The organism is Pseudoalteromonas sp. NZS127_1, assembly GCF_015864295.1.
GTDB classification, from domain to species: Bacteria; Pseudomonadota; Gammaproteobacteria; order Enterobacterales; family Alteromonadaceae; genus Pseudoalteromonas; species Pseudoalteromonas arctica.
On the sequence record NZ_JADYXO010000009.1, the window covers coordinates 1 to 115,343 of the forward strand.

General features: G+C 38.5%; 102 protein-coding genes and 1 pseudogene (1 of these 103 running past the window's edge). 47 read left to right on the forward strand and 56 right to left on the reverse strand.

Features of this window, described 5'->3' with window-relative positions:
• Nucleotides 1–143 (forward strand): annotated as a pseudogene (locus I6F50_RS09900) (IS4 family transposase); the annotation flags it as partial.
• A gap of 47 nt (nucleotides 144–190) precedes the next feature.
• Here the strand turns inward: I6F50_RS09900 and I6F50_RS09905 are convergent.
• Together I6F50_RS09905 and gshA are read right to left on the reverse strand one after the other, a co-directional pair.
• A complete protein-coding gene (locus I6F50_RS09905; protein ID WP_010554629.1) occupies nucleotides 191–802 on the reverse strand; it encodes a transglycosylase SLT domain-containing protein in 612 nt (203 codons plus the stop codon).
• A gap of 144 nt (nucleotides 803–946) precedes the next feature.
• Complete coding sequence (gshA, locus tag I6F50_RS09910) at nucleotides 947–2,524, reverse strand: glutamate--cysteine ligase (RefSeq protein WP_165729582.1); 1,578 nt, start codon at nucleotides 2,522–2,524, stop codon at nucleotides 947–949.
• A 587-nt stretch (nucleotides 2,525–3,111) separates the two neighbouring features.
• Between gshA and I6F50_RS09915 the strand changes: the two genes are divergently transcribed.
• Nucleotides 3,112–4,659, forward strand: coding sequence for a PAS domain-containing methyl-accepting chemotaxis protein (locus I6F50_RS09915; RefSeq protein WP_165729583.1), 1,548 nt, complete (start codon nucleotides 3,112–3,114; stop codon nucleotides 4,657–4,659).
• A gap of 52 nt (nucleotides 4,660–4,711) precedes the next feature.
• Here I6F50_RS09915 and clpB read toward each other — a convergent pair whose 3' ends face one another.
• The 3 genes from clpB to rluD form a co-directional block, all read right to left on the reverse strand.
• Nucleotides 4,712–7,288, reverse strand: coding sequence for an ATP-dependent chaperone ClpB (gene clpB, locus I6F50_RS09920; RefSeq protein WP_197176120.1), 2,577 nt, complete (start codon nucleotides 7,286–7,288; stop codon nucleotides 4,712–4,714).
• A gap of 96 nt (nucleotides 7,289–7,384) precedes the next feature.
• Nucleotides 7,385–8,116, reverse strand: a complete 732-nt coding sequence (pgeF, locus tag I6F50_RS09925; RefSeq protein ID WP_197176122.1) for a peptidoglycan editing factor PgeF — start codon at nucleotides 8,114–8,116, stop codon at nucleotides 7,385–7,387.
• A complete protein-coding gene (gene rluD / locus I6F50_RS09930; protein ID WP_007581384.1) occupies nucleotides 8,116–9,093 on the reverse strand; it encodes a 23S rRNA pseudouridine(1911/1915/1917) synthase RluD in 978 nt (325 codons plus the stop codon). Before rluD ends, pgeF begins: the two co-directional genes overlap by 1 nt.
• Nucleotides 9,094–9,234: 141 nt before the next feature.
• On the opposite strand from rluD, the gene I6F50_RS09935 reads away from it, so the two are divergent.
• Nucleotides 9,235–9,999 carry an outer membrane protein assembly factor BamD gene (locus I6F50_RS09935; RefSeq protein ID WP_007581382.1) on the forward strand — a complete coding sequence of 255 codons (765 nt, stop codon included), beginning with the start codon at nucleotides 9,235–9,237 and terminating at the stop codon, nucleotides 9,997–9,999.
• 51 nt (nucleotides 10,000–10,050) lie between these two features.
• Here I6F50_RS09935 and glnB read toward each other — a convergent pair whose 3' ends face one another.
• Nucleotides 10,051–10,389, reverse strand: coding sequence for a nitrogen regulatory protein P-II (glnB, locus tag I6F50_RS09940; RefSeq protein ID WP_197176128.1), 339 nt, complete (start codon nucleotides 10,387–10,389; stop codon nucleotides 10,051–10,053).
• 160 nt (nucleotides 10,390–10,549) lie between these two features.
• On the opposite strand from glnB, the gene I6F50_RS09945 reads away from it, so the two are divergent.
• Together I6F50_RS09945 and I6F50_RS09950 are read left to right on the forward strand one after the other, a co-directional pair.
• Nucleotides 10,550–11,101: a GspH/FimT family pseudopilin gene (locus I6F50_RS09945; RefSeq protein ID WP_197176129.1), complete on the forward strand. Its 552-nt coding sequence runs from the start codon at nucleotides 10,550–10,552 to the stop codon at nucleotides 11,099–11,101.
• 79 nt (nucleotides 11,102–11,180) lie between these two features.
• Nucleotides 11,181–11,711, forward strand: coding sequence for a GspH/FimT family pseudopilin (locus I6F50_RS09950; protein WP_197176130.1), 531 nt, complete (start codon nucleotides 11,181–11,183; stop codon nucleotides 11,709–11,711).
• A 6-nt stretch (nucleotides 11,712–11,717) separates the two neighbouring features.
• Here I6F50_RS09950 and I6F50_RS09955 read toward each other — a convergent pair whose 3' ends face one another.
• The 13 genes from I6F50_RS09955 to murJ all read right to left on the reverse strand — a co-directional run bounded on the left by I6F50_RS09955 (nucleotide 11,718) and on the right by murJ (nucleotide 26,714).
• Nucleotides 11,718–12,134, reverse strand: coding sequence for a type IV pilin protein (locus tag I6F50_RS09955; protein ID WP_197176131.1), 417 nt, complete (start codon nucleotides 12,132–12,134; stop codon nucleotides 11,718–11,720).
• A gap of 9 nt (nucleotides 12,135–12,143) precedes the next feature.
• Nucleotides 12,144–15,380 carry a pilus assembly protein gene (locus I6F50_RS09960; RefSeq protein WP_197176133.1) on the reverse strand — a complete coding sequence of 1,079 codons (3,237 nt, stop codon included), beginning with the start codon at nucleotides 15,378–15,380 and terminating at the stop codon, nucleotides 12,144–12,146.
• 1 nt (nucleotide 15,381) lies between these two features.
• Entirely contained in the window at nucleotides 15,382–15,885 is a 504-nt protein-coding gene (locus I6F50_RS09965; RefSeq protein ID WP_024589418.1) for a hypothetical protein, read from the reverse strand.
• Entirely contained in the window at nucleotides 15,873–16,868 is a 996-nt protein-coding gene (locus tag I6F50_RS09970; RefSeq protein WP_007581375.1) for a PilW family protein, read from the reverse strand. Before I6F50_RS09970 ends, I6F50_RS09965 begins: the two co-directional genes overlap by 13 nt.
• 1 nt (nucleotide 16,869) lies before the next feature.
• On the reverse strand, nucleotides 16,870–17,430 hold the full coding sequence (pilV, locus tag I6F50_RS09975; RefSeq protein WP_197176135.1) for a type IV pilus modification protein PilV: 561 nt from the start codon (nucleotides 17,428–17,430) through the stop codon (nucleotides 16,870–16,872).
• A 183-nt stretch (nucleotides 17,431–17,613) separates the two neighbouring features.
• On the reverse strand, nucleotides 17,614–18,315 hold the full coding sequence (locus tag I6F50_RS09980) for a LytTR family DNA-binding domain-containing protein (RefSeq protein WP_024607278.1): 702 nt from the start codon (nucleotides 18,313–18,315) through the stop codon (nucleotides 17,614–17,616).
• Nucleotides 18,312–19,346, reverse strand: coding sequence for a sensor histidine kinase (locus I6F50_RS09985; protein WP_010555108.1), 1,035 nt, complete (start codon nucleotides 19,344–19,346; stop codon nucleotides 18,312–18,314). Before I6F50_RS09985 ends, I6F50_RS09980 begins: the two co-directional genes overlap by 4 nt.
• Before the next feature lie 39 nt (nucleotides 19,347–19,385).
• The gene (ispH, locus tag I6F50_RS09990) at nucleotides 19,386–20,315 is read right to left on the reverse strand and encodes a 4-hydroxy-3-methylbut-2-enyl diphosphate reductase (RefSeq protein ID WP_007581370.1); all 930 of its coding nucleotides are present in this window, start codon (nucleotides 20,313–20,315) and stop codon (nucleotides 19,386–19,388) included.
• Nucleotides 20,315–20,755 (reverse strand): FKBP-type peptidyl-prolyl cis-trans isomerase, encoded by a 441-nt coding sequence (fkpB, locus tag I6F50_RS09995; RefSeq protein ID WP_002958231.1) that lies wholly within the window; start codon nucleotides 20,753–20,755, stop codon nucleotides 20,315–20,317. The genes ispH and fkpB overlap by 1 nt, the downstream gene beginning before the upstream one ends.
• On the reverse strand, nucleotides 20,752–21,252 hold the full coding sequence (gene lspA, locus I6F50_RS10000; protein ID WP_007376920.1) for a signal peptidase II: 501 nt from the start codon (nucleotides 21,250–21,252) through the stop codon (nucleotides 20,752–20,754). The genes fkpB and lspA overlap by 4 nt, the downstream gene beginning before the upstream one ends.
• Nucleotides 21,253–21,264: 12 nt before the next feature.
• Nucleotides 21,265–24,093 carry an isoleucine--tRNA ligase gene (gene ileS / locus I6F50_RS10005; RefSeq protein ID WP_197176142.1) on the reverse strand — a complete coding sequence of 943 codons (2,829 nt, stop codon included), beginning with the start codon at nucleotides 24,091–24,093 and terminating at the stop codon, nucleotides 21,265–21,267.
• A 5-nt stretch (nucleotides 24,094–24,098) separates the two neighbouring features.
• Nucleotides 24,099–25,049 carry a bifunctional riboflavin kinase/FAD synthetase gene (gene ribF, locus I6F50_RS10010; protein WP_024607280.1) on the reverse strand — a complete coding sequence of 317 codons (951 nt, stop codon included), beginning with the start codon at nucleotides 25,047–25,049 and terminating at the stop codon, nucleotides 24,099–24,101.
• Between the two features lie 84 nt (nucleotides 25,050–25,133).
• Nucleotides 25,134–26,714, reverse strand: a complete 1,581-nt coding sequence (gene murJ / locus I6F50_RS10015; RefSeq protein WP_010555111.1) for a murein biosynthesis integral membrane protein MurJ — start codon at nucleotides 26,712–26,714, stop codon at nucleotides 25,134–25,136.
• A 253-nt stretch (nucleotides 26,715–26,967) separates the two neighbouring features.
• Between murJ and rpsT the strand changes: the two genes are divergently transcribed.
• Nucleotides 26,968–27,228, forward strand: coding sequence for a 30S ribosomal protein S20 (gene rpsT / locus I6F50_RS10020; protein WP_002958225.1), 261 nt, complete (start codon nucleotides 26,968–26,970; stop codon nucleotides 27,226–27,228).
• A 75-nt stretch (nucleotides 27,229–27,303) separates the two neighbouring features.
• Here the strand turns inward: rpsT and I6F50_RS10025 are convergent, their stop codons facing one another.
• On the reverse strand, nucleotides 27,304–27,687 hold the full coding sequence (locus tag I6F50_RS10025; RefSeq protein WP_002958224.1) for a response regulator: 384 nt from the start codon (nucleotides 27,685–27,687) through the stop codon (nucleotides 27,304–27,306).
• Nucleotides 27,688–27,800: 113 nt separating this feature from the next.
• On the opposite strand from I6F50_RS10025, the gene I6F50_RS10030 reads away from it, so the two are divergent.
• Together I6F50_RS10030 and I6F50_RS10035 are read left to right on the forward strand one after the other, a co-directional pair.
• On the forward strand, nucleotides 27,801–28,244 hold the full coding sequence (locus I6F50_RS10030; RefSeq protein ID WP_101217800.1) for a hypothetical protein: 444 nt from the start codon (nucleotides 27,801–27,803) through the stop codon (nucleotides 28,242–28,244).
• Nucleotides 28,245–28,350: 106 nt separating this feature from the next.
• A complete protein-coding gene (locus I6F50_RS10035; protein ID WP_002958222.1) occupies nucleotides 28,351–28,596 on the forward strand; it encodes a hypothetical protein in 246 nt (81 codons plus the stop codon).
• Nucleotides 28,597–28,800: 204 nt separating this feature from the next.
• Here the strand turns inward: I6F50_RS10035 and I6F50_RS10040 are convergent, their stop codons facing one another.
• A complete protein-coding gene (locus I6F50_RS10040; protein ID WP_010555113.1) occupies nucleotides 28,801–28,947 on the reverse strand; it encodes a hypothetical protein in 147 nt (48 codons plus the stop codon).
• 97 nt (nucleotides 28,948–29,044) lie between these two features.
• The gene (locus I6F50_RS10045) at nucleotides 29,045–29,965 is read right to left on the reverse strand and encodes a glyoxylate/hydroxypyruvate reductase A (RefSeq protein ID WP_101217798.1); all 921 of its coding nucleotides are present in this window, start codon (nucleotides 29,963–29,965) and stop codon (nucleotides 29,045–29,047) included.
• Nucleotides 29,966–30,094: 129 nt separating this feature from the next.
• Here I6F50_RS10045 and I6F50_RS10050 point away from each other — a divergent pair, with 129 nt between their 5' ends.
• Entirely contained in the window at nucleotides 30,095–31,801 is a 1,707-nt protein-coding gene (locus I6F50_RS10050; RefSeq protein WP_197160072.1) for a lysophospholipid acyltransferase family protein, read from the forward strand.
• A gap of 47 nt (nucleotides 31,802–31,848) precedes the next feature.
• Here the strand turns inward: I6F50_RS10050 and dapE are convergent, their stop codons facing one another.
• Entirely contained in the window at nucleotides 31,849–33,033 is a 1,185-nt protein-coding gene (dapE, locus tag I6F50_RS10055; protein WP_197160081.1) for a succinyl-diaminopimelate desuccinylase, read from the reverse strand.
• A gap of 263 nt (nucleotides 33,034–33,296) precedes the next feature.
• On the opposite strand from dapE, the gene I6F50_RS10060 reads away from it, so the two are divergent.
• Nucleotides 33,297–33,950, forward strand: coding sequence for an OmpW family protein (locus tag I6F50_RS10060; RefSeq protein ID WP_197141054.1), 654 nt, complete (start codon nucleotides 33,297–33,299; stop codon nucleotides 33,948–33,950).
• Nucleotides 33,951–34,030: 80 nt separating this feature from the next.
• Here I6F50_RS10060 and I6F50_RS10065 read toward each other — a convergent pair whose 3' ends face one another.
• A complete protein-coding gene (locus I6F50_RS10065; RefSeq protein WP_002958217.1) occupies nucleotides 34,031–34,564 on the reverse strand; it encodes a thioesterase family protein in 534 nt (177 codons plus the stop codon).
• Between the two features lie 105 nt (nucleotides 34,565–34,669).
• Here I6F50_RS10065 and I6F50_RS10070 point away from each other — a divergent pair, with 105 nt between their 5' ends.
• Nucleotides 34,670–35,164 (forward strand): hypothetical protein, encoded by a 495-nt coding sequence (locus I6F50_RS10070; protein ID WP_197141058.1) that lies wholly within the window; start codon nucleotides 34,670–34,672, stop codon nucleotides 35,162–35,164.
• A gap of 28 nt (nucleotides 35,165–35,192) precedes the next feature.
• On the opposite strand, the gene tyrR is transcribed toward I6F50_RS10070, so the two are convergent.
• The 3 genes from tyrR to bcsE all read right to left on the reverse strand — a co-directional run bounded on the left by tyrR (nucleotide 35,193) and on the right by bcsE (nucleotide 40,315).
• On the reverse strand, nucleotides 35,193–36,749 hold the full coding sequence (gene tyrR / locus I6F50_RS10075) for a transcriptional regulator TyrR (RefSeq protein WP_010555118.1): 1,557 nt from the start codon (nucleotides 36,747–36,749) through the stop codon (nucleotides 35,193–35,195).
• A 193-nt stretch (nucleotides 36,750–36,942) separates the two neighbouring features.
• The gene (bcsG, locus tag I6F50_RS10080; protein ID WP_197176147.1) at nucleotides 36,943–38,523 is read right to left on the reverse strand and encodes a cellulose biosynthesis protein BcsG; all 1,581 of its coding nucleotides are present in this window, start codon (nucleotides 38,521–38,523) and stop codon (nucleotides 36,943–36,945) included.
• 169 nt (nucleotides 38,524–38,692) lie between these two features.
• Complete coding sequence (bcsE, locus tag I6F50_RS10085; protein ID WP_197176150.1) at nucleotides 38,693–40,315, reverse strand: cellulose biosynthesis protein BcsE; 1,623 nt, start codon at nucleotides 40,313–40,315, stop codon at nucleotides 38,693–38,695.
• A 114-nt stretch (nucleotides 40,316–40,429) separates the two neighbouring features.
• Between bcsE and bcsR the strand changes: the two genes are divergently transcribed.
• The 12 genes from bcsR to I6F50_RS10145 all read left to right on the forward strand — a co-directional run bounded on the left by bcsR (nucleotide 40,430) and on the right by I6F50_RS10145 (nucleotide 60,416).
• A complete protein-coding gene (gene bcsR, locus I6F50_RS10090) occupies nucleotides 40,430–40,618 on the forward strand; it encodes a BcsR/BcsP family cellulose biosynthesis protein (protein ID WP_007581346.1) in 189 nt (62 codons plus the stop codon).
• 20 nt (nucleotides 40,619–40,638) lie between these two features.
• Nucleotides 40,639–41,355 (forward strand): cellulose biosynthesis protein BcsQ, encoded by a 717-nt coding sequence (gene bcsQ, locus I6F50_RS10095; protein WP_197176159.1) that lies wholly within the window; start codon nucleotides 40,639–40,641, stop codon nucleotides 41,353–41,355.
• A gap of 1 nt (nucleotide 41,356) precedes the next feature.
• Nucleotides 41,357–44,026 (forward strand): UDP-forming cellulose synthase catalytic subunit, encoded by a 2,670-nt coding sequence (gene bcsA, locus I6F50_RS10100; protein WP_197176161.1) that lies wholly within the window; start codon nucleotides 41,357–41,359, stop codon nucleotides 44,024–44,026.
• A complete protein-coding gene (gene bcsB, locus I6F50_RS10105) occupies nucleotides 44,019–46,265 on the forward strand; it encodes a cellulose biosynthesis cyclic di-GMP-binding regulatory protein BcsB (RefSeq protein WP_197176163.1) in 2,247 nt (748 codons plus the stop codon). Before bcsA ends, bcsB begins: the two co-directional genes overlap by 8 nt.
• Nucleotides 46,265–47,395: a cellulose synthase complex periplasmic endoglucanase BcsZ gene (gene bcsZ / locus I6F50_RS10110; protein ID WP_197176165.1), complete on the forward strand. Its 1,131-nt coding sequence runs from the start codon at nucleotides 46,265–46,267 to the stop codon at nucleotides 47,393–47,395. Before bcsB ends, bcsZ begins: the two co-directional genes overlap by 1 nt.
• Entirely contained in the window at nucleotides 47,386–51,204 is a 3,819-nt protein-coding gene (locus tag I6F50_RS10115) for a cellulose synthase subunit BcsC-related outer membrane protein (protein ID WP_197176166.1), read from the forward strand. Before bcsZ ends, I6F50_RS10115 begins: the two co-directional genes overlap by 10 nt.
• A gap of 246 nt (nucleotides 51,205–51,450) precedes the next feature.
• Nucleotides 51,451–52,944, forward strand: coding sequence for a peptide MFS transporter (locus tag I6F50_RS10120; protein ID WP_165729042.1), 1,494 nt, complete (start codon nucleotides 51,451–51,453; stop codon nucleotides 52,942–52,944).
• Nucleotides 52,945–53,089: 145 nt separating this feature from the next.
• On the forward strand, nucleotides 53,090–55,837 hold the full coding sequence (locus I6F50_RS10125; RefSeq protein WP_197176169.1) for a metallophosphoesterase: 2,748 nt from the start codon (nucleotides 53,090–53,092) through the stop codon (nucleotides 55,835–55,837).
• Nucleotides 55,838–56,140: 303 nt separating this feature from the next.
• Entirely contained in the window at nucleotides 56,141–57,187 is a 1,047-nt protein-coding gene (hppD, locus tag I6F50_RS10130; RefSeq protein ID WP_197176170.1) for a 4-hydroxyphenylpyruvate dioxygenase, read from the forward strand.
• A gap of 136 nt (nucleotides 57,188–57,323) precedes the next feature.
• Nucleotides 57,324–58,637 carry a fumarylacetoacetase gene (gene fahA, locus I6F50_RS10135; protein WP_197176172.1) on the forward strand — a complete coding sequence of 438 codons (1,314 nt, stop codon included), beginning with the start codon at nucleotides 57,324–57,326 and terminating at the stop codon, nucleotides 58,635–58,637.
• 143 nt (nucleotides 58,638–58,780) lie between these two features.
• Nucleotides 58,781–59,944 carry a M23 family metallopeptidase gene (locus I6F50_RS10140; RefSeq protein WP_165729039.1) on the forward strand — a complete coding sequence of 388 codons (1,164 nt, stop codon included), beginning with the start codon at nucleotides 58,781–58,783 and terminating at the stop codon, nucleotides 59,942–59,944.
• The gene (locus I6F50_RS10145) at nucleotides 59,934–60,416 is read left to right on the forward strand and encodes a polymer-forming cytoskeletal protein (RefSeq protein WP_197176174.1); all 483 of its coding nucleotides are present in this window, start codon (nucleotides 59,934–59,936) and stop codon (nucleotides 60,414–60,416) included. Before I6F50_RS10140 ends, I6F50_RS10145 begins: the two co-directional genes overlap by 11 nt.
• Nucleotides 60,417–60,437: 21 nt before the next feature.
• On the opposite strand, the gene I6F50_RS10150 is transcribed toward I6F50_RS10145, so the two are convergent.
• Nucleotides 60,438–60,911 carry a hotdog fold domain-containing protein gene (locus I6F50_RS10150; protein WP_007581322.1) on the reverse strand — a complete coding sequence of 158 codons (474 nt, stop codon included), beginning with the start codon at nucleotides 60,909–60,911 and terminating at the stop codon, nucleotides 60,438–60,440.
• A gap of 183 nt (nucleotides 60,912–61,094) precedes the next feature.
• Here I6F50_RS10150 and I6F50_RS10155 point away from each other — a divergent pair, with 183 nt between their 5' ends.
• The 3 genes from I6F50_RS10155 to I6F50_RS10165 all read left to right on the forward strand — a co-directional run bounded on the left by I6F50_RS10155 (nucleotide 61,095) and on the right by I6F50_RS10165 (nucleotide 63,467).
• On the forward strand, nucleotides 61,095–62,294 hold the full coding sequence (locus I6F50_RS10155) for a multidrug effflux MFS transporter (RefSeq protein ID WP_165729038.1): 1,200 nt from the start codon (nucleotides 61,095–61,097) through the stop codon (nucleotides 62,292–62,294).
• The gene (locus tag I6F50_RS10160) at nucleotides 62,291–62,935 is read left to right on the forward strand and encodes a LysE family translocator (RefSeq protein WP_165729037.1); all 645 of its coding nucleotides are present in this window, start codon (nucleotides 62,291–62,293) and stop codon (nucleotides 62,933–62,935) included. The genes I6F50_RS10155 and I6F50_RS10160 overlap by 4 nt, the downstream gene beginning before the upstream one ends.
• Nucleotides 62,936–63,002: 67 nt before the next feature.
• Nucleotides 63,003–63,467 carry a methylglyoxal synthase gene (locus I6F50_RS10165; protein WP_197119113.1) on the forward strand — a complete coding sequence of 155 codons (465 nt, stop codon included), beginning with the start codon at nucleotides 63,003–63,005 and terminating at the stop codon, nucleotides 63,465–63,467.
• Nucleotides 63,468–63,486: 19 nt separating this feature from the next.
• Here the strand turns inward: I6F50_RS10165 and yegD are convergent, their stop codons facing one another.
• The 6 genes from yegD to I6F50_RS10195 all read right to left on the reverse strand — a co-directional run bounded on the left by yegD (nucleotide 63,487) and on the right by I6F50_RS10195 (nucleotide 70,488).
• Complete coding sequence (gene yegD / locus I6F50_RS10170) at nucleotides 63,487–64,851, reverse strand: molecular chaperone (protein ID WP_007581315.1); 1,365 nt, start codon at nucleotides 64,849–64,851, stop codon at nucleotides 63,487–63,489.
• Between the two features lie 62 nt (nucleotides 64,852–64,913).
• Nucleotides 64,914–65,756, reverse strand: a complete 843-nt coding sequence (locus tag I6F50_RS10175) for a DNA ligase (RefSeq protein ID WP_024593562.1) — start codon at nucleotides 65,754–65,756, stop codon at nucleotides 64,914–64,916.
• Between the two features lie 33 nt (nucleotides 65,757–65,789).
• Complete coding sequence (locus tag I6F50_RS10180) at nucleotides 65,790–66,446, reverse strand: HAD family phosphatase (protein WP_165729035.1); 657 nt, start codon at nucleotides 66,444–66,446, stop codon at nucleotides 65,790–65,792.
• A gap of 75 nt (nucleotides 66,447–66,521) precedes the next feature.
• Nucleotides 66,522–66,821: a hypothetical protein gene (locus I6F50_RS10185; protein ID WP_007581307.1), complete on the reverse strand. Its 300-nt coding sequence runs from the start codon at nucleotides 66,819–66,821 to the stop codon at nucleotides 66,522–66,524.
• Nucleotides 66,822–66,939: 118 nt separating this feature from the next.
• The gene (locus I6F50_RS10190) at nucleotides 66,940–69,207 is read right to left on the reverse strand and encodes a TonB-dependent receptor (protein WP_197176176.1); all 2,268 of its coding nucleotides are present in this window, start codon (nucleotides 69,205–69,207) and stop codon (nucleotides 66,940–66,942) included.
• Nucleotides 69,208–69,627: 420 nt separating this feature from the next.
• Entirely contained in the window at nucleotides 69,628–70,488 is an 861-nt protein-coding gene (locus tag I6F50_RS10195) for a mechanosensitive ion channel family protein (protein WP_007581304.1), read from the reverse strand.
• A 201-nt stretch (nucleotides 70,489–70,689) separates the two neighbouring features.
• Between I6F50_RS10195 and I6F50_RS10200 the strand changes: the two genes are divergently transcribed.
• The 5 genes from I6F50_RS10200 to I6F50_RS10220 all read left to right on the forward strand — a co-directional run bounded on the left by I6F50_RS10200 (nucleotide 70,690) and on the right by I6F50_RS10220 (nucleotide 76,612).
• Nucleotides 70,690–70,899 (forward strand): hypothetical protein, encoded by a 210-nt coding sequence (locus tag I6F50_RS10200; RefSeq protein ID WP_024590275.1) that lies wholly within the window; start codon nucleotides 70,690–70,692, stop codon nucleotides 70,897–70,899.
• 208 nt (nucleotides 70,900–71,107) lie between these two features.
• Complete coding sequence (locus tag I6F50_RS10205; protein WP_197176177.1) at nucleotides 71,108–73,243, forward strand: M3 family metallopeptidase; 2,136 nt, start codon at nucleotides 71,108–71,110, stop codon at nucleotides 73,241–73,243.
• Nucleotides 73,244–73,381: 138 nt separating this feature from the next.
• Nucleotides 73,382–74,233: a carboxylate/amino acid/amine transporter gene (locus I6F50_RS10210; protein WP_197176178.1), complete on the forward strand. Its 852-nt coding sequence runs from the start codon at nucleotides 73,382–73,384 to the stop codon at nucleotides 74,231–74,233.
• 69 nt (nucleotides 74,234–74,302) lie between these two features.
• Nucleotides 74,303–75,634 (forward strand): glycerophosphodiester phosphodiesterase family protein, encoded by a 1,332-nt coding sequence (locus I6F50_RS10215; protein WP_197176179.1) that lies wholly within the window; start codon nucleotides 74,303–74,305, stop codon nucleotides 75,632–75,634.
• Between the two features lie 243 nt (nucleotides 75,635–75,877).
• Nucleotides 75,878–76,612, forward strand: a complete 735-nt coding sequence (locus tag I6F50_RS10220; RefSeq protein WP_165729030.1) for a dienelactone hydrolase family protein — start codon at nucleotides 75,878–75,880, stop codon at nucleotides 76,610–76,612.
• A 43-nt stretch (nucleotides 76,613–76,655) separates the two neighbouring features.
• Here I6F50_RS10220 and I6F50_RS10225 read toward each other — a convergent pair whose 3' ends face one another.
• Nucleotides 76,656–77,579 carry a LysR family transcriptional regulator gene (locus tag I6F50_RS10225; RefSeq protein WP_010555363.1) on the reverse strand — a complete coding sequence of 308 codons (924 nt, stop codon included), beginning with the start codon at nucleotides 77,577–77,579 and terminating at the stop codon, nucleotides 76,656–76,658.
• A 157-nt stretch (nucleotides 77,580–77,736) separates the two neighbouring features.
• Between I6F50_RS10225 and I6F50_RS10230 the strand changes: the two genes are divergently transcribed.
• The 5 genes from I6F50_RS10230 (at nucleotide 77,737) to I6F50_RS10250 (ending at nucleotide 84,143) form a co-directional block, all read left to right on the forward strand.
• On the forward strand, nucleotides 77,737–78,420 hold the full coding sequence (locus I6F50_RS10230; RefSeq protein WP_165726437.1) for a type 1 glutamine amidotransferase domain-containing protein: 684 nt from the start codon (nucleotides 77,737–77,739) through the stop codon (nucleotides 78,418–78,420).
• 116 nt (nucleotides 78,421–78,536) lie between these two features.
• A complete protein-coding gene (locus I6F50_RS10235) occupies nucleotides 78,537–79,118 on the forward strand; it encodes a rhomboid family intramembrane serine protease (protein WP_010555361.1) in 582 nt (193 codons plus the stop codon).
• A gap of 77 nt (nucleotides 79,119–79,195) precedes the next feature.
• Nucleotides 79,196–80,041, forward strand: coding sequence for a glutathione-dependent disulfide-bond oxidoreductase (gene yghU, locus I6F50_RS10240; protein ID WP_007581288.1), 846 nt, complete (start codon nucleotides 79,196–79,198; stop codon nucleotides 80,039–80,041).
• 261 nt (nucleotides 80,042–80,302) lie between these two features.
• Nucleotides 80,303–82,243 (forward strand): bifunctional diguanylate cyclase/phosphodiesterase, encoded by a 1,941-nt coding sequence (locus I6F50_RS10245; protein WP_165729026.1) that lies wholly within the window; start codon nucleotides 80,303–80,305, stop codon nucleotides 82,241–82,243.
• A gap of 520 nt (nucleotides 82,244–82,763) precedes the next feature.
• On the forward strand, nucleotides 82,764–84,143 hold the full coding sequence (locus I6F50_RS10250; RefSeq protein ID WP_010555359.1) for a VCBS repeat-containing protein: 1,380 nt from the start codon (nucleotides 82,764–82,766) through the stop codon (nucleotides 84,141–84,143).
• An 88-nt stretch (nucleotides 84,144–84,231) separates the two neighbouring features.
• Here I6F50_RS10250 and I6F50_RS10255 read toward each other — a convergent pair whose 3' ends face one another.
• A complete protein-coding gene (locus I6F50_RS10255; RefSeq protein WP_165729023.1) occupies nucleotides 84,232–84,687 on the reverse strand; it encodes a hypothetical protein in 456 nt (151 codons plus the stop codon).
• A gap of 12 nt (nucleotides 84,688–84,699) precedes the next feature.
• Complete coding sequence (locus I6F50_RS10260; protein WP_007581281.1) at nucleotides 84,700–84,975, reverse strand: EF-hand domain-containing protein; 276 nt, start codon at nucleotides 84,973–84,975, stop codon at nucleotides 84,700–84,702.
• A 311-nt stretch (nucleotides 84,976–85,286) separates the two neighbouring features.
• On the opposite strand from I6F50_RS10260, the gene I6F50_RS10265 reads away from it, so the two are divergent.
• A complete protein-coding gene (locus tag I6F50_RS10265) occupies nucleotides 85,287–86,144 on the forward strand; it encodes a PA4780 family RIO1-like protein kinase (RefSeq protein WP_010555357.1) in 858 nt (285 codons plus the stop codon).
• Between the two features lie 27 nt (nucleotides 86,145–86,171).
• On the opposite strand, the gene I6F50_RS10270 is transcribed toward I6F50_RS10265, so the two are convergent.
• From I6F50_RS10270 to I6F50_RS10290, 5 genes are all read right to left on the reverse strand, one after another.
• The gene (locus tag I6F50_RS10270; protein ID WP_007581275.1) at nucleotides 86,172–86,846 is read right to left on the reverse strand and encodes a response regulator; all 675 of its coding nucleotides are present in this window, start codon (nucleotides 86,844–86,846) and stop codon (nucleotides 86,172–86,174) included.
• A gap of 92 nt (nucleotides 86,847–86,938) precedes the next feature.
• The gene (locus I6F50_RS10275; RefSeq protein ID WP_197176180.1) at nucleotides 86,939–88,384 is read right to left on the reverse strand and encodes an ATP-binding protein; all 1,446 of its coding nucleotides are present in this window, start codon (nucleotides 88,382–88,384) and stop codon (nucleotides 86,939–86,941) included.
• A complete protein-coding gene (locus I6F50_RS10280) occupies nucleotides 88,384–88,914 on the reverse strand; it encodes a hypothetical protein (protein WP_165729021.1) in 531 nt (176 codons plus the stop codon). The genes I6F50_RS10275 and I6F50_RS10280 overlap by 1 nt, the downstream gene beginning before the upstream one ends.
• A 9-nt stretch (nucleotides 88,915–88,923) precedes the next feature.
• Entirely contained in the window at nucleotides 88,924–90,585 is a 1,662-nt protein-coding gene (locus I6F50_RS10285) for a YHYH protein (RefSeq protein ID WP_165741099.1), read from the reverse strand.
• A 32-nt stretch (nucleotides 90,586–90,617) separates the two neighbouring features.
• Nucleotides 90,618–91,226 (reverse strand): flavin reductase family protein, encoded by a 609-nt coding sequence (locus I6F50_RS10290; RefSeq protein ID WP_165741098.1) that lies wholly within the window; start codon nucleotides 91,224–91,226, stop codon nucleotides 90,618–90,620.
• Between the two features lie 120 nt (nucleotides 91,227–91,346).
• Between I6F50_RS10290 and I6F50_RS10295 the strand changes: the two genes are divergently transcribed.
• From I6F50_RS10295 to I6F50_RS10305, 3 genes are all read left to right on the forward strand, one after another.
• Nucleotides 91,347–92,870, forward strand: a complete 1,524-nt coding sequence (locus tag I6F50_RS10295; RefSeq protein ID WP_165741097.1) for a cryptochrome/deoxyribodipyrimidine photo-lyase family protein — start codon at nucleotides 91,347–91,349, stop codon at nucleotides 92,868–92,870.
• A gap of 2 nt (nucleotides 92,871–92,872) precedes the next feature.
• Entirely contained in the window at nucleotides 92,873–93,013 is a 141-nt protein-coding gene (locus tag I6F50_RS10300) for a DUF2256 domain-containing protein (RefSeq protein WP_165741096.1), read from the forward strand.
• Nucleotides 93,014–93,137: 124 nt separating this feature from the next.
• Nucleotides 93,138–93,575: an OsmC family protein gene (locus I6F50_RS10305; protein WP_165741095.1), complete on the forward strand. Its 438-nt coding sequence runs from the start codon at nucleotides 93,138–93,140 to the stop codon at nucleotides 93,573–93,575.
• A gap of 84 nt (nucleotides 93,576–93,659) precedes the next feature.
• Here the strand turns inward: I6F50_RS10305 and I6F50_RS10310 are convergent, their stop codons facing one another.
• Nucleotides 93,660–93,845 (reverse strand): 2TM domain-containing protein, encoded by a 186-nt coding sequence (locus tag I6F50_RS10310; protein ID WP_197119106.1) that lies wholly within the window; start codon nucleotides 93,843–93,845, stop codon nucleotides 93,660–93,662.
• A 219-nt stretch (nucleotides 93,846–94,064) separates the two neighbouring features.
• Between I6F50_RS10310 and I6F50_RS10315 the strand changes: the two genes are divergently transcribed.
• The gene (locus I6F50_RS10315) at nucleotides 94,065–94,832 is read left to right on the forward strand and encodes an EAL domain-containing protein (protein WP_197176181.1); all 768 of its coding nucleotides are present in this window, start codon (nucleotides 94,065–94,067) and stop codon (nucleotides 94,830–94,832) included.
• 114 nt (nucleotides 94,833–94,946) lie between these two features.
• Complete coding sequence (locus tag I6F50_RS10320; protein WP_008136988.1) at nucleotides 94,947–95,732, forward strand: putative porin; 786 nt, start codon at nucleotides 94,947–94,949, stop codon at nucleotides 95,730–95,732.
• Nucleotides 95,733–95,802: 70 nt separating this feature from the next.
• On the opposite strand, the gene I6F50_RS10325 is transcribed toward I6F50_RS10320, so the two are convergent.
• A complete protein-coding gene (locus I6F50_RS10325; RefSeq protein ID WP_197176183.1) occupies nucleotides 95,803–97,290 on the reverse strand; it encodes a dipeptidase in 1,488 nt (495 codons plus the stop codon).
• A 137-nt stretch (nucleotides 97,291–97,427) separates the two neighbouring features.
• Between I6F50_RS10325 and I6F50_RS10330 the strand changes: the two genes are divergently transcribed.
• Nucleotides 97,428–97,619, forward strand: a complete 192-nt coding sequence (locus I6F50_RS10330) for a DUF2986 domain-containing protein (protein ID WP_007581250.1) — start codon at nucleotides 97,428–97,430, stop codon at nucleotides 97,617–97,619.
• A gap of 2 nt (nucleotides 97,620–97,621) precedes the next feature.
• Here I6F50_RS10330 and I6F50_RS10335 read toward each other — a convergent pair whose 3' ends face one another.
• The 3 genes from I6F50_RS10335 to I6F50_RS10345 all read right to left on the reverse strand — a co-directional run bounded on the left by I6F50_RS10335 (nucleotide 97,622) and on the right by I6F50_RS10345 (nucleotide 102,414).
• On the reverse strand, nucleotides 97,622–98,584 hold the full coding sequence (locus I6F50_RS10335) for a TDT family transporter (protein WP_197176185.1): 963 nt from the start codon (nucleotides 98,582–98,584) through the stop codon (nucleotides 97,622–97,624).
• 211 nt (nucleotides 98,585–98,795) lie between these two features.
• Nucleotides 98,796–100,961, reverse strand: coding sequence for a TonB-dependent receptor (locus tag I6F50_RS10340; RefSeq protein ID WP_197176187.1), 2,166 nt, complete (start codon nucleotides 100,959–100,961; stop codon nucleotides 98,796–98,798).
• Nucleotides 100,962–101,115: 154 nt separating this feature from the next.
• Nucleotides 101,116–102,414 carry a PAS domain-containing methyl-accepting chemotaxis protein gene (locus tag I6F50_RS10345; protein ID WP_197176189.1) on the reverse strand — a complete coding sequence of 433 codons (1,299 nt, stop codon included), beginning with the start codon at nucleotides 102,412–102,414 and terminating at the stop codon, nucleotides 101,116–101,118.
• A 360-nt stretch (nucleotides 102,415–102,774) separates the two neighbouring features.
• Here I6F50_RS10345 and I6F50_RS10350 point away from each other — a divergent pair, with 360 nt between their 5' ends.
• The gene (locus I6F50_RS10350; RefSeq protein ID WP_197176191.1) at nucleotides 102,775–103,980 is read left to right on the forward strand and encodes an MFS transporter; all 1,206 of its coding nucleotides are present in this window, start codon (nucleotides 102,775–102,777) and stop codon (nucleotides 103,978–103,980) included.
• Between the two features lie 73 nt (nucleotides 103,981–104,053).
• Here I6F50_RS10350 and I6F50_RS10355 read toward each other — a convergent pair whose 3' ends face one another.
• From I6F50_RS10355 to I6F50_RS10370, 4 genes are all read right to left on the reverse strand, one after another.
• Complete coding sequence (locus I6F50_RS10355) at nucleotides 104,054–105,100, reverse strand: NAD(P)-dependent alcohol dehydrogenase (RefSeq protein ID WP_197176192.1); 1,047 nt, start codon at nucleotides 105,098–105,100, stop codon at nucleotides 104,054–104,056.
• Nucleotides 105,101–105,243: 143 nt separating this feature from the next.
• Nucleotides 105,244–105,957: a DUF1499 domain-containing protein gene (locus I6F50_RS10360; protein WP_010555166.1), complete on the reverse strand. Its 714-nt coding sequence runs from the start codon at nucleotides 105,955–105,957 to the stop codon at nucleotides 105,244–105,246.
• Between the two features lie 108 nt (nucleotides 105,958–106,065).
• Entirely contained in the window at nucleotides 106,066–107,406 is a 1,341-nt protein-coding gene (locus I6F50_RS10365) for a DUF1501 domain-containing protein (protein ID WP_010555167.1), read from the reverse strand.
• A 9-nt stretch (nucleotides 107,407–107,415) separates the two neighbouring features.
• Nucleotides 107,416–109,323: a DUF1800 family protein gene (locus I6F50_RS10370; protein ID WP_197176193.1), complete on the reverse strand. Its 1,908-nt coding sequence runs from the start codon at nucleotides 109,321–109,323 to the stop codon at nucleotides 107,416–107,418.
• A gap of 170 nt (nucleotides 109,324–109,493) precedes the next feature.
• On the opposite strand from I6F50_RS10370, the gene I6F50_RS10375 reads away from it, so the two are divergent.
• The gene (locus I6F50_RS10375; protein ID WP_165728509.1) at nucleotides 109,494–109,709 is read left to right on the forward strand and encodes a hypothetical protein; all 216 of its coding nucleotides are present in this window, start codon (nucleotides 109,494–109,496) and stop codon (nucleotides 109,707–109,709) included.
• A 32-nt stretch (nucleotides 109,710–109,741) separates the two neighbouring features.
• The gene (locus I6F50_RS10380) at nucleotides 109,742–110,566 is read left to right on the forward strand and encodes an alpha/beta hydrolase (RefSeq protein WP_165740547.1); all 825 of its coding nucleotides are present in this window, start codon (nucleotides 109,742–109,744) and stop codon (nucleotides 110,564–110,566) included.
• Nucleotides 110,567–110,666: 100 nt separating this feature from the next.
• On the opposite strand, the gene I6F50_RS10385 is transcribed toward I6F50_RS10380, so the two are convergent.
• The 4 genes from I6F50_RS10385 to I6F50_RS10400 all read right to left on the reverse strand — a co-directional run bounded on the left by I6F50_RS10385 (nucleotide 110,667) and on the right by I6F50_RS10400 (nucleotide 114,674).
• Entirely contained in the window at nucleotides 110,667–111,011 is a 345-nt protein-coding gene (locus I6F50_RS10385) for a hypothetical protein (protein WP_165728507.1), read from the reverse strand.
• A 17-nt stretch (nucleotides 111,012–111,028) separates the two neighbouring features.
• Nucleotides 111,029–111,493, reverse strand: a complete 465-nt coding sequence (locus I6F50_RS10390) for a nuclear transport factor 2 family protein (protein WP_197176194.1) — start codon at nucleotides 111,491–111,493, stop codon at nucleotides 111,029–111,031.
• 257 nt (nucleotides 111,494–111,750) lie between these two features.
• Nucleotides 111,751–114,177: an ATP-dependent helicase HrpB gene (gene hrpB / locus I6F50_RS10395; RefSeq protein WP_197176195.1), complete on the reverse strand. Its 2,427-nt coding sequence runs from the start codon at nucleotides 114,175–114,177 to the stop codon at nucleotides 111,751–111,753.
• 83 nt (nucleotides 114,178–114,260) lie between these two features.
• The gene (locus I6F50_RS10400; RefSeq protein WP_197176196.1) at nucleotides 114,261–114,674 is read right to left on the reverse strand and encodes a group II truncated hemoglobin; all 414 of its coding nucleotides are present in this window, start codon (nucleotides 114,672–114,674) and stop codon (nucleotides 114,261–114,263) included.
• 274 nt (nucleotides 114,675–114,948) lie between these two features.
• Here I6F50_RS10400 and I6F50_RS10405 point away from each other — a divergent pair, with 274 nt between their 5' ends.
• A complete protein-coding gene (locus I6F50_RS10405) occupies nucleotides 114,949–115,146 on the forward strand; it encodes a CsbD family protein (RefSeq protein WP_008132353.1) in 198 nt (65 codons plus the stop codon).
• Nucleotides 115,147–115,207: 61 nt separating this feature from the next.
• Here I6F50_RS10405 and I6F50_RS10410 read toward each other — a convergent pair whose 3' ends face one another.
• Nucleotides 115,208–115,343, reverse strand: the final stretch of a protein-coding gene (locus I6F50_RS10410) for a xanthine dehydrogenase family protein molybdopterin-binding subunit (protein WP_197176197.1). Its footprint extends 2,129 nt past the window's final position; 136 of the gene's 2,265 nt are visible here — the last part of the coding sequence; the start codon falls outside the window, past its right edge — the gene reads right to left on this strand; it ends in the stop codon at nucleotides 115,208–115,210.

A 115,343-nucleotide genomic window follows, 5' to 3' on the forward strand; every position in this document is an offset into this window, starting at 1 on the left:
CAATACACTGGCAGCACTTACTCAATACACTGGTCTTATTTAAGCTTCCAGCTAGACGAGAGGATAGAAGATATCCCCGATGGGTTAAGCCAAAACCATCTAAGTATCCCCATAAAAAGAAAAATGCCAGTCAGCTTAACTGACTGGCATTAAGCCAATTGGCTCCTTTTTTATATCCATTAATAATTATCTAGCCAAATATAAGACGTTCAAACCAACCTTTATCAAGCTCTTCTTCGCAGTGTTTTAATTGCGCACCATAACGGCTCGCTCTGTGCTTAACTTTGTTCGCAACACCCATTAGCCACTTTTTCTTTTTGTACGTGCCACGCTTATACCCACCCCAACCTTCATGATAATTAAGGTATTGTGCGTAAGCATCCCATTTAGATATTTTATTTACTTTATGCGTTTTATAAACAAACCACGCCATAAAGTCGATTGCATCGTCAAAGTCATCTCTATCAGCACCGTTGTTGCCTGTTTCACGAATATAATCAGACCATGTTGGTGTTTTAGCTTGCGAGTAACCATAGGCATCACTTGCGCGACCGGTAGGAATTATCCATAAGAAGTACTCCATAGGCGGAGCGGCATCATGCTTAAATGAGCTTTCTTGGTACATCATACTCATGAGTACATGCTTGGGAGAACCCCATTTTTCTTGTGCATCTTTTGCATCGAAATACCAATCGGGCTTTTCTTCAAAGATTTTACATAAATCGTTAGGTTGCTTTGGGGGCGCTGTAGCACAACCGGCTAAAGTAATGGCGAGAGATAGGATAATTGCATTTTTTTTCATTTTTCTAAGATCTCACAGAACTTTTCTAAAAAGTGTGGGTCTGACTCAATGAATGCACCAGTACAGCATTAATTCATCCCTGAATATATTTACGCAGCCAACTTAGGCTGCGTTTTTTTGCTTAAATGTTGCTAAATACTAAGGTTATTTACCGTCAAAATACGCATCTAAAAACGCGGTAAATGACTGGGTATCTGCTTGCTCAATTGCAGCTTGTGCTTCGTTAGACTCTACAACTTGTTGTTCCAGCCAAGGCTTTAAAAACTCGCTGTAGTCAGTATCTGCGTGGCTTTGCTTATATTTACTAGCCAATGCTAGTGCAAAGTGACCGTTGTCTAAACCAGACTCTTTTAATTGTGACACGTAACGTCCAGAGTAAGTAAGCTCTGGATTATGTATCCACGTTGCCATGCGCTTTATAGTATCTGAGTAATAGTTAACACCATAAGCATTATCCATCCATTTAGCGACATCTGTAAGCTGGGTAAATATTTCATCGCCCCACGACTGAAGGCTACGCTGTGTGTTATTAAAGTTAAGCATTAGCCCTTCTTCTCGACCTTGGTTTACTACTGTGTCGAGATTTTCAGTACTACGTGCTTGTTCTTTCCAATCCATTGGAGCTGAATCTTTTAATAAACAATACGTTAAAAACACATCTAAAAAGTGAATTTGCTCAATATCAATACCAACTTCGCTAAACGGGTTAACGTCTAATGCGCGAATTTCTACGTATTCAATGCCTGCTCGAAGCAATGCATCCGTTGGCGTTTCGCCACTTTTCGCATTGCGCTTAGGACGAATTGGCGAGTAAAATTCGTTTTCAATCTGCAGAATATTTTTATTTAACTGCTTAGGGTTTTCACTCTTGTAGTCATCAAGATCACCATAAATTTCTGATGGTGTGTTGATTGCTTTTTTAAGGCCCGCTACATATTCATCTAACGAGTTATACATTACGCGTAGTGACGACTGAGCGCTATTTGTATAACCTAAATTACCTAAACGCAGTGCTGTACCAACTTCTAAGTAAAGCGTGCCTTTACCTAGTTTTTTAAATGGTAAGTCAGTTTTTCGACCTTGCAAAAATGAGTTACACAATGCTGGCGATGCGCCAAACATGTAACTTATTAGCCATAGTTCGCGTTTAAAGTTACGAATAAGCGATAAGTAGCCTTCTGAAATAAAATCTTGAAGGCTTGCATTGCTTTTTTGTAAAGAATGAAGTGACTGCCAAAGCGTATCTGGGAATGAAATATTAAAGTGAACACCTGCAATTGCTTGCATCATACTACCGTAGCGATTTTTTAATCCTTCACGGTATAGTGTTTTCATTTGACCAGTATTTGAACTACCAAACTGAGCTAGCACTATATCGTCTTGGTGCTCAATAAAACACGGCATGCTAATGGGCCAAAGTAGTTCATCGCCCATTTTTTCTAGAGTGAACTTTTGAAGGTCTTTTAATTGCTTAAGCGTTTGCGTTGACGATTCACTAACTGGAGTAATAAATTCAAGTAAAGACTCGGAAAAATCAGTTGTGATATGGCCGTTAGTTAACGCACTGCCCACACCTTTTGGGTGACCTTGAGGTGATATTGCACCATTATCTTGTATTCTTAGCGACTCTCGCTCTATGCCACGTTTAATGCCTTTAACTGCATGTTGGTGCTCATTTACTGATAACGCTTCAAGTGCGTTAGTTAAATCATGTGTTGTCAAAAAATCTTTCCTCGGGCCACGTGGCTTAATCATAAGGTTATGGGGGCTAATTACTTAGACTCAAGATTAATACCAATTTTATTGAAAATATGATCATTCTATCGCATTAAATAGCGCACTCACTGCGTTAAAAATTATTCATATAGAACAACTATATGTCATAATTTTCGCCTTGTTATTGTGCTATTTTCTTAGCGCTATAATTGTTCACTTATTTAATGCAACTGGTATAAATTGCTAGAACAATATAATTTTTCTAAGTTAATAATTATTTACCCACTCTATACATGCGCTCAATATGACCAACATCATTATATTAAGTCGTAATATTGCCATTGCTCTGGGCATTATACAAATGCTTTAAATGCGTATTTAAGTATAAATTAAATACGCAAAATATAAGCCTAAAATAATAGACCGGAACTTATTTAAAATGAGTTCAATTTAGCTACTCGATATTTAAATTTGATCTAGATCAATAAAAACAATTATTTGCCTTATGAGCATAAAAGGAAAGACGCTATTTTTTGCTTTGTAGTGTGTAACCAATATAATGACAGCAACAATAAAGGATGATAATAAACATAATGCACAATGATAAAAGCTTAAAAAATAAAGAAGTATACTTTGATGAGTCACAAGAGCTTGTTTCTACTACCGACCTCAAGGGTGTAATAACATACGTCAATCAAGAGTTTTGCTCTGTAGCAGGTTATAGCGCACAAGAGCTTATCGGTCAGCATCATAATATTGTTCGTCACCCTGATATGCCAAAAGCGGCCTTTAAAGAAATGTGGGCAACATTAAAACAAGAGCACTCGTGGCGCGGCATGGTTAAAAACCGCTGTAAAGATGGCCGTTATTATTGGGTAGATGCCTTTGTAACCCCTATTTTTGAGCATAGCCGACTTGTTGGTTATCAATCAGTAAGAACTAAAGCAAGCTCTCAACTTAAGCAACGTGCACACGCTCTTTACAACAAAATAAATGCCAATAAGTCATCATTTAAACTACGAGAACACACCACAATAAGACAAGGCATTACTTTTATATGCCTATTACTTTGGCTGATTTTTATTGCTGTTACGGGATCAATCTCTTTAGCTGTAATTAGCCTATTGATGTGCGCCTTAGTTATTGCGCTAAATTACGACGAACTGATTGTTACCCCTAAAATATTACGCGAACAAAAAGCAAAAGCCGATTCAATCTCTCGCTATATTTACAGCGGCCATACACCGCATAGCGTAAGTGATTATAGAGAGCAAATGCTAAGCGCAAAATTGCGCACGGTTCTTGGCCGTATGAAAGACTCCACATTAAGCTTTAATGGCATCGCAACTGATCTAGATAAACAATCTACGCTTACTGAAAAAGGCATTTTTTCGCAAGGTGAGCGTTTAGAACAAATTGCATCAGCGATGACTCAAATGAGCTCTACCATTGGTGAAATATCAGTAAATACCGCTCAAACAGCTGATAAAGTGAATAACACCCATCAAAGTTGCTCTGAAATAAAAGACCATATTGCAGATAATAGTAAAATGGTATCTGATTTAGCTTTTCAAGTAGAAAAGGCTGCAACCACAGCCACCAGCTTAGCCTCTGAAGCAGATAAGATTGGTAAAGTAATGAGTGAAATAGAAGGAATTGCCGATCAAACTAACTTACTTGCCCTTAATGCAGCGATTGAAGCAGCTAGAGCGGGAGAGCATGGTCGAGGCTTTGCTGTAGTAGCCGACGAGGTAAGGACCCTTTCGTCACGTACTCAAAATGCTACAACACAAATCCACAGTTCTATTAAAGAAATACAAGATACTTTATTTAGCTGGTCTAAAGTAATGCAAAGCACTAAAGCACAAGCCGATAATTGTGTGCTGACAACCGATAAAACTCAAGTTGAATTAGAGGGGATTTTTATCCAAATCAGTGAAATATCTCATTTAGCAATACAAATATCATCTGCTGCAGAAGAGCAACAAATGGTTAGTAATGATATTAGTAATAATGTTTCGCAAATTAAAGACTTTGGAGATAACAACTTAAGCTTAAGCTTTAATGTGGCAAAAGGAGCAGCTGAACTTGTTGAAGGTTCACGTAGGGTGAACGATTTATTACTAACTTTTAAAGTTTAACAAACATAAAAAAGCCGCTATTTTAGCGGCTTTTGAGTTTAATTATTTACAATTAACGCTTGGAAAATACCAGAGAGTCGTCATTTGCATCAATAACGATCACGCAACCTGGTAAGTAGTCTCCATTGAGTAACTTTTGTGCCAGCGGGTTTTCAATCGTTTGTTGAATAGCACGCTTAAGCGGACGTGCACCGTACACAGGATCAAACCCACTTTCTGCAATTCGCTCAAGAGCAGCATCGCTTATTTCAAGCAGATATCCCATCTCAGTTAAACGCTCACGTAATTTCATTAACTGAATATCAGCTATTTCTTTTATATGCTCGTTTGCTAACGGGTGGAACACGACAGTCTCGTCTATACGGTTAATAAATTCAGGCCTAAACTCATTAATTAATACTTCCATTACTTTAGCTTTAAGGGTCGTGTAATCATTATTACCCGCTTGCTCTTGGATAATATCTGAGCCTAGATTTGAGGTCATGATAATAACGGTATTTTTAAAATCAACGGTTCTACCCTGCCCGTCAGTTAATCGGCCATCATCTAATACTTGCAGTAAAATATTAAACACATCAGGATGCGCCTTTTCTATTTCATCAAGCAATATCACTGAGTAAGGTTTACGACGAACAGCTTCTGTTAAATAACCGCCCTCTTCGTAACCCACGTAACCTGGAGGAGCCCCTACTAGACGTGCGACTGAATGTTTTTCCATAAACTCAGACATGTCGATACGCACCATGGCATCTTCGGTATCAAACATAAAACCAGCCAGTGCTTTTGTCAGCTCGGTTTTACCCACACCAGTTGGACCTAAAAATAAGAAAGAACCAATAGGACGATTAGGATCTGCAAGCCCGGCACGTGAGCGTCGTATTGCGTTAGAAACAGCAACAACCGCTTCATCTTGCCCTATTACTTTACTGTGTAACTTATCTTCCATTTGCAGCAGCTTTTCACGCTCACCTTGTAGCATTCTTGCAACAGGAATTCCTGTCCAGCGAGACAGTATTTCAGCAATTTCATCCTCACCTACTTGGTTTTTAAGCAGGGTCATTTCTTGCATTTCGGCTTGTGAGGCTAAATCAAGTTTTCGTTCAAGTTCTGGAATTCGCCCATATTGCAGCTCTGACATACGCTGTAAATCACTTGCTCTTCGCGCTACATCTAAATCTAATCTTGCTTGTTCAAGCTCGGCTTTAATTACTTGCGTGCCTTGAAGTGATGCTTTTTCAGCATTCCATATCTCGTCTAGCTCACGATATTGCCCATCAAGGTCGGTGATCAACTCTTGCATTTCAGCTCGGCGTTTTTGACTTGCTTCGTCTTTTTCTTTCGCTAGCGCATTATCTTCTAACTTTAGCTGGATGATACGGCGTTCAAGCTTGTCTAACGATTCTGGTTTGGAGTCAATTTGTAATCGAATTGAAGAACCCGCTTCATCTATTAAATCAATCGCTTTATCGGGTAACTGACGGTCACTAATGTAACGATGAGATAACTGCGCCGCAGCAACAATCGCGGGGTCAGTAATTTCTACTGAATGATGTAACTCATATCGCTCTTTTAAGCCACGTAATATTGCAATGGTATCTTCAACAGATGGCTCTTCAATAAGTACCTTTTGGAATCGACGCTCAAGAGCTGCGTCTTTTTCTATATATTTACGGTATTCATCAAGCGTGGTTGCGCCAACACAGTGTAATTCACCGCGTGCTAATGCTGGCTTTAACATATTGCCTGCATCCATGGCACCGTCACTTTTTCCTGCACCTACAATAGTATGTATTTCATCAATAAATAAAATGACTTGGCCTTCTTCTTTAGCCAACTCGTTTAATACCGATTTTAAACGCTCTTCAAATTCGCCACGGTATTTTGCACCTGCAACCAACGCACCTAAATCAAGTGATAGTACGCGTTTGTTTTTTAATCCTTCAGGCACTTCACCATTAATAATACGCTGTGCTAATCCCTCTGCGATTGCTGTTTTACCAACACCTGGTTCACCTATTAACACAGGGTTATTTTTAGTACGACGTTGTAATACTTGAATCGTACGGCGAATTTCGTCATCGCGACCAATAACCGGGTCAAGCTTACCTTGCTCAGCCCGCTCAGTTAAATCAATTGTGAATTTTTCAAGCGCTTGGCGTGTTTCTTCGGCATTTGGATCATCAACCTTTTGACCACCACGAATAGCTTTAATCGCGGTTTCAATTTTAGTTGCGGTAATATTTAACGACCTGAATATATCGCCAAGTGGACCTTTATCGTCGCATGCAGCGAGTACAAATAACTCACTTGAAATGTATTTGTCTTTGCGTTTTTGTGCGTATTTGTCGCACAGGTTTATAAGTGAAGCCATATTATTTGATAGCTGCACGTCGCCGCCTACGCCTTCAACCTTAAATAACTTTTCTATTTCTTGAGAAAGCTTAGTATTAAGTTCGTCCGCACTGACACCTGTTTGCGCAAGTAATGCACGCACACTAGAGCCGCTCTGCTTAAGCAATGAATACATTAAATGTACTGGTTCAATAAATTGATGATCACGGCCAAGAGCTAACGATTGCGCATCAGAGAGCGCAGATTGAAATTTACTTGTAAATCTATCTAAACGCATGGTATTACCTATTAAATAATATAGTTGCTTAATTAATGGGTCTGTTTAGGTATTTGTTCAAGGTGTGGAGGGAAATATAATGTTGAAAAATGTGAATTATTTGAGCCAGATCAAACTTCCCATACGTCCAGTTTGTCCATCTCGTCGATATGAAAAAAACAAGTCACTTTGAGAGACTGTACAATAGTCGCCGCCCGTAATATTTTTAACCCCTGACTGGATAAGTAATATGCGAGCAATACTATAAATGTCAGCTAGATATTTACCATTTGCTTGTAGTTTAAAAGCTTGAGTAAATGAAGGGGATCTTTTTTGAAATAACTCAAATACTTCAGCACCCACTTCAAATCGGTTTGGTCCAATTGCAGGCCCTAGCCACGCACTTATATTTTCATATTTTGTACTAAAGCACTCTAATGTGTTTTTAATAATTCCCTGCTCGAGCCCTCGCCAGCCACCATGTATAGCTGCGATTTCTTTTTCATCATCACTCACTAATAAAATAGGTAAGCAATCGGCGGTCATTATAGCCAAAGGTTGGTTTAATAACCGAGTATAAAGCGCATCAGCATTATGTAACTCATCAAAATCAAAATGTTCATCAACAATAACAACATCAGAACTATGAACTTGATTTAGCCACACGGCAGGTTTAGGTAGGAGTTCGGTTAATAGTGAGCGGTTTTTTGCTACATCACTTTTATTATCACCAACATGGAATCCCAAATTAAAACTTTTAAAGGGGAATTTTGAAACACCACCTCCACAAGTAGTACTTAACGTTGCTACTTTATGAAGGTTTTGCCATGTCGCTGACAATAAGTGCATTATCTATCGATATCAGGATTAGCTTTAGTATCTTCACGTAATGCAAGTGTCATAGCAACCATATCATCTGGGATAGGTGCTTGCCATGTCATCATTTCACCCGTGATTGGATGCGCAATACTCAATTTTACAGCATGCAATGCTTGGCGTCTAAAGCTACGAAGTAACTCAAATAACTCAGGTGTTGCACCTTTAGGTGGACGCGGACGGCCGCCGTAAGATTGATCGCCAATTAGCGGATGATTCAAATGCGCCATATGCACACGAATTTGATGCGTACGACCTGTTTCTAAACGCAGACGTAAACGAGTATGAGCACGGAATTTTTCAGCAACACGATAGTGCGTGATAGCCGGTTTACCCAGTTCATGTACTGCCATATGAGTACGCTGAGTAGGATGACGGCCAATCGCTTTTTCAACCATACCACCTGCGGTCATAGTACCATTACACAGTGCTTCATATTCACGCGTAAAGTTTTCACGCTTTTGCAGCGCTGTCACTAAATGCGTTTGTGCTGGAATCGTTTTAGCTACAACCATTAAACCGGTCGTGTCTTTATCTAAACGATGCACAATACCTGCGCGTGGCACGTTAATTATTTCAGGGTAGTAATGTAGTAATGCGTTTAGCACTGTTCCATTAGGATTACCTGCACCAGGGTGAACCACTAGGCCCATTGGTTTATTAATTACCAAAATATCATCGTCTTCATAAACAATGTTTAATTTGATATCTTGTGCTTCGTATTCGCGTGGTGCTTCAATTGTTGTTTCAACACTTACAACTTCGCCACCTAGTAGCTTTTCGCGTGGAGTGTTGAAAATTTCACCGTCTACGGTGATTTTATCATCCAATATCCACGTTTTTATACGAGAACGTGAATAATCAGGGAACAATTGTGCTAATACTTGGTCTAGACGTTTACCACCTAATTCGGTTGGAACGTCGGCTTGAAGAGAAATTTGCTCTGACATTAGTAACTTTACCCAATTTACCAGTGCAAGCTTTGCTCGACTGGGTTAGAATCGCTTTTAATAAAAGCATAATATAATACGCATAGTTTACTCGGTTTTACCGACTTGGCCTAGCCGAAGACATCGAAGGTAACAAATAAAATGATAAATAAAATAGGGAAACGTGCATTTGCCATTGTTTTTTCAGTTTCTGTACTTAGTTTAGGCGCTTGTTCGTCTGCTCCAGACCAAGAAGATATTCAACGTGTACCTAATAAGTCTGCACACGCTTTATATGAAGATGCAAAAGAAACGCTAGATTCTGGTTTATATGCTCGCGCAATTGAACTTTTAAGTGCAATAGACTCACGCTACCCATTTGGCCCATTCTCTAAACAAGTACAAATGGACTTAGTGTATGCACATTACCAATCAGGTAATACTGAACAAGCACTTGCAACTATTGACCGCTTTATTCGCTTAAACCCAAATCATAAAGACCTTGATTACATGTATTACATGCGTGGTTTAGTAAATATTAAAGCTGATAAAAACGCGTTTCAAGAGTATTTTGGTGTAGATAGAGCCGATCGTGATGCTAACCGTACACGTGTTGCATTTACCGATTTATCGACACTAGTAAAACGCTTTCCAAAAAGTGATTACGCACCTGAAGCGAAACGCCGTCTAGTATGGCTTTTAAACCGCATGGCACGTTATGAGTTAAAAGTAGCAACTTACTATTACGAACGTGAAGCTTATTTAGCGGCAGCTAATAGAGGCAAGTTTGTTGTTGAGCATTATTCACAAAGCAGTTACTTGGATCCAGCTCTTGAAATGATGGAAAAAAGTTACGACCAATTAGGTTTAACTGAACTTAGTGAACATGCAAAACAAACACGAAGACTAAATAAAAGAACTAAATAAACAAAAAAGGCGCTTAGTAAGCGCCTTTTTACTGCATGTTAAGAAGTTACATTAAATAGCTTCTTCATCTTCTTCTGCAGTCCGAATACGTATAACGCGCTCAACATCAGTGACAAATATTTTACCATCACCGATTTTTCCTGTTTGCGCAGTTTTTACGATAACTTCAATTGCACGCTCTACATCTTCATCTGTCAATACGATATCAAGTTTTACTTTAGGTAAAAAATCTACCATATACTCTGCGCCGCGATATAGCTCAGTGTGGCCTTTTTGACGCCCGAAGCCTTTAACTTCGCTTACCGTCATACCAGTAATACCTACATCCGACAACGCTTCACGCACATCGTCTAACTTAAAAGGTTTGATAATTGCTTCTATTTTTTTCATATTGATTACTTTTGAAAGCTCCAGTTGCCTCGATTTTAGACAATCATGATGTTCATAGCAAACAAAGCGATTGAATTACGGTGATAAAACAACCGATCATGGTATAATTTATTATATAAAAATAGCTATACTTAAATGACTAGCAGTAAATGAGATTAATATGAAAAACAAACAGAACGGGTTCACCCTTTTAGAACTCATGGTAACCGTGGCTATTGTTGGGATCATTGCATCCATTGCGATTTGGAATAGCAGCGATATGCTAGAAGAAAATAGAGCTGAGAATTTTTTGTTGGAATTAAAAAGAAATATTAGCTATGCACGCTCTCAAGCAGCAAGTACAGATGAAATAGTCGTTATTTGTGCTGCTCAACATACTGAAGTTAAGAACAACGACGCTTATTTAAAATGCCGAAACAAATGGGATAAAAATAAAACTATCATTGTATTTATTGATAAAAATAACAACGGTCATTACGACAGCTCTACTGATTCCCTACTACGTGTTATGGAAAAAATAAGTCTTAATGACAAAATAAAATATACTGGTAACGATAGGCGATTACGGTTTAACACAAGTGGAAGAATAACAACAAACCCTGGTGATTTTGTGTTTTGTCCTAATAACGGTAGTGAGAATAATAAAGCGTTAACAGTATCTCAATCTGGTACGTCTTTTTATACTGGTGATACAGCTCAGACTTGCGGTTAAAAAACATACAAACCCACCTTGTCATATTTGTATCATTTACTAGACTGAGTTAATCATTTATTAACTCAGGTCTTCAAGGATGAGATTATCAATATCAAAAAACAAGGGAGTGACACTTCTTGAATTAATGGTTTCAATTGCTGTTGTCAGTGTAATTAGTCAATTATCGATGTGGTTTTATCCAGATTTTTTAGCTAAAAACCGCTTAGATAACCACGTAAACCTCCTACACAGAAATATAAATTACGGGCGACTTTACGCTATTGAAAATGGAACCTATGTCACTCTTTGTGCACTAAAAAACAGTCAATGTACAAAGGATGAGTGGGATGGACAAATGTCACTGTTTATCGACAAAGATAAATCAACCACTCTAGATGATGACGAGTTACTCTTAAGTACTTTCGAGGATGTTCACGAAGCTGATACTTTAGAATATCCTCGTAGTGCCATTACTTTTCGCCCGGATGGGTCTTTAAATGGCTTTCAAAACGGGACTTTTATATATTGCCCCAATAGTGATAAAGCCAATCTCGAAGGATTGGCTTTATCTGTAAGTCAAACTGGACGTATCCGTATTAAATCAACTGATAAGTGCCAGAAGAAGTAATTTAAACTATCTACCCCAGCAATAGTCAATATCAGAGTTACCTTTGCTTCCTTTAGCACCTTTGAGTCCAGTATCTGTAATTGTAAGCTCTTTACAGTCATTATCACCTTTTACAGCACCATCTATAGGCTTAGCTGTGATAGTAAAGGTATTACTATCAACTACCTTTATGGATAATTTAAAGTGACCATTCTCGGTTTTACTTTGTAGACCTAAGTCAGTGAATGATTGCGTATACTCACGGTTATCTACAAAATACTGCTCTTCTTTGTTTGCAGCATCTAATAATGCTGCAGCAGCTTCAGCGCGCGAAGCACGCTTTACATATTCTGTATAATTGGGCAATGCAATTGAAGCAAGTATACCTACAATTGCAACAGCTATCATCAGCTCAATTAAGGTAAACCCATATTGTTTTTTCATCTAATTTCCTTAATTACTAACTTCGTCATTTTCTTCACGTTTATAGATATATGTTTGTTGGGTTTTAAAGCCAAACCCTACTGCATTGTCATTAACCAACACAACTTTACCATCAACAACAGTTAAACCAGGACCTTTTATTTCTACAGGTTTCATTGGATTTTCCGCATTTTCACCTTTAATACCAGGCCCAATTAAATAAAACTGACTTTCTTGTATTACGTCAACTGTTGGGTCGTCATCACATTTACCATCGCCATTACCATCTACACATGAAGGGCTTTCACCAAAGTATAACTGAGGTGTGTCTGGTACATCATAGCTGGTTGTAAATTTAAGGTCGTCATACACTTTAGTACCGTAATGTAAGTGAAAAGCGTATAAAGAACCACCACCACCACTTAGCGAACATTGATTTTCAGTCGATGTATCTGATGCAGGAGTGAAGCTTGTAAAATAGGCAACACCTCCAACAACTGTAGCAGCAGCTAGCGACTTTTCACCCGTTCCTAACTCATATCTCCAGCCATTAAATTTAGCCAAGCCCACTTCTAAGTCAACAAAATCATCAACGTCATCTAGAGCATTGCCAAATGGGTCTGAATTCATTTGCATCAAATCAGCAGGCACAATAGTATCTGGTGCATTCGTTTTATACGATTTAGTAACCGTATTTTCATCTCTGATCATAAACAATTGATCTTTTTCATTGGTGCCGGTTGGTTTTGAGCGATTACCACTGCCGATAACTATGGCATCATACGGTGTATCTAAGCGTGTTATAACGGTGCTACCATTAACTGTTGACTCGCTTACTTTACTATAAATTGTGCGTGCTACGAGTGGTTTATAGAAAAAGCGTCTGTCTTCAGTTGCTTTATTACTACCAAGTTCAGCTAATTTATAATGGCTAAACTCGCTAGTGTTACTACCTGGCATATCTACACGCCAAATATCACCACCGGTATCTGCCGCATAAATTCGGTCTATATATCCATCATAATCTGAGTCAAGCGTGGTTATATCTGCAGCAATACTATGCTTACCTTTAAAGCCATTAATATCCGGTGTTAATGCCCACACCCTTTTACCGGTTTCAGCTTCAACAATATAGATACCTCGCCCTATATCATCCTCACTACGAATAGCTGCATCTTTATTTGTATCGTATCCAGCACCAAAAATTAATAAAGGCTTATCACCAAATGCTTTAATGTAGGCTATTTGTGGCTTTGACCAGGTTTGTGCAAGCTCTTTAAAATCACCTTTACCACCTTCGATTGGAGCGTCCCATAATTTTTTCGGTATGTTCGGGTTTGTTATATCAAGTCCGTAGTAATTTTTACCACCGCGACGCATCCCCGCAAAAGCCCACACTTTATCGTCGCCACTCGCATCAATAATACCGTCATTTAAACCATCACTATTTAAGTTTTTATTATCAAAATAAATACTAATAGGACCATCCATACCATATACTTTCGTATCGGCTTGATTTTCACGTAGAGGTTCAATAATGTTGTATAAAGCAGACGGTATAAATGCCCAACTTTCACTTACACTATCATCTGAATCCTTAAACATATGTAAAAAGCCAGCATTAGTTCCTATCAAAACTCGAATATCATCATTACCATAATCGATTGCAACAGGTTTAGAATGCAGAGGGTCACCAAAAATATCTTTGCGCTGGTCAACCTTAGACCCATCGCCATCTTCATCATCAACGTCTATACCCATTGCCCATTTGATATCATTACTCGATAAGCTTAGCGGATTGTTATCGACTAAATTGAGAATATCACTCACAACTGAGGTATTAAAATTTACTATAGATCCCTGATTGTCAGTGTATAAATTACGGCTATCTGAATCTAATGTCGTTAAATGAAGGTTCACACCACCTTGTGCAACTAAGTTACCATCTGCTGGCTCCCCACTTGGCAACCAAAATGTTTCTGCATTTTCGTCAATTAAACCATTCTCATCAAGTGCCGACAATCCTTTTGAGTCAACAATTTGATTCCCTGATACTTTCAGTTTTTTTAAGTTTCCACGCCAGCGAGCACCGGTTTCAGGGTAAAACATGGCAAAATAAACAGCATCCCGGCTACGAGTTTGATCTACATTATTACTCGCAACTGAAGGCGATGAAAAACTATCATTTACTTCTCTAATTCTTGAAATAGTATTTTTTAATGCTTCTGAAAGCGCTTCTGCAGTTCTTGCTTCTATATACTGCCCTCCACCAACACTTGCCGCCTTGTCTAGTAGAGCAATTCCCCCTTGACTCATTCCTGTACCAAAACCTATTGTGTATACACGGCCTGTATCTAATACATCACTTGTTGGAGTGTATAAATCCACTTTCGTGTCCGAGGTACCATGTAATATTTTAGCCATTGCAACTAAATAGCTTCCGCTATAGCGACCACTGTCAAAAGGGATGGCATCAGTAAAAAGGTTGTTATGGACAGCTGCAATTGAAGCGTCCCTTCCATCATCATTAGTTGGATCACCATCTGTCATTAAAATAATATTAATTGAGTTATCACAGCGTAATGGTTCACCATTACTCTGCTCAAAAGGTGATCTATAAGTTACATTGTTATCGATACTTTTATCTCGATCATTATAGAATCGACCATAATCAAGGTTTTGCCCTGTTATATAGCGATAAGCCTCCCATAATGTCTCTGTTATTGGAGTTCCACCACTGGCAGGTAAATCATCAATGTCTTGTAAAATATTTGATTTATTAGCTCCAACCTTAGCTACTACATACCCTCCAGCACTATCCTTAAATCGCATCAAACCAAAATCAATATCATCATTATCATTGACTAATTGTGTCATCGCATTTTTAGCTACATCGATTCTTCGGTCATGGCAATCTGCAACTGCAACGCCATTTACACCTATATAGCATTGCTCATTGTATTCATTATATTCTGGCTTACTTGCAAAGCATGTAACCTGTTGGTAAGCATCATATGTAACAGTTTGACGATTTCTGCCACGTCCAGTTGTCTCTTCATATTGATACTTTGTGTAACAGACTTGATCATCACCATTGATAACGCTCCAATCCATACTGCCAGAGGTATCAAATATCATTAACACTCTTGGATTTTCGTCTGTCTCTACATCATGATTTACATAAAGCTCAATATCCTCAGCGAATACCGACATACTTATTGTTAAGCCAAGCAAAGAGGCTAACACTTTGTTTAATTTAAATTTCATCTTAAATCCCCTTGCTTACGCTGGCCATTTCTTGTGCTATACCTGTAACAATAGTTAGTTCATGTTTACTTTTAGATCCATATTCTATTGTTGTGGCAACCTGTAACATATTGCACGATATACCTGCAGTAAAATTAAAGCGTCGAGGACATTCTAAATCTAACGCCCCCTTGTTCAGGTTAGTCATTTTGCTTTGCATATCTGCATGATTTGCAATCACCATACCTTTGTCATCACCATCCGCGATTGCAGTTACTTCATCGGGAGTCAGGAAGAACTGATTATTAGCGCCTTGATTTGCCTCATCAGAGATCATGCGCTGCACTTCACCAATGAGTTCATTCTCGGCCACTTCGCGCTCTTGTGCTGCATTGGTAATTTTAATATCAATACTACTACTGCTCATAAGTGTCACAGCAATACCGGTCACTGCAATAACCATTATTAAAGCTGTAATTAGAACTACACCTTGCTGTTTTTTTTGTGATTGTTTTAGATACGCCATAAATTTGATCCAACATTATTTAATCGAATAGTAGTAGTAAACACAGTACGTCTGAAATTATCGGTAAATGTTAATACACGCTTATCTTCATCCTCACCTAATGTATAAGTTTGGTTTTTAATTTTAACTCCTGGGTCTGGTTGTAATGCGCGTATTAATAAAAAAACCTGAACAGTTAAAATACCTTTACGATTTTCCCAATCTGTATACTTCATATCTTGAATACTTCGGTAGGTATCTACACGATTATCACTGTTAGTATCAAGACCAAAAACAAACCGCATGTTCTCAACACCTTCCATAATAGTTTCTGTGTTGATGCTTCCACCAACCAGGCGCTTTCTCATTAATGCAGGTACAGTTAAATTTTTATTATTAACTTTATAAGTTTGTTCTGATAGATAATAAACATGATGGCTGTATGGCCAAACGGTTGCATTAACATTAAGAGTCGCAGCGTTAACCGTTCCACGGAAAAATTGAGCTTTCTCTTGCTCAGCTACAAAGTAGTTTTCATCGGCCTGAGTCTCATTAGTTACTGTATTAACTGTTAAACTCTTACCTTGTAAAAATTTTAATTGAATAATGTCAGTACTTTTAATTGGATTATTTAGGCAGTTAAGCTCTTTTGATTCTCCAGCAACCTTTGCGTAAATAGTTCTAAAATTACTAGCTGTAGCAAAATCAGGAAAACTCCCATTATTTAATCCTTCAAAGCAGTCTGTTCCAGGGTTTGCTAGTGTATCTGTATTTACTGCAGTGAACGAATCGTCATAATAAGTTCCCCAAAAGCCAATTTGTTCAATATCACGTTGCATTATGTTAATTGCAAGGCGCCCTGATTCTTGAAGTTCACCAATAGTCATCGTATCTTTAGTGGTTACTTTCATACCTATATAGGTGAACATAACGCCACCTAGTATTAATCCACCAATAAATAATGAAATCATCATTTCTACAAGTGTAAAACCTTTTTGCTTCATGTTAGCTCCTAAGGTAAATGTAACTAGTTAATACAACTAAGCGGCGCTTTTTGTCAGCCGTTCCACACTTTATTGCGCCAGTAGCATCATTTGCATTAAACTCTTGTCGACCTTGCCACGAAACAATTACTTCTAAATTAAATGCCTTACCACCCGAGCCAGCAACTACTGTAGGTGCAATACATACGGTAGCACCATCTAAAGACCCCGTATTTTCTCGAGCTCTTATAGCTCTTTTCCACTGCTCAAGATCTAAGGCCGCAACTTGCGCTGCGCTACAAGTGTTTGTGAAGCACGCCTGCGAGGTTATCGTAGCAGTTTCACTATCAAATGTTTGTGTGTACAGCCCGGCTATTTGAGGGGTATCGTTAGCACGGATACGCTGCACAATATCATTACCAAGTGCAACTGCAGCAGCACGCTGCATAGAATCAAAGCTTGCTTGCTTTGCTTTTGCTTGCAGGGCAACTGCGCCTAGAAGGCCAAAACTAAGAATAATAAATGCAATTAACACTTCAATTAGAGTGAAGCCTCTTTGCACTTTTGTTTGAGATGACTGCATAGTAGAACCAAATAAAAATTATCTGATTATAAGTTTATGCTATTTATTTGAGGAATCAATGAGGACTAAGACAAGCGGTTATATTTGTTGATAAACGGTTAATTAAATCGGCTCATTCAACAAAACAGTAGTAATTAAGCGTAAATGCATTTAAGTCAGAGGCAACTTAATTGCGAAATAAGTCTAAAGCGTATTTTTAACTAATTTAAGCTCGCGGCGGCTCACTGGCAATAACTCACTGCACCCTTGTAGCTCAATCATATGATTGCCATTCCCTTTTGAATGCAAGGCTATTACTTTTTGTTTATTCACTAAAGTATTGCGGTGAATTCGTAAAACATATGCGGGATATTGCAGCTCTAATTGCTTTAGGCTTTGCTCCAGTAAAGCTTCTCCACCCGAGAATATCATTTTGGTATACTTTTCTTCGGCACTAAAATACAAAACATCATTTATATCAACACTACGTAGAGTACCCGCTAACTGATAAGATACTTTTACATTTTGTTGTTTTTGAATATGTACTTTATTTAAACGGCCTACTTGCTTAAGTACCTTCTGCAGTGATTGCTCTGAAATAGGTTTAACTAAATAACCTGCAGCGCTTAATTGTAAAGCATCGAAGGCATGCTCAGGGTGGGCAGTTATAAAAACAATAGCAGGAGGTAGAGTTAGACTATTGAGCTCATTAGCAACTTGTAAACCATTCATACCAGGCATATCAACATCTAAAAAAATCAAATCAGGTGTTTGCTTTTTAGCAAGTACTAGAGCTTCCTTACCATTACTTGCCTCACCTTGTACAACTATGCTTTTATCATGTGCCAACAAACGGATTAAGCGAGATCTCGCAAGAGGTTCATCATCAACAATGAGTACATTCATACACTGCCCTCAATTAGCTTAGGGATAACGACCTTGACCCTAAACACATCATTTTTATTAGTAATTGTTAGCTGCGCTTTATTTTTATAATAAATATTTAATCGCTGGCGAATATTTTCAAGCGCCATTCCGTTATTAGGCCTAGTTTGAGCATTAGAAATTGTTATAGGGTTAGAAACAATCATGGTTATATAGCCGGTAGTGATATGTAGCTCTACTTTTATTTCTGCACCATGCTCACTTGTTTCAACGCCGTGGCATACCGCATTTTCAATTAATGGCTGCAGGGTTAAGCAAGGAATACTCAATGCGGGTAGTTCATTAGGTATTTGCCAATCAACTCTTAAGCGATTACCAAAACGCCACGTTTCAAGTGCGATATATTGCTTACTCAGCGTTATTTCATCTTCAAGAGATACATTCTTCCCCGAGTGCATTGCAGCCTGCGATAATGCGGCTAATGCTAAAATAGCCTGTTCTGCCGCATCGGCATCATGATGAGTAAGTTCTGCAGCAGTGTTTAAACTATTATATAAAAAATGAGGACGTATTCTAGCTTGTAGGGCATCAAGCTCAGCACGAGAAAGAGCTTTAGTTTGCTGCTCTTTTTCAAAATGAATTAATAAAAACTGGACGAATAAAGCCGCCAGTAAAGCCACTATAATGCAATTGCGAAGTGTGAAATAAATTAGGTTATTTGTATCATCTATATCAAAAGCAAAATGAGAAAATAAAATACTAAAAATACAGGTAGATAATAAAAAAAAGGCAAAAAATAGACTTAATTGAAAAGTTTGAGTACGTTTTTGTAAGAAAAATCTACAAAAGTATAAAGAAGAAGTACCGACTAAAACAATTAAATGCATAAACAAACTAATGATCCCAAGTCGTAGCCAAATATCTCCTTCTACATTAGGTGCAAAAGCTAAAACAATAGCAATAACTTGAGAAACAATAAGCGTGGCTAATACGCCTCGCTCATTAAAAAGAGCCGAAAAAAGCAAACCATCATTTTGAAGTGACTTGCTCATAACGACTCTCCTTTAATCTAAATGTTTAATATATTTAAATTAACGTAGCTCTACAGGAACAGCAAATACTATATTTTCTACTTCACCTGGGTTCTCAACAACCTGTGTGCCACCAAGCTCTTTTAATCGGCTTATTACTTGTTGTACAAGTACTTCTGGCGCAGATGCTCCCGCAGTTACGCCAACTGATTTAGAGCCTGAAACCCACTGCTCTTGTACATCAGTTGCGTCATCAATTAAATAAGCAACTGTGCCCATTTTATCTGCAAGTTCACGTAAGCGATTAGAGTTAGAGCTATTTTTAGCGCCAACAACTAATAGCACATCAACTTTATCAGCTAAGTCACGAACAGCGTCTTGACGATTTTGCGTTGCATAACAAATGTCATCTTTACGAGGTCCGTCAATTGATGGAAACTTATTGCGTAGTGCATCAATAACATCTGCTGTGTCATCAACTGAGAGTGTTGTTTGGCTGCAATAAAAAAGATTTTCAGCATTTTTTACATTAAGCGCAACAACATCATCAACGGTTTCAACAAGATAAATGCCACCGGCTGAGTTATCATATTGTCCCATTGTTCCCTCTACTTCAGGGTGGCCATGGTGTCCAATTAAAATACACTCAATACCTTTACGACTCGCACGTGTAACTTCCATATGTACTTTAGTTACAAGCGGACACGTTGCATCAAATACTTTTAAATCACGACGTTTTGCTTCACTGCGAACAGCTTGCGAAACACCATGTGCACTAAAAATAACAATGCTGTCGTCAGGTACTTGATCAAGCTCTTCAACAAATACCGCACCACGACTTTTTAATCCATCAACCACATAGCGGTTATGTACTACTTCGTGGCGCACATAAATTGGCTTTTCAAAAATATCTAGGGCGCGCTCAACAATACTAATAGCACGGTCAACACCAGCGCAAAAGCCGCGTGGATTAGCTAGTAATATTTCCATTAACCTTCCACCTCAATAATATCAACTTCAAACGTTAAACGTTGGCCAGATAAAGGGTGATTAAAATCAATCGTTACCGACTCACCTTGCACTTCGCGAACTAATCCAGGAAGCTCAGTACCGTCAGGTTGAGTAAACGCAATTATTGCACCTACTTTGGCTGGTGTTTCTGGGCCAAATTTACTACGGTCAACGTAGTAAATATTATCTGGATTTGGCTGACCAAACGCATCTTCAGGTTCTAATTCAAACGTTTTACTTTCGCCTGCAGTTAAACCTAATAAACACTTTTCGAAGTTTGCCGTTAAACTGCCATCGCCCATTGTTAATTTAGCAGGTTTGTTGTGCACCTTGGTAGAATCAGCGGCAGAGCCATCTTCTAATTTAATAGAAAAATGGAAAATAACTTGCGAGTTTTCACCAATTACAGCTTGGCTCATGCTTTATGCTCCTTCGGACTCTCGCCGGTAAAGGCATCAAATAACAATAATGCTGCGCCAATACAAATAGCGCAATCAGCAATATTAAATACAGGAAAATGTGAGTCTTTATAAAATACGTGAATAAAGTCGATTACATAACCATACGCAATACGATCGTATAAATTACCAATAGCGCCTGCAAGTACCAGTGCATAAGCACCGCATAGTACTTTGTTTGTTGCAGGTAAGCGTTTTAGCCACCACACAAGCAAAGCACTAATAGCAATAGCAATCGCACTTAAAAACCAACGCTGCCAACCACCCGCTTCACTTAAAAAGCTATAAGCAGCACCATAGTTATGCACATAAGTAATACTAAAAACAGGGAGTAAGTTTATCGACTCTTGATAAGCCATAGTCCCTACAACAAGTGTTTTACTGGCAAAGTCTATTACTAATAGTAATAGACTCAACCAAAGCCACACTAAACCACTTTTTTGGGCTAGTTTGCTCACTAAGAATAACTCCTAAGCGAATTGACGCTTTTCGCCTTCGCCGTCAACATTACTTACACAACGACCACAAATTTCAGGATGAGCAGGGTTAACACCTACATCTTCACTGTAATGCCAACAACGCTCACATTTAGCAGCATCTGTTGCAGCAACACTAATGAATAAACCTTCAATTTCGGTAGCTTGTGTATCAGCTGGCTGACTATCAACTTCAGAAACATTTACGGCCGATGTTAATAATACAAAACGCAGTTCATCACCAAGCGCATTTAATTTAGCGGCAAGCTCTTTACCCGTAAATAAATTAACTGTTGCTTGAAGCGTTGCACCAATGACTTCTTCTTTACGTGCAGCTTCTAATAAACGGTTTACTTCGTCGCGTACTGTTAGAATTTCTAACCAGTCATCGTTACTAAATTGGCTATTTGTTGGCGCTTGTAAGCCATCATACCAAACAGATGTAAATACGTAGTTACTACGCTCACCCGGTAAAGCTTCCCAAATTTCTTGTGCGGTAAAGCTCATAATAGGTGCCATCCAGCGCGTCATTGCTTCTGCAATATGATAAAGCGCTGTTTGACAAGAACGACGTGCATGGCTGTCACTTTTAGCTGTGTACTGACGATCTTTAATGACGTCTAAATAGAACGAACCAAGCTCACCCGTACAGAAGTTCATTAGCTTTTGCGTTACTAATAGCATTTGGTAGCTATCGTATGCGGCTAAAATTTCGTCTTGCAACTGAGCAGCACGACCAACAATCCACTTATCAAGCTCAACCATATCATCAACAGCAACTTGATCAGTTTTTGGATCAAAACCATTTAGGTTAGCTAGTAAGTAACGGCTAGTGTTACGAATACGGCGGTAGCGATCGGCAGAGCGCTTAAATATTTCATCCGACACAGTCATTTCTGCCGTGTAATCGGTAGAGGCAACCCATAAACGTAGAATGTCGGCACCTAGTTTATTCATCACATTTTGTGGAGAAATAACATTGCCTAGCGACTTAGACATCTTGCGGCCGTTTTCATCAACGGTAAAACCATGAGTCAATACTTGGCGGTATGGCGCATGACCATTAATAGCCACTGATGTCATCATTGATGACATAAACCAACCACGGTGTTGATCAGAACCTTCAAGGTATAAATCAGCTGGACCAACTAGGTCTTCACGTGCGTCTACAACACATGCATGTGAAACACCTGAGTCAAACCATACATCTAGCGTATCTTGCACTTTCATGTATTGCTTGGCATCTTCTTCACCAAGTAATGTAACTGGATCTAAATCGTACCATGCCTGAATACCAGATTTTTCAACTAGCTGTGCAGCTTGCTCAATGAGTTCTTGAGTATTTGGATGAAGTGCACCGGTATCTTTATCAGCAAACAATGCAATTGGCACACCCCAAGTACGTTGGCGAGATATACACCAATCTGGGCGGCTTTCAACCATGTTCGAAATACGGCTTTCGCCCCACTCTGGCAACCACTGCGTGTTTTTAATTTCTTTTAAAGAATCTTCACGCAAGTTAGCCTGATCCATACTTACAAACCATTGTGGTGTAGCACGGAAAATAATCGGTGTTTTATGGCGCCAACAATGTGGGTAACTATGAGTTATAGCATGATGATGCATTAATGCACCGTGCTCTTTTAATACTTCAATTACGCTCGCATTTGCTTTAAATACATGCTGACCTGCAAAAAGTTCAGTATCTGGTAAATAAACGCCATTAGCGCCAACAGGGTTAGCTACTTCAAGGTTGTAATTTAAACCAGCCACGAAATCTTCTTGACCATGCCCTGGTGCTGTATGTACAACACCGGTACCTGAGTCAGTCGTTACGTGTTCTGCAACAATCACTGGTACATTAAAATCATAAAAAGGATGGGCTACTTGTAAGTTTTCAAGTGCAGCACCTTTTACATAACCTAATACGTGGAAGTGATTAAAACCAAAGCGGTCCATTGCATCTTTAACAAGCTCAGAGCCTAAAATTAGACGTTGTTGTACGCCTTCATCTTCAACCTGCACCAATGCATATTCTAAATCGGCATGCACAGCTACTGCGCGGTTTGCTGGAAGCGTCCACGGTGTTGTTGTCCAAATAACAGTACCAACACTGCCTTCACCTTTATGACCATCAGCCAAATCAAACGCGTTAACAACAGCATCTTGATCAACAAATGTAAAACGTACATCAATAGCAGGAGATTGCTTATCTTGATATTCAACTTCAGCCTCTGCTAATGCAGAACCACAATCTGTACACCAATGCACAGGCTTAGCACCTTTATGCAAATGACCTTTTTCAATAATACGACCAAGTACACGAATTGCATTCGCTTCAAAGTCAAAGTTCATTGTTAAGTAAGGCTTATCCCAATCTGCAAATACGCCTAAGCGTTTAAAATCAACTTTTTGACCTTCAACTTGTTTTTTAGCGTATGCACGGCATTTTTCACGAAACTCGCTCGCGGTTACTTTTACGCCCGGCTTGCCTACTTTTTTCTCAACCATTAACTCGATTGGTAAACCATGACAATCCCAACCTGGGACTAATGGTGAATCAAAGTCAGATAATGTTTTAGACTTAACAATAATGTCTTTTAATATTTTATTAACTGAGTGGCCTAAATGGATGTCGCCATTTGCATACGGAGGGCCGTCATGCAAAATAAAGGTCTTTTTACCTTTCTTAGCGCTGCGAATTTGACCGTACAGGTCGTCTTCATACCATGCTTTAAGCATTTTTGGTTCACGTTGTGCCAAATTGCCACGCATTGGAAACGGTGTTTCCGGTAAGTTCAAAGTATGTTTATAGTCGCTCATTTATCCTACATTCCGTCTCTATCGGCTACCTGATTTAAACCAAAACACTGCTTAGCGGCAGCAACATCAGTTGCTATTTGCGCCGTTAATTGTGTTAATGTCTCGAATTTTTTTTCATTGCGAAGTTTTTTTATTAACTCCACATGCATAAATTGTCCGTAAATATCCTGTGCAAAATCAAAAAGGTGAACTTCTAATAATGCACGAGTTCCATTAAATGTCGGCTTATTGCCTACATTTGCAACTCCAAAAATCTGTTTTCCTGCAATCGTTGCTTGCACTGCAAACACCCCGTTGACAGGACACACTTGGCGTTTTAGGGCAATATTTGCCGTTCTAAAACCGAGTTCACGTCCTCTTTTCCAGCCGTGTATAACACGCCCAGAAATAGCATAATCGTGACCAAGCATTGTTTTAGCACTTGCTAAGTCACCAGATGCCAAAGCATCTCGTATTAAAGTGCTGCTTACTCTAGCATTTAATTGACGAAAACTCGCGGTGCTTTTTACGTCCATGCCCGCTTGCTTGCCCATGCTAGCAAGTAAGTCAAAGTTACCTTGGCGCTGCTTTCCAAACTTAAAATCATCGCCAACAGTGAGAGCTTTAACACCTAACTTTTTAATCAAAATATCATTAACAAATTGCTCAGCATGCATGTTTGCAAATTGCTGATTAAAGCTAATGCAAATAACTCGCTCAATACCTAAATCACTAAGCAAACGTAGCTTATCTCGTAAGCGCGTTAGCCGTGCTGGGGCATTGTTTTTAGCAAAAAATTCTTGTGGCTGGGGTTCAAATAGCATTACAGTGCTAGACAAACTATGCGCTTTAGCATCAGTAAGTAAGCCTTTTAGTACTTCTGCGTGGCCTAAATGAACACCGTCAAAATTACCAATAGTTAACACACAACCAAAGTGGTGTGGGCGAATATTGTGTATACCTCTAATTAACTCCATGCCACCTAATGCCTTGTTTAGCGAGCTATTAATTACGACTAAAAATTAATTAAAGCCGCAGAGTTGCCGATTATAATCTTTTTTTTAGTTTGATTCAGTAATTGCTACACTTTTTATCGTATTTAGTCTAACGCCCATCAAAAATAGCATTGCAAAGTAACTAATACCTGCCAAAGCCACGAGTGCTATTAATAAGACTACCTGCTGTGTAAAAGCCCATGTAGCCCAGTAATAGTAACTGCTCACAAACCATGTAACAGCTCCCATAACCATACTTGCAACAACACATTTAAGTGTAAAGCGCATACTCATTGATGAAAACTGATACACATTTTCTTTTTTAAGCTGCCTATACAGCAAAAATGCATTACAACTAGCCGATAGCGAAGTAGCAAGTGCTAATCCTAAATAACCAATGAAAGGAGCCAGCATAATATTAAATACCATATTCAACACTAAGGTAATAATACCAATACGCACCGGCGTTTTTGTGTCTTGACGAGCATAAAAGCCAGGAGCAAGTACTTTAATCAGCATAAAGCTTACAAGCCCTACTGAATATGCGACTACGCCTAAACTTACTGCTTTAACATGATCAACACTGTCTTCTTTAAACGCACCGTGGTCGAACAATACGGTGATAATAAGCGGGCTGATGATCATTAGACCTATCATTGCTGGTAGGCCTAAAAATATAACAAAACGTACCCCCCAGTCGAGGGTATGCTGAAAGTCACTACTTTTTTTACTGCTATGTAACCTAGAGAGCGCCGGTAAAATAACTGTCGCAATACCAATACCAAATAAGCCCAGCGGAAATTCAATTAAACGGTCTGAATAATAAAGCCATGCAATCGAGCCTGTCATCAGTAATGAAGCAATCATGGTATCAAGCAACAAATTAATTTGGCTAATAGATACGCCAAACAAAGCAGGAAGCATAAGTTTACGTACTTTTTTTACGTTTTCGTCTTGCCATGCCCAGCGTGGACGCGCCAACATTTTTGCACGGTATAAAAATGGAAGTTGAAACAATAACTGCACAACGCCACCAATAAATACGCCAATTGCGAGAGAATAAGCCCCGACACTAAATTTATCATGTAAAAAAATTGCACACGTAATAATAGAAACATTGAGTAAAACAGGTGTAAATGCAGCAACAGCAAAACGGTTATACACGTTCATTACCGCACCACTAAGCGCAACTAAGCTTACAAAAAACAAATAAGGGAATGTAAATTTAAGTAATGAACTTGCAAGTTCAAACTTTTCGGCATTGGGTCCGCCCTGCCACCAATCTATAAACCAACCGGTGCCAAACAATGCTGCAATAACGGGTGAAGCAACAACACCTATAATAGTGACAATCAGTAAAATGGTTCCTAATGTGCCAGCTGCTTGTGCAACAAAAAGTCTGACCTTGTCGTCGCCTTGCTGTTCTTTAATTTCACTCAGCACGGGTACAAATGCTTGTGCGAAGGCACCTTCTGCAAATAAACGACGTAAAAAATTAGGAATACGGTTAGCAAATAAAAAAACATCAGCCGCCGCACTTGCGCCTAATAAATTGGCAACAACAGCATCTCGAACGAGCCCTAAAATACGCGATATCATAGTCATACAACTAACAATCATACCGGAGCGAAATAAACCTTTTGACACCTTAAACCTACTCAAAAATCCTCAAGATAGGCGATTATGCCACAGTCTTTTTTATAAATCGCTTTAAAGCACTAGGCTGGGGGTCTGTGCTTTGTTACAATGTCGGTATTAACTGCTAAAGCGGCAAATTGATGCTCGTTATATGGTGCAGTTTTTCTTGGATTGTTAAATTTAAATTGACATCCATGATAGAAACAGGCATATTCCACGGCCTTTAATTTAAGCTTTATTTTAAGATTGTTAGGAGCAAACCTTGGCTAACATCAAGTCTGCAAAAAAACGCGCTATCACAAGCGAAAAAAACCGTCAGCACAACGCAAGCCGTCGTTCAATGATGCGCACTTACTTCAAAAAAGTAATTGTTGCTATTGAAGCGGGCGATAAAGAAGCTGCACAGCAAGCTTTTTCTGTTGCTACACCTATCCTAGACCGTTACGCAACTAAGGGTCTAATTCACAAAAACAAAGCAGCTCGTCATAAGAGCCGTATAGCAGCTAAGATTAAAGCTCTATAATTTGTTTTTGATAGAATATAAAAAACCGGCTTTTGCCGGTTTTTTTTTGTTTAAATTTTAAATGTACTTACTTTATTAGACATTTTCTAAATCTGGATAAAACTTCTTAAGCATTGCCGCTATTTTTTTAGGTGTAAATGGCTTTACTACAAACCCTTTAGCGCCTTTATCAATTGCATCCTTAACATTCTCAATACCTGAATGTGCAGATACCATAACCACATTTGTCTCTGGGCTTAATTCATTGATTTGTGCAATCAAATCTTTACCATCACCGTCTGGCAATTCAATGTCTAAAAAAATGATATTATAATTTGCAGCTTGGCACTCACTAATACATTGTGAGGCAGTAGATGCTTCCTTTACGTTATCTATCCCTAAGTGCATGAGCGTTTGGCTCAAAAAACTACGCACTGTGCTAACGTCATCTACAATTAAAATTGATAGCTGCGTATTCATCTTTATTCCTCGTAGGCTATAAGCTAACTTTAAGTTATCATAATAATTAGCTTAGTATATAAATTTACTCATTTAATTATAGAGACCTACGGAAAAAAGGCCAGATTTGCTTTATGTCTAAAACCCCAAATAAACAATCGTTGCTAGGTAAAGCACCGGCAAGAAAAAAAACAGCGCAAAAAAGAAAACCTCAGCGTTCTACTCAGCGCCCTTCACCTGGCGAGTTAAATTCCAGTGCAAAGAATGATATAAGCCAAAAAACAACGCAAAAAAAAGGACTGTTTATATCACTCGCTGTCGTTGCTGTAATAATTTTAGCTTTTCCAAAACCTACCTTACTCACCTATAAAAAATTAGGGATGGTAAGTGAGAGTGTTTACTGGCCCGGATTCTTTGGCAAGGGGGCTACTTTAATTGATTCAAACCTACACCCCACCTATGATTCTAGCCGTGAGTCCCTTTATTTATGCAGTGACTTACAAAAACCGCAGAGCTGCCAAAAGTATCAAGTAATTGCTGATAATGGTTTATTTTCAGCAATCGGTAGCTACTTTTAGCATTAAAAAAACTAATCTGAAAATTTAAAATTACTTGGTTGAAAGGTGCGCAAAAGATCAACATAATGGCGCTCCTTTTTTCAACAACTGAACTATTGAAACGACCATGCTAAACGAGCTAGATTGGCTTTTAAATACTACACTACTTGCACTAGGTTTAGGTGCATTCTTTATTAACCAGATAACACTGCTGCGCGTTGCCGCCATTAGTGCGTGTGGTTTATTATTCTTATCATTTAGCTTAGATCTTATGTCGTCGAGTGTTATTTCAAATATGAGTTTAGTGTTGATCAATACTTTTTACTTGTTTAAAGTTTATACATTTGGGCAATTTAATGTAACCCAAAGTTAACAACTTTTCCCTAGAATATTTAATAGCCCAGCATTACTGGGCTTTTTTTTGTTAAGAATTTAAAAATATTAAAAAGCACTTTCAATCAAGATGAAAATTAGAGCTTCAGGGGCACACAAGCACTACTGTGAAAATAATGCTTGTATACTGCTAAAAAGAGTCACGAGAAGAAACACGAAAAAAGAGGAATACATAGTAAGTAGGTTAGTCCGCTATTGTTAACTCGCTTTGGGTTTGTATTTTAGAAGGAGTATCCTCGGCATTAGCCTGATTAAACCAAGCTGAAACACCAAGTATAATAATTGAAATAATAACTAGGCTTAATTTAACGCCACTTTGACTCGATTTCATAACACCCTCTTTGTATTTTTTATTAGTGAGAATACCTTTTACACTAATGAAAATTACAAATGTTAACAAGCTGTTTTTTAAACTAATTAGCTATCAGCTAATAACCTTTAGTTCTATCTATTGGATTATTAAGTACTAACCCCTTATTCAAGCATTCAATATTATCGGCTATTTGCTCTATAACACTATTTAAATCAGAAATCGCCGCGCAATGTGGTGTAAGCGTTATTTTGGGGTTTCCCCAGTAAGGGTGATTCGACGCTAAAGGTTCTTGATCAAATACGTCGAGTGTAGCTGCGCGTAAGCTATCGTTATTTAATGCACTTAGTAAGTCTTGCTGAACAACATGAGCACCGCGTGCCACATTAATAACAACAGCATGTTTAGGTAGCTTTGCGAGCATTGAGTGATTAATAATGCCTGTCGTTGCTTGCGTAAGGGGTAATAGACATACAAGGTAGTCAACATCAGAAAGCATACTATTGAGGCCTTCCTCGCCATAAAAAATTTCGACATTAGTCGCGTTTTTATTACTTTGCGCCCAGGCACTTACCTTAAAGCCATTATTTATAAGCTTTTGCGCGCATGCTTTACCTAATTCACCAAACCCAAGTATGCCGACATGTTTATTACTATGCGCCCGCTTTGGCTTCCATGTTTGCTGTGTTTGTTTAATGTAATACTCTTTTAAACGTAACTTTTGAGCTAACACATGTGTCAGTACATATTCCGCCATATCTTCAGCTAGTTGCATGTCAACAATACGTACTACTTCAACACTTTCGTCGAGTAATGTTAAATCGATACTGTCTACGCCAGCACCAAATGACGACACAGCCTTTAAGTTAGGTAGCTGTGGCCACATAGATTCTGGCGCTTTCCACGCAAGTACAAAATCCACATCATGTGCGTTTTTGCAATCAGGCCATTGCTCTATCAGCGTATTTGGTAATCGCTCTTGTAACTTCGTTATTAGTTTTGTGTTGTCACGCCCAGTTATAGCAACCAATACCGACATAAATTCTCCTAACAATACACAGTTTATAAGTTAGCACTTTAAAAAGTCACACTACTGCAAAGTAACTGTCACACCCTTTTTTTAATCTTACATGTATGGCGAATAGCCCAAACGGAATATGAGGTTAATATGATAAGTGTTGATAAAGTAATTGCTGCAAACTTACCACAACTAGAGAACTCTCCAAAAGTAAAAGGTTTAGTAAAAAAAGGCCTAGGCTACTTATTACATGAACAAGAGTTTGTTGCTTTTGGTGATGCCTACCCTCACCTACAAGGATTAGAATTTGTTGAACAAGTGCTCGATGAACTCAATTTTGATACGCGCTATAAACCTAAGCAGATAGAACATATTCCTAATGAGGGTAAACTTGTTATCGTTGCTAACCACCCTATTGGTTCATTAGATGCTTTAGCACTGATTAAAGTACTTTCAACTGTAAGACAGGATTTAAAAGTAGTGGCAAACCGCATGTTGATGTCGGTTACTCCAATGCACTCACTTTTACTCCCCGTAGATAACTTATCAGGCATGAGTAAGAAACAAGAGCTTAGTAATATACAAAACCATTTAAAGGATGAAGGCGCATTACTTATATTTCCGGCAGGAGAAGTATCGCGATTAGGGCCAACAGGTATTAAAGACTGCAAATGGAATAGTGGCTTTTTACGTATGGCAAAAAAAGCTAACTGCCCTATTTTACCTATTTATATTAAAGCCAAAAACAGTCCACTTTTTTATGGCACATCAATGATTTATAAACCTTTAGCAAGTTTACTATTAGTGGCCGAAATGTTTAAGCAGCGCCAAAAATCTTTAGAGTTTGAGATTGGCGCCTCTATCCCTCCTGAATCTTACTTAATAGAAAATCTTAAAGATAAAGAAGTTGTAAACCTCATCCGTAAACAGCTTTATAGGCTTACAACAAAAAAAGCACTGCCGCTAAAAACACAAACACCTATCGCTGTTCCCGAGTGCAGAAAAGAGCTAAAAAGAGCAATTGAGCAATGCCAACTACTTGGTAAAACGCAAGACGGTATGCATATTCATCTATACCAATATACTGGTAGCTCACCTATTTTTAGAGAGTTAGGGCGCCTGAGAGAAATAGCATTTAGAGCAGTCGGTGAAGGTAGTGGTAAGCGTCGTGATATAGATAAATACGATATGGATTACCAACACCTTGTACTGTGGGACCCAATGCAGCTAGAGCTGGTAGGTGCTTATCGATTAGCCTGTGCACAACAGATAATACAAAAATATGGCCGCGAAGGTTTATATACTGATAGCTTATTTTCTTATACCGACGCTATGACGCCCTATCTAAAACAAGGAATTGAGCTTGGTAGAAGCTTTGTACAGCCTAAATATTGGGGACGTAAGAGCCTCGACTATTTGTGGTATGGCATTGGCGCTTTTATAAAAAGCTATCCACAGTACAGATACTTGTTTGGTGCTGTAAGTGTATCAAATGCTCTACCCGAGCAAGCAAAAGCCATGCTCGTTTATTACTATCAGCATTACTATAAAAGTGGTATTGAATTAGCTACGCCTAATAATGAATTTAAATTAACTGAGCAACAGCTAACCCAGTGCAATACTCTTTTTTGCGGCAATGACGTAAAAGAAGATTTTGTAGAGTTAAAGCATGTGTTAGCTAATATGGGGGCTCAAGTCCCTACTTTATTTAAACAATACACTGAACTTTGTAAACCAGGTGGCGTGCAATTTTTAAGCTTTAGTATTGATCCCGATTTTAATAATTGTATTGATGGATTGGTATTGGTCGATCTTAAAAATGTAAAAGAAAACAAAGCCAAACGTTATTTAGAATAACCAATAATAAGAGAGTGCTTTATATTTATAAAGTACTCGATTTATATTTAATTATTTATAAATATCTGCTCTAGTAAAGTTGTATAAATAGCTTCAATTTTAAGTAAATCACTAATAGATACGTGTTCATTAGCTTGATGAATCGTATTGTTTCGCACACCACATTCAATAACTTGAGTATGGGGGCTGGCAAAAAATCGTCCATCTGATGTCCCTCCATTTGTACTTAGTAATGGGTAACTTGAAGTGTTTTTGTAAATAGCCTGCTCAATATGAGTAAGTAAACTCCAACCCGTATTATGGCTTGTATAATAAGGCTCGCATGGGCGTTCCCACTCAATTGTAAAATGCTCAGCAAACTTGTTTAGGGTATTCATTAATTGCGTTTTAACTGCTGCACTACTGTAACCGTGGCTATAACGTACATTAAATGTAATCTCACAATGACTTGGCACTAAATTATCGACCACATTATTTATGTTAATTCCAGTCACTTGTAGTGTGGTTTTTGAGCTAGCCACATCGAGTAACCAGATCTGATCACTCAAGCTATTTACTATTTTTGCAGCAATATGAGCAGCATTGAGTGTGTTTTGAGGATAAGCTACATGACCTGCCTTACCAGTAACTAAAATCCGAGCTGAAAGCGCACCACGACGGCCATTCTTAACCGTATCGCCAACTTGTGCCACACTTGATGGCTCCCCGACAATACAGCCATCTAATACAACACCTTGCTTGGCAAGCTTATTAACTATTTCTTGAGAACCAAATTCAGCCTCTCCCTCTTCATCTGACGTGATAAGCCAGTAAAGTGTCCCTGCTTTAGCTGATTTACTATTAATTAACTTTTTTGTGGCGCTAAGCATGGCGGCAACACCCCCTTTCATATCGGCCGCCCCTCTACCGTATATTGCATTATTGCGCACTCGCCCTTCAAAAGGAGGACTTAACCAACCGCTACTTGTTGCTGGTACTACATCAATGTGCCCTGAAAAAGCAACACATGGGCCATCTTTGAATTTTATGCAGGCAATTAAATTGGTTACACCATTTATAGTAAATTGCTCGCAACTTAAACCTAAATCCACCAATTTATCTGCAAGCCAATCAATTGCACCCGCTTGGTTAGGGGTTACTGATTCAAAGCGAATTAGTGTTTGTAAGTGCTCTACAACTTCTTTTTGAATATCCGTTGTTTTTGATTTTTTTTCGAATGCTTCTAAAAACATGTTAAACACACTTTATTATTTAATGTGCCTTTATTAAAACGTGAGTTTATGACTAAGCGATGTCAGCCTTAATACATTCATATGACTGTTGATGAAATAAATATGTCAATCTTTTCAAAAGCAGAACGACGCTAAATTTAATCTAAATCAATAAAGCACTCCACAAGGTTAAAATGTTTTTTAAACTTTGATCTAGAACAGGTTTTCATTTTTATTGCTCGGTAATAATAGCGCCAATCAAACAGTAGTTCTTGGAGAACAACATGAAAACTCAAATTAGCATCGCATTATTAACCTCTTTATTAGCACTATCTCCAGCTGCACACGCTAACTTTAGCGTAAATGTTGGCGCTATTAACGTAAACCCTGATAATAGTAGCTCAGCAATTAATGAAGCATCTACGCTGGGCCTTAAAGGTGATTCAGATACTCAACTAGGTATCACTGTAGATTATGCATTTAACGATCAATGGGTGTTAGAACTAATAGCAGCAACACCTTTTTCACACGATGTGAATGGCGCAGGCGGCTTAGCAGGCAACAAAATTGCAGATATAAAACAGCTTCCTCCTTCTTTAGTTGCGCAATACCACTTTTTAGACACAAGTTATGCGCTAAGACCTTTTATAGGCGTAGGCATAAACTACACTGCATTTTTTGATGAGCAACCTTCTCAAGCACTTAAAGCGACGCTAGGAACAGACGATGTAGAAGTAAAATTAGATGATTCGTTTGGCTTTATGGCTCAGGTAGGTGCTAACTATAAAATTGATGCAAACTGGGGTCTACACGCCATGGTATCAATTATGGATATTGATACCGATGCCACTGTTTATGCTAATGGTGCAAAAGCACTTACATCAACTGTTGAGCTTGACCCCGTTGTTGCTATGTTCGGTGTTAGATACAGCTTTTAAAGCATATATAAAGTAGTACGTAGTTACCCAATTACAATGTGTGTTAAAAGGCCGAAAGGCCTTTTTTTCATTTGTAGAGATTAGGGCAGGTTACTTAACTTTTTCTGCTCTAGCATTTCTTTCCAGTGCATAACTTCACTTGGCAATATAGGTGTTTGGCCATCAAAACCAGCCACTTCAAGCATTTCTTCAATACTTATAATACCTTTTTTACTTTTAAATACACCGCGTACATAAGCAATAGCATGTAAGCCTCGTTCTGAGTGAAACTTTTGCTCAATATAAAAGTATTTATGATCCCATCCAACTAACTTAGTACTTATTGTATATCGCTGCATAGGCTTAATATCACGAATATAAGTAATAGCAGTTGCGTTAACAATCGGAAACCAGCGACGCTTCATTATTTGTTTAAGCAAGCCAACGCGCTCAGTCATCCAAGTTCGAGATAAATCCATCATCGCGAGGTAACGTGAGTTTGTTAAATGTAAATTAATGTCACAATCAGTAGGTAGAGCTTTGTAATCAATATCTACCGTATCAAGTAAATTTTGATATTGCTTGTTACGTTTAATTTTAAAAAACAATAATAAAAGTCGAATATATAGGTTCACAAAAAAGGTCTTACCAGTTAAATTTATTCGAGTGTAGCATAGCCCCTTACGAAGACGAATATTCTACTTTAATCTTAAATCACTATTACAATAAAAAGATAACTCATGAAGTCAAAACTAAAAATTATTACTGCGCTAACTCTATTAGTGCCTAGTTATAATGCTTTTGCCGATTTTTCATTACCGGGTAAAGGCTCTGTTACTTACCCTACTGGTGTAGTTAAAGAATTTAAATTTGGTTTTGAATGGCAGCAAAAAGCTGAAAAATTCACTATTGGCTCTAAAAGTTACAATATGGAGCAGATCCCTAGCTCTTACTCGGTAGCTATAACGCTTTCAAAAGATGACAGCCAAATATGGGTGCAAGAATTTAATAATGGATTTATTGAAGAGTTTGAATGGCAAATTGGCGGACATAAGATCACTTTAAAAAAGCAGCAATTTAGCGACCCCGTAAAAGGCGATTATGTTATTGAACTTAATGGCCGTAGCTATTTTTTCACTCGTAATAACGCCAGCATTGTAATGAACTTTAACGAAGAAGGTATCGAGACGATTGCAATTGACGGGGTAACAAAAAATATGGGCACTAAAAATTAGTCCCCATATTTTAATTTATTTAGGCCAATTACACTTTTACTGTTTTTCGGTTAATACCGTAATCACGTAACTTATTAGCTACCGCGGTGTGACTTAGGCCCAATCGCTTAGCTAACTGACGTGAGCTTGGATAAGCTGGGTAGAGTTTGCGAAGTAAAGTCGCTTCAAAACGTTTAACAGCTTGATCTAGTGAGCCTTCAAAATCAGACTCTAAATACCCTAAATCATGGGTAAAAGTTGGTAACTGTAAATGCTCTACGCGAAGCTCGCTATCATCTAGTAACGACACTGCGCGGTAAATTGCATTTTCCAGCTGACGAACATTTCCTGGCCACGGATACTCTTGTAAAAAGCTCAAACACTCTTGTGATAAAACAGGAATTGCATGACCATTTTGTTGCGCATATTTTTGAATAAAATGCTCTGCAAGTGGTCCTACATCTGCTTTTCTATCTCTTAGTGGCGCTATTTCTAAAGTAAGCACGTTTATACGGTAATATAAGTCTTCTCTAAAAACCCCTTCTTGTACCATTGCAGGTAAGTCTTTTTGAGTAGCGGCAACAATACGTACATTTACTTTAACTTCGTTCTCATCGCCTACTTTTCTAAACGTACCATCTTGTAAAAAACGCAGTAACTTAGTTTGTAGTTGAGTCGACATTTCGCCAACTTCATCTAAAAATACAGTTCCACCATCGGCTTGCTCTAATACACCGCGCTTTGGCGCTGCATTTTCTTCGTACCCGGCATAACCAAATAACTCAGACTCAGCAACATCATCAGGAAGTGAAGCACACGACAGTGCAATAAAAGGTTTAACAGAACGATTAGATGCGTAATGGCACGCTCTAGCTAATAACTCTTTACCTGTTCCTGTTTCACCAGTAATCAAAATAGGGGCTTCTAGTTGCGCCATTTTGCGTGCTTCGCGCACAACTCGGCGCATTGCCGTACTAAAGTTATGAATAGTAGCGAAGCTTTCTTGCCCGTAACGTCTAAATGCACTGACTTGCTGCCCTAACCGACTTTGCGATTTAATGTTAATAACCGCACCAGCAAGCACATCACCTTCACTACCTTGAGGCACTGCAATTGGCAAAATGTCTGCAATAAAATCCTCACCAGCAACTTCAACGCGAGTGGTTTGTCCGAGTACTTCTTTACCTTCTAACCAGCGTGTAAAGTTAAAGCCTTTAAGCAGGTTATTAATATTTGCACCAATCACGTCTTTTTCAATTAGCTGTAAGTCTTTACATGCTGCATCGTTACATAAACGCACCCAACCTTTGGCATCAATAGAGATAACCCCATCAGGCAATGCACGTAGTAAAGTATTTAATTCGTTGTGTTCACGCTCAGAGGGTAAAAATGCAGTGGTACGCACATCATGTACACCGTCGATTAAACGTATCGATGGCATAATTTTTTGGAATTGTTCAAATTCAATTTCGGGAAAACTAACGTACATACGACAATTTACAGAATCGACTTCAATTCCTTTCAAATCAACGCTGTAGTTAACTAATATATTAAGGATTTCTTGAGCAATACCAATTCGATCAGCACAGTGAATATCTAGACGCATACATCCTCAAAGAAGGAAAAACTATATTAGCCGAATAATACGCTAAGTCGCTTTGAGAAGGTAGTTTATTGTAAACATTTTTGGACAAAATAGCTTTTAGAGCCAAAGGGTGGGATGTAATTAAACGAAGAAAAACAGCACTGATATTTATATTTAACTATACCAGTGCTGTTTATTAAATCTTATTATGAGACTACTTACCTTGTGGGTAAGCTGACCAATCACCACCATCTAATTGTATGAATGGTCGTTGGTTAACATACATCATTATTGTGCCTTCATTTTCAGCAACTTTAGGTGCTTTAGGTAGGTTTTCAAGTAAATTAGCAACACTATTATTCCCACCAAACACATCAGTTTGCAGCGTCTTACTTACCAGCTCTGAAAGCGCAAAGTAACTTGTTGAATCATCAACCACAATTTGCGAGTAGTTTTGTACGTCTGGGCCTATAAATTTAATCGCTACAGGTACAGACACAATTGCTGGACTAGGGATTTCACGTAATCCTGCAAATTGTACTTTATCACCTTTTAAATTAGCGCCATGCTCAGGCACTATCATCAACATAACGTTGCGACCACGCTTTTCTAATTTTTTTACAAACTGGTTAATATCAGCAAACAAGTTTTTATGCCTGATTGGGTATGTATCTTTACTATTCACCCTTGGTTGATTCTCTAGCTGATTACCGTCATGTAAACTTGTGGTGTTGTAGTACATAGCACACGGCTTACAATCATCAGCTTGCTCTAACCAACCATCCAGCACAGCTTCATCTGAGTAAATAGGGCTATTATCAAATCCTCGAAGTGCCACTGGCATTGAATCAATATTAAATGGTGTGCTATCTAGGCCACCGTACTTATTAATTAAGCCTTTAAACTCATCAAAATGTCCGTCGTGATTCATCACAACATTGTTTTGATAACCTAGTTTTTCTAGGTTTTTAAATAAGTGACATTGTTCAGGTGCCTCTTTAAATAATGCGGTTTGGCTAGTTTGCCCACAACTAGCACGCAGTAGCCTTACCGCAGCTGGTCCGCTGTATGATGTAGCCGAGTTAAAGTCTGAAAACACCACATCAAAGTCTTTATACATATCAGTAACACTTACACCAATGGCATTTAAATCAGCAACAGCCATTGAGCATATGTTCAAAATAATTACATCAAACAGTTCACCATTTACCTGGCTTGGAAAGTGACTCATTAATAAGCTTTGTTGTTGATAAAAATCAGCTAATTTTTGATCAGGAGATTGCGCTGCCTGAGTGATCACTTGAGTTTGAGTATTATTTTGGCTTTGTGTAGCAGCGACAGGATTAGCCACATTATTAACGAATTGTGATTGAGAGCTATCGCCTTGCCATCCTACAACTAACAGCCCAACAATAGTGACTGTTGTAAAGCGTATCCATTGCGATGTGTACCAAAAACATACACTAATTACGAACAAAGCCAATACCATATCAGTATTAATAACACGGGTTAATAACTCAATAAAATAACCAAAACTAAAATCTTGAACGTTACCCGCTTGTTTAGTCAACCTGTTTATTGGTGGCAACCATGAGTCTTGATAAAGTAATACGACTGCAACGACTCCACCCAATAGGTGTTTTGCTTTTTCTATTAATGGCTTTTTAAATTTAATCGCAAGCAATGCAGCAAAGGCCGCATTACTAAGTACGTTAAAATCAATTGCACCGTAATAAAACAGAGCAAATTTAACTAAAAAATAAAGGTTCCAAACCCCTAAACCTGATAATTTCACTGCTTATCCTTTTTTACTGTATTTGGTGTATAAGGCTCTAGTACTTCATGTTTAAAAGTAAGCTTATAATAATATTTTGTTATTTGAGATAAAATGTATTTGCCTAGTACACAAAGCACCGCGCCAAGCAGCATTGCAAAAAACACGGTAATTAAGAGCTGATTCATACTCATAAGTTATCTCTTAATTTCATTATAAAAGGCTTAGCATCTGGACGACTTTTGCTAGAGAATTCTGGCGTTTCAATATGTTCAGTAATGCTGTTTGCTATATCAGGTGCAAATTTATAGCTATCATTCTCAGCAAGTTTTTGTGAGAAATCTACAACACTCTTACCTTTATAAAAACGCCTTAATTGCTTACATTCTTGTTGAATGTAAAAGTGATCAGAAATTACATTTTGCTGCACAAAAAAATCACTCGTTTTTAATTTAAACAAATGCTTAATTGCATTATCAACGTCATTCTCTCTACAAGCATGCAGATATAAATAAACTGTATTATCTGCAATACTAAATACATCACCTTCGCGCTTAATATGAAATAAATGCAAAGGATGAATAGGGTCTATTCTTGGCAGTAGTTCAAGCTTCACTAGCACACCACTCACACCTAGATTAACGGCTGAGTCACTATGAATTTCTACTTGTTTTGTAAACTCAATGAAAGGTAAATACCCCTTTGAAAAGGTATTTTCGGTGTATTTTAACACATCTTCAACAGAGGGAGGTAAAGGTCTTGAAAACTGAAAACCTTGAATAGATTGAACTTGTGAGAGCAATCGAGATGGCTCTGAAAAACTATATAAAATAAGGTTTACACCCAAGGTTAAAAATAAGCATTCATCTTGATGACGAATTACACCGTCTACATTTTGAATAACAAGTTTTAACCAGCGTCCACAGTTTTTTCTAAGCTCAAAACACTGCTTACCTAATAACGCTAAATCGGTATAACGCGTTACTGCAAAAATTAAGGTGGCAGCTTCTACTTTTGGGCCTTTATTAAATAAGTCATTATTATCTTTTACGCTTTTATAGTGCATCGGTAGTTTAGTACCTTCGGGCACCGCACCTTGCACTAGCCATACATCATCTTCATCAGAAAAATCTGAACTTTTAGCCGTTTTACTCTCGCTTATTATTCCCTTTTGAACAACAAACTGGTTTTTACTTAACAATAACTGATAATGTTCACCAGCAATAACGCCGGTACTATGACGCCAATAGTCATATTCAAGTACTCGCACCGCAGCATCGTTATCAACAAAAACTAGTCCATCAAATACATTATTTAATCGCCTAACTAAAAAACGGTAGTTAGCAATATCAGGCCCAGATATTAAAAATAGTAATGTAGCTCCGGTACGACGAACAAAGTCGTTGTACTCATTCATCATCAGTTTTAAGCTTTTTTCGCCAGCACTGTTTAACTGTGTTGTATTAAAATGAACAAAAATGAGCGCTTCGTTTAGACGTTTATAAGCACTTATCTCTTTTATAATACCTGAATTGATTCGCTCAATTGAATAGTGTTGTGTTTCTGGGGCCAACGAAAAAGGATGTACTCGATTATGTTCATAAGCATAATTTAACGATGCAGAAAAAGAAGAATCAAAAAATGATTCAGCCTCTTGAGAAACTATATATATATCATTAGCCAAACTTTGGTTAATTGAATGTAACGCTAATTCGATTGCAAAATTGTCTAAAGGGGCTAAAACAGCATAACTTGAAGCCGATTTTAACTCTTTTGCAGCAGGCTCTAATCCCGTTATGTTAAAGTTATGCACTTAAAATGCCTTATAAAAAATACTTTTTTACTAGTTTTAACCGTTATTCTATATATAATAGCCAAATATTGTCCACTTTTAATCAAAATAATTAAAGTAACTGTAAAGGTAAAGATGAACAACTTAACATCTAAAAACTCACAAACGTTAACATCGAGTGATATAGAAAACCTTACACTGCGTTTTGGTGGAAAGAGTGATGACTACATAGAAATAGTAAACAAGCAGCAAAATAATAATACAATTAATAAGTACGCATTACTTAAAGAGATAAACAACGAACTAAACACATACACTAGTTAAACTAAGGATAGGTAACCCCGTTGCAAAGAGTTTTCATTAAAGGTATCAAAGGCGGTTTAGGCAGTACTTCTGTAGTTGCCAATCTTGCATGCGTGCTAAAAAAGTCTGACGTTGACGTTGTTGCTATCGATTTAGATGCAAAAAGTGACTTAGGTTTACATTTTGGTTTACCGTGGAAATACACCAAAGGCTGGAGTAATGAAGTGCGCTTTGAAGATGCACTTACGCATTTTCACCAAGATAACGATGGCATTATATTTTTACCATTTGGCGATAACGACGACACTAGCACCGATAACATCACTAAAATGGTCAATAAATGCAAAAACCTAAATTATAACAACGAAGCCTGGATACTTTTTGACTGCCCTTCACATATTAACCTTTCTCACTACCCATTAGAGAAAGACGATATTGTTATTGAACTGGTAAATTGTGATGCTATTTGTCACAGCTTAATTTATAGGCGCCTACAAACACTCAAAAATTCAGATACCGACTGGAAGCATTACTTTTTAGTTAACCGATATAACTCTGCATCTACGCTAGAATTTGACTTGTTTTCTCTATGGCAATCAACGCTTCCGCTTATGGCTCCTTTTTTTATTAACAGTGACGAAGTTATTAAAGAGTCAACCGCATACAGAAATGTAGCGCTTAACTGCGCGCCATATAGTGTCGCAAATGATGACTTTGAAACGCTAGCTGGTTGGCTAGTTAGTAAAGTAGCCTTATAAAATGAGTATTACATTATTTTATCAGCGCCCTATCCACTGTACTTTATACTTGCTGCTGAGCATTTTATTTACTGATAAGTTAGTTCGGTACATATTATTTAAGTTTCACAGCTACTTTAATCAACATAAAGTAAATGTAATTGAAGCTTTCTTAATGCCTTTTATTACACTTTTAAGCTCGCTATTTATAAACATTAAACAGCATAAAATCAGCTTTGAGTTTACCCTTTATGACTACTACCCTCATTTAAGGTTGCCTTACCGAACCTATATTTACTCAAATATATTACGCTTTGTTATCCAAAGTATTTTTTTAGTATTTTTTAAAAACCAGCTTAAACCGAGTTTTGTAAAAGAAGATGCGGTTAATTATTTTTATGATGGCGTTAGTTACCTTTTAAGGCAATTACGTTGGTTTGATTTAAAGTTAGGTAAACTATTAAAGCGCCTACTATCAAAAAACAAAAAAGGTCCTAAAAAGAGTGCTTTTAAAGCGATGGCTGATGCACGTGTATGGCAAAATAAATTAGTTAAATACGTAATCCTCGCGTTTATTTTATTTTTATTAGCAATATTCATTACAATTCCTTTTAGCTTGGAAGCTCAAGCCGTTTTTATAAGTTTTATTTTATTAGTTGCGTATGCACTTAAGCGAGTAAAAGGCCAAATGGCAACCATTGTCATGATCACCTTGTCAGTAACTACGTCTTCTCGTTATTTATGGTGGCGTTACACTGAAACTTTAAACTGGGATGACCCGCTTGCACTTGCGCTAGGTGGGGGCTTATTGCTTGCTGAAACGTATGCCTGGCTTGTGCTTATTTTAGGTTTTTTTCAAACAATTAATCCACTTGAACGAAAACCAGTTCCTTTGCCTAAAGACACTGACTTGTGGCCAACAGTTGATGTATATATTCCAACTTATAACGAGCCGTTAAGCGTTGTAAGGCCCACTACGCTCGCGGCTTTAAGTATCGATTGGCCAGCCGATAAACTAAATGTTTACATATTAGATGATGGTAAGCGCTCAGAGTTTAAAGATTTTGCAGCCGAAATTGGAGTGGGTTATTTAGCGCGTTCGGATAACAATCATGCTAAAGCCGGTAATATGAATAGCGCTATGCGCTATACCGATGGCGAATATATCGCAATTTTTGACTGTGACCACGTTCCTGCTCGCTCATTTTTACAAATGACAATGGGGCAGTTTTTAAAAGACAGTAAAGTGTGTTTAGTGCAAACACCACATCACTTTTTCTCAGCCGATCCATTTGAGCGAAACCTTAATAACCACAGCCAAATTCCTAACGAAAACATGCTGTTTTATGGACTTATTCAAGACGGTAACGACATGTGGGATGCAACCTTCTTTTGTGGTTCTTGCGCCGTATTAAAACGAGCAGCACTTGATGATATTGGCGGCTTTGCGTTTGAAACAGTAACTGAGGATGCACATACGGCTCTTCGTATGCAACGCGCTGGTTATAAAACAGCTTATATAAACATTCCACAAGCCGCAGGCCTTGCTACCGACAGTTTATCAGCGCATATAGGTCAACGTATCCGCTGGGCGCGTGGTATGGCGCAAATATTTAGACTTGATAACCCGTTAATGGGTAAAGGTTTAAGTATTCCTCAACGATTATGTTATATAAATGCAATGCTGCATTTCCTATCGGGTATTCCTCGTATTGTATTTTTAACCGCTCCTTTAGCGTTGATATATTTTAATGCCTACATAATTTATGCCCCTTTTATCGCTATTTTTATCTATGTGGTACCGACACTAATTCAAATAAAAGCAACTAACTCACGCATTCAAGGTAAATACCGTTACTCCTTCTGGGGTGAGGTATATGAATCAGTACTTGCTTGGTACATATTAAAACCAACAACCGTTGCTTTATTTAATCCTAATAAGGGTAAATTTAACGTAACCGAAAAAGGCGGTTTAAATGATGAAGAGCATTACGACTGGGGTATTTCTAAACCGTATTTAATTCTCTTACTTATTAATTTACTGGGCATAATAGTGGGTATATTACGTCTGTTTTTAGGTGACTCAAGCCAGATTGGCGTACTGATAATAAGTATGGGTTGGGCTTTTTATAATATTATTATTTTAGGCGCTGCGGTTGCGGTTGCTGCCGAAGCACGCCAAGTTAGGCACTCGCATCGTATTAAAGCAAACTTCCCTGCCGGCGTTCGTTTAGCAAATGGTCATACTTTAAAAGTAAAAATAACGGATTATTCAGATAACGGTGTAGGTATAGAGACTGAACACGCACATTTATGCCGCGTTAACGATAAAATTGAATTATTAATGAGTCGCGGTAACAAGCAATTTTCGTTTACAACTTATGTATGTAACACCCGTAAAAAACAAATTGGTCTTACACTTAAAGATTTATCGCTAGAAAAGCAAAGAGCTTTTATACAATGTACTTTTTCAAGAGCAGATGCATGGCTAGATTGGCAAAATAACTTTAGACATGACCGTCCATCGTATAGCTTTAAAGAAGTGCAAAAAACAAGTTTACGGGGCTTTAGTAATTTACTATTTCATGCTCCAAGAGCGTTACAACCAATAATTAAGTTTATGACTAATACCGTCATTTACATAAATTCATTTACTCCAAAAAAACCGATAGTGCATAATAATTATGATTAAAAAGTTACTTAATACATTTCTAACATTGTTGCTTATTAGTAGCGCATATCAAGTGCTCGCTATCGAGCCTATGCACGACAAAACTATGTTTGTAAATGGCTACCCTGAGAGCGCTCAAATATCTAGTTTACGCCTTAGCTTTGAAAAGTTAGGATTCAACGACTATAAACTCGACGGCGTTAATAACAATTCCAGGGTTGATTTCACAAATAGGATTGATAAATTAAGCACTAACTTAAAGCTTAACTTTTCGTATACCAACTCGCCTTCATTACTAGCTAATGTATCGCATTTAAAAGTTTACTTTAACGATAACTTAGTCACTGTTTTACCTATTAATGAAAAACTAAGTGTTGTAAAAAACACAGTAAGTCATAACCTAGATCTAAATGCTAAATACATTCAAGACTACAACCAAATTCGCTTTGAGTTAGTTGGTTACTACGACTTACAATGCCAAGATTATTTTAGCCGTTCAATTTGGACTGAAATAAATAAATCAAGCAACATCACCCTTGATCAAAAACAGTTAGCAATTGATAGCCGCCTTGAGTATTTACCAGAACCATTTTTTGATGCTAAAGATTACAACAAATTAAACCTACCTTTTGTATTTGCAAACACGCCCAATACACAAGCAATAGAAGCCGCAGCCACTTTATCAAGTTGGTTTGGCGCACAAGCTGACTGGCGTGGAGCTAACTTTCCAGTAGTCGTAAATAAAGCACCTGAGCAGCATAGCGTGGTGTTTATTACTAATGACTCAAAGCCTGATTTTTTAAAAGATTATCCAGATGTTGAAAAGCCAACTGTTGAGCTAATCTCAAGCCCTATTCACAGATACAATAAAATGCTGTTAATTCTAGGCCGTGATGAAAAAGACTTAAAAACAGCCGTAACGGGTCTTGTATTTGGTCATAAAATTATGACTGGCCGAAGTGCAAGCATCGAGGCAATTAACAAACTCCCACTGCGTAAAGCTTACGATGCCCCGCGATGGCTCAGAAGCGATCGCCCTGTGCACTTCGACGAACTTATTGACTACCCAACTCAGTTACAAGCTGAAGGTCTTAACAACGGGCCTATAAAACTAAACGTTCGTTTTGCGCCTGACTTATTTACTTGGCGTGAAAAAGGGATTCCAATAACTCTGCAATACCGTAATACGCCAGATAGCGAAACCTTAAATTCACGTTTGAACATGTTAATAAATCAAGAGTTCATAACTGGTTATTTACTTGATAAAAAAGATACATCTTTAACGACCGCTAAAACATTGTTGCCTTTAATCGCTAATACAGACACAACACAAAGCGCAGAAGATTTTTCATTAGAGGGTATTAACCTTGCCAACCGCAATGAACTAAATTTTGACTTTAGATTTGCAGTGCTTAAAAAAGGCGAATGTGCCGTTGCTCCACCTGGTGGCGAGTACGGTGTAATTGATGGAAACTCTAACATTGATGTAAGTGGGTTTGACCATTACATGGCTTTGCCTGATTTAAATGTATTTGCAAATAGCGGATTCCCATTTACAAAATATGCAGATTTACAACAAACTTTAGTATTAATAGATGAAGTCCCATCACCTAAAGCGCTTTCTGTACTGCTTAACTTAACCGGTCACTTTGGTGCAATTACTGGTTATCCAGCCCACAGAATAAGCGTTGCTCATTTAAATGAAGATGCCAACTTAGATGATAAAGACATTTTAGTTATCGCAAAACCTAATAGCATTACCAATAACTTAGATGAAGACGCACAAACTAATATTTTGCTTGATAACAATCAGCGCGCTATAAAACAAGCTATATACAATGGTGCATACGATGAGCAAACAACAGATAAAGTAGAAGTGAGTATAAAAAGTAGCGGTGATATGGCAGTTATTACAGGGTTTCAATCACCGTTTGATTCAGAACGCTCAATTGTATCGCTTAGTGCAACATCACAAAAAGCCTTTACTCTACTAGATGATGCGTTAATGAGTTCAGAAGCTCTTGCGCAAATTAAAGGCAGTGCTGCGGTCATAAATTCTCAAGGCATTAAAACAATAAAAACTGATGAGCAATATTTTGTTGGTCACATTCCTGTGCATACCCTAATTTGGTTCCATTTATCGGATCACCCATTTGTATTGGCACTATTGTCTATTTTAACACTATTGCTGATCTCATTTATAATATGGCGATTACTGCAAGCATTAACACACAAGCGCTTAGCTGAAGGAGATAAGTAATGAAGTCACTCATTAATGTATTTTTTACCGTGATTGCATTGTTCACCTTTAATGTCAGTGCACAAGTAGAGCAGTGTCAGCCATGGGATGCGTGGAAAACGTTTAAAAATAGTTTTATAAGTCAAGATGGCCGCGTAATTGATTTAGGTAGTGAGCAAAAAGTCACAACCTCTGAAGGCCAATCTTATGCCTTATTTTTTGCTGTTGTAGCAAACGATAAAGCAATGTTTGACCTAGTCCTGGATTGGACGCAAGAACATTTATCAGAAGGTGATTTAAGCACTCGTTTACCGGCATGGCAATGGGGTGTTAATAATCAAAATGTTGGCGGGATTTTAGATTCAAATCCAGCGTCTGATTCTGACCTATGGATAGCGTACAGCTTATCGCAAGCCGCTATTCTTTGGGATGACCGTCGTTACAGCATATTAGCAGCCGTACTTGCACAGCGAATCATGCGTGAAGAAACCGCCTATATTTCGGGTCTAGGTTTATCATTGCTACCCGCTCCTACCGGTTTTGAATTTGATAATGAACGTTTTAAATTAAACCCGAGTTACTCACCGTTATTTATTTATCAGCAGTTTAAAAAGCTTTATCCACACTCGCCTTGGCATCAATTGCACGAAGGGTCAGCAAAGTTAATTTTAGATACAGCAAAGCAAGGTGTTAGCCCTGACTGGGTAATGTATGATGCAAATAACGGTTTTTACTACGATAAAAAAACGAGCGACTTGGGCAGTTACAACGCTATTAGAGTATATTTATGGGCAAGTATGATGGCAGACAACGCACCTTATAAAAAAGAGCTATTAGCGCAATTTAATCCTTTTATAGAAACAATTAATAAACGTGGTTACGTGCCTTTAAATACTTTTGCTAAATCAGGAAAATCTGAAAAAAGAGGCCCGCTAGGCTTTAACTCAGCTCTATTACCTTTACTAGCGACTAATAACGATAACTCTACAGTAATGGCAATTCAGCAAAAGCTAATGGTTGATAAATCATTTACCCAGACTCGTTACTACGACAGCGTACTTAACTTGTTTGGTGCAAGTGCTTTAAATAAGCGTTTTTCAATTACAGCAGATGGGACGCTACAACCAGTATGGAGCACTGAATGCCGTTAAGGTTTGCCCTAGCTTGCACATTAGCGCTTAGTTCTGGATTAAGCGCTAACACAGTCAACGATATTGATACACAATCTGTTGATTGGTTACTAAGCCAAATAGGTATTGGTGAAGCACAGCAAAATAATAAACTAGTTGAAGATAGCTTACGAAAGTTAGTTGCGATTGCTCCTGCACGTATAGAAACACAGTGTGCGGTAGCACGTTATGATTTTGCTAATGGCGAATCGGCGAAAGCCAACCAGTTATTAAGTAAAATAGATAATGGGCTTACCAAGCGGGCTCCGTGCGTTGAAAAGCTAAAAGTACTTTCTCGTACTGAAGGCAAAGACAAATCTTCAATTCAACAAGCTAGATTACTCGCTCGTGCCGGTCGTTATGAACAAGCTCGCGAAATCTATAATCAAATTTTTAAAAACGTTTACCCTACATTAGATTACGAACTGGAGCATTTAAGCTGGTACGGACAAGACAGCGACCAATGGGAAAGTGTTAAAAAAGGCTATGATAAATTAGCTCAAAACTATCCAAGTATTGCGCAGGTAGAAGTCGCTTATGCACGCCACCTACTTAGGCGTAATCTTACAGATAAAAAAGCGATTGATATTTTAAGTAAATATGGCGCAGGCCCTACTTTTATTAATGAAGTAGAATATATTTGGCTTAGCGCTTTGCTAGAAATGCCCTTAACGGATGATACTGTTAAGCAGTATCAGCGTTATTTCACGCTTTATCCTTTTAGTAGCAAAGGCGAATTACAATATCAAGATTTTCTAAAAGATTATAAAAAACGTCAAACACTTCTTGCCGACCCCGCCTATCAACTTTGGGTAAGAGGCGATAAATTACTTGAGAAAAATAAACTTGCTGCCGCAGAGCCTTTACTTTTAAAAGCTTTAAGAGGCCGACCGCAAGACGGCGCTATAATGCGAAGCCTTGGCACACTCTATTTACGCCTTGGTGAAAACCAAAAGTCGTATCAATATTTTACTCGTGCGCAAAAGTTTACAACTGAGTTCGCCGAGCGTGAAACACTACAGGAGCTTGCAAAAACAGCTAAGCTTTGGCTTTATATACGCGAAGCTAAAAATGCCATTAATAATAAAGAGTTTAAAACGGCTAAGCTTAAGCTTGATTTAGCAGCCACCTTAGAACAAGAAACTAATACCGTAGTATATAACAGAGGTTTATTACAATTTGCTCAAGGACAATATTCACAAGCAGCTCTTACTTATCAAATTGTTTTAAAAAGTGATCCACTTAATAACACCGCTTTAATTGGCCTGCTTGAAATAGCTGAATTAGAGCAAAATGAACAAGCCTTAACCTCTTTTTATAACAGCTTATCGTTTAATCAAAAGAAACTAGTTAAAGATTCATATTCTGTCTCTTTAAGCAGTCAGTACCGCGCAAAGGCAAATACGTTTGCACAGTCGGGAGATTTAGAGCAAGCCGAAAAAGTATTAAAAGACGCTATTGAAATAGCGCCAGAACAGCCTTGGTTATACTACGATTTAGCCTTTATATACCAACAAAAGGGGCTGACAGAAGAGGCCCGCGCTTTATTTAATAATGTGCTGTGGCAGTTTCCGCTAAATCCTCAGATTCGTTACAGCCACGCGCTTTTTTTACGCTCCCTTGATGACTATCAAGGTGCTATTAAAACCTTGCAGTACATTCCATTTAAATCCAGAGATAAAGATATTATTGCGCTTGAACAACAGCTGCAACTTAATGAGTCTTTAACACAAAGTGAGCGCCACCTTGACGCTAAAGATAAAGCCACTGCGATTTATCATTTAAGTAACTTAGAAGCACAGAGCTTAACACCTGCTATGCAGGCTGAGTTATCACGAAGCTGGTATAGAATCGACGAAAAAAAGCACGCTATAAAACTTATAAACAAAGCACTGAAAGCTGAGCCTTCGCTTTCTGCTTATTGGCATACACTTTATGGTGAATGGCTTTTAGATCAGGGCGATGAGAGTAAAACGAAGCAATGGTTTGAAAAGTACGTTCTACCAGAGAGCGCCACTGAAAACGAAACAACTCAATATGTACAGCTACAAAATAGCTATATTACTCAGTATTACAATGGTAGTGATTTAATTGCTAAGCTTAACCAGCTTGATCAAAAATATAAAAATTCTCCTGCAACAACTACTGCCCTTATTAATGCAAACTTAGTACTTGAACAGCGCGAAGCGGCTGTTATTTTGTATCAACAAAAAGTACAAAATAAACAAACCATAGAGCCTCAAGCACTACTCGCTATTGCTAATACATATCTAGAACTTGGGGACGACTTTCAAGCAAAAGAAGTAACGCAAAAAGCGATAACGCAAACCACGTCGCAAGAAGGTTATTTACAACGCCAAATCATGTCATCTCTTAATGAGTTTAATTACTCAGGGGATGCACTTTACTTAGCTAAGCAACTAGTTGAAAAGTCACCCAACGATCAAGAGCTACGTTATTTAGGCGCTCAAGTAGCCAGCAAATTTAACGAAACCGAACAAGCACAATCTTGGTACGCGCAAACCCTATTTCCTAATCGTACATTAAATGAAAAAGAGCTTTACGGGGCGCTTTCAAAAATAGATGAAAACGATGAATGGTATGTAAACGGTGCTAAACGAGAGCTAATAAACGAGCAAAACAAAAACCAAGCCTACATTGCCATTGGTGTTAACTTTAGCGGACAAACAAGCACTGAAAGCGAAGCAACACTTGGTGCGGGCTTAGTCCCGATTGAAGCTTATTTTCCACTTTGGCAAGGCCAAGGGTTTATTAAAGTAGACCCTACAACTATTAGCGCACAAACAACGCGCTTCGATGAGCAATTTGCTGGCAGCCGCTATGGACAAGGTGCACTGTGTATTTTTACCTGTTCAATTGATGAAGTAACACCACAAGAAAGTGGTGTAGATGTAGGTATTGGTTGGCAAAATGAAAACTGGCGTATTGATGTAGGAACGACTCCACTTGGCTTTTTAATTGAAGACATTGTATGGGGTGTAAATTACGCAGACAGTTTTGGCGATTTTGGATACAGCCTAGAGCTCGAAAAACGCCCAGTTACAAGCTCAGTACTTTCTTATGCAGGTCTTAAAGATGTAAATACAGGTGAAGTTTGGGGTGGTGTTCGCTCTACAGGCCTAACTGCTAATGTATCGCATGACTTAGGCGGCAAATGGGGTTTTTGGTCAAGCGCCGACTTTACCCTATATAAAGGCCAAAATGTAAAAGACAACCAACGCTATCGAATGATGGGCGGTACTTATTACCGTGTAATTAGCAATCAAGAGCGTGAATTCACCGCAGGCGCTAGCTTATTACATTGGGCATACAAGTATAATTTAAGTGAAGAAACATGGGGCCATGGTGGTTATTACAGTCCACAAAACTATGTAGGCTTATCTGTGCCACTCACTTATGACGCGCGTTGGGGCGATGATTTTGTTTATCGATTAAAAACCGGTGTTTCTTATTCGCAAACAAAAACTCAGTCTATTGACTTTTTCCCTAATGATGGCGATTTGCAAATAGCTGCATATGATAGAGAGTCAATAACAGGTGTTGATCCTGTATTTGAAGGTGAAACAAGTTCTGGTGTTTCATATAATCTTGAAGGTAGTTTTGAGTATAGAATAACGCCGAATTGGTTCTTTGGTGGTTACTTAGCCATCGATCGTTCTGACTTTTACGAACCAAATTTTGGTCAGCTTTATATACGTTACTACTTTAATCCTGTGTACGGAACACTTGAGTTTCCAGGCACCCCTATTGTTCCTTATGCTGAGTTTTAACTTGGCATAAGGTGATACACCGCGAACACTTCCCCTAGCACTAAGGTATATGTATACTTGAGCGCAATTGTAACTAGGATAAGGGTGTGTCTCTTACCTTGTGGTGTTACTGCCATATAGCAAATCATTATCTTAGCTACAAATAATATACTGATGGTCGAGCATTTTAGTGATTACAAATTCTAAAATAGCTAAAGCAAAAAATTATAAGGCCATCATAACAATACTTAAAGTTAGGAAGTAAATATGAGTTCAGCTCCAGATAGTGGCTGGTTTGGCCACCCTAAAGGACTTTCAACATTGTTCTTCACTGAAATGTGGGAACGAATGAGTTATTACGGTATGCGAGCTATGCTCGTATTATTCATGACAGCAAGCTTACAAGAAGAAGGTTTAGCCTTTACTGTTGCCTCAGCTGCTGCAATTTATGGTTTATACACAGGTGCGGTATACTTTTTAGGTTTACCAGGTGGCTGGCTAGCAGATAGATTGTTTGGTGGTCAAAAAGCAGTATGGTATGGCGGTATAATCATTATGATTGGTCATATCATTTTGGCTATTCCACATGATTATTCTTTCTTCATTGGCTTGATATTTGTAGCGACAGGTACTGGTTTGCTAAAACCAAATATCAGCGCAATGGTAGGCCAACTATACAGTGATGCTGATGAGCGTCGTGATGGCGGTTACGCTATTTACTACATGGGTATTAACTTAGGTTCTTTAATTGGTTACTACGTTTGTGGTTACTTTATGGAAAACGTAGGTTGGCACTGGGCGTTTGGTGCAGCAGCTGTTGGTATGGCTATTGGTTTGGTGCAATATAAGCGCTCACTTAATAACTTACCAGAGCATAGCGCTTTACCAGCAAATCCATTAGGTCCTAAAGGCACTTCTCGCGCATGGGTTGGTATTGCTGCGTTTGTAATTGCAGCGGCTGCAGTTACTACGGCTGCAATGACCGGCGCAATTGTAATCAATCCAACAGTGGTTGCAGGGTACGTAGCTGTTGTATTTACTATTATCTTTTTTGTTTATTTTGGTGTTATTTACTTTACAGGTAAATTAACAGATGCCGAAAAACAAAGAATGTGGGCACTATTTTTAGTCTGTATTGCATCTGCATGTTTTTGGTCTGGCTTTGAACAAGCAGGTTCGTCATTAAACTTATTTGCTCGCGATTATACTGACCGCCTTATTGGTACTTTTGAAATCCCTACAACGTGGTTTCAATCATTAAACTCACTGTTTATTATTGCTTTATCGCCATTTTTTGCAGCGCTTTGGATTAACTTATCTAAAAGCTTAGTATCACCTAGCTATAGCGTTAAGTGTGCAATTGGTTTAATTATCATGGCATCAGGCTTTTTAGTTATGTTTATGGCGGCTCATTACGCAGCTGAAGGCTTAAAAGTAGCGCCTTACTGGCTTGTTACTACGTACTTTTTACATACAGTGGGTGAGCTTTGTTTAAGCCCTGTAGCATTAAGTGCTGTAAGTAAGTTATCGCCTAAACGTTACACTGGTCAAATGATGGGTGTATTTGTATTAACTTACTCGATTGGTAATATTATTGCGGGTTTACTTGCTGGTAATTTCGATCCGAACAATGTTGATGAAATCCCTAACTTATACTTACAAATTGCATTATTTAGCATTGGTGTTGGTGTTGTTTTAGTACTAATGACCTTTAAAGCTAAAGTATGGGAAAAACAAGGGTTAGAAGAGAAAGTCTCTTAATTGTTGTTTATTTTTAATATAACAACATAACCGATACATTCCTCCATAGCGTCTATGGGGGAATTTTTTATTCAACTTTGCCCCACTCTCGTTAACTGATATTATGTCCTGATTGATTATTGAATAGACTCAGGGACAGCAGTATATGCATTCATTAACATTATTACGTGCCACTCTAATAGCATTTCTCCTTATTTTTTTATCTGCCTGTGGTGGGGCCGAAGATCAAATTACAGTAAATCCAAATGATCCTGTAGAGCCTGAGCCTAGTGGCTTAATTATTACCAATGCTAATGGCTTACAAACGTCATTAGATGAAGGTAACTTTACTATCAATGCCCCTGGGGAAATAGTGGCTAGCGATACTGAAATAACCTACGAAAAATTAGTCCTTGATGAGAATAATCAAGCAAAAAATATCATTTCAGATATACATACGCTTACCCCGAATACACTTCAACTTTCTAGCCCAATGACAATCACTATAAAAATACCTGACGACTATGTATTAGGAGGCCAATTAACTATTGCTCGTTTGAGCGGCGATTCTTGGTCAAGTATTACTAATTCAACGGTATCGCAAGGCTTTGTTAGCGCACAAGTAGACCAACTAGGTAGCTATGCAATAGAAATGCAACGTACTGTCGCATTTTCTGATATTGGCCCTACATGTGATGCAAATGCAACAGAGCAATCTATACGATTTGTTCACGTTGCCGACATGCATGCTCGCTTTGGGTATCAGGAACAATATTTTAGCCGCATTAAAGCTTATTATAAAAAAGCGCTAAGCGAATCTTCGCATACATTATTTACCGATGGTGGCGATGATTACGAAAAAGGGACCGTTGCAGAGCAAATATCACAAGGCTTAGCCTCTGATGAAACCGTAAAGCTAATGGCTTTTGATTTACGTGTTTTAGGGAATCATGACTATGCATGGGGTCCTGAAAAGCTACTTGAGTTTTCACAAGACGATAATGCCATTGTACTTGCAAGTAATACCCGCTTTGAGGGAGAGCAAAATAAGAGCTTTGGCGGTGTGGACTTTGCTAAAGTACAGGTTGGCTGCATAACATTGGGTGTGTTTGGGATGACGTCAGTACCATGGGATGAACTTGACGAGCCAATTGAAGATGACCCTATTCCTGACTTTATAAAACAATTTAAAATGAGTTGGAAGTGGCAACAAATCGCACAAAGTATTGTAAGCCAATACAACGGTGATGTTGATTACATGATAATGCTAAGCCACTTAGGTAAAGGAACTGACGTTGAGATAGCAACCAATGTGCCCGGTATAGATTTAGTGCTTGGTGGGCATACTCATGGTGGTGAAGACTTTATAGAGCTTGAAAATAATGCTTTAGTCATTCAACCAGAATTTTATGCTCGTGGAGTCACCGATTTAAATTTAGTATTTAATACTGCAGATAAAGCACTAAGTCGTTACGATTATCAACATGTAGATACGCGAAAATCTATAGAACCTGACGAAGAAACCAAGCTAGCCATCGATGAAATAATGGGCCGATATGCACCCGATGCTGATACAGAAATTGCCATTTCAGAAAACTATCCGAGTGATTTTGAAGTTGCGGGTATTACTGCACTTGCAACTAAACATTCAAGCTCAATTAACGCAGCGCTGCTTAACCCTGAACTTGTACAAAAAAGATGGACGCCAGGCACTGTTACACAAGAAGATTTTCACAAAGCATTTTATGTTGAAAGACAGCCTTCAAACACACCTGGCTTTAATTCACTGTATCAAGTAACCGTTACAGGCACTGATTTAAACACAATGATTGCCAGCCAACCCGATTGGTTTGTGTTAAAGCCAGAAGATATTCAAGTAACGACAAATTATAATGTCGCTTTATTTAAAGGTCCGGCACTTAATCCAGATTTATTTTTTAGCAGTGTTACTTTTAATGATCTAAAGCCAATTGCCGAAGCATGGTGGCTACTTGATCAATACGCGCGCTTTAGAACAACTCAATGTCTTCACCTTGATACAGACACACAGCTTAATGCTTGCCAAGATGTTGCAAATATAACAACTTGGAACTTTGACGATCCAACAAACCCACTAACTCCAGACTCAGGCCCATCTGTTTTAAGCTACTTTGACCCAGAAAATGACGGTTGGGGCCCAGAAGATACACGCTATGAGACAACCACTGATCTTAATATTGCCGATTTAACTGATGGTCCTTCTGGTGTAATGGCTTTTACTCGTCACTCCCCAACAGAAGGCCTATTAATTACGTTAAACACAGCTGCAAATGGTGATTTTAAAGATGACGGGTTAGTGTCTGACTACACAATAGTTATGGATATAAACTGGCCATTGGAAACAAACGACATTTACCGCGCAATAATCCAAGCCGATACCGAAAACTACGATACAGATGACGCAGATATATTTGCAAGCCCAGACGGTGGGTACGGTGAAGCAACCAGCAATAGTGGATACTTTGGCGATACTGAACCAGGTAACTGGCATCGTATTGCCTTTGTATTTTATGCCGCACCAACAAATGGGGTATTTGAAATATACGTAGATGGTGAACTCGAAGGTGTTAAAGAAGAAGGCGAGATAAACCGTCGATGGGCACTTGATAAAACAATCCTGTTATTTACAGATAACAACTACGAAACCCGACCTGGTTACTTAAATGCATTACTCTATGCTGGTCGTGCTATGACTCGCGGTGAAATTAAAAGTATGGGCGGCGCACAACAAAAGTTGTTCTTTGAGCAACCGACGCGAGTGTTAAATCAAACGATTGAACGTCACTATCAAGCTGCGCCAGCGATAAAAACAAACCAATGGATTGAGCAACGTAACAAGTTCTTTGGTAGCAACTCTAAAAGTGTAAATAATTAAATACAACTAAGCTTTTGCTTGTTCATTCTAAAAGGAGGCTTCACGCAGGTAAACCCTCCTTTTTGTTATTTAAAAACAACATATTAAGAATGAAAACCACTATTCAATCCTATGGCGTATAACTTCATTTTATTTAACTGTATTACAAACACGTAACTTTATAATAACCGTCCTATAAAATTTACACATACACTACACACTAAATAGTGTCTCCCCCTTCCCCAAATCAAAAATCTGGTTGATTATCTACTGCAATATGACAACAACACATAATCGCAGTGCTTAATTGCGGGAGTAATAATAATGAGTGAAGTAAATAACTATTTAGGTTTAGTCGGTATTGAATTTACCGAGTACGCAACACCTGATGCTGATTATATGGATAAAGTATTTACTGATTTTGGCTTCTCTAAGCTTAAAAAATTCAAAGGTAAAGACATTGTTTATTACAACCAAAACGATATTCACTTTTTACTGAATAACGAGCGTGAAGGTTTTTCTGCAGAATTTGCTAAAAGCCATGGTCCTGCTATTTGTTCAATGGGTTGGCGTGTTGAGAATGCACAAAAAGCATTTGAAACTGCAGTAGAGCGTGGTGCAAAACCAGCCACTGATTCAACACATAAAAACATGCCTTACCCTGCAATTTATGGCATTGGCGACAGCCTAATTTACTTTATTGAAAATTTTGGCGACAAAGGCACTATTTACGAAAGCGATTTTGAAGATTTAGAAACGCAAAATGTTGTAGAAGATAAAGGCTTTATCCGAATCGATCATTTAACCAATAACGTTTATAAAGGCACCATGGAAAAATGGGCTAACTTTTATAAAGACGTATTTGGTTTTACAGAAGTACGTTACTTTGACATTAAAGGTCAAAAAACAGCGCTTATTTCGTATGCACTTAAATCGCCATGCGGCACCTTCTCTATTCCAATAAACGAAGGTAAAGGTAACGATAACAACCAAATTGATGAATACCTTGGTGAGTACAACGGCCCAGGCGTTCAACATTTAGCGTTTTTAACAGATGACCTAGTAAGTTCTCTTGATAAGCTTGATAAATCAACAATTGCAACGCTCGATATTATCCCAGAGTACTACGATACTATTTTTGACCGAGTACCTTGGGTAGCTGAAGATAAAGAAAAAATTCGTGAGCATCAGATACTCGTAGATAGCCAAAGTGAAAATTGTTATTTATTACAAATTTTCTCTAAAAACTTATTCGGTCCAATCTTTATAGAAATGATCCAACGCGTTGATGATGGTGGCTTTGGTGAAGGTAACTTCCAAGCATTATTTGAATCAATCGAACGCGACCAAGAGCGTCGCGGCGTTTTATAAAATATTTGAGTAAATTAAAAGCAGCGAACTTCGCTGCTTTTTGTCGTTTTAATATTTAAAAAGTATTGCGCTGAGTACAAGTATGATTAAATAAACTATACCTTGTCGCCATACAGTAAAATCCAAAGGAAATGTAATGAGCCTAATTAACGAAACCCATGATATTAATTTAACCAGCTGGGTAGAGTCAGCTAATGTTGATAATTGTGACTTCCCTATTCAAAACTTACCGTTTGCAGAGTTTCGTCGTAAAGGGTCTGATGAGGCCTTTCGTGGTGGTGTTGCAATTGGCGACCAAGTAATTGATTTAGCAAAACTGAGCAAATTAAACGTTTTAAAAGGTGACGCAAAAACAGCCGCTGATGCAGCAAGTGAAGCAACTCTAAATACATTTATGGGTTTAGGGGGGCAGTATTGGTCAGCACTGCGTTTAGCGCTTTCAAAAGCACTACGAGCAGGCTCTGAGCACCAACAAGCGCTTAGCGATACGCTTGTAGCACAATCTGATATAGAGTTTTCTTTGCCTTGTCGTATCGGCGATTACACCGACTTTTACACTTCTATTTATCATGCTACTGCTGTGGGTAGTTTGTTTCGCCCTGATAACCCATTACTACCTAACTATAAATGGGTACCTATTGGTTATCATGGTCGTTCTTCATCTATTGACGTATCAGGTCAAACATTTCATCGCCCTAAAGGCCAAACTAAAGCGCCTGATGCAGAAGTGCCATCATTCGGTCCTTGTAAGCGCCTTGATTACGAACTAGAGCTGGGTATTTACTTAGGTAAAGGCAATGCACTGGGCGATGCAATCGCGATTGAAAATGCTGAAAACCACGTATTTGGCTTTTGTGTATTTAACGATTGGTCAGCACGTGACTTGCAAGCGTGGGAATACCAACCGCTTGGTCCATTTTTAGCTAAAAACTTTGCTTCAACTGTATCGCCTTGGATTGTTACAACCGAAGCGCTAGCGCCTTATAGAACAAGCTGGACGCGTGATGAAAACGATCCGCAGCCTATGGACTATTTAGAATCAAAAGCGAATCGCGACCAAGGTGCTTTTGATATTCAAATGGATGTTAAAATTCAAACGCAAAAAATGCGTAGCGAAGGCCATAACCCAACGCGTGTATCAACATCTAGCTTTAAGCACTCTTACTGGACTGTGGCACAAATGGTTACTCACCACACAGTAAATGGCTGTAACTTTATGCCAGGTGACATGTTAGGTTCGGGCACTCAGTCTGGTCCAACGCACGAAGAAGCGGGTTCTTTACTTGAACTATCTCGTGGCGGTAAAGAAAAAATTACGTTAAGCAATGGCGAACAACGTAGCTTTTTAGAAGATGGCGATAACGTTATTATGCGTGGCTGGTGTGAAAAAGAAGGTTATGTACGTATAGGTTTTGGCTCAGTAGAGAGCACTGTACTACCTACAAAGTAATACATTTCCATAAATTAAATACAAAAGGGCCGCTTGTGAAAAGCAGCCCTTTTTTATTAATTTTTGAACAGTTACAATTTTTTTCTAGCTTTTTTAACTCAAATTGCTATCTTAATTCGGTTAATAGCCAGTGTTTATATGCCATGTCAGTATTTATAAAGTCTTTTTATCATAAATTTTTCCCAGCCCGACAGCTACTTATTCGTCAAAATGGCGAAGTTAAGCACGTTGTTTTAGCACCTTGGTTTCAACTTCTTGTAGCATTGCTTATTTTAGTCACTTTCACTTGGCTGAGTATTTCTAGCTTTCGTGTTTACACACAAACAAATAAAATTTCTGACATAGAACAAAGTCAAATAAACGAGCAAACACTTTGGCAACAAAAAGTCAGTGAACAGCAAGCTCTTCAAGCAACGCAGCTAGAACAACTTGCGATACTTGAGCAAAAGCAGGCACTACTGCAAAGCATGATAGAATCCCTTCCCGCTTCAATTAGCAAAGATGTCATTAAGCTTGATACAGAACTTGACGTACCAATCAATGAAAATGGCAATGAGTTTCATGAGCCATTAGTCGATGAAAATCAAAAAGGTAAACAAGCGCAGTTAATCGCTCCAATTACATTCGCAACAAGAGTGGCCAACTTAAATAATCATTATGAGCAAAGCTTTACCTATTTAGATAACCAAATTAGTGAACGTCACCAAGCCATTTTAGCTATGGTCAAAGGCGCAGGAATTGAGTCTGCGCTTGAGCAACACCTAATATTAAGCGCCCAAACAACCGCACAAGGTGGCCCACTTGATACATTTAACGAAACAAAAATTCCAAGCCACTTTTTAGCCATCGTTGATAAGTTATTAATATTAAATAATTTAGAAAACTTTTTAACTGAGCTACCAAACACCCTGCCTTTAGCTAAAGCTAAATACTATATTTCGAGTAATTTTGGCCTTAGAAAAGATCCTATGAATAGTAATCATGCTTTTCATAAAGGGATTGATTTAGCAGGTTGGCATAAAACCGAGATATTTGCCCCAGCAGACGCTGTAGTGCTTCGTGCCGGTCGTAATGGTGGTTATGGTAACTTTATTGAGCTTGAACATAAAAATGGCTTAGTAACTCGATTTGGACACTTAAATAAAATTAAAGTAAAGAAAGGTCAATCAATCACTAAACATGATGTAATCGGCCTAATGGGCAGTACCGGCAGAAGTACAGGTACTCATTTACACTACGAAGTATTACTTAATGATAAACAAGTCAATCCTCTAAAAATAACAAAGGCGCTTTCTCGTGTTTGGTAGAAAAAAACAAAAAACAGTTAGCTCTAATTTAAAAAGAGTGAATCACACGCCGTCTATTATTTCTGAAGACGTACGCCTTACAGGCACTTTAGTTAGCCAAGGTGAAGTACAGCTTGATGGCCATATTGATGGCGATATAAAAGTGGAGCATTTAGTTATTGGCTCAACGGGTGTTGTTGAAGGTATTGTTGAAGCTAAAAGCGTTATTGTTAAAGGCAAAGTTATTGGGTCAATTAATGCTAGTGAAGTAAAGGTACAAAGTGGCGCTCATGTTCATGGCGATGTGTTTCACGATACATTGAGTATTGATGCAGGTGCAGTAATTGAAGGCAGTTTAAAGCAACGCTTTGAAAAAGAAGAGCCTGAACTAATTTCGAAAGAGCTTAAACCCGCAAAAGAAGTTAAAGCATTGTTGAAGGAAGATGGCAGCGACTTATCGTTTGTAAATAAACAAGCCGCTGATAAAAACTAAGTAGAATCAGCTTAACGTAAGCTACCTTTTTTCAGTAATATACATTGTAATATCTGCAGTGAAAACAAGCTCATTGCGGGTATTATACAGTTTAACCGGTACTACTAAGTCTTCTTTATCAATCCACTTATGGGGTAAATCAATTTCAGCGACTGCTCTTACATCTGTATCTACTTTAGCCAAATACCTAACTGTCATGCCTTTTGGGATCCAACGATGCGTTTTAACTGGCACTGTTGCATCAACCATTACACCTGCACACAATTCAGCTAAGTTACACTGCGCAATAGCATGAATAGTTCCAATATGATTATGAACGCTGCGACGATTTTTAACCAACGCACTACAATGCCCTTCTCGAAGGTCGAGCACGTAAGGTTTCATTGAACCAAAATATGGCGCTTTAAAGCAAACAGCTTTAGTAAAAAGCCAATTCCCAAAAGGTAGGCGCTTAAATTTATGCCATGTTTGTACAAGTGCAGATTTATTACTCATTATTATTTTCCATCAACAGTTACTTTTTTCAAATTAACACATCAGACCAGTTTTAAAAAGTGCATTTACACTGCCTTTTTAGCTTAATCCAATCAAAAAATAAAAATGACAACCTATGCAGGGGTCATAAGCCCTTTCTTTTTTACGAGTGCCCACCTAAAATACTCGGCAAAAGGAGACTCAATGCAAACACAGCCCGCTAAACCTAATATGACTTTGTTACTTATCCTAGCGTTACTCGTTATATTTTGCCCTATGGCAATCGATATTTACTTACCCGCTTTTCCTACTATTGCAGAACAATTTGCAGTTACAGAACAACAAGTTCAGCAAACCGTTGCTATTTTTATGCTAACAGTAGGTTTAGGCCAATTAATTGCGGGGCCTTTGGCCGATAGGTTTGGCCGAAAGCCAGTGGCTATAGTGGGTATAAGTTTATATGCAGGCTCAGCATTACTTGCCTATTACTCGCCTTCTTTTGAAGTATTGATGATTGCACGTGCCCTTCAAGGTTTTGGAGCCTGTGCCACATTTGTTGTCGCATTTGCGATAGTACGTGACAAATATGGGAGCGAACGAAGTGGACAAATGATCACTTACCTTAACGGGATTGTGTGCTTTATTCCGGCAATGGCACCTATTTTAGGAGCTTGGCTTACCGTACAATTTGGCTGGCGTATGAACTTTATGTTTTTAACCGCGTTTGCCATTGTAGGGCTTGTTGTTACGCTATTCTTTTTTAGAGAAACTCGTCCTGCTGATAGCCATTATCAGGGGCATATTTTAGATTTACGTCGCTTTACACCTATTATAAAAACACCGGTATTTTTGTTTAATAGCCTAATTTGCATGGTCTCAATGTCGGCAATATTAGTTTATGTGACGCTAGCTCCAGGCTGGCTTATTACGCATTTAGGCGGCACTGTAGCCGACTTTACTTTTTGGTTTACGTTAAATGCCGTAATAAGTATTGTCGCTAGTTTTATTTTACCAACGTACATTAAACGAAATAGCCAACGTGCTTTGCGTGTCGGTGTGAGTGTACTGGTTTTTTCAGGCGTTTTAATGCTAGCCCTTAGCAGTATAGAAACGGCATTTGCGCTTATGTTACCTATCTTAATTGCAGCATTAGGCTTTGCTCTAAGTTTAGGCTCAGCTGCAGGTATGGCTCTGTCGAGCTTTCCTAAACAAGCAGGCACAGCCTCGGCATTACTTGGTGCTATGCAAATGAGTGGCGCGAGTATACTCGTTGTTTTAACCCAATATTTAGGGTTAAGTACACCGTGGTTAATTGCTTTTCACTTATTATTGCTAGTTCCGCTTTGGCTTATTTTAATGAGCAAAAAAGCTCATACTTTACACCCAACTAAAAGCGCTCAATGATCAATCCTGATTTTTTAGTCTCGTTTTTATTAGCCAGCTTTTTAATGGCTGTAGCACCTGGGCCATCAAATGCATTTTTGATGGCACAAACATTTGCTAATGGTCGAAGCGCCGGTATGCAAAGTGCTTTTGGTTTTGCATTAGGTGGGGTTATTCATACTCTATTTGCTGTTGTAGGCCTAAGCGCAGTCCTAAAAGCTTCCCCAAGTGCCTATGCCGCAGTGCAATATGCAGGCGCAGCATACTTATGTTATTTGGGGTTTATGATGATTAAAGGCACGCTAAAGCAGCCAGAGCCTATATCTGAAGGCAAGCAAACCGATAAACCGCATATAAGTACCAGTAAAAAAAGTAATGTCATGTTTCAAGCCATGATGACTGAAGTGCTAAACCCTAAAGTGGCGCTGTTTTTTATTGCATTTATTCCGCAATTTGTAGATCCAACGCTTTCATCGGCTACTTTTCAACTCGCTTTTTTTGGCTTGCTTTACCCTATTTTTGCTTTTCCGATTGACTGCACGTATATTTATTTTGGCGACAAAATTGCACAGTTTTTTAGACGTAACCCAAATAGCCAACTTTGGATTGATAGGATCACCGGCATTGTATTTATAGCCCTTGCTATCAATCTATTATTTTAACTAACCTGCACTTTGGTTAAGAGATTTATTACCCAGAGTTTAAGCTAACTAATAAAAAAGAATCAGCATGGAACAAAAAACACAATCTCTTCCCGCACAAAAAAATATTGCTTTAGTTGCCCACGACGGTAAAAAAGCAGCATTAAAATTTTGGTGTGAAAAGCACAAAGAAATACTAAGTAAGCACACTTTATATGGCACAGGTACTACCGGGCATTTAATTCAAAAAACCACGGGACTTGATGTAGTTCAGCTATTAAGTGGCCCTATGGGCGGCGATCAACAACTTGGCGCTAAAATAGCTGAACATGAGATACATGTTTTAATATTTTTTTGGGACCCATTAGCATCACAGCCTCATGACCCTGATGTTAAAGCACTGCTGCGTTTAGCCGCTGTTTGGAATATTCCCGTGGCATGTAATGAAGTGAGTGCAGATATGTTATTAAGCTCACCGCTTATGGATGTAGAGCTTGAACGTACATTGCCAGATTACGAAAAATACCTCGCAACCCGACAAATAGATCTTTAAACCTCAATTGTAATCTAGGTTATTTATAAAGCATGCTGGCCCATTTAGTCAGGCCAGCAGTTACACTACCAAAGTGGTCCCCGTTAACCATTTTTATATTGCCTAAGTGCTCACTTAAAGCCGCTTTAATCAATGGTGATTGTGCACTACCGCCTGTTAAGTAAATAATATCTGGCGTGGTTGCAGCGTCGCTGATTGCTTGTTTTGCTAAAGTAACTATTTGGCTAATACTACTCTCAACGGCAACAGCTAAATCGCTTACCGATACATTTTTATTCAGCCCACTATCTAAAAAGCTTAAATCACAATCAAACGCACTAGCTGATGAAAGTGCTATTTTAGCCGCTTCACCTTGTTGTACTAACTGATGACCTTGCTTGTTTTGCTGTAAATGTATTAAACGCTTATAAAGCTCAGGTGCACTTACATCACGTAATTGTGCATTTAGCTCTCGGGTATGGCTTTCACTATAAAACTGGCTTTGTAAGTTTACATCGTTAATTTTACACGCTTGCCAAAACGCTTGATTAGGCAAAGGTAGACCTGATTTAAACGTACTGCCTAAACCCAATAACGGCATTAAACCATGAAAGCTCAAAGCAATATCTAAATCGTTTCCGCCAACACGTTTACCACTGTGAGATAAAAAATCGCCATCGCGCTGGCTATTTCCTCTAAAACTCGGGCCCATTTGTACAAACGAGCAGTCACTCGTACCACCACCAATATCAATAACGAGTACTTTTTGATCCTGAGTTAAATCACTCTCGTAATCGATACCCGCAGCAAGTGGCTCATATAAAAACTCTACGTCTTTAAAACCAGCGCGTTTAGCAGCGCGTTCTAAAATACCGACCGCTTGTTGATTTGATTGCTCACCACCCACAGCTTGAAAGTTTACTGGGCGACCAATCACTGTTTGTGTAAGTGTTTTTCCTAGAGAGAGCTCAGCGCGTTGCTTAATTTTTAAGATCATCGCGGTTGCAATATCTTCAAAAAAGTTAATTTGACCTTGCTTTAAACCTGTTGCGCCAAAAAATGATTTAGGGGACTTAACAAAGTAGCCTTCTTCAGGGAACTGCACGTACTCGCTAATCGCTTCACGACCAATAAATAGGGTTTCATCTGAAGGCTGTAAATCAAGGTCTGACTTAATACGAGGTAAGGTATTTAATAATGCTTGGCGCTGTGTTAAAAAGTCATGCTCATGGGCTGTGCCATGTAAATGCTTAGCAACAAAGTCAACAACCAAGGCACTGTGATGAGTGTAAAGTGTAGACGGTAAGTAATGTTTTCCTTGCTCTAGCGGTACTAATTGAACATTACCCTCGCTCATTACACCCATAGCACAATTAGAACTACCGTAATCAAAACCTACAAACATACTTCACCACACATTACCAAAAAGGCCGCGCAATTTAGCACACTTTGTAAAAATTATAAATGTTATAAACTATCTCTTACTCGTAAAAAACTAGCAAAACGCGGTAAACCGTTTTTTGTTAATCCATGAAATCGGTACGTTACAGTGCTACCTATCTCAGGCGCCGTGGAGCGCTCTGCATCACTAAACCCAGTACCAATAGAAAACACCTGCCCTTGTGCTGTTTTTACCCTTAATGCCCCTAACATACCTTGGTATTTTCCTTTACCTGGTAAATGCGCAATCACAACCGCTTCTGCATCTAAATAAGGTTTTAATTTTAGTAATGCACTGCTTCGACCATTGCTGTGCTTAGCACTGGCCAAATGAAGCATTACGCCCTCGCCACCCTGCTTAGTTATGTTTTCAAAATACTCTGTGAGCTGCTCATTATTAGTAAAGCTATATTGAACTACAACGCTAATATGCGGCGAGTTTAGGCTAGTAATAAGCTCATTATAGTTTTTATAACGAGTGCTAAAAGGCAGATTTTCATCTGGCATATCAAATATTTTATAAGTAATAGTTTGCCAATCATGATTATTAGGTTTTTTAGTTCTTACTATGCCACTAAGCGCAGAAAAGTGCTCACGCTTGGTCCATAGCTCACCATCAAGCCATACATTTGGCAATGGCGCTGTAAACCAACTCGGCGCATTGATAATATTGCCCTTGCGAGTAACAAACTGCGTGCCGGTCCATATAGCTCTTACGCCATCATATTTTTCACTGACTAAATACTTACTTACATCGTAATGTTTAGTTTCGTTATATACTTTAGCCAGTAAAACAGAGGGTTGTGCTGCACTTATACATTGCGTAAAAAGTACAACAACAATTAAAAGCAGGTGTTTAATAGTAAACATTAGCGCATCCAAGCAAGTAAAAGTTGGCTTAAACTATAGTTGAGATTGCACCCATTGCCAAAACTCATCTAAGTTACTCATTTTATAGGTAGCTTGGCTAAAATCGTGATCTTTTGTGTGGCTATTAGCAATGGCTATAACAGGTAACAAGGCGTTGTTGGCCGCCGTAACGCCGGTAAATGTATCCTCGACAGCAATTGCATTGCCTGCCTGTATATTTATCTGCTTAAGTGCCAATAAATATGGGTCTCCTGCAGGTTTAGGATTAGTTACATCGTCTTTTGTTACCACCGTGTCAAACAGCTCATAAAATCCTAAACCTTTAAGTATTGGCATAGCTTCACTTTTAGCACTGCCCGTTACTAGCGCCATTTTTAAGCCACTCGCTTTTACAGCTTTTAACGTTTGCTCTGTAAACGGCATTAGTGGTGGTAAATGTGTTATTACATATTCGCCAAATAAACGGTATTTTTCATCCGCTAAAAACTGTGCGCTTACTGATAAGTTATGCTCTTGCTTAATTTCGATTGCAGCTTCTAAAGTGGGTCGTCCTGAAAAGCGCTGACAAAAATCATTTTCTAAATAACTAACACCATAAGGCTTAAGTAGTTTATTCCAACATACAAAGTGCATGCTTTCTGAATCAACTAATGTGCCATCCATATCAAATAATACTGCTTCTAATGTCATCCTCATTCCTTATTTAACCTAAGCCAAATTTTGACAATAAAAAAGGCGCCTTAAGCACCTTTTATTAAATTGTTGTTATTGCGTTAAGCCTGCTGGTGGCTCACCCGTTGCTTCTTCACCCGTATCAACATCAACAAGCTCATAGCCACGCGTTTTACGCATAACTTTAAGTACAGGCTTTTCAAATGCTGTTTTTAAACGATCTGAGTCATCTTTCAACTCATCAAGTGTTGTACCAAAAGGGGCTGCGCCTGTTTCTGACCAGTTAGTCACTTTACCGTTCAGGTTATATTCTACTTCGTGTATTTGATATTGCGCTGCTTCGTCTTTCGTTGCTTCACAAAAAATTACACGGTAATTCCAAAATCCAGCCATTGCTCTTCTCTTTAAATAAACCAATTAGGCGCTACTTTAGCAGCTCTAAAAGGGGTTATACAAACATAAAAGCCTGCACAAGGCAGGCTTTCAAAATTAATACAATTTAGGTTAACGGTTAGAAAAAGTTAACTTTAAATTCAGCACCAACATAGCGTTCTTCATTAACAATACCCGTATTGTTATTAAAGTCTACTGCGCCAATAACTTGTTGCTCGTCAAATAAGTTACGAACAAAAGCGGCTACTTCGTATTCGTAATCGCCTTCAGACCATGTGTAACCTGTACGCAAACCTGTTTCAATAAGCTCTTTACCTTCAAACTCTACTGATTCGTAAAGGAACATATTGATTTTACTGCGATAAGAAATATCACCGCTTGCGAAGAAGTTACCATCGGCAAGTTCTTTAGTGTAGCGAAGCGTAAAGTTAGAGATCCACTCAGGAGCATGCGGTAAGCTATTACCATCAAGTACAGCAAGACCAGAACCATTAATTGGGTCAGTTACAGTACATTGAGCACAAACAGCGACAGCTAAATCGTTATCTTTAATTTCTGTTTTATTGTAGCTTAAGTTAAACGTTGCATTAAACTCATCGCTTAATACCCACTGCGTATCTAACTCAAAACCATAGCCAGTCGTTTTATCAGCATTAACTAAACGGTTAAAGTTAGCACCACCGCCTACAGCGGTAAGTTGCTGGTCGTCCATTGTGTAATAAAACACAGTCGCGTTAACACGACCTTGGCCATCTAACACGTCTGATTTAATACCTGTTTCGTACGATGTTACAGTTTCTGATTCAGCTGTTGTTACATCATCACCAAACAAAATACGACCTTGTAAACTAGGTGCGCGGAAGCTGTTTGCTACACGGCCGTACCAGTTAACATCATCGTTTACTTTGTAATTTGCAGATAAATCCCAGCTAACATGGTCGTCACTAACATCACGCTCTACTAGTAAAGCACCACCGCCAATTGGGCTAAGTGTACGGTCAGCGACAAAATCTTTATCATCGTCAGAGTAGCGAAGTCCCGCTGTTACTTTTAAATCATCTGAAAAAGTATAATCTACAGAACCAAATACAGCCCAAGCTGTAGTATCTTGCTGTTGACGAACATAGCCATTTAAAGCACCAGCATCGGGTGTTGAGAATGTATCGTAGCTGTAGTTTTCAATAGTTAGTTCTTCATCGAAGTAAAAAACACCTACTTGATAATTTAAATCGCCATCAAAGTTACTAGATAAGCGTAGCTCTTGCGTCAACTGGTCGTGATCTGGAATGCCATCAGCACTTTCTGAAGAGAAAGGGATAAAACCAGGCCCCATGAAATCTGGAATATAAGAAGCACCGTAACCGCCGTCGATGTCAGCGCGCGAATATATTTCAGCACTTTCCCATGCAGAAATTGAAGTGATTGTGTGATTTTTAAGTTCCCACTCAAGCTTTAAGCTTGCACCTTCAGATTCTACTTGTTGAGTAGAGCGAGATGCCGCATCTTGATAAACAACATCACTTTCGTAATTATCTACTAGCTCGTTAGTACCTGTTTTAATTACATTTGCGCGAAAGGCAATTGGCGAGCCATCTAAATCACGTGTGTGATAGTTTAATAAAGCAGTAAAATCGTCGCCTTCATATAAAAACTGAACACGTGCCGCTTTTTCAGTGTAACCACCTTGCTCGTCTTTAGCTTCAAAGCCTGGAGCTTGGTTATCAATGTAATCGTCTTTATCTTGCCATAATAATGAAACACGAGCAGATAAACGGTCAGTTAAAGCACCACCTACAGCACCACTTGTGTCTACAGCGCCACGGCTACCGTATGAAACAGAGCCATAACCATCAAATTCTTGGCTTGGTTTAACAGTATCAAACTTAACAAGGCCAGCCGGCGTGTTACGTCCAAATAAAGTTCCCTGTGGTCCACGTAATACTTCTACGCGTTCAACATCAAATACTGGGAAGCCTTTTAAAATTGCATTTTCTTGAACGACTTCATCAACAACAAGTGATACTGGTTGTGATGCATTCAAATCGAAATCGGTATTACCTAAACCACGAACGTAAAAGCGTGGGAATGAACGACCAAATGAAGATTCAATAGATAAACTTGGAATTTTCGCATTTAAAAAACGAATATCCATACCAGCTGAGCTATACGCATCAAGGTTATCACCTTGTAGAGCAGATACTGCTACTGGTACTTCTTGAGCGTTTTCTACACGTTTACGAGCTGTTACTTGAATAACTTCTAGTTGATTACTTTTTTTAGCTGTTTTTTCTTCAGCAGCTAAAGAAGAAAATGAAGTACCTGCTACTGCAGAGAACAACGTTGCATTGATTAGGGTAGCTAACGTAGATCTTTTCATTGCTTTCATGTTGGGTTTAACCTTTTTTGTGCACTCTTGTTCAACGGTTTTTTGTGTTGCGCAATGTATTCATTGCGGGCTCGTTCAATTTTTCGCGACTTGCGTCATGCGCGCGGACCTTATTACCGAGAGTACAAAAACGATGTTATAAGGCTGAACGAACGATTAAGATTATACCATTGTGTGACAATTTTACTGCATAAATATAGACATAATTAGAAACTTTTTTGCAACATTTAACTACAAAATCACGTGTTTTTATCACTATTTAGATGCAAAATTCTAATACTAAGGACATATGTCCTTTATTGGATTTAATAAAATGGAGTAGGAAGAAGGGATTGTTTTACATGTTAACCTAAAATAGAAACACCTGTGTTTTTATTAAAAGCCGCCCAAGAGCGACTTTTAATATTTACTATATTTGAACTATGAGCGCTTAAATGCAATTTCACCGTCGATATGAATATCACGCTGCGGAAAAGCAATCACTACATCATGCTTTTCAAATACAGCGTAAATACTAAAACGAATATCACTGCGTACTTTTCTAAGCATGGTTTCAGACTCGGCGCACACCCAAAAAATAGCGTTAAATACGAGCGAGCTATCTGCAAAGTCATCAAATAACACCGATGACTTTGGATTAGCCAATATTGCTTCATGATCATCAAGCACTTGTTGAATAAGCTTTTTAACCAGTATCACGTCTGATCCATACGCAACACCTACACTGACCGATGAGCGTGCATTGCCATCTATTAGCGTCCAGTTTGTTACTGTATTTTCGAGCAATTGAGAATTAGGAATAAGCATATGTACGCCGTCATTTCGGCGAATACGCGTTGAGCGAGTATTAATTGTTTCTACCACACCTTTTGCATTACCTACTTCTAAAAAGTCACCTATACGTATTGGGCGCTCCCACATTAATATCCAGCCACTAATAAAGTTATTGATAATATTTTGAGCACCAAAGCCTACACCAATGGCTATTGCACCTGAAACAAAAGCAAACGCAGTAAGCGGTATGCTTAATACTTCTAAAGATGTAAAAATTAAAATAGCGATACTTAAAATAAAGTAGATACGTGTAAATAAATGCACGGCATCTTGGCTTAACTTTTTTGCCAATAATGTTTTTGTTATTAGCTTGCCAATACGCGTCACAATAAACCAAATAGCGAAAAGTATTAAAGGCACTTTAATAATTTTTGCTACGGTAATGTGTACATCGCTGTAACTAAATACAACAAAGGCAAGAATTTGGTTTATGTGTTCTAAGGTCATTTATTTTCCAAAACAAGCAAAGGAGCGCTTTAAATTTAAATCGCTATAAAGTGAAAGCGGTTCAGTGTTGGGTAAGTTTAGCAGTCATAATATAACTAAAACGCCAAGTTAATAAGTTCAATATACTTTTTATGAACAATTTATTAACTCTTTATTGCACCGAGTGCTATATAAATAGTGTACAAGCACTGGAGATCACATATGACACAACTTACTTTAAATCAAAGACTCGCTACTTTGCAGCCGCAGGTAGACTTACATTTATTTGAAAGCAGCCTGGATTACCGAAATAAAATTTTGTGCCTTCTTGCAGAACAAGAGCAAACACTGGCATCTATCAACAAAGAGTTTGGCCAACAACAACCTAGCAACTTTGGCTCTGAGAGAAAATTTGTACTTGGATATAACTAAGCAATTATGACTCAACGACTTATTAAGTAGCTCAGGTGTTTACTTTTAGAGCTACTTTTACCTCCCTTAAAGCTAAATATTAGCTAATTTGCGTTCAAATCCCCCTTAATACCGATAAACTTTATTGTATAAACGCCAAAATTTGATAAGTTAACTAGGTTTTTCGACTCGCAAAGCCTATTCCGGCTAATCTTTCTATGGAGTTATTATGCGTAAAACCCTGATCGCCACTACTATTGCTAGTGCCTTAATATTATCGGCCTGTTCATCTAACGATACACAAAACATGGCAAAAGAAGGCGCAGCACAAGTGCAAGACATGAACGCAAACAATGTTTTATTTAAGCCAAGCCCATTGCAATATATGGCACCAGAGTTTGATAAATTTGGTACAAAAGACTACGAAGCTGCATTCGATGCAGGTATCGCACAGCACACGGCACAAGTACAAGCCATTGCTAATAACCCTGCTCCAGCAACATTTGAAAACACATTAGTTAAAATGGAATTGTCAGGTGAGCTATTAAATCGCGTATCGGCTGCTTTTTATAACTTATCTGGTTTAATTTCAGATGCTGAATACCAGCGTATTGATGAAAAAATGGCGCCTGTATTATCTGCTCACTCAGATGATATTTACTTAAACGGTGAATTATTTAAGCGCGTACAAACAATTTACGACAATCAAGATAAATTAAACGCAGAAGATAAACGCCTAGTTGATTTTTACTACAAGCAGTTTGTAAAAGCAGGTGCTAAATTAAATGACGCTGAAAAAGCTAAAATGCGTGAAATTAACTCAGAGCTAGCTCAGCTATCTACTGCGTTTTCACAAAACATTTTAAAATCGTTTAAAGAAGACGTTATTGTAGTTACAGATAAAAGTGAATTAGCAGGTCTTTCTGAAGGCGAAATTGCAGGCCTTGCTGCATCAGCTAAAAAAGCGGGCAAAGACGGTTACATGATCACTTTGGTAAATACAACGCAACAACCAATTTTAAGCAGCCTTGAAAACCGCGACCTACGTGAGCGAATTTTTAAAGCTTCTGCAAACCGTGCAGCAAAAACTAACGGCCCTATTATTATTAAAGAAACTAACCTACGCGCTCAAAAAGCAGAGCTTTTAGGCTACAAAGATTGGGCTTCTTATGTAATGACGTCGCGTATGGCACAAACAACTGATAACGTTTACGGCATCCTTGATGACCTAGCACCAAAAGCAGTTGAAAAAGCAAAGATTGAAGCAGCCGCTATTCAAAAAGTGATTAACGATTCAGGCGAAAGCTTTGAGCTTAAACCATGGGATTGGACTTTTTATGCTGAAAAAGTACGTGCAGAAAAGTACAACTTAGACCCAGCACTTGTTAAACCATACTTTGAAATGCAATCGGTTATTCACGATGGCTTATTCTTTGCAATGAACAAACTTTACGGTATTACGTTTAAAGAACGTAAAGATCTTCCTGTTTATCATGAAGATGTAACCGTATACGAAGTATTTAACGCTGATGGCAGCGCTATTGGTTTATTTTACTTAGACCCATATGCACGTGAAGGTAAACGTGGCGGCGCATGGATGAGTGCATACGTTAGCGAAAGCGGCTTAAAAGGCACCAAACCTGTTATTTACAATGCGCAGAACATCCCAAAACCTGCTGCAGGCGAGCCTACGCTAATGACATTTGATGAAGTGTCTACTATGTTCCATGAATTTGGTCATGCTGCACATGGGTTATTCTCAGATGTTAAATACCCAAGCCTAGCAGGTACTGCAACGGCGCGTGACTTTGTTGAATTTCCGTCACAAGCAAATGAAGATTGGATGATTGAACCAACAGTACTTGCAAACTATGCTAAGCATTACAAGACAGGTGAGCCAATTCCACAAGCTTTACTTGATAAAGTACTTGAATCGCAAAAATTCAACCAAGGTTACGGCACTACTGAATATTTAGCCGCTGCACTACTTGATATGGAATGGCATTCATTTGGTTCTGATAAAAAAGTAGCTGACGTTCAAAAGTTTGAGCAAGACGCACTAGAAAAACACGGTATTGCTTACTACCCTGTTCCACCGCGTTACAAATCAAACTTCTTTAGCCACACATTTGCAGGTGGTTATTCAGCGGGTTACTACGCGTACCTATGGACTGAAGTGTTTGCAGCAGACGCCTTTGCACATATGGAAAACAACGGTGGCTTAACCCGTAAAAATGGTGACAAGTTCCGTAAAGAAATCCTATCTAAAGGTAACAGCCGCGACTTAATGCAAAGCTACATTGAGTTTAGAGGTCAAAAACCAACTACCGACGCACTACTTAAGCGCCGTGGTTTAGTTGAATAATTAATAACTTAGTTGAGTAATTAGTAACGTAGTTTATTAATTTTAGACTTTATAAAAGCCCGCTTGCGGGCTTTTATTGTTTATACATCAATTTATAACAGATAAACTGCTGCCATTAATTATTTAAAGACGACAGCTATGCGGTACTTATTTGCAGTAACTTTACTTTGGGCATTTTCATTTAGTTTAATTGGCGTGTATTTAGCTGGCCAGGTTGATGCATGGTTTAGTGTGTTAATTCGCATAGCACTAGCCACTCTGGTATTTTTACCCTTTTTAAAGCTTAAACAAACACCTAAACCTTTAGCCTTAAAGCTCATGCTGATTGGCGCAATACAACTTGTTGTTATGTATAGCTTTTACTACCACTCCTTTTTATTTTTAAGCATCCCCGAAGTACTGCTATTTACAGTAATGACTCCTTTGTACATTACCTTGCTAAATGATGCATTGAACAAACATTTTAACCCACGCTTTTTTATAATCGCACTTATTGCTGTAATTGGTGCAATTACCATTCGTTACGAAAACCTAAATAGCAATTTCATAATTGGCTTATTATTAGTTCAAGGTGCGAACATAAGTTTTGCTGTAGGCCAAGTAACCTATAAACGCTTAATGATGAACAATCAGCTTGATGATAAAACCGTATTTGGATGGTTTTTTATAGGCGCACTTATTATTGCCACAATTTGTTATGCATTATTTGGTAATTCAAACAAATTACCAACCACTTCTACTCAGTGGGGCATATTGATTTATTTGGGGGTTGTTGCATCAGGCCTTGGTTACTTTATGTGGAATAAAGGCGCAACGCTTGTCAACGTTGGAGCTTTAGCCGTAATGAATAACTTACTAATCCCAGCTGGTATTATAGTTAATGTCCTTATATGGAATAGAGACGCTGACATAGTTAGGTTAAGTATTGGTGCAGCTATAATGTTAGGTGCATTATTAGTGAATCAAATGCTTAATAAAAAAGTAAATTAATAAACTTGTAGCTAAATTGTCATTAATAATCATTAAGGTAGTACAAATTTTACTTTTTAAGGATAAACAATGAAACGTATTACCTTACTTACAAGCTGTATATTGTTAGCCACACTTGCTGGCTGCGACGACGATGTAGAAATAGTAGAAAAAGAAGTGGTTGTTACCAGCACAGAAGTTGAGATTGTTGAAGTGCCTACGCCTATTATTGTAGAGGTACCAAGTGGTGATGCGCCAGATATTCAACTAGGCACTCGTCCTTATTATTTAGTCAATGATATGAGCGACAGCAACTTAAAAACACAATTAGAATCTTGTAGTGAAGGTCCTTTTTACCGTACCGACTTTTCTATTGGTCATCGCGGTGCATCAATGCAATACCCTGAGCATACTAAAGAAGCCTACATTGCTGCAACCAGAATGGGCGCAGGCATTGTTGAATGCGATGTTACATTTACAAACGATAAAGAACTAGTATGTCGCCACTCCCAATGCGACTTACACACCACAACTAATATTTTAGCCATTCCTGAGCTTGCAGCTAAATGCAGTGTGCCATTTACACCAGCAGACCCCGCTAACGGTATTGCTGCTTCTGCAAAATGTTGTACCAGCGATATAAGCTTAGCGGAATTTTTAACCCTTGAAGGTAAAATGGATGGGGCAAACACTAATGCAACTACCGTTGCCGATTACATGGATGGTACACCAAGTTGGCGCACTGATTTATATGCCACCAACGGCACATTGATGACCCATAAACAAAGCATTGCACTGTTTAATGAGTTGGGTGTAAAAATGACCCCTGAACTTAAATCGCCACAAGTAAGTATGCCATTTGATGGAATGACGCAAGAGCAATATGCGCAAAAAATGCTAGACGAGTACACACAAATGGGCGTGCCAGCCGCAAAAGTTTATCCGCAGTCGTTTAATCTTAATGACGTAAAATACTGGATTAATACCAACCCTGATTTTGCAGATAAAAGCGTATACCTAGATGGTCGCGACAGCGAAGCAGGATTTGATCCAAACAACCCGCAAACATGGCAACCTAGCATGGATGAGCTTGTTGCCAATGGCGTTAAAATTTTAGCGCCTCCAATTTGGATGATGCTAACAATAGATAGCGAAAGTAATATCGTGCCATCACAATACGCAATTGACGCAAAAGCAGCAGGTTTAGAGCTTATTGCATGGAGCCTTGAGCGCTCAGGTCCGCTTAATGAAGGCGGTGGATATTACTATCAATCTATTGCTGATGTTATAGATAACGATGGCGATATGATGACGGTTGTTGACGTGCTCGCAAAAGACGTAGGGGTAATGGCTATATTTTCAGATTGGCCGGCTACCGTAAGTTATTACGCTAGTTGTAATAAAATGCCTGCAAGTATTTAATACCAATCTGCTTATATATGGGGTCTATTTAACGTTAAGAAAATTACGCTAGAACTAGGCAAAAATTTTTTATCTAGTTGTTCTAAATAAAAAATTTTTAACGACGTTATAGTGAAATTTAATTCGTTAAATTGATCAAAGATTTATGCAGGTTGGTATAAATACTCGACAACAAAAGTCGTTTATTTTATCGCGCTCAGTTACCATATCATTATATATAATTTTATTTAACTGAGCGCTTTTATGATAATTCAACAACATAACGCAGACTTGCCAACACCTACAGGTTTAATGCGAACAACCGTATATCGCCCTCAGGCGCAAGGGCAATTCCCTGCTATTATTTTTTATTCTGAAATTTTTCAGCAAACTGCACCTATTGCACGCAGCGCGGCTATTTTAGCAAGCCATGGCTTTGTAGTATTAGTGCCTGAAGTGTTTCACGAGTTAAATCCTATAGGCACTGTGCTTGCTTACGATGATACAGGTAAAGACAAAGGCAATGCCGATAAGTGGGCAAAGCCACTTGAGCATCATGATAGTGACACGCAAGCCATGATCGATTTTATAAAACAACAAAGCTATTGCACAGGTACAGTAGGCGCAATGGGCGTATGTATTGGTGGGCATTTAGCTTATAGAGCGGCGCTTAACCCTGAAATTAAAGCGGCTTTTTGCTTATACGCGACTGATATTCACAGCGACACATTACCGGCAAAATCAGGTAATAACTCATTTGAACGCATGGCTGATATACAAGGCGAAATTCACTTTATATGGGGTAAACAAGACCCGCATGTGCCACAAGAAGGTCGCACTAAAATATACCAGCAATGCGTAAGCACTGGCATTAATTACCAATGGCAAGAAGTTAACGCCCAGCATGCCTTTATGCGTGATGAAGGTGAGCGATACGATGCAGCCCTTGCAATTAATATGTATCAACAAGCGGTTGCATTATTTAGCCGTACTTTATAAGTATTTTATAAATGCTTTATAAATATTTTAAAAGCGAAAAGAATTAAACGCTTTTCAGCATACCCAAGGCGGTATGCTGTTTTACAAAATATGCTTTTAGGTAATCAATAAATAATCGTAGTTTTTTAGAACCCGCAGCCCCTGGCGGAAATACTCCGTACAGTTCAATATCTTTGCTTTTATAATCATCTAATATTATTTCAAGTAGCCCAGCTTGTACTTTAGGCCACGCATCGTAAAGCGGTATACGCCCAATGCCATGCCCCGCTTCTACAAAGGCAGTACGTGCAGCTGCGTTATTAGTACTTAAGGCGCCTTGCATTGCAATGTCGTGTTTTTTGCCATCTTTTGAAAGTGTTAACGTTTTACTTCCTAGCTGATAAACCACCCATTGATGATCTGCCAATTCTAAAGGCGTTTTAGGTTTACCAAAATGTGTAAAGTAATCCGGCGCGCCACAAATACAAGTGCTCATTGTAGTAAGCTTGGTTGCTTGCAAGTTGGAGTCACTCAGTGCCACACCCCTAATTGCAAAATCGAACCCATTTTTAATAATATCAACCACATCGTCAGTAAGCTGTAAGTCTATTTTAATTTTAGGGTATTGGCGCTTAAACGTATTTATTGCAGGCACAATTAACTGCATTCCCACATTTACTGGGCAACTAATTTTAAGTAAACCTTGTGGCTCGCTCTTTATATTTTCTATTTGCTGATTAGCCGCATTAGCTTGTTCGGTAATTATTCTACAACGCTCATAATAAGCAATGCCTGCTTCAGTGAGCGCCATGGTACGGGTTGAGCGATTTAGTAAAGTAACTTCAAGCTGCGTTTCTAATTTTTTTAAATGATAACTTGCAACTGCTCGCGTAAGCCCTAGCTGTTTGGCAGCAGCGGTTAAGCTGCCCTGCTCTACAATTTGCGCAAATACAACCATGCTCTTTAACTGCTCAAACGACACCTTCATATGTGCTCCGTAGCGTGTTTTAAATTCAACCCCTCTATTGTATCAATTATTAAACCAATAAAGTTAAATTTATCATCGTTGTTTAAAGCTCTGTTAGTGCATATAGTAATTGGTAAGCAAGATAAACCAATTTAAATCATCAGAAGGAATATATTCAATGTCTAAAAAAATACTTATGGTTCTTACATCTCACGCAGAACTTGGTAACACTGGCGAAAAAACAGGTTTTTGGGTAGAAGAATTTGCAGCCCCTTATTATGCATTTGTTGATGCAGGCGTTGAAGTAACATTAGCGTCTCCAGCTGGCGGTCAACCACCCATTGATCCGACAAGTACGCTTGTCGATTTTCAAACAGATGCAACAAAACGTTATGACGCAGATAGCGCAGCGCAAACCCTTATGGCAAACACTAAAGTGTTGAGTGAAGTAAAATCTAGCGATTTTGACGCTGTATTTTACCCAGGCGGTCACGGTCCATTATGGGACTTAGTTGATAACACTGACTCAATCTCACTTATCGAAAGCTTTGTAAAAGAGCAAAAGCCTGTTGCTGCGGTATGTCATGCAAGTGCTGCATTTTTAAATGTTAAAGATGCCGATGGCAATGCATTAGTAGCGGGTAAAAAAGTAACTGGTTTTACTAACTCTGAAGAAGCTGCAGTGCAACTTACCGATATCGTGCCATTTTTAGTTGAAGACGAGCTAATTAAAAAAGGCGGCGATTATCAAAAAACTGACGACTGGGGCGTATTAGCGCTAGTAGATGGTTTAGTAATTACCGGTCAAAACCCAGCAAGCTCTGAACTAGCAGCCAAAAAACTATTAACCAAACTAGGTTAATAGTGAGTAAAAATTAAAAATAAGCACAGCATTTTATGCTGTGCTTTTTTAATTGCTTTTCATTAGCAAATACAATTCCTATACTGGCAACTCTTAAAGTCAATTAGGGTGATTATATGGCAACCAAGCCAACCACACTGTCATTACTAACGAGTACCCGCTTCGCAATTTTTAGTATTGTTGTTATTTGCTTCGTACTACAAGTGATCAATAGCCTACCTGGTATAAACCTAAATGGTTTAGGCATATATCCACGCAGTATCCAAGGCTTAATTGGCATACTATGCGCACCTTTTTTACATGGTAGCTGGTGGCACTTCGCCAGTAATATGATTCCATTTGTAGTGTTAAGTTGGCTAATTTGCCAGTACAGCGTAAAACGTTTTTATAACGTATTTATTTTTACCGCTCTAGTTGGTGGACTGTTAGTTTGGGCATTTGGGCGCAGTAACATACATGTTGGTTTAAGCGGTGTTATATATGGTTTATGGGGCTTTATTCTATGCTACGGCTTAGTAAGACGCTCATTAAAATCAATTATAATTGCTGTTGTAGTGGCTATACTTTATAGCGGTTTTATATGGGGTGTTTTACCCCAGCGCTATCATGTATCGTTTGAAAGCCATTTATTTGGAGCGCTAAGCGGATTGTTTTTAGGTTATAGATTAGCAAAAGCCGATAAATTAAAAGGTCGGTAAATTAAGTATTAGGGCCTTTAATTAATTTTTTATGGCCACATTTACCATATATGTATTTCATCTAACAGAGGTTATTTATGAGTGATAAAAACGAATACACGCCACCAAAAGTATGGACGTGGGAAAGTGAAAGTGGCGGTAAGTTTGCCAGCATTAACCGCCCAATTGCAGGCGCGACTCATGACAAAACTCTACCTATTGGTGAGCACGCATTTCAGCTTTATTCTCTTGCGACACCTAATGGCCAAAAAGCTACAATCATGTTTGAAGAGCTTTTACAGCTTGGTTGCACCGATGCAGACTATGACGCATATTTAATAAACATAGGTGATGGCGATCAGTTTGGATCTGACTTTGTTGATATTAATCCAAACTCAAAAATCCCAGCGCTAATGGATCATTCAACCACGCCGCCTACTCGCATCTTTGAATCTGGTTCTATTTTACAGTATTTGGCTGAGAAATTTGATGTACTCATACCTAAAGATTTAAAAGCTAAAACTGAGTGTCGTAACTGGCTATTTTGGCAAATGGGCTCAGCGCCTTACTTAGGTGGCGGATTTGGTCATTTTTATAGCTACGCACCAAGTAAAATGCAATACCCTATTGACCGTTTTACCATGGAAACCAAACGCCAGCTTGACGTGTTAAATCGCCATTTAAGCGAAAATGAATACATGGCAGGTGATGAATACTCAATTGCCGATATTGCAATTTGGCCGTGGTACGGATCGTTAGTGCTTGGAGCTTTATATGATGCAGCAGAGTTTTTAGATGTTGCCTCATACACCCATGTTGTACGCTGGGCTACGCAAATATCAGAGCGCCCCGCAGTAAAGCGTGGTCGTCGCGTAAATCGCACATGGGGCCCTGAAGAAGAGCAAATGGCAGAGCGCCATAACGATAGCGATTTCGAAGGTTAAATCTATAGAACAGCAAGTAAAGTCGTTAACACTTTAACCTGCTTGATAATTTTAAGGCTCAAAATAAATATTTATTTTGGGCCTTTTTACTTTTTAAACTTTTTTTATCCCTCCCATAAACTATATTTACTTTACATTAAAGTTTTATTTAGCTGCGTAAAGGCTTATTAAGCTCTTTGTATTACCAGTATTGCATTAGTGTAATTTGCTAAATGGTTTACTTAATTTCCTAGGGGTTGTTTTTGAAAAAGGTTTTAATTAGTGCCATATAACAATTTAAGTAATAATGAGCGAAAAGAAGCGCTCAAAATTTTATACTCGAATGCTATTTCCGGAATTGCAGTCTCTGTACTAGTCAGCGTTGCTTTAGTATTTGCTTTTGATATAACTAATGAGAAAACTAACCACGATAAAGTAGTCTGGTTAGGCATAATGATGTGCGTGCTTACTTTACGTATTATTGATGTAGGGCTTTTTTTGAAAGCTCAAAATTCTCGCCAACCTTACAACACACATTCTTATCTAAATCGCTTTGCTATTGGCTGTATATCAACAGCCGTGTCTTGGTGTGGTTATGCTCTTTGGTTTCATAGCACTTCATCTACGGTGGAAGTTACTACGACCATTGCTATTTTATCGGCGCTTGCCGGTGGCTCTGCAAATTTGCTGTCTGGAAGTCGTTTTACCGCTGTTCTATATAGTTTTACTTTATTGGCGCCCTACTCTTTTTTGCTAGCGCTTTCAAACGATCACTACCAACACGTATTGGGGTTATTAGGTTTAACTTTTGCCACAATCATGATTGCCTCTTCGTACAAATCAGCCACATTTACACACAGTGCAATCAAGCTCAAAAACCAAAACAGAGAGCTGCTTAATGAAATGGAAAATAAGGTCGAACAACGCACTGAAGAAATTTACCGCTTATCGAATACCGATCCACTCACAAATCTATTAAACCGCACCGCATTTTTAAAAAATGCAAACAAACAACTAGCAGATAACCCTAAAGAACCCTTTGCTTTATTATTTGTAGATTTAGATGGTTTTAAGCAAATCAACGATTCGTTGGGTCACAAAGTAGGCGATAAAGTATTAAAAGAAATAGCACTGAGAATTAGTAATGTATGCAACCAACAACTCTATAAATGCCGTTGGGGCGGAGATGAGTTTTTAATTTTAGCAACGTATCAAAGCCAAACTGAGCTTATCGAGTTTGCTAATAAAGTGCTTCAAAGCATTAGCGCCGAGCATGAAACATATAAATATCAAAAATGGGTATCAGCAACTATTGGAATGGCCATGTACCCTGAGCACGGGAGTGATTTAAATACCTTAATTCGCTCTGCTGATATTGCAATGTATCACCAAAAACGCATGGCTAAAGGTAATATCAATATTTATAACGATTCACTCAAATTAAAACAAGAAAGAGAGTACCTGTTGAGTCAACGCCTAGCCAGTGCCATAGAAGAAAACAGTTTAAGACTAGTATTTCAGCCAATTGTAGATAGCAAAACATCAAAAGTAACCTCTTTCGAATCATTATTACGCTGGCAACTAGACGGTGAAAATATTTTCCCTGATGAGTTTATAACTATTGCCGAGCAATACGGTTTAATAACCCAAATGGGCCTCTGGGTCATAGAACAAGCATGTATACAAGCAAATAAATTCAACCATTTACCGACAAAAATTGCAGTAAGCGTGAACGTATCGGTAATACAATTACAAGATCCAAATTTTGTAACTAAGGTATTAAAAATAGTAAACAATCACCAAGTAGAGCCTAAAGATCTGCATATAGAAATTACCGAATCAGTATTTGCCGAAGATAAACTCACATTTTTGACAGCCGTGAAAGCACTACAAAAACAAGGCTTTTGTATTTCAATTGATGATTTTGGAACTGGCTACTCATCACTATCAAGCATGCTTGATATTGGTGTAGATATAGTAAAAATAGACAGAAGTTTTATTCAAAATATGGATAAAAGAGGGTTAAGTATTATTCATGCAATTGTACAAATGGCCTCATCTTTAGATTTTACTGTTGTTGCCGAAGGCGTTGAAACTATTGAACAAGCAAACACGCTTACTAATATTGGTGTATCTCACCTGCAAGGTTATTACTTTTCAAAACCGATGGAAGTAGATTTTGTAGATGCTTATTTAAATGAGCAAAATAAGCTGTGCCGTTGATAACCAAAACCCGCTAAAAGCGCTTAACTGCCATATGAGTTTTGCACTACCTTTCTTATTAGGGCTTGTTTATCTTTCGAGGTTAAATTTGCAGCAGACTGTTTGGTATTTAGGCAATGCAGAGCCTATGTAGTGTGGTTATTCCCCATAAATAGGCGATAACGCAGCATAAATGCCAAACATTCGCTGCCCGAAGGGTTCTGCCTAGGGGAGATTGACTCTTTGTTACTAGGTTACAAACCTCGCGCCGCGATTAAATCTTCCTTGGGTTGAACAAAGTTCAATCCTGAAAGGTCAACAAGCCCTTCTTAAAACATAATCTTACAATTACTTACACCCAGTACATAGTTATTAGCGTAGGCTAAATATAAACCAACTTACATAAGTGTATTACGTTTAAATTTACGCTAATTAGCAAACCGCCAGCGCTGGACCCTACGTTAAGTTGTGCGCTGATGTTGCTTATATAAGTGAATAATAAAAATGTAACGATACAACTAAATATAAAAAAGGGATTTGCATGATAAAACCACTTTGCTATTCACTCATCACTTTACTTACCCCCATTAGCGCTATAGCTCAAACAATGGCAATAAAAACAACGGATGAATTAGTATCAACCGATTCAGAGATTTTATTTGCATATAATAAAGAATCAAAACAATTAGAAGCCATCAATTTACTCACATCACTAAGTAGTGAACTTGCTTTACCAAAAAATGCCATCGGGTTTGATGTGGCTACACTTGCTAACATTACCGATAAACAAGCACTCGTACTAACAAGTGATGGCGTATACAAAGCCCATGCTGGTAAACCAACACTATTGTTTAATTATGAGTCGGTTCTAAATCAATTAAAAATAGATAAATTTGAAAAAGTAGACTTTGTCTTCGATGCCAACAACGACGGTCTAAGCGATATTTTCATCCCTGGGTTAGCAAGCAGTACTTTATACATTCAAAATAAAGATGGCAGCTTTAAGCCTAACAAATTTAAACAAACACCTATGTATGAAGGCAGCTTTTCAGGAAAAGGGCTTTCTCTAGAAGTTAATATTAACAATAAACCCGTTGTTATTGATTTTAACCACGACGGGTTAAGCGACTTGGTTTTTTCAAATGACTTTGGAGCAGATGTACTACTTGCTAATTCAGAAGGCTTTGAGCAAAAGCTCACCTCAATTGATTTTAACATCGAATTAGGCGAGCTAAGCAATGGCGAAACTCGCAAAATAAAGCAAATTATTGATATTAATAACGACGGATTTCTAGATTTTACAACTAGACAGTTTAAGCCAACGCAAGGTATGGATTCGTTAGATATAAAAATAGCACATACTTTGTACCTAGGAAGTGCTAAAGGCTTTAGTAATACGCCCATTACCTTATTTGAAACACAAGGCCCTAGTGAGTTATTGCTCAAAACTGATTTTAATAATGATGGCTTAATTGATTTACAAAAAATGGATTTAGATATTGGCTTAGGTACTATTGCGTCTATGGCATTGGGCGGTGGCAGTACTGATGTAGATGTAGAAATGAACATTTATAAGCAGCAACCCGACGGCTCATTTGCCAATAAATCGAGTATCGAACTTGATTTAGAAATGGAAGTAGGAATGAACGGCGATGATTCCGAGCCAGCCCTATATTTAGGTGATATTAACGGCGACAGCTATATTGACGCAGTATACAAATACAGTAAAAAAACGCTGTATATTTATTACGGAGAGCAAGACTCACTGCTAAATGATAAACGTAAAAAATTAAAACTAACGCTGCCTAAAAATAATAAAGATATTCTTCTGGTAGACATAAACCAAGACGGTAAAAAAGATTTTGTATTTAAATTTACCGAAGAAGATGGCACCAGCAAAATAGAAACACGCTTAAATTAAGCCAATAAAAAAGCCCAACGGAGTTAACCGTTGGGCTTTGGACTTAAGACTTTCGAGTAACAGTCAGCTTTACTCTAAGTTATAACACCTAAGCAGTTACATTTAGCAGTGAATCGCCTTCACTTAAACCAAACTTCTCTTGCACTGATGCAAGGATTGATTCTTTATCTTCATCAGACAACTGGCTTGAATACTCAGTTAATAGCTCATCTAAGTAGCTGACTACTTCGTCTGTATCTACTGATTCTAATGAGTTCTGTGGCGGCGGTGGCGGTCTTTGGCCTTCCACTCGTCCTGCATCACCAATGCTTTTAGCATCAAACTCAAGTTCGCTCATTAAATCAGCAAGCTCTTTTGTTGGTTCAATACCTTGTTCTTTAAATGCCGCTTGAATACTTTGCGCGTTTTCTTCGGTTAAGTTTTCAGCGTCAAACTCTGCAAGCGTTTCTTTAACAAAATCGCTTTGCTCTGTTGTTAGTTTTGCAGCCTGACTACTTTGTTGCGACATAAAACTCGCAGAACTACTGTTAATACTATTAATCATTTTAGTATCCTTTCAGCGTTCACGACGAGGTGGTTTATGATCGCTAAGTTCTTGTTCACTAATTTCGCCATTACCATCGGCATCTATAGAATCAAAAATTGTTTGTGCATCGCCGTGTGGCGGTTTTTTAGCACTAAACTCTTCAAAGCTAATTACGCCATCACCATCAGTATCAATAGTTGAGAAGTCAGGTTTTTCAGGAGGATTGTCACCGCCTCGAGCAGCTACATTAGCTGAAAAAGCAATAGATAATATTGCCACAGTGGCAAGAGTTGAAAAATGCTTCATAGTAATAACCTCGTATTTAAGAATTAAACTAAGCTTACGCTTTAAAAACGCAAACAATGTGCAAATAATGAGGAAGTAATAAATTATTTTAATAAAAAATAGTAATCTAAATACTTATTTAAAAAGTTCTGGTTGATTGCTTTGCAATCAATATATAAGCTAATAAAATAATACGATTAATTACTCTCAGGCAGTAGTGTTACTGCCCTTAATTCTCAAAGCTGATATACTGCTTGAGCCAATTAAACAAACAAATACAGAGCACTTTCATAAATAATGATTAATAACCAACCCTACTTAGCAGGCAATCTGTGAAAATACCTAAACGCCTACAACCCCTTGTTGATGATGGCCTTATTGACGAAGTTATAAGCCGACTAATGAGCGGTAAAGAAGCCGATGTATTTATTGTCCGCTGTGGTGAGCACATTCGCTGTGCGAAAGTGTATAAAGACGCGGTTAAACGTAGCTTTAAAAAAGCGGCACAATACCAAGAAGGCCGAAAAGTACGTGGTGGACGCCAAGCGCGTGCTATGGGTAAACGTTCTAGCTATGGCCGTCAATTAGAAGAAGAGATTTGGCAAAATGCCGAAGTTGATGCGTTATCTCGTTTAGCTGGCGTGGGTGTACGTGTTCCTGATACTTACTTTTGTATTGATGGCGTGCTGCTTATGGAGCTTGTGTCGGACGAGAATGGTAACGTAGCCCCTCAACTTGGACATGTCGTTTTTAGTGAAGAGCAAGCTATTGAGCAACATAAACTCATGATGCATTACATTAAGCTTATGCTTTGCGCAGGTATAATACACGGCGATTTATCTGAATTTAATGTACTTGTAGATAATAACGGCCCTGTAATTATAGATTTACCGCAAGCAGTTAACGCTTCAGCAAATAACAGTGCACAAGCTATGTTTGCACGCGATGTAAATAACATACGCCGCTACTATGGTGAATTTGCGCCAAGCATACTAAAAACTCAATACGCTAAAGAAATGTGGGCATTATTTGAAGAGGCCAATTTAACGCCTAATTCAACGCTTACAGGTGAATTTGAAGACAGTGACGAACTTGCCGATGTAGATTCTATTCTTGATGAAATTCAAGCTGCCGAATACGAAGAGTTTGACCGTTTAGAGCGAATTAAAAATGCTGACGATGATGAGTAGCTCATCGTCATAGCTCACTAATCGCCCCTACTGCGGGTGCACAAATCGGTAGCCAACCCCATAAACTGACTGAATAACACTTTCAGTTTGTGTCACTTCATCTAGTTTTTTACGCAACTTTTTAATATGGCTATCAATAGTACGATGGCTCACAATACGCTGATCGGCGTACATAGTGTCCATTAAACTATCGCGCGAATAAATACGATTTGGGTTGTTAAACAAAGGTTTAAATAGCTGAAATTCAAAGTTCGTAAGCTCTATGCTGTTTGATTTGTATTTTACGCTGTAGGTACTCTCGTCAAGCTTCATTGTTGACTCTGTAACATCACTTGCGCTACTTAATCGCCTTAATATAGCTTTAACTCGCGCCACCAGCTCAGCATAACTAAACGGCTTACAAATATAATCATCTGCACCTAACTCAAGTCCAAGCAGCCTATCTATTTCTTCTACTTTTGCCGATACCATAATAATAGGCACATTTGAAAAGCGCCTGATTGCTTTACATAGTTCTATACCACTTTGACCAGGTAGCATTATGTCGAGCAAAATTACGCTCGGTCTGTTAATTTCAAGCCAAGGTAATACTTCATTTCCGTGATGTATTTGATGAGTAACAAAATGATGGCTACTTAAAAAGTCACTCATTAAGTTAGCCAGCTTTACCTCATCTTCCACAATCAGTATTTGTTCGCTCATAGAGTTCTCTGTTATTAGTAATCCAAACTTAGATAAAAATACCATATCAAACAAAGTTCAAGTTACGTATTTTTTATCTGAATCAACTAAAGCTAAATAGTTGGTAGCCTAATAATAATAGCAAGACCGCCTAGAGTGGCTTTTTCAGCGGCTATTTCACCTTTGTGTCCTTTAACTATATGCTGACAAATAGACAAACCTAAGCCTGAACCGCCCTCTTGACGATTACGCGAGCTATCTACTCGATATAAATACTCAAACAAATGCGATAAATGCGACTGATCTACACCTACGCCATTATCTTCAATTATAAGCTCTAAGTAGGTTTGCCCTTTAATGCTTATATTACTAGCCGTTAATGAAATAGTTGTGCATTGAGCATAATGTACCGCGTTCATTAAAATATTATCGAGTAGCTGTAAAAGGCGCGTTTTATCTGCTTGTACAGTTATATGTTTAGCGCTATTTAGTAGATAAATTTTTATATTATGTTGTTCAAGTATAGCCTGATACTTTTGCTCTACAGTGCTTAATAGTAACGCCATGTCAGTAGGTTGCATAGTGTAGTGCATTCCCCCTAACTCTGCGCTGTTGAGCATATGTAAGTCGTCTATTAAGCGTTTTAAATGCAAAGCTTCATCGTTAGCCGAACTTATATTTTTTGTATTCGGTTCGCGTATGCCAAGTAGCATAGCTTCAAGTTCACCGAGTAAAATGCTCATTGGCGTCCTAAGCTCATGAGAAATATTAGCAAGCCAGCGTTTACGTACTTGCTCGTCTTTAGCGAGTGTAAATGCAAGCGTATTAAAATCTTCGCTTAATTGGCCTAATTCGTCTTTTCGCTCAAGCGTAAGTTTGGTCTCGTAATTCCCTTGTGTTAAGCGATGCATACCATTTGCAATTTGCTTTACAGGGCTAACTAAGTGGCGAGATAATAAAAAGGTAACAAGTAACGTAAGCAGTACCGCAGCTAATGCAATAAACCATAAATAGTTAGTTTGCTGTTGTAAAAAATCAAGCTCATAACCATCAACCAAGCTATCTCTTTTAGATACAGCTAAGTAACCCACTGTTTTATCGCTCACTGTAATTGGGGTTGTTATATATTTTAAATCGCTGAGGTATCTACCCACTACTCGCTGCTTATTTTCATCAAGCAAAGCGTAGTGAGCAATATTTTCAGGTGGTAGGCGGCGCTCTCCCCCTAAACGAATATGATCGGGTGGCGGCCGTCGCATCATTCCCCCTCTGGGGCCTGGACCTTCTGGTGGCCTAGGTAAAAACTGGCTATTTTCTAGCTGAGATTCAACAAGTTTTCTAAAATTTTCGCCATTGCCAACAACACGTTCCCATGAGGGGGTTTTTTCGTATTGCTTTGCAAGTTGCACAACAAGTGGTTCAAGCGCTTTTACTTCTTTTGCATTAACAAAATCAATTACGCCTTGCCCTATACTCCATTGTATAAGTACTACTAGCCCTGCAATAACACTAAAGGTAAAACTAAATAGTATTAAAAAAAGTTTATTATGAATTTTCATTAATGCGTGTTTTCAACCTTGCTAGGAAAGCTTTCAAATCGGTATGTTATAAACTCTTTGGTTTGATCGTTAACATACAGCGTAGCAACTATTTTTTTGCCCTGAGCGGTCCAATACATATGACCATGATTATTTAAAGTAACCGATACGGTATTTATACCACTTTTAAATAAGTTAGCAGGTAAATGCAATGCATGTCCGTAAATTCGCTGTATTTTAACCCCATTTATATATAAATGAGCATGACCTTGTAAAAAGCCCGTGTCATCGTTTGTAGTAACGCTCATCATTTGCTGCATGTTCATTGCGCCCTCAGGGGGTACAGATAAATCATAGCGCTGAGTATCTAAAATTAAGTTATAACCCGACATACTATCTTTTAATAACTTAAGGCTTAATGCCGGGATTGGCGTATCACTTGGCACTGCTATAGGCATATGGCTATGATCCATCATTTCCTGCTGCGCAAAGAGCTTAAAGCTCAATAGCACAGCAGTAGTTAGGATCAATGCGTATTTAAAATAACGCATAGTTACTCCTTACATTCCCGGTGGTGGACCCATTGTTTCGCCCGTATCACAGCGACCAATTGAATTATCGGCTAATTGACCTTTAAAACGAGGCCCTATTTGATAAGGAAAAGAAGGCTGTAATTTACCATCACTGTCTAACGTTAGTGTTATATGGTAGTGATAACCCTTGCCATCGTTAGTATCGTGGCCGTTATGCTCATCTAATTGAGCACCGGTTACTGTTTTTTGTGCGTAGTAGAAATCTTCAAAGTAATAACCATCGTCGGCATTTAATGTATTACCAGAGAGCGTCGTTACTTCTGCGCCAATAGCAGGACCTGCATCACTTGTTTGTGTGCCTTGGCTAACATCGTATTGATCGACTAAAGTACAGCTTCGCTCACCTTCAGTACCACAACCACCTTCACTTTCTGACGCGCCATAATCACGCATTTCCCAGCCGCTTAATGCAAGTTGACCGTTACTTTCATAAGGACCATAAAGCGGATAGCCATCAGCTGCAAACCCATAAATAGGTGAATGCGCATCGCCATCATCTTCAAGTAAATCAGCTAAGCAACTAGTATAAAAATGGTGATGATATTCACCGTTAGCAGCATGTCCGCCACACACATCAACATCGTATTGCTCAGCAATGGGCGCTAATGTATACCAAATATTATTACCGTAGCTCATACCATCGCCCCAGTTAAATATACTGGTGCCATTAACCATTAAGCCAACTGTACCTAAACCTGTTTCACACGTTTCAGTGTCAGATAAATCGGTAGGTGTTATCGGAAAATACGCCTCAACTGTTTGTTCTGTCGGGCAACCTGGTCCTGGAGGCCAATAGCCTGCGCCGCCTGTGTCATCACAGTTTTCAGTGCTGCTGTTATAGCCAATATCTTCACCAAACGAAATGGTTTGCCCTACTGCTGCTGAGGTTACACCGTTATAAAAATCGGTAGCTGCACGCGGGCGGTTATTTAACGCGTCTACTTGGTCTTGTGTAAGCGTTACGTCATATTTAGGAATGTCAGTTGTTTGCACATACATGTATTCAACGTCAGCATCTTCCTCAGAAACAGTAACAACCTCAACTGATTGAACATCTTCAACCACTGCGCCATTGTTTTGTATATAAGTGGAGGTTGTATCGTTGTTAATTAACCAGCTGGTAAGTTTTGCACTATTATCAACTGCACCAGTATCTGAGTCTGATGAAGCAATAACATTAACTATAACGGTATCTACAACGACATCGTTTGTGCCGTCATCTGCACTGATTTCAAATACAAGTGCTTCATCGGTTAAAACTTCAGGTGCAACAAACTCAGTAGACGTTGCAGTACTTGAAGATAAGCTAACGGTAGTGCCTGATGTTTGTGACCAGCTAACGGATACTTCGCCATCATCTTCAACTGTTGAAATTAAATAAACGGTATCGCCCGCATTAACAGTTTGGTCAATACCGGCGTCAACCGTTGAAGCACTATTACTGACTGTCTCGCCGTCTGTTGTAGTACTTGTAGAATCGCTGTTACATGCGCTTAAAGCGATACAAAGCGCACTTAACGCAAATAACTTAGTTACATTAGAGGCTTTTGTTTTAAAAAGTGTTTTCAATGCTTGAACCTTTACTTTAACGTTTAATAAAACAAAGTTAACAAGTAAAAGTGCAAACATTGTGCACAAACTAAGGAAGAATAAACATAAAACTAGATTTGTGGTCGTTTAAGTATAAATTTGTCTTTAGTGGTTGCATAGTAATCTCCACCCATTCTACCTACCGCATCTAAAAGTGTTGGGTCAATATAACCGTCAACAAACACTTCATCGTCAACACAAATACCCACTATGTCTAACAACATCATTTGTCCGCCGCCAGGCTCGCTTGAAATAGTAATAACTTCACGTAGCTTACACTCATAGCGTACTTTTGAATCAGCAACACTCGGCACTGCGACCATTTGGCTATCAATTTTAGTTATATTTGCAGCATCAAACTCACTAACATCACTAGGATAATTAGCACAGCTTTGATTCATTTTTTCAACCTGCTCATGACTCACAATGTTAATCACACATTCTTTAGTCGCTAATAAGTTAATTAATGTATCTTTGCTTAGTTTATCGCGTGGATTTACTTGCGTCACACTCAATACTGGTGGGTTACAACTCGCTACTGTAAAAAATGAGTAAGGAGCAATATTAGCCACACCGTCGCTACTTAATGTACTTATCCATGCGATAGGCCGAGGGCTGATCCCGCCAACTAAATACGAATAAACATTAAGCTCTTTATTTACAGTTAAATCTAAAAACATACTTTTCCTTTTAATACATTAAAACTAAATCTTAATTCAAGTTAGTTACGTATAGGTTTGGCTGACTCAGTTAAATAACAAGCTAATTTTTATCTCTATTTAAAGCAATAAACAAATTATATGAAAATAAACATCGTGTGGTTTAAACGTGATTTGCGTCTTAGCGATCATCAACCATTAAAAAATGCATTCAGTAATGGCTTACCTACCCTATTACTTTATAACTTTGAGCCATTATTGCTCGAAGATGCACACTACAATGAGCGGCACTGGCGCTTTGTGTATCAATCAATAGTTGAGTTAAATAATCAGCTAGCGCGTTTTAACGCCTGTGTTTATATCTTTAATTTAAATATGAACGATTTACTTGAATCGTTAAAGGCACAGTTTGAAATAGTTAGTATTTTTAGCCATCAAGAAATAGGCTTAAACAACACCTTTGAGCGCGATAAAGCAATAAAAGCATGGTGCCAGCATAACCATATTAATTGGCAAGAGTCGCAAACAGGCGCGGTTATTCGCGGCAAAAAAAATCGTAATAATTGGAACGAACGCTGGCAGCAAACAATGCAAGCACCTATTGCAGTTCCTAATTGGAAGAGTATAAAAACAATTACCCTCAATAACTACCAAACACCTGAGCTACCAAGCGCTTACACGCAAGGTCACGACAGCTTTCAACAAGGCGGTCCGCTGCATGCGCGAACTGTAATGCAGAGCTTTTTTGCCGAGCGCGGTAAAGGTTATCAAAAAGGAATATCGAGCCCAAGTTTAAGCCAAACACATTGCTCCCGACTTTCGCCGTACCTAGCATGGGGGAACATTAGCCTTAGGCAAGTGTATCAAATGGCCATTGATGAATATCATTCAAAACACCCTGACAAAAGAGGCTGGAAGCGCCCGCTTGCAGCGTTTGTATCGCGCTTGCATTGGCACTGCCACTTTATGCAAAAGTTTGAGAGCGAATGTTCTATGGAGTTTTTAGCCCTTAATCCGGGTTATCATGTATTTCCGTATCGCGATGATGAACATGTTAAAAACGATATTGAACGCTGGGCGCAAGGTCAAACAGGTATTCCCATTATTGACGCTTGCATGCGCTGCTTAAAAGCCACCGGCTATATAAACTTTAGAATGCGCGCCATGCTTGTAAGCTTTGTAACGCATCATTTAAATATAAGTTGGCAGCAAGCAAGCTTTCCGCTCGCTAATTACTTTTTAGATTTTGAGCCTGGCATTCACTACCCGCAAATTCAAATGCAAGCCTCGGTAACAGGCATAAACACCATTAGGCACTACAACCCAATTAAACAATCAGAAGATCAAGATCCAACAGGTTCATTTATTAAAAAGTGGTGCCCCGAGCTTGAAAAACTCCCTATTGAATATTTACATCAGCCTTGGGAGCAAACTCCAATGGAAGCACTCTTTAACGACTTTAAGTTAGGGGAGGATTATCCCGAACCGATGCTTGATTTAACAGCAGCCTCAAAAGAAGCACGCGAACGCTTATGGCAATACCGTGAGCGAGCCGATGTTAAACGCGCCATAGGGAGGATTCTTAAAAAACACGTTGGAGGTACTCAAAAAGTTACTCGAACAAAAAGTAAAACGGATACTAAAAGTAACAGCAAGGCTAAGTAAGTATGGCGCACAAAAAACTAAACTTACCTCAAAAAATATGCCCTATTTGTAATAAACCTTTTACGTGGCGTAAAAAATGGCAGCGCGACTTGGATAACGTTATTTTCTGTTCAGAGCGCTGTAAGCGAAATAAACAGGGATAACAATTAACTGGCGTCTATTTTGCAACATCATCAGTAATTAATGCTTTTAAGGCTTTATATAAGTTTATTTTGTAAATAACGCTTAGCTAACCTGAAAAGCTTACACTCAAGCAAGGAGAAGATGATGACGATTAAAAAAACGGCAAGTTCAACATGGTCTGGCGATATTAAAACAGGTAAAGGTAGCATATCAACTCAAAGTGGCGCGCTTGATAAACAACCTTATGGTTTTAATACCCGCTTTGAAGATAAGGCAGGCTCAAACCCTGAAGAATTAGTAGGTGCAGCTCACAGTGCATGTTTTAGTATGGCACTTTCGCTTGCATTAGGTGATGCAGGCTTTACCGCAGATAAAATTGATACTAAAGCCACTGTAAGCCTTGATGAAGTAGATGACGGTTTTTCGGTGACGCATATTGCCCTTGAGGTAAAAGCGCGTATTGATGATATTCAAAACGAGCAGTTTCAGGCTCTATGTGAGCAAACCAAAAAGAACTGCCCTATATCAAAACTCTTAAATACCGAAATATCTCTGGATGCAGAACTTCAATCAGCATTTTAACTATTTAGATTTAACTATGTAGATTTAACTATGTAGATAGCCCCTTACTAAAAAAGCCAAGTAAGTTATTACTTGGCTTGTTTATTATAAAGAAATATCTCTAGGTTTATTCTTACTCAAAGCACTGACTACTAGCCCAATTCCCATCCCAAGCGCTGGCCATACTACCCACATATAACTAGGTGAAGTCAGTAAATTTATAACGGTGAGCAAAGTTAAAATAAGTAGATATGTTTTAATTTTTTTGCCTAATGTAATTGTGCTGCTCATTTTTATTCTCCAAATAATGTATGCCACTATTATTGTTTTAATAAGCACCATGCACAGCTGCTAAATGTCATTAAATAGCATGACATTAGTCATTCCTCCCCACCTAAAAATATAGTTGTTTATCATGTTTCAATACATAAAACCCAATACTTTAATCTGTTTGTGTTAGGCTCTAATTTCAACTAACCTTAAACAAATAAACATTAAAGGATGAGCTAAATGAGCGAAAAATCAAAAGATTTCGAAAAAGTGACATGTAACAACTGCGCTGATACTAACGATCTCGAATTTGATTTTTCAATGGCTTTTCAACCCATTATAAACTGTAAAACTAACCTTATTTATGGCTATGAAGCACTGGTTAGGGGTTTAAATGGCGAGTCTGCTTATTCTATTATTTCAAAGGTGAATGAAGACAACCGCTATGCGTTTGATCAGCTTTGTCGCATTAAAGCCATTCAATTAGCCGCAAAGCTGGGCATAACATCAATGCTAAGCATTAACTTTTTACCTAATGCTATTTATAAACCTGAGCGATGTATACGCACCACACTAGAAGCTGCAAAAAAGTATAACTTCCCAATTCAAAATATTATGTTTGAATTTACTGAAGTAGAAAAAATAGAAGACACCGCACACATAAAGCGCGTTGTTGATTACTATCAGTCTCTCGGGTTTAAAACCGCGACTGACGACTTTGGTGCAGGTTATTCTGGTTTAAATCTACTGGCTGACTTTCAAACAGATATTATTAAGCTGGATATGGCGCTAATACGCGATATAAGCAACGACAAAAAACGCCAATTAATAGTAACTCATTGCTTAAATATGTTTCGCGATTTAAATATTATCGCACTGGCTGAAGGGATTGAAACAGTAGAAGAATATACATGGCTTAAAAACGCAGGTGTTGAGCTTATGCAAGGGTATTTATTTGCCAAACCAAGCTTTGAAAACTTGCCTGAGGTAACCTACGTTTTTAATTAGGAAAATCTACAATACCCAAACACTTTATTATAATCATTTAATTGCCTTATAAAACCTCATAAATATAATACCCATTCTAGTAACAAATTTACTTAATTATAAGAAGGGATACTTATGCGCTTTTTAATGCCACTCACTTTACTCGCACTTAGCTGTACAGCGTCTGCAAACGTCGAGCAGTCAGAATCAAAACAATGGTTTAACTCTATAAACTACGCAAAAATTGATTCTGATTATTACAGTGATAATGTGTACGGGTTATCAACTCACTATTACTTTGAGGAACAGCAAAACTCAGGTGTGTGGGATGATTATGGCTACTTGGATACAGATAGTAATATAGGCTTAAATTATTTTAATTCAGATGGTTATAGTGGAAAAGGTATTTTTGGAGAAGGCTTTTACGGCAATGCTTTTGCAACTTTTGAACTACCTAATATTGGTGATGCCGACAACTATTCACTTGGTTTAGGTTACTTATTTGCTGATTCACTAAAAGTATCTGTTCGTATGTTAGATTATGAATATAGCGATACAGTTTATTTATTTAAAGCTCAATATAATCATGAAATCAATGACACCGACTACATTGGTTTTACTGTTGAAACAGATGATGAAACAGAGTCATGGGACCTATCATCACGTTACTTTGCCCATCTTTACGATGACAGTTATTTTGCTATAAATGTTGACTACCTAGATGTTGGCGACGACTCAGTTTTTAATGTGCTCGCAAACTATTACTTTAATAAACATGTTGCAGTCGGTATTGGCTCAAACGACTCTGATTTAGTTATTGAAGGTAAGTACTTTATTAATGATAGCTACTACTTCACAGCTAATTACACTGATAATGATAACTATGATGTATATAATCTTAGCTTTGTAGCCCAATTTTAATAAACACAAAAAAGCCGCCTTGCTGGGTCAGTTCAGTTAAACAAGGCGGCATTTTCTAAACAACTTTAAACTACATATTACCCAGCTCGATCATCATCGCTGTGTACATACGTAAATTAAGCTTAAGTTGCTCAAGTGTCATAAATTCATGCTCTGAGTGACCGGTGTAGCGCTTGCCTGGCATTGAAGGACCAAACGATACCGCATTATCAAACAGCTTTGCGTTAGTGCCACCACCTATTGATACAAAGTCAGCTTTTTCGTCGCCCGTAAAATGCTTGAAAATATCAAGCAGCTTTTGCGCATGCGGCGCGCTATCAAGCAGCATAGGTGTGCCAATAATTGTTTCTATGTTAGCAAGCGTTACATTGTTAGCAGCTTGCCAATTAGCGAGCGCATCATCAATTTGCTTTTGTAATACAGCTTCGTCTTTACCCATAGGGCGACGTGCATTTACAGCAAGTGTTAGCGCATTACCATCGCGCTCAATAACAGTTGGTGCCACTGTCATCGGGCCCATAAAGTCGTGCTTATAGGCTATTTCGCCAAACTGTTTACCGTGAATATCTAAACCAATTAACTGATTTACAAAGTCGATTAGCTCGCCGTCACTGTTATTTTCAAGCTCCACGCCTTTAAATAACTCAGCTAAATACGCAATCGCATTTATACCCGACTCCGGCTCTGATGAATGCGCCGACATACCTTTAACACTTATTGCTAAACCATTACTTTTTTCACTAAAGTTAAACTCAACTTTATTTAATGTTTTGGCTTTTGCTTTTAATGTATTAATAAGTGCAGCGTCTGCATTGTGAAGTACTAAGCTGGCATCTTCTGGAATTTGGCTTCTAAACGCACCGCCAGTTACATCCTTTACATATAAACCCGTTTGTGGTGATGTTGCATTAAAGGTAGGAGCAATTAAGCTCCAGCCTTTCTCAGCAACCACTACAGGGTATGATGCATCAATCGTTACTGCATATTTTGGTTGTTCATACGTTTTCATAAATTGAGTAAGCGGACCCCAATCAGACTCCTCAGCAAGATAAATCATCAGCTCAATACGGTTATTAAGCGTTATGCCTTTATCTTTAATTGCTTTCATGGCGTAAAGCGCTGTTGCTATTGCACCTTTATCGTCTTCCGTACCACGACCAACTAATTTTCCCGGTTCAGATGTATCAATAATAAAAGGACTTTGTTTCCATTTACTAGCATTAGCAGGTTGCACGTCGCCGTGGGTTACTACCGTTACTTTTTCGCTTTGCTCGCCCATACCTATTAATACGGTATAACCTAAATCTTGGTAGTCAAAACCAAGCTCTGCGGCTTTCATTTTTAACAGTGCTTTAAAGCCAATAAAATCGGGATTTTGAGGGGCTGTAATGTCGCTTTTATTAACGGTCGGAAAAGCCACTAAGTTAGTTAGTGTGTGTATTTGAGCATTTTGGTAGGTATTTACTGCGTAATCGGCAACGCTATCAATATTTTTATTTAACTGCGCATGAGCACCAAACGCAAATAAAGCAATACTGGCTAAAGCTAACTTTTTCAAAACAATTCCCATTTAATTAATAACTAAGAGCGGTAATTATAACGCTATGAAGCGCTTACTTATAGCTCTTTACGCTAAACACACAGGTAACTTAAGCTGAATATTTATATAGCAGCTTTTATGAGGATGACTGTATAATGCGCGACTTAAAATTAACAGGGTATTTAATTGTGAACCGTCGTAAAAAAATCGTCACTAAATTTCAAAAGAAAGATAAACGCACTAACGCTAAACTACATAAAAGCAACAAACCTGGTTATGTGTCAAAAGCTGAGCGCGAAAAACTAGCTGAACAAGAAAGTAATGAGCCACAGGCAACCCAAGAGTAACTCTACGTTACCTGTTCCTTTGATAGTTTAAAGTGGCAAAAGTACCGACCACTTACATAACCAACTACTGCCGTGGCAACTATAAGTTCAAACGTAGCTAAGTAACTAACTGCATCTACATATGGTATTGCGAGGTTTATACTTTGCATCCAGTCTTTCATTTTAAATAATGCAGTTGCCCCAATAACCATTGGAAATGTAAAAGCAGCGTAGCTCGGCGTAAAAGGCCTGCGTAATAACTTTATAAATAACACATAAACAATCAGTGTTTTTATTATCGCTAATATAAATAATGCCCCCACTATAAAGAGTGATGGATTAGCTACAATATGAAAATACCCAGCTAATGTTAAACTGGCAGGCGCTGCTAAAATGGCAAGTGTTGGCTGTATTTCGTAGTCACTTTTTAATGCTAATAAAAAGCGATAAAACATAATTGGCAGCATAATACTGTACGTTGATATACCAATCACCAGTGCGCTATAAGCTAACCACGCTAATGTCGGATTTCCCGAAAAAGTAACATCTGCAATAATTATCCCCACTGGCGGCACAAACCAGCTGGGCGCCATATCCTCAAAGTTAAACTTTTTTGCTCGCTGGTATAAAAAACTCACCAAAAATGTGAGATGCAGCACAAAAGCTAAAACCCACACAATGTCGCCAGCTAATGAATTAAATTGCCCAACTGAGTTTGAAATAACAAGATTAGCCATTGCAAATGTAGGGATCACACTTCCTGCAACTGGGTGTGCTAAATCGGCTTTTAATAAATGAGGGTGTAGTAAAAACTTAGCAGCCAAAAGTAAAACTAATACGCCAGCTAGTACCGCTCCCAAAAATTGCCCTTGGGAGTTTAAATTAAAAACGTTTTCCCATGCCCATCCCATACTAGCAATACCCAAAGCTAAACCGGCCATAGCTGTTGGCGCACCCATCACTTTATTTTTAAATTGCTTAAACACTGTATTTCCTAATTATTGGGTGATGAACAAGTTACTGCTTTTTACTGCATTGCCTTAAAATAACGCTGTAAAATTAGTACAAGCGTGCTTAATAGAACGCTTTTTGCATACAAATATTTCATAAAAATAAGTTTACGGCTTACATATTAAAACGCAAAAAAAGCCATAACACAGTTATGGCTTTTGCTTTATTTTTAATAATTTAGTTTAGTTAGAACGCGTAACTAACGCTTACATTAAATGAACGACCCTGCCCAGCAAGTTGTTCAAACCCGTTGCTGCTATCTTGTTTAAGTGCCGCAATACTTACACCACCTAGCGGAAGTTGGTAGTACTCATCAAACACGTTACTCACTTCAGCACTTAGCGTTAATGAATCCCATGTGGCTTTAGAGCTTAAATTAACCAGGCTGTAGCTGTCTGTTTGGTTTTCAAAACGATTATTATCTACACGGCTTTTAGTATCGACCCACTGCCAAGATAACGCGTTTTCAAATCGACCTATTTGCTGGCTAATACCTAGATGGGTTTGCAGTGGTTTAATTTGATAAAGCGGCTGGTTAGTATCGTCGCGCTTACCTCTCGTATTAGTAACATTAGCGTGTAACTGCCAATTACCTAATTGCTTAGATTCATAAATGTTGGCTGTTAAATCTATTTTTGCACCATACAAAATAGCATCTACATTAGTAAACTGAAAAATGTTACGCGCTGTATTGTCTAAATCATAACTATTGAAGCTTCTTACAATATCAGCATCAATATAGTCACTCACATCTGTATACCAAACATTGGTGCTTAATCGCCAACGGTCATCTTTAGCCGATTTAATATAAGTAGCACTTATTGTATGCGCTGTTTCAACGTCTAAATCAGGGTTACCAATATAGCCATTACCATCGCCATACCAACCAATCATGGTGGTTGCCATGGTGCTTACACCCCAACTGTATCGCTCGTATAAATTAGGCGCTCGGTTTTTTCGGGCAAGACCAAGTTGCAGCTCATCATAATTTGTTATTTGGTAGTTAATTAATAAGTTAGCATCAACTATGGTGTCGGTTTTATCTCTGTCGCCAGCATTAAAGTTCTGTGCAGCGATGGTATTATCTGTAGACGTATCGCTCATGGTCATACTTTTCATACTACTCATGTCGCTCATATCGTCCATATCCGTCATGCTCATACCATAGTTGTAAGATTGAACCTCTCCAACGTGGGTACTAATACTTTCAATGCGTACGCCTGCGTTTAACCATAACTTTGTATTTACTTGGCTCTCAAATTCAGCAAATGCCGCTATTCGTTCTCGTTTACCGTTATTAATATTTACGTAATCGTCTGGTCCCATCTTGGTTGAGCCTTCAATACCTGGCCACCAATCATCAATGCTGTAATTATAATATTCTTGACCGAGTAAAATACTGCTGTTTTTATCAAGCGCAATACGCCATTTTAGCTGCGTACTTATATCTTGTGCATCAGTTTTCATTGGCATCATGCCTGTTTTTTCTTCACTGAAAAAACCCATTTCGTGCTTTACGCTATACCAGTTAACTTGCCCTTCAAGCTCGCTGTTTTCAAAGGAGCGTTTGTATTGAGCTATTGCACCGTAACTGGTGTTATCGGTCATATCCATATACTGATTTGCAAATCCCTGATACGGGATTTTTTGATGCGTTAGCTTTATAACTAATTGCTGTTTATCATCGTGCATAGCTGCGGTTAAACTATGATTTTGTGCTCGATACAATGTATCTAATACTACATCGCTGTTACCGTCCTCATAACTATCTGCGTCACTAAACGAACCCTGATAATTAAGGCTAAACGTGTCACTTGCTAAACGTACACCAACGCCAAGTTTACGTCCGCTATCAACGCTACTGTACTTTGCTGACACATAACCTGAGTGCCAACCTAATTCATTGCTATCGCTATACTGTGGTGAAATAGAATTAACGCTTATTACACCGGCAATATTATCGCCGCCCGCGCTTACTGGCGACACGCCTGCAACCACATTGTAAGACGTAATTTGATTAGCCGAGATATACGAAAGTGGCGGGTTCATATGATTAGCGCATGCAACGGTTACATCTGCACCATCAACTAACACTTTAACTCTGTCGCCCATTAAACCATTTAAAATAGGTAAGTTAGATACGCCGCCCGCTGCTGAAAAATCGACACCTAAATCACTTAATAACGATTCTGACGAACCAAGTGCTAAATGCTTATTTTGAGCATGTCCGTGTACTTCAATCACTTCTAAAGGCGTATCGTCGGCAAATGCAAAAGGAGATAGCACACCGCTAATAAAAAGTGCGACAGGCGTTAGTAAATATGTTTTTTGAGTTTTGCTTTTATAAACCATTGTTAATTTATGCCACTGTAATAATTGGCGTAATTATAGTGTGAGTTGCAAAAGCAAAAGCGCGACATATTGTCGCACTTTATCAATTTAAAATGTTGTTAGGTGTGTTTGAGCACATAAGAAGGCAGCTTTAAACATAGGAACATGCAATTAACTAAGTATTTAACTTAGCTACCGTTTGAGAAACAATATCGGCTCCACGTTCAATCTCTTTAATGACCTCAGACACATTAGCAATAAGCTCTCTTCCTTGTTTTGATGAGTCTGAAACTGACGTTATTTGCTTTGATATATCATTAGTGAGCTCTTGGTTATTTTTAACAACACTTGCTATTTCATTAGTAGAGCGACTAGTGCTGGCTGCAAGCTGCCTTACTTCATCAGCTACTACAGCAAAACCTCGACCATAATCACCAGCACGCGCTGCTTCTATTGCGGCATTAAGTGCCAGTAAATTAGTTTGATCCGCAATGCTGCTAATTGTCGAAACAATGGAACCTATGACCGCAGACTGTTCATTAAGATTTTTTATTAAATCTACCGATTTAAGTACTTGGCTTACAATGGCGTCGGAGTTCGCTATAGAACTTTGTAGTATTTCAGAGCCTTTTTTAGCGGTTGTAGCAGTAGCTACCGCCGATTCATGTGCTATTGCAGCGGCTTCTGTCACTGCACTGTTATTATTAATTCGATCGGTAATATTTGATGCAAACTTAATTATTTTAATTACATTACCTTTGCTATCTAAAATTGGGTTATAAGTTGCTTCTAACCAAATTTCTGAACCGTCGGCGGCAATACGTTTAAATTTTCCTGACTTAAACTGCCCCTGCGCTAATTCACTCCAAAAGCGTGGGTTTTTCTCATAAAACAATTTAGTACAAAACATTTTATGATGCTTGCCTACAATGTCTTTTAAGCTATAACCTATTGTTGCTAAAAAGTTTTGGTTCGCCTTTAAAATATTACCCTCTGGGGTAAACTCTATTGTAGCCAAGGCTTTGTCGAGTGCATTTGCAATAGCTTCTTGCGCTTTTCTTTGTATGTAACTGTTTGTAATATCAGAGGTTATTTTAATAACTTTGGTGACTACGCCGCGCTCTTCTACAGGAAAGTAAGTTGCCTCAAGCCAAAGCTTATCGCCATTAGCTTTGTACCTTAAAAACGAGCCTGCTTTAGAATTCCCTGCTTTCAATGCTTGCCAAAATTGACTATATTCGTTTGACTTTGCATATTCAGGTTCGCAAAACATACGATGATGCTTACCAATTATTTTCTCTTTGCTATACCCAATCGTTTTTAAAAACAACTGGTTTGCGTCTAATATTATTCCATCAGGTGTAAACTCTATATAAGCAACGTGCTTATTAATTGCCGATAAAATAGATTGTTTTTGAATTAATTGAAGCTCCATTTCTTCAATTTTTGCGTTTCTTTTAGAAATACCAAACATATAAAAACCTTAAGGAGTAAATTAGTACAAAAATTAGCAAATTAATGTGATATCAATATGTAGCTGTACTGTAAATATAAGCTTTAAATAACCTTTCGGCTAATATTTAATATCTTATATATATATGCTTTATAAATAGTTTTTTTATTTTATAAATGTTAAGTAGTATTTTCTTCTAATTAACATTTTAAAAACCTAATAAAACCACTAATTTATGCATGACTCTGTACTTTTTTTAACTTAAAATAGCGCCCTCACAGACTACCCTCTCACACCAAAATTTAAGCATACACATAATATGTCCTATTCAAGATCTATTGTGCAGTTTCATTTTTAAAATTAAACCTTAAGGGATCATCTATGACATCAGATGTAACGTCGGCATCTAGTCAACTTAACAGAACCGCTATTTTACTCGTATTAGCGCTAGGCACATTTATTTTAGGATTATCTGAGTTTTCGATGATGCCTATGCTGCCACTAATTAGCGAAACATTTGGCTCAACGCCATCACAAAGTGGCTATGCAATTAGTGCTTACGCCATTGGTGTTGTAGTGGGTGCCCCTATTTTAATGCTTACCACTGCTAATATGAGAAAGCGCAAAGCATTGCTCATATTTATAAGCTTAATGTTTGTCTCAAACGGATTAAGCGCGATGGCAACGTCGCTTGAGCAACTTGTAATATTTAGATTTTTAAGTGGTTTACCTCATGGTGCATATTTTGGCGCGGCTATTTTATTAGCATCGGATATTGCCCCAAAAGGTAAGCGTGCTAGCTTTATGTCTAAGGTGTTTATGGGTTTAACTGTGGCCACTATTGTTGGTGTGCCTGTTGTAACACTTGTGGGTCAAAACCTTAGTTGGCGGTACTGTTTAGCCGGCGCTGCAGTGCTTGCATTTATTGCTTTTATTTTTGTTTACAAAGTAGTACCAAATATAGATAACGCTAAGCCTTCTAACTTACTAAACGAGTTTGGCGTACTTAAAAACAAACTGGTTTGGTCTATTTTGGGTATTGTAATTATTGGCTTTGGCGGGGTGTTTTGTATTTATACTTACATTGCCGACACCATCTTAGTGGTAACAAAAACAGCCCCATATACTATTTCTATCGCAATGGTAATGTTTGGTATTGGTTGTACGCTCGGTAACTATGTACTGGGTAAAGCTGCCGATAAATCAGCAATTAAAACGACTGGCCTTGCGCTTGTATGTACCATTGTATTTGCCTTTGCTTATGTAACGGCAAGCCATAATATTTGGGCTCTTTATGCAGTGATCTTCTTTATTGGTTGCAGTGTGGGTTTGGCAACACTTATTCAAACGCTATTAATGGATGTTGCTCCAGAAGGTCACGCTATGATCGGTGCTCTTGTACAGTGCGCATTTAATACCGCAAATGCTATAGGCCCGTGGGTCGGCGGAATTGCAATAGCGCAAGGTGCGGAACCTAATCAAACAGGTTACGTAGCAGCTGCATTATTTTTAGGTGGTTTGGGTATGTGGCTACTAAGTTACTTACAACTAAACAAACAGCAACCAACAGCGCAAACCGCTGGTTAATCTATACTTTAAATAGTAAATACAAAAAGAGCCGCTAACTAGCGGCTCTATTATTTTTAATTTACCTAGTAAATTAAGCGCTTAACGATGCCATATCAATAACAAAGCGGTATCGTACGTCAGAGCGTTCCATACGCTCATATGCTGTGTTAATTTCGTCAATGTTGATCATTTCGCACTCAGGTAGCACGTTATTTTCACCACAAAAGTCGAGCATTTGTTGCGTCTCTGCAATACCACCAATAAGTGAGCCTGCAATACGACGGCGACCCATTAATAATGGTACCGTGCTTAGCTCATCTACAGGGCCAACTTGGCCTACAATAACTAAAGTACCATCCACATCAAGTAGTGGTGTGTAAATAGATAAATCATGTTTTACAGGTACCGTATCTATAATGACGTCAAAGGCAGATTGCGAGTCTTTCATTTCGTCATCATTAGATGACACTAAGTAGTGCTGAGCACCCAATTTAACCGCATCATCTTTTTTAGACTCACTACGGCCAATTACCGTAACGCTTGCGCCCATTGCAACTGCATTTTTAACGGCCATATGGCCAAGTCCGCCTAGACCAACAACACCAACACGGCTGCCTTTTTTTACGCCCCATTTATGAAGTGGCGAGTAAGTAGTAATACCTGCACAAAGTAGCGGTGCTACGCGAGAAAGGTCTAAATTTTCTGGTACGGAAAGTACGAATTCTTCGCGTACAACAACATGTTTAGAATACCCACCTTGGGTCATTTCACCACTAATGCGGTCTTTGCCTGCGTAAGTACCAATCATACCTTCGCGGCAAAATTGCTCTTCGTCGTTATCACATTGATCGCAGCTTTGGCACGAATCAACCATACAACCAACAGCAACCGTGTCGCCTTGCTTGTATTTTTTAACGTCGCTACCTACCGACATAACTTTACCAACAATTTCATGCCCAGGTACTAATGGGTAATCACTGCCACCCCAATCATTTCGTACGGCGTGTAAATCTGAATGGCACACACCACAGTATAAAATTTCAATTTCTACATCGTTATTTCGTAAATCGCGGCGCTCAAAAGAAAATTCTGTCAATTCAGAACCTTGGCTTTTTGCTGCATATCCTACTGTCTTCATAATAACTCCATAGTGGTTAAAAATTTAAATCATCAACAGCATAGTACATAGCCTGTGAATAGAACCTGACAATATAAAATAGGCACAAAAAAAGCCCAAACAGTGTTTGGGCTCAATCATTAGTACTAGGGCGCTAAATTTAGTTATTTTGCAAGTAAGCTATTTAATTCATTAATAATTGAATGAATGCGCTCTGCATTTTTTCCTAAATCACTACGCCCTACTCGCGACTTACTACGAATATCAACAAAACGTTGGCTGCCTTCATCTTTAATACGAATTACCACATCGTCTTTAAAACCAAACCACGTTGTTGTATCGGTAGCTTCCACAATACCTGTAGCCGTATTTGCACTTACCAATGCAAAGCCAAGATTTTTAACTGCTTGTTCGCTTGCTGTCATTAAATCGGCTTTAGATTGTGCAAAGCTTAACGTTACCAGCTCCGGGTATGCTTTGCGTTGCTGTACTGCCGTTTCTTCACCCGCGTATTCTACTGGGTTAGATGCATTTGCACGTAGTGGTGCAATTGCTACAAATTTTGGTGGATTAACTAAATCAGTTGAAATGTCATGAATTGCCGGTACACCTTCAGCCTTGTTCATCATATTAAGTGGCATAGCAATAGCCACAACCGAAAATACAAGTGCAATAACACCACTGCTTAGCGTTAACGTTTTACGCATAAATAACGCTTGTACTATAAGTAGCACCAATGCAGCGCCACCAGCATAAACGCCAAATTTAAACCCCGTAAACGCAACACCTAATTCTACAATACCAAATTTATACAAAGGCCCTGGCAGTATTACAAGTAAAAAAGCGATTAAACTAACTAAGCTCACTAAAACTTTCATTTTATGATTCCTATATTGTGTGTGATTTTTATTATTAAAACAGATAAGCACTATTAACCAGTAGCTTATACTACTAACAAGTGCTTTTAGATTACTATTAGCGACTAATTACACAAAAAAGTCCAATGTTGTGTGATCAAAGTTACTCAAGTTTGGAAAAATATCAACAAGCTCAGAGCTTGGCACACCAAACCACTGAGCCAATGTGGCAAAGTACTGCTCATTTGCAACACTTGGAATTAAACGCCCGCCACCGGTATCTTGTGGGCCATCCAAATGTTGAGTTAGTAGCTCGCCATATATATTGCCGCCTTTTACTGCGCCGCCCATTACTATTTGGTTTCCTGCCCAACCATGATCAGTGCCATCGCCATTTGAGGTCAACGTGCGACCAAAATCAGACATAGTAAACGCAGTCACTTTATCTGCCATATCAAGCTCTTTCATCGCGCTATCAAATTCACTTAACCCTTGAGCTAACGTATTTAATAAAGCAGGGTGCGTTGTTAATTGGTTATCGTGCGTATCATACCCCCCCATAGAAACAAAAAACACTTGGCGCTGAGTGCTCAATTTTGCCTGTACGCTAATTGTTTTAGCTACTGCTGCAAATTGCTCACTAAGGCTATTATCGCTAAATGGGGTAATAAGTGCAGGCGCGCTTTCTAACGCGCTGTTCATTGCTTGAGTGTTATTTATCGCACTTGTTAAGCCATTGGCATAAGCTGTACTTAACGGATGGCTCGTATTGCCTAGTAAGCGGTTCATAATAGAAGTTACGTGCTCGCTACGAGGTTGATACCCTCCAAACGCGTTAATACTACTAATGCCACTTTTGTTAAGCGCAAATGCATTGCTAGCACTTCCCGTTTGCCATAAATTAGTACCGTCGAGTGATACATTAGCTGCAAACTCATCTTGTAGCTCTAAACGTTCTAAAAGTCGTGCGCCCCACCCGCTATTAAGTGATTGTTTTTCTCGACCATACATCCATGCAGCTTGCTGATCGTTATGCGAGAACAAATGCTTAGGCAAACCTATTGTTTTATTTTTATAGTCACTCAATGTTGTGGGAGCGAGTAAAGTACCTACCCCACCTATAAATGCTAAATTTTGAGATTCAAACACATTTTGTATAGGTTCAAGTGAAGGATGAATACCGACTCCACCGGCAAACTGGCTTTTAATACTTAACTCAAGTGGGCTTTCTACCGCTAGGTTCTGCCTACTTTGCTCGTAAACACTACGTTGCTCGCCTTCAAGCGGAACTAGCATATTTAACGAATCATTCCCTCCGTATAAATACACACACACTAATGCTTTGTAATCACCTAGCTCAACTGCATTAGTCGCTCCAGTTAATGCTTGTAATTGCAGGCTCGTTAACGCGGCAGCCGATACACTGCCTTTTACACATAACGACAAAAACTCTCTTCTATTAATGCTCATTATGCGCTCCTAATACTGCACGTTAAATTCAGGTGAAATAGCAATCATATATAATAAATACGAAACCCGTTCACGGTATTGCTCTTCATTAAAATAGGCATCTAAATCAAGTAACGCTTGGCGCGTGTCACTGCTCATTGCGCCTGCAAAATATAACGTGTTGTACTGAGCTAATAGCGCGCTAACACCGTTTTTCTCTAAAAAATTCATGTCGTCTTGAACATAAATATAAATACTATTTGAATTTAAATCACTGCGCGCTTCTGCGGTACTCCATACTAAGCTTGCGTAAAGCGCGTTCATGGTGCCAATCAGTGTTGCGTCGTTTGCTATTTGTAATTCTGGTGCAACAATACCTTCATTTCGCAAAGCTGCGGTTTGATAATCAGGCCTAAAAAAGTTAAATACTGAAGCCGATTGCATGGGTCCTTGTCCGTAGCTATTTATTAAATTCCATGTTTTATAATAACCCGCTGGCGATTTAGCATCGAGATTTCGCCAAAACTGTACAGTTTTTAAAATAGGCTCTTTAATTTTACCTTGGTAATTAAGCACTGAGCCAAAATGCCGCGCTTCATCATCTAAATAAATAGCCTTTACTACCGCCGCTAAATCGCCGCGTACACCAGCGCCGTTATCAATAAATACATTAGCTACTCGCTCAACATATTGGGGGGTTGGGTTTGAGGTAATTAATCGCTGAATAAGCTGTTTGCTAATAAACGGCGCAACATTTTGATGATTAAATAAATTATCGAGCGCTATTTGCAATGACTCTTCTGCTGCATAACCTTGTGGTATAACCTCACCGTTTAGTAAGGTTTTTTGTTTACTAGAATGGTACTCGTCAAATGCTTCCATTGGCTTAATATAATCACGACTTTTACGCTTAAATGTTTCACTATCGGCAAACGCCCAACCAGTAAATACGCGTGCAAAACCCTCTATTTCTACCTGTCCGTAAGTGGCAATGGTATTACCTTGTGCATCAAGCTTGGCGCTGCCATCTAGATTTAGTTCTTCAAGGCCAATAGTAAATAACTGCATTACTTCACGTGCGTAATTTTCGTCTGGGCGAATATTAAGTGTATCGTCTGCTTTTTCGTTACCCAAATGGCTTAAATAAGTTCCCATAATAGGCGAAAGCGTGACATCTTCGAGTAAGTCACGATAATTACCAAAGGCATGCTTTAGTAATAAATCGTAATAAGTGATCATGCCCTCAGGTTGCCCTCTTAAGGCACTGTTCTCATCCGACACCACTAATATTTCACTTAACGCAAATGCAACACGTTGACGGAGTTGATCGTCACTTTGCATTACTGCTTTCCACCATGCATCTATGCGGCTTATGTATTTAAAGTCGTCATCGTCATTTAGCTTTACTAAATAATCACGGTGATAATTAATAGGTAGCGCTATTTGTTTATCAAGCCATTGCTGCTCGCTTAAACCTTGTGCGTTTTGTATTTCACTAAGCTTAGGCCCCATTGTTGCTTGGTGTAGTAACCGTGCGGCGCTAATCTCATCCATATTATTGCGCGCTATAAAGCTCAGCGTTTTTACACTGCTTGCTCCTTCATTGTCGGTTGCTGTGACCGAAAAAGCGTAATTAACAGGCTTATAACTTTGCGCATTTAGCAGTGTTACTGAGGTGGTTACTGCCTCTAAAGGCCCGCTAATTAGTTCAGGCCCTTGCGTTTGTTGCCATACAACCGATGTAATAGTGCCGTCTTTATCACTGGCTGTTGCTGTTAGCTCAATTGTTTGGCCCTTACTTAATTCACTAGGAATATCAGCGACTGACAAAATGGGGATTTTATTTCCGTTAACGGTTGGCGTATCATCTGAGCCTGAACCACCGCAAGCGCTTAGTATAAAAACCGAGCTTGCGATCAGAGCAAATTTATAATGCATGTAAAGTCGTCATCATTTGTTAATTAAAGTACGTTAGTGTGTACCGAGTTTGATGCATTTATTGAAACACAAAATTTACAATTTAACTCTTTATTTTTTGTAACCGAATCATGAACGCCCCATTAATAATGCACTAGCTGCAGGGGTAAACAGCCAGAGCTTTATTATTTATGAAAACAGAAATTCGCTATTGTTTTGAATCTTCACAAGTTGCTAACCGGTTTTTACACGAGCTGAAAGACTGGCCGGTTAACGATGTAAAAACACGACTTTTTAATGGCGGCGATAGTGTAAAAGTGACATACGAATACGACGAAAGTGGTTTTGATTACACCTTAGCCGAGCTCGACGACCTAGCAGAAAAGCATGGCGGAAAAGAAGTTTAAATTAAGTAATAACAATAACTAAAGGCAATCTAATGAAAAATAAAGTGTTAAGTTTATTTACAGTAATATATTTAGCTTTTAGCTTATTAAGCCATGCTGAACCGATTAAAACAAAACCTTTTAGTATTGGTGAAACCTTTACCTTTAAATCAACCACGCTTGAGCAGCAACGCACTATAAACGTTTACTTGCCTAATAGTTATGAGCAATCAAGCGATAAGCGTTACCCTGTTATTTACTTACTCGATGGCTCAAAAGATGAAGACTTTATTCATATTGCAGGACTCGTACAGTTTGCCTCTTTTTCGTGGATAAATCATATACCCGAAGCCATTGTTGTGGGTATAGAAAATATCGACCGCAAACACGATTTTACATCACCGAGTAATAACGCTCTCGATTTAAAAGGTTTACCAACGCATGGTGGCTCAAAAAAGTTCATTAGTTTTATAAACGACGAACTACGCCCACTGATCAATAAAACTTACCATACTAACTCAACAAACACTTTAATTGGTCAGTCGTTAGGCGGCCTATTAGCTACCGATATTTTGTTTAATCACCCTGCAATGTTTAATCATTACGTAATAATTAGCCCAAGCCTATGGTGGGCCGATAATGAATTACTAAATGGCCCTTTTGAGCCAACTACCTTTCCTCAATCGGTTTATATTGGAGTGGGTAAAGAAGGTGAGCTAATGGAAGGTTTAGCAAAGCAATTACATAAAAAAGTAGCGCCTATTCTTAGTAGTAAAAGCCAAGTACAATTTGGCTATTTTGAAAACCTAGATCACACTGAAACACTACATTTAGCGGTATACGATGCTTTTAAAAAAATGAACTATCATCCCGAATAGTTAAGTATGAATAGTTAAATATAAATAACTTCATATATAAAAACGCCAATAATGCACTGCATCATTGGCGTAAAACTATATTGTAACTAACAAAATAAAATTACTCTTCTACAGAAAACTCTACTTTTGATGAAGATGAACTCGCAAGATCCAATACTTCATAATAATTTAAGCCATCAATTTTTTTACCAATAATAAAGTAATTCACTTCATTCATCATGGTAGGGTCGCCTATTATATCTTCTGCGCTTTGCACGTCAGAAAACTGAATTGACATTAAGGCACCTAAAAAGCGCATTGACTCTTGAGGTTGTAATGCCTTTAAAACTTTATTAACTCCTGCCTGAGTTGATTCAGGCGTGGAGCCATCAAACCTAAAATCACTTTTTGTACTAACACATGCACTAAGCATTAATATTGATAATGCGATAAGTAAATGTTTCATAAATATATTCTTATTAGTTATTCGTGATACTTGCGGATCATCGCCACTTTGCCGTTTTCAATTTCGATTACTTCCATCATTACTGATGTATATTCTATTGATTGCTGATTTTGCGGATGAACACCTTTTACATCGTTTTTATAACGAATAGCAAAGCCTGTATCGTTAAACACAAATGTATTAAGCAGTGTGCTTTCAAACAATGTGTGCGCACCTAAGTAAAAACTCATACCTTTGCGCATTTGCTTTTTACCATCTAGAGTACGTGAGTCATCCGGTTGATACGGAATATGCTGATTGCCAATATCATCGGTTAACAATACAAGGTAAGCCTCAAGCTCTTTAGCACCTGCGTTAGGTGCTTGTGTGGCGGTCATTGTTTTATAGTACTGCTGCGCAAACGCATTTAAGTCGAGTGGCTTTTCAGCATAAGCCGAAAAAGCAGTTACCAAAGCCAAACCTAACGTTAAAAGTAGCCTCATTACTTATTCCCTGTAGTTAAAAATATTGATTTATTTACAGGTACACTATATTAATGCGCTCAATAATAAAACAAGTAACTTTAAGTAATTAATACCAATTGCATTAAATTAGTGTTCATTATAGCGCTAAGAAAATAGCGTAATAACAAGGCAAAAATTACGACATATAGTTGTTCTATATGAATAATTTTTAACGCAGTGAGTGCGCTATTTAATACGATAAAATGATCATGTTTTTAATAAAATTGGTATAAAATCTACATTTTTCTCTTTACTCTGTTGGTTGCAACGCTGTTGGCAGGGTCGTCTGGCCAAAAATGCTTAGGGTAACGACCTTTCATTTCCTTTTGCACATCGCGGTAACTGCTAGCCCAAAAGTGGGCTAAATCTTGAGTAAGTTGCAATGAGCGTTTACCTGGCGATAGCAACTCCATAAGCAGTGGCAGTTTACCGTTGGCAAGCATAGGCGTACTGGTCAAGCCGTAAACTTCTTGCATACGCACGCTTAGCTTTGCGGGGCCATCAAGCTGGTATTCAATTTTTATATTTGAGCCACTTGGCACCGTTAAGCGCAGTGGTAACAGTGCTTTTAAAGCTGTTTGTTGTTGCCAATCAAAACAGTTTTGTAATGCTTCAAAGTAGTTAAACTTTTTAAGCTGCGTGAGCGTTTTAATATCTTCTAAAAATACGCCTAGCCACTGCGCTGCATTTAGAATACGTTGTTGCTCGTTTATTTGTGGAAATTTATCGGGCAATAACTTACTTGCCAAGCTCATGCGTATCAGCAATTGCTGCGCATCAGGTTGCTCGTTAAATAATGCAAAACCGTGTTTAGTAAATAAGTTAAGCCACGCTTTGGCACGCTCGCTTTTGTCTAGTTTGTGTTTACTAGGCTGGCTGGTAAGCGTTATAGCACCAAGCTTCACTTCATCTTGATGAATAAAGCGTGCGGCTTTTTCGTCAAATTCGCAGCGAGTTAATTCACTAAATAAATGCGGTAAAAATTCTTGTAACTCAAATGGGTTAAGCGCGGTGGCTGCAAATATACGCCCGCCTTTGTGCCCGCCCATGGTTGCTATCGCTAAGTAGTCGTCGTTGTGCCAATAATTGCTATTAAGCTCAGCCCCTGCACCATTGGCAAGTAAGTAACCATTACCGCGCTTTTTAGCAATACGATCGGGATAAGCAAGTGCCACCAGCAAACTTAAATGTTCTGTATTTAAATCAGCATTTGACTCTTTTACTTTTAAACGGCTTTGCCAATATTTTAGCTGCTGCTTAAATACCGGATGTGGTCGTTGCTGTTGGTTATGCAACGCTAAACTCAACTCGTTTGCACTGTTTACTCGGCTCTCAAGTAATGCCACTAAATAAATAGCGAGCCTAAAAATACCAGGGAGTTGGTCATCAAGTATTTGTGCTTTTAGTAGCATATGCGCCAAACGAATATCAGCACCAAAACCTAACATTTTACTGCCAAGCGGTGTGAGCTTACCCTTGCTATCAATAGCTTCTAGCATGTTGAGCAGGTTACTTGCTTGCTCGCATTGTTGCTCAGTAGGCTTATCAAGTAGGGTTAGCTCATCAATACTGGCTCCCCACTGCTTTGCCTCAAGCATAAGTTGGCTTATGTCTGATGTGAGTATTTCGGGATTGTCGTGGCTATTACGTCGCTCAAAGGTTTGCTTTGAGCCAATTCGATAAACAATGCCCGGCTCTATTCGCCCTGCACGTCCTGCTCGCTGCACAGCAGAAGAGCGCGATATACTTTGTGTTGTGAGCTCTGTGACCCCTGTTTTTAAATTAAAGGTCGCTGCACGGCGCTTGCCGCTGTCAATTACAATGCGTATGCCTTCAATAGTTAAACTGGTTTCGGCTACATTGGTGGTAAGCACTACTTTGCGCATACCGTTTGGTGCAGGAGCAATAGCGGCTTGCTGATTAGCTTTATCTTGCTCGCCAAATAGCGTTGCTACAGTGCAGTTACTGGGTAAATCGCTAAGTGCTTGCTGCACCCGTAGTATTTCAAATTGCCCGGGTAAAAATACCAATGCACTGCCTGTTTGCTCATTAAGCGCTTGTTTTATTATGCTAGGAATTGCATCAAGCCAGCGGCTTTCATCTTTTATGGGTATGTAGACTTCGTCTATTGGGTAACTGCGACCGCTCGATTGAATTACAGGGCAATCAAAAAACGCAGTGTAACGCTCAGTATCTAGCGTTGCCGACATAAGCATGATGGTTAAGTCTTCACGCAGTGCACTTTGGGTCTCGAGCGCAAAGGCAAGTGAGGTATCGGCTGCAATTGAGCGCTCATGAAACTCATCAAATATAAGTAAATCTATGTCGCTTAATTCAGGGTCATTTTGTAGCATGCGTGTAAGCATGCCTTCGGTGACTATTTCGAGGCGCGTATTAGCGCTTACTTTACTCTCGCCTCTAATCCGCAAACCCACACTTTGCCCAACACTCTCGTTTTGGCACTTTGCTAAATAACTGGCAATATTACGTGCAGCTAAACGGCGAGGCTCTAGCATCACAATGCGTTTAAAATGCCCATCGCGCATTAGTTGTAGTGGTAACCACGTAGATTTACCAGCACCAGGCGGCGCTTGTAGTAACGTAATTGGATTACGTTGTAATGTAGTAACGAGTTGTTGATATATGTCTTGAACCGGCAGCACAGCTATTTACCCTAAATTGCTTTGCAGGCATTGTAACAAAAAACCAAAGCCTAGCTGCGATTGATGTTTATTAATAATTGCTATTAACTACCGGATACCATTCTAATTCGATCAGCCGGTACGCGTAATTGCTCCATTAAGTAAGTTTTAAATGAGGCTTCGTAAGGCTGCTCATCAACCGCTTTTTGCATGCATAACAACCATGCACCGCTTTCATCAATGCCTACATGTAAATGTTTGTGCGCTTGAGGAATATTTATACTGCCAAAATGCTCAGCGTATAATTTAGGGCCGCCTAGCCAGCCCGACAAAAAGTAAGCGAGCTTTTTACGCGATGCCGATAAATTTTTTGAGTGCATGCCCCTTATATGCTCAGCCTCTTTTAAAGTTTCCATATTATCGTAAAACGCATTCACCAGTTGTGTAATACCTGCTAATTCACCTGCCATTTTGTACGAGTAGTCGCCCACTCCGTATTCATACGTTTTAGTATTCATAACTCACTCATGTTAGCTACTTTGTTTAATACCTGCATATTAGCTTAAAACAAAAATTTAAGAATGAGTTACATCAAAGCTGCGTAACTTATGTCAGCAATAATTACAGACCGCTCTGTATATTTTTTAAGGATGTGCTCACAACATTAATAATTACTGCCTCAATAAAAACATAACACGATGATTATAAATGAAAAATAAATTTTTAACTTGTTGGTACACACCTTGCTCCTTTTATACTGAACGTTAATTAAATCTAAGTAAGGAGAAACTTATGAACAGCGATCGTATGAAAGGTAATTGGAACGAACTTAAAGGTAAGGCTCAACAAAAATGGGGCGATCTTACTAACGACGATTTAGATAAAATTGAAGGTAGCCGTACAGAGCTAGTTGGCAAAATCCAGCAGCAGTATGGTAAATCTAAAGAAGAAGCAGAGCGTGAAGTTGATGAGTTTGAAAAAACTCACTAATCGCTAACTTCTAAAAAAACCGCCTTTTGGCGGTTTTTTTGTTTAAGCTGTAGTTATTTAGCTACGCTTTTAGCTGATCACCTATTGGTAACTGCCTAATGCGCTTTCCGCATGCTGCAAAAATAGCATTACATAATGCTGGCGCATAAACTGGTGTAGATGGCTCACCTACCCCTGCTGGTGGTGCATCGCTTTGT

Excerpts from the sequence above, each read along its gene's own strand:
- I6F50_RS09905 (WP_010554629.1), bottom strand. The coding sequence starts at position 802 with ATGAAAAAAAATGCAATTATCCTATCTCTCGCCATTACTTTAGCCGGT.
- I6F50_RS09915 (WP_165729583.1), top strand. The coding sequence starts at position 3,112 with ATGCACAATGATAAAAGCTTAAAAAATAAAGAAGTATACTTTGATGAG.
- clpB (WP_197176120.1), bottom strand. The coding sequence starts at position 7,288 with ATGCGTTTAGATAGATTTACAAGTAAATTTCAATCTGCGCTCTCTGAT.
- pgeF (WP_197176122.1), bottom strand. The coding sequence starts at position 8,116 with ATGCACTTATTGTCAGCGACATGGCAAAACCTTCATAAAGTAGCAACG.
- rluD (WP_007581384.1), bottom strand. The coding sequence starts at position 9,093 with ATGTCAGAGCAAATTTCTCTTCAAGCCGACGTTCCAACCGAATTAGGT.
- I6F50_RS09935 (WP_007581382.1), top strand. The coding sequence starts at position 9,235 with ATGATAAATAAAATAGGGAAACGTGCATTTGCCATTGTTTTTTCAGTT.
- glnB (WP_197176128.1), bottom strand. The coding sequence starts at position 10,389 with ATGAAAAAAATAGAAGCAATTATCAAACCTTTTAAGTTAGACGATGTG.
- I6F50_RS09945 (WP_197176129.1), top strand. The coding sequence starts at position 10,550 with ATGAAAAACAAACAGAACGGGTTCACCCTTTTAGAACTCATGGTAACC.
- I6F50_RS09950 (WP_197176130.1), top strand. The coding sequence starts at position 11,181 with ATGAGATTATCAATATCAAAAAACAAGGGAGTGACACTTCTTGAATTA.
- I6F50_RS09955 (WP_197176131.1), bottom strand. The coding sequence starts at position 12,134 with ATGAAAAAACAATATGGGTTTACCTTAATTGAGCTGATGATAGCTGTT.
- I6F50_RS09960 (WP_197176133.1), bottom strand. The coding sequence starts at position 15,380 with ATGAAATTTAAATTAAACAAAGTGTTAGCCTCTTTGCTTGGCTTAACA.
- I6F50_RS09965 (WP_024589418.1), bottom strand. The coding sequence starts at position 15,885 with ATGGCGTATCTAAAACAATCACAAAAAAAACAGCAAGGTGTAGTTCTA.
- I6F50_RS09970 (WP_007581375.1), bottom strand. The coding sequence starts at position 16,868 with ATGAAGCAAAAAGGTTTTACACTTGTAGAAATGATGATTTCATTATTT.
- pilV (WP_197176135.1), bottom strand. The coding sequence starts at position 17,430 with ATGCAGTCATCTCAAACAAAAGTGCAAAGAGGCTTCACTCTAATTGAA.
- I6F50_RS09980 (WP_024607278.1), bottom strand. The coding sequence starts at position 18,315 with ATGAATGTACTCATTGTTGATGATGAACCTCTTGCGAGATCTCGCTTA.
- I6F50_RS09985 (WP_010555108.1), bottom strand. The coding sequence starts at position 19,346 with ATGAGCAAGTCACTTCAAAATGATGGTTTGCTTTTTTCGGCTCTTTTT.
- ispH (WP_007581370.1), bottom strand. The coding sequence starts at position 20,315 with ATGGAAATATTACTAGCTAATCCACGCGGCTTTTGCGCTGGTGTTGAC.
- fkpB (WP_002958231.1), bottom strand. The coding sequence starts at position 20,755 with ATGAGCCAAGCTGTAATTGGTGAAAACTCGCAAGTTATTTTCCATTTT.
- ileS (WP_197176142.1), bottom strand. The coding sequence starts at position 24,093 with ATGAGCGACTATAAACATACTTTGAACTTACCGGAAACACCGTTTCCA.
- ribF (WP_024607280.1), bottom strand. The coding sequence starts at position 25,049 with ATGGAGTTAATTAGAGGTATACACAATATTCGCCCACACCACTTTGGT.
- I6F50_RS10025 (WP_002958224.1), bottom strand. The coding sequence starts at position 27,687 with ATGAATACGCAGCTATCAATTTTAATTGTAGATGACGTTAGCACAGTG.
- I6F50_RS10030 (WP_101217800.1), top strand. The coding sequence starts at position 27,801 with ATGTCTAAAACCCCAAATAAACAATCGTTGCTAGGTAAAGCACCGGCA.
- I6F50_RS10035 (WP_002958222.1), top strand. The coding sequence starts at position 28,351 with ATGCTAAACGAGCTAGATTGGCTTTTAAATACTACACTACTTGCACTA.
- I6F50_RS10040 (WP_010555113.1), bottom strand. The coding sequence starts at position 28,947 with ATGAAATCGAGTCAAAGTGGCGTTAAATTAAGCCTAGTTATTATTTCA.
- I6F50_RS10045 (WP_101217798.1), bottom strand. The coding sequence starts at position 29,965 with ATGTCGGTATTGGTTGCTATAACTGGGCGTGACAACACAAAACTAATA.
- I6F50_RS10050 (WP_197160072.1), top strand. The coding sequence starts at position 30,095 with ATGATAAGTGTTGATAAAGTAATTGCTGCAAACTTACCACAACTAGAG.
- dapE (WP_197160081.1), bottom strand. The coding sequence starts at position 33,033 with ATGTTTTTAGAAGCATTCGAAAAAAAATCAAAAACAACGGATATTCAA.
- I6F50_RS10060 (WP_197141054.1), top strand. The coding sequence starts at position 33,297 with ATGAAAACTCAAATTAGCATCGCATTATTAACCTCTTTATTAGCACTA.
- I6F50_RS10070 (WP_197141058.1), top strand. The coding sequence starts at position 34,670 with ATGAAGTCAAAACTAAAAATTATTACTGCGCTAACTCTATTAGTGCCT.
- tyrR (WP_010555118.1), bottom strand. The coding sequence starts at position 36,749 with ATGCGTCTAGATATTCACTGTGCTGATCGAATTGGTATTGCTCAAGAA.
- bcsR (WP_007581346.1), top strand. The coding sequence starts at position 40,430 with ATGAACAACTTAACATCTAAAAACTCACAAACGTTAACATCGAGTGAT.
- bcsA (WP_197176161.1), top strand. The coding sequence starts at position 41,357 with ATGAGTATTACATTATTTTATCAGCGCCCTATCCACTGTACTTTATAC.
- bcsB (WP_197176163.1), top strand. The coding sequence starts at position 44,019 with ATGATTAAAAAGTTACTTAATACATTTCTAACATTGTTGCTTATTAGT.
- bcsZ (WP_197176165.1), top strand. The coding sequence starts at position 46,265 with ATGAAGTCACTCATTAATGTATTTTTTACCGTGATTGCATTGTTCACC.
- I6F50_RS10115 (WP_197176166.1), top strand. The coding sequence starts at position 47,386 with ATGCCGTTAAGGTTTGCCCTAGCTTGCACATTAGCGCTTAGTTCTGGA.
- I6F50_RS10120 (WP_165729042.1), top strand. The coding sequence starts at position 51,451 with ATGAGTTCAGCTCCAGATAGTGGCTGGTTTGGCCACCCTAAAGGACTT.
- I6F50_RS10125 (WP_197176169.1), top strand. The coding sequence starts at position 53,090 with ATGCATTCATTAACATTATTACGTGCCACTCTAATAGCATTTCTCCTT.
- hppD (WP_197176170.1), top strand. The coding sequence starts at position 56,141 with ATGAGTGAAGTAAATAACTATTTAGGTTTAGTCGGTATTGAATTTACC.
- fahA (WP_197176172.1), top strand. The coding sequence starts at position 57,324 with ATGAGCCTAATTAACGAAACCCATGATATTAATTTAACCAGCTGGGTA.
- I6F50_RS10140 (WP_165729039.1), top strand. The coding sequence starts at position 58,781 with ATGTCAGTATTTATAAAGTCTTTTTATCATAAATTTTTCCCAGCCCGA.
- I6F50_RS10150 (WP_007581322.1), bottom strand. The coding sequence starts at position 60,911 with ATGAGTAATAAATCTGCACTTGTACAAACATGGCATAAATTTAAGCGC.
- I6F50_RS10155 (WP_165729038.1), top strand. The coding sequence starts at position 61,095 with ATGCAAACACAGCCCGCTAAACCTAATATGACTTTGTTACTTATCCTA.
- I6F50_RS10160 (WP_165729037.1), top strand. The coding sequence starts at position 62,291 with ATGATCAATCCTGATTTTTTAGTCTCGTTTTTATTAGCCAGCTTTTTA.
- I6F50_RS10165 (WP_197119113.1), top strand. The coding sequence starts at position 63,003 with ATGGAACAAAAAACACAATCTCTTCCCGCACAAAAAAATATTGCTTTA.
- yegD (WP_007581315.1), bottom strand. The coding sequence starts at position 64,851 with ATGTTTGTAGGTTTTGATTACGGTAGTTCTAATTGTGCTATGGGTGTA.
- I6F50_RS10175 (WP_024593562.1), bottom strand. The coding sequence starts at position 65,756 with ATGTTTACTATTAAACACCTGCTTTTAATTGTTGTTGTACTTTTTACG.
- I6F50_RS10180 (WP_165729035.1), bottom strand. The coding sequence starts at position 66,446 with ATGACATTAGAAGCAGTATTATTTGATATGGATGGCACATTAGTTGAT.
- I6F50_RS10185 (WP_007581307.1), bottom strand. The coding sequence starts at position 66,821 with ATGGCTGGATTTTGGAATTACCGTGTAATTTTTTGTGAAGCAACGAAA.
- I6F50_RS10190 (WP_197176176.1), bottom strand. The coding sequence starts at position 69,207 with ATGAAAGCAATGAAAAGATCTACGTTAGCTACCCTAATCAATGCAACG.
- I6F50_RS10195 (WP_007581304.1), bottom strand. The coding sequence starts at position 70,488 with ATGACCTTAGAACACATAAACCAAATTCTTGCCTTTGTTGTATTTAGT.
- I6F50_RS10200 (WP_024590275.1), top strand. The coding sequence starts at position 70,690 with ATGACACAACTTACTTTAAATCAAAGACTCGCTACTTTGCAGCCGCAG.
- I6F50_RS10205 (WP_197176177.1), top strand. The coding sequence starts at position 71,108 with ATGCGTAAAACCCTGATCGCCACTACTATTGCTAGTGCCTTAATATTA.
- I6F50_RS10210 (WP_197176178.1), top strand. The coding sequence starts at position 73,382 with ATGCGGTACTTATTTGCAGTAACTTTACTTTGGGCATTTTCATTTAGT.
- I6F50_RS10215 (WP_197176179.1), top strand. The coding sequence starts at position 74,303 with ATGAAACGTATTACCTTACTTACAAGCTGTATATTGTTAGCCACACTT.
- I6F50_RS10220 (WP_165729030.1), top strand. The coding sequence starts at position 75,878 with ATGATAATTCAACAACATAACGCAGACTTGCCAACACCTACAGGTTTA.
- I6F50_RS10225 (WP_010555363.1), bottom strand. The coding sequence starts at position 77,579 with ATGAAGGTGTCGTTTGAGCAGTTAAAGAGCATGGTTGTATTTGCGCAA.
- I6F50_RS10230 (WP_165726437.1), top strand. The coding sequence starts at position 77,737 with ATGTCTAAAAAAATACTTATGGTTCTTACATCTCACGCAGAACTTGGT.
- I6F50_RS10235 (WP_010555361.1), top strand. The coding sequence starts at position 78,537 with ATGGCAACCAAGCCAACCACACTGTCATTACTAACGAGTACCCGCTTC.
- yghU (WP_007581288.1), top strand. The coding sequence starts at position 79,196 with ATGAGTGATAAAAACGAATACACGCCACCAAAAGTATGGACGTGGGAA.
- I6F50_RS10250 (WP_010555359.1), top strand. The coding sequence starts at position 82,764 with ATGATAAAACCACTTTGCTATTCACTCATCACTTTACTTACCCCCATT.
- I6F50_RS10255 (WP_165729023.1), bottom strand. The coding sequence starts at position 84,687 with ATGATTAATAGTATTAACAGTAGTTCTGCGAGTTTTATGTCGCAACAA.
- I6F50_RS10260 (WP_007581281.1), bottom strand. The coding sequence starts at position 84,975 with ATGAAGCATTTTTCAACTCTTGCCACTGTGGCAATATTATCTATTGCT.
- I6F50_RS10270 (WP_007581275.1), bottom strand. The coding sequence starts at position 86,846 with ATGAGCGAACAAATACTGATTGTGGAAGATGAGGTAAAGCTGGCTAAC.
- I6F50_RS10275 (WP_197176180.1), bottom strand. The coding sequence starts at position 88,384 with ATGAAAATTCATAATAAACTTTTTTTAATACTATTTAGTTTTACCTTT.
- I6F50_RS10280 (WP_165729021.1), bottom strand. The coding sequence starts at position 88,914 with ATGCGTTATTTTAAATACGCATTGATCCTAACTACTGCTGTGCTATTG.
- I6F50_RS10285 (WP_165741099.1), bottom strand. The coding sequence starts at position 90,585 with ATGTTTGCACTTTTACTTGTTAACTTTGTTTTATTAAACGTTAAAGTA.
- I6F50_RS10290 (WP_165741098.1), bottom strand. The coding sequence starts at position 91,226 with ATGTTTTTAGATTTAACTGTAAATAAAGAGCTTAATGTTTATTCGTAT.
- I6F50_RS10295 (WP_165741097.1), top strand. The coding sequence starts at position 91,347 with ATGAAAATAAACATCGTGTGGTTTAAACGTGATTTGCGTCTTAGCGAT.
- I6F50_RS10300 (WP_165741096.1), top strand. The coding sequence starts at position 92,873 with ATGGCGCACAAAAAACTAAACTTACCTCAAAAAATATGCCCTATTTGT.
- I6F50_RS10305 (WP_165741095.1), top strand. The coding sequence starts at position 93,138 with ATGACGATTAAAAAAACGGCAAGTTCAACATGGTCTGGCGATATTAAA.
- I6F50_RS10310 (WP_197119106.1), bottom strand. The coding sequence starts at position 93,845 with ATGAGCAGCACAATTACATTAGGCAAAAAAATTAAAACATATCTACTT.
- I6F50_RS10315 (WP_197176181.1), top strand. The coding sequence starts at position 94,065 with ATGAGCGAAAAATCAAAAGATTTCGAAAAAGTGACATGTAACAACTGC.
- I6F50_RS10320 (WP_008136988.1), top strand. The coding sequence starts at position 94,947 with ATGCGCTTTTTAATGCCACTCACTTTACTCGCACTTAGCTGTACAGCG.
- I6F50_RS10330 (WP_007581250.1), top strand. The coding sequence starts at position 97,428 with ATGCGCGACTTAAAATTAACAGGGTATTTAATTGTGAACCGTCGTAAA.
- I6F50_RS10340 (WP_197176187.1), bottom strand. The coding sequence starts at position 100,961 with ATGGTTTATAAAAGCAAAACTCAAAAAACATATTTACTAACGCCTGTC.
- I6F50_RS10345 (WP_197176189.1), bottom strand. The coding sequence starts at position 102,414 with ATGTTTGGTATTTCTAAAAGAAACGCAAAAATTGAAGAAATGGAGCTT.
- I6F50_RS10350 (WP_197176191.1), top strand. The coding sequence starts at position 102,775 with ATGACATCAGATGTAACGTCGGCATCTAGTCAACTTAACAGAACCGCT.
- I6F50_RS10355 (WP_197176192.1), bottom strand. The coding sequence starts at position 105,100 with ATGAAGACAGTAGGATATGCAGCAAAAAGCCAAGGTTCTGAATTGACA.
- I6F50_RS10360 (WP_010555166.1), bottom strand. The coding sequence starts at position 105,957 with ATGAAAGTTTTAGTGAGCTTAGTTAGTTTAATCGCTTTTTTACTTGTA.
- I6F50_RS10365 (WP_010555167.1), bottom strand. The coding sequence starts at position 107,406 with ATGAGCATTAATAGAAGAGAGTTTTTGTCGTTATGTGTAAAAGGCAGT.
- I6F50_RS10370 (WP_197176193.1), bottom strand. The coding sequence starts at position 109,323 with ATGCATTATAAATTTGCTCTGATCGCAAGCTCGGTTTTTATACTAAGC.
- I6F50_RS10375 (WP_165728509.1), top strand. The coding sequence starts at position 109,494 with ATGAAAACAGAAATTCGCTATTGTTTTGAATCTTCACAAGTTGCTAAC.
- I6F50_RS10380 (WP_165740547.1), top strand. The coding sequence starts at position 109,742 with ATGAAAAATAAAGTGTTAAGTTTATTTACAGTAATATATTTAGCTTTT.
- I6F50_RS10385 (WP_165728507.1), bottom strand. The coding sequence starts at position 111,011 with ATGAAACATTTACTTATCGCATTATCAATATTAATGCTTAGTGCATGT.
- I6F50_RS10390 (WP_197176194.1), bottom strand. The coding sequence starts at position 111,493 with ATGAGGCTACTTTTAACGTTAGGTTTGGCTTTGGTAACTGCTTTTTCG.
- I6F50_RS10400 (WP_197176196.1), bottom strand. The coding sequence starts at position 114,674 with ATGAATACTAAAACGTATGAATACGGAGTGGGCGACTACTCGTACAAA.
- I6F50_RS10405 (WP_008132353.1), top strand. The coding sequence starts at position 114,949 with ATGAACAGCGATCGTATGAAAGGTAATTGGAACGAACTTAAAGGTAAG.